Origin of the sequence: Bacillus sp. OV166 (assembly GCF_900177675.1) — a bacterium.
In the GTDB taxonomy this organism is placed as follows: Bacteria; Bacillota; Bacilli; order Bacillales; family Cytobacillaceae; genus Neobacillus.
Genome location: NZ_FXWM01000001.1, coordinates 4,364,653 through 4,479,995, shown reverse-complemented (window position 1 = coordinate 4,479,995; position 115,343 = coordinate 4,364,653). Strand labels below are relative to the sequence as shown.

The following is a 115,343-nucleotide window of genomic DNA, read 5'->3' as shown; positions in this document are numbered from 1 at the left end:
GAAAGCAAAGAAAAAGCCTCTTGAACGTTTCACATTAGAGGATCTGGAGTTATCTGAAGATGACTTAACTACTCGAACAACTGTTCAAGATCAATATTTGCCGCCAAAGAAACAAGCAGGAAAAGTTTTAGAAGGCGAAATTGGCCAACAGGTTCATGACCTTGTTAATCTGCTTCGGAGTGAAACTAAAGTAGTCTGATTATTTTATTAAGGAGGGAAAATCACATGAGTAAAAAAGTACTTGTTTTTGTAGAAAGCAAAGATGGAAAGCTTCGCACTGTCTCTTTTGAAGCCTTGACAGTAGCCAGGCAGCTGGCTGATGGAGGGGAAGTCATTGCCGCGTTATATGGTACCGGATCAACTGAATTTATACAGGAAGTAAGCCAATACGGATCCAATAAAGTATATGTTCTGGAAGACGAAGCCCTGGTAACCTATACGACCGATGCATACACCCAGGCACTATGTCAGGTCATTGAGGAAGTGCAGGCCGAAGTCATTCTAATGGGACATACAGCTATTGGAAAAGATGTGGCCCCAAGAGTGGCTGCAAGATTAGGTGCTGGACTCGCTTCGGACTGCACGGGGGCAGATTTGGAGAATGGCGACATCGTCTTTACTCGTCCAATTTATGCAGGGAAAGCTTTCCAAAAGAAGGTATTTACCCAGGGTAAGGTGTTTGCAACTCTAAGGCCGAATAACTTCGTGTTAAAAGAAAACCCTGTCCAAGCTGAGGTTGTTCCATTCCAACCTGTTATTAAGGATTTAAGAACAATGGTTAAAGAAATCGTTCGCAAAACGACAAGTGGAGTTGATCTGAGTGAAGCAAAAGTGATCATATCCGGCGGACGCGGCGTGAAAAGCAAAGATGGATTCAAACCTCTTCAGGAATTAGCTGAAGTTTTGGGCGGCGCGGTCGGAGCTTCACGAGGAGCATGTGATGCTGAGTTTTGTGATTATGCTTTACAAATTGGACAAACAGGAAAAGTTGTAACTCCCGATTTATATATAGCCTGCGGGATTTCCGGTGCCATTCAGCATTTGGCCGGAATGTCCAATTCTAAAGTTATTGTGGCAATCAACAAGGATCCGGAAGCTCCGATTTTCCAAGTAGCTGACTACGGAATTGTAGGCGATTTGTTCGAAGTTGTTCCTCTTTTAACGGAAGAATTTAAAAAAATATTGGTTCCCTGTTAAATATCAAGTTACAGGATATGTATGTTGAAATATGCTGGTTATCTAAGTCCCCTCTTAAAAAATAAGAGGGGACTATCCTCAAACCTATTATCTCCTTACAATATGATATGGGAAATGGAATAAATACCCACCGATTTTAAAGTTCTAATCTTTTTTTCTATTATTATTATTTAATCTGGAACGTAATCGAAACTGACTAAAAATTAACAATGGAGGGAACAGGATGTTATTACTACTGAATTTTCTTGCTTTCCTTGCCGTGACAGGATATGCGGTTTATTTGTTTGCCCAACTCGTTTACAGCCGGTATTTGTTTGTGAAGCTTGGTAAAAAAGTCGATTTTGAGCCTAACCTCAAAGAACGAATCAATGCGGTGTTAGTGAATGTGTTTGGCCAGCGAAAATTGTTTAAGGACAAGAAAAGCGGTCTTATGCACTTAGTATTGTTTTATGGTTTTTTTATCATCCAGGTAGGACTCGTTGAAATCATTATAAAGGGATTTATCAGAGGTTATGAATTTCCTTTCGGCGGCGCATATAAATATTTCAGTCTCTTGCAGGAGTGGACTGTATTCCTCATGTTGTGTGCTTTGGTTTATGCTTTTTATCGCCGTTATATTGAGAAGCTGAAGCGGTTGCAATTGAAGCGAGATGCCAAAGCCGCGTTTGTTATTATTGCCCTAATTACGCTGACTATAGCGATCCTGCTTTCGTTGGGATTTGAAAAGGTTATGCTGGGGAAAAACCCCGATTTCTCCCATGCTCCATTCTCAGGAGTGATTACTGCAGCGTTCTCCGGCATTGGAAAGACGGCAGGTACCATTTTGTTCTACTTATTTTGGTGGCTGCACCTGTTAACCGTGTTATCTTTCATGGTGTTTGTACCGCAGTCGAAGCAAGCGCATGAGTTGTTTGCGATGTTTAACATCTTTTTCAAGAAGGTCGGTCCTGTTGGAAAATTGAGCAAGATTGATTTTGAAGACGAAGGAATAGAGGAATACGGGGTCGGGAAAATTGAGAATTTTACCCAGCAGCAGCTGATCGATTTGTATGCATGCGCAGAATGCGGACGTTGCACAAATATGTGCCCGGCTTCAGTAACCGGGAAGACATTATCTCCTATGCATCTGATCGTTAAAATGAGGGATCATTTGACAGAAACAGGAGCCTCCATTACTTCCCGTAGTCCATGGATGCCTAGTTTTGTTTCCGGCACTTCTGCATTAGCCCCTTCATTAACAGCTGGTTTGGCTGCACAGGAAACTGCGTCAACGGTTGAAATGCCTAATTTGATCGGAGATGTGATTACCGAGGAAGAATTATGGGCTTGTACGACATGCCGGAATTGTGAAGACCAATGTCCGGTTGCCAACGAACATGTGGATAAAATCATTGATTTGAGGCGTTATTTGGTTATGACCGAAGGAAGAATGCCTCACGAGGCTACACGTTATTTTCAAAATATTGAGCGGCAAAGTAATCCATGGGGGATTAACAGGAAGGAGCGTATCAAGTGGCGCGAGGAACGTGATGATATCATTGTTCCAACGGTAAATGAGGTAAAAGAATTTGAATATCTGTTTTGGGTTGGATCGATGGGATCTTTTGATAAACGAAGTCAAAAGATTGTGCAGTCATTTGCAAAAATTATGAACACGGCCGGTATCAGCTTTGCCATTCTTGGTAACGAAGAGCGAAATTCGGGAGATACGGCCCGCAGAATGGGGAATGAATTCTTATTTCAGCAATTATGTCAGGAGAATATCGTTAACTTTCAGGCCAATGGTGTGAGGAAAATCGTAACTATCGATCCTCACGCTTATAACACATTTAAACATGAATATCCCGAGTTTGGTTTGGAAGCGGAGGTTTATCACCATACTGAGCTGATTTGGAAGTGGATCCAGGAAGGCCGGATTAAGCCGGTGAAGGAAGTTAAGGAAGCGATTGCTTATCATGATTCCTGTTATCTGGGCCGCTATAACAACATCTACGATATCCCACGCCAAATTCTTAAATCTGTTCCTGGCGTAAAAATCTTAGAGATGGAACGGAATAAAGAGAATGCCATGTGCTGTGGAGCCGGTGGCGGCAGGATGTGGATAGAGGAAACACAGGGAAAACGGATTAACGTAGAACGTGTCGAACAAGCGCTTCAACTTAGTCCAACAATGATCGGAAGTAATTGTCCGTACTGCTTAACCATGTTAACCGATGGGACCAAAGCAAAAGAAGCAGAAGATCAAGTTAGAACAATGGATATAGCAGAGATTGTTGAACTTTCATTGGCGGGATAGTAGTTTGCAAGGAGTGCTCATAGAAGGATGAGCAGCAATTTCTATCAATACAACAGGAAATGTGATCTTGTTTTATTGTACGAAAGACCCTTTTCAATCAAGGAGTGGATCAAATGGAATATCAAAATATTTTAGTAGAACTAGAAGAACAAATTGGGATTATTAAGCTCAACCGACCGGAAGTCAGAAATGCATTGGATGCTCAAACCTTGACGGAAATAAGCTATGCCTTGGAAACTCTGGAAAATGATGAAGGAGTAGGTGTAATCGTTATTACTGGAGCTGGGGAAAAATCATTTGCAGCTGGAGCTGATATCAGGCAATTAAGAGAAAAGCAGCCATTAGATGCTCTCATTCCTGGGATGTCCGGTATTTACCGCAGAATCGAAAATTGTAACAAAGTAACGATTGCAGCCATTAATGGATTTGCATTGGGTGGAGGCTGTGAACTGGCAATGGCCTGTGATATTCGTATCGCTGCTGATCATGCAAAATTCGGGCTCCCGGAACTCAATTTGTCCATCATTCCGGGTGCGGGAGGAACCCAGCGTTTAGCCCGGATCATAGGAAAGGGAAGAGCAGTAGATATGATTTTGACTGGCGATATGTTAACAGCAAAGCAAGCAGAGGATATTGGTTTAGTTTCCAGGGCCGTTCCGATGGAAGAATTGTGGCAGAATGTAAAAGCGAAAGCGGAAAAGATTCTAGCAAAGGGTCCGTTTGCTGTCAGAATGGCCAAACTCGTTATTAATCATGGATTTGATGCTGATATGGACACGGCGCTTATTATTGAAAAACTGGCACAGGCCGTATTGTTTGGGTCTCAAGATAAAAAAGAGGGGACACAAGCATTTCTTGATAAAAGGCCGGCTCTCTTCAAAGGAATGTAAGGGGACAATTGCAAACAATAACATTAAGGAAAGAAAGAAAACAAAAAGTAGCCCCGAAAACACAATTTTCATCTTGTATTTGGGGCTACTTGTCGTTTACTATTCTTTCAAGTCGATAAGGTGACTTAGTACTTGGTTACAGCAACCTTATTTAATCAAATAAGGAAAGCATTCTGTTCAATACAGAACACTTTCCTATTAGAGAGATTGTATAATCAACCAATTAAGTGGTAACTTTATTCAATTATTTGACTTCTGGTTTCTCTTTTCCCATAGCGTCAAATAATTGTGTGGATGATAAGGCATTGAATGGTAAGGATACAATATGTTTAAGCCCTTCGTTATAAGCCGCCTTTAAGTCTTTAAGTAAAACAGCCAAGGCAGTGTCTGCTGTCCATTCAGAAACATCACTCCAATTTCTAACTACCCAGCTATCACCTGTACTAACTTGTAACAAGTTTAATAACTCCTGTTGAGGTAAGTTATAGTGTTTTCCTAATTTAAGTCCTTCAGCTAGAGCATTCATGTTAATACCTAGAATCATATTATTAACTAATTTTGCTACTTGGCTGTTGCCTGGCTCCCCTCCATAGTAGAATATATTGGACCCAATCGCAGCAAAGTATGGTTGGAAAGATTTCACAATGTCTTCTGAACCGGATGTCATAATCGATAAGGTTCCAGCTTGAGCACCTGAAGCACCACCGCTTACCGCAGCGCTAATTAGTTTCAAATCACTTTCTTCTTCGACTTTTTTGCCTAATTGATTCATGGTATCAGGGTCAAGTGTACTCATGACAATGATTGTTTTATCTTTTGGTTGAGCAGATAATAGGCCGTCCTCACCAAAAATAATGTCAACATTTTGGGCATAGTCACGAACCATTGAGATAATCGCTTCGTCAGCTTGATCGGCCACTTCTTTTAAAGTTTCTACCATTGTTATTCCAGCAGCTTTTGCTTTCTCATAAACACCTTTAAAGGCATCATAACCAATTACCTCAAAACCAGCTTTCTTTAAATTTACTGCCATCGGGAAGCCCATTGTTCCTAGTCCTATAAATCCAATTTTTTTACTCATGATTAATTCCTCCTATAATACAGGTAGTTATGATTTATTCATTGAACTAGCACCTATAATTTATATTTTTGTTCACATTTTGTTCACACTTAGTATACATCGCTTATTTATATGAGTAAAATGCATTATAGGAATAAAATATATGCATATATTTCATAAATAGGAGATAATATTAATGGATATACGTCACCTCACTTACTTAATTGTAGCCAAATACAAAAGTTATACTAAAGTTTCGAAATCCCTCCATTGGTAACAGTCTACACAAAAGTAAAGTAGTCAAAGTTTAGAAGACCAATAAAATGTAGAACTGAATTACATCCTAAACCATGAAAAAAAGGAATGTATTATATGAGTTATATGTATTTTGCGAATAACAAAAACTGCGTTATATTTATTTCTGTCAAATACAAATGATGTCTTTGGAGGAATATAACATGGAAAAAACTCGTTACCAACAAGGTGTAGATATTATAAAGGAGTATACTTTAACAGATAACAAGGAAATTGGAACACACATGAATATTGTAGACGAATTTAAAGAACTTGCACCTGATTTAGAGAGTTATATTGTTGAATTTGCTTTTGGAGATATTTATTCACGAGAGGGCTTAACTAATAAGCAACGTACGATTGTCACAATCTCTTCTCTTGTAACTTTAGGTACAGAGCCGCAATTGGAATTGCATATCAACACAGGACTTACAATTGGATTAACTCCAAAGGAAATTGTTGGAACTATCGTGCACTTGATTCCCTATACAGGCTTCCCGCGTGTCTTGAATGCTCTAAAGTTGGTAAAAAAAGTTTTTGCTCAAAGAAATGTAAAAATTAACGATTAAGAATGCAGCAACATTAATAAAACCGTTCACATGCCTTAAACGCCACCTGCTAACGCAGGTGGATTAATTTTTTTGAGATTGTGAATAAATGCACATGTATTAAAAAAATACAGTAGAATTTAATTAAGAGAGCAGGAGGATATTAAGTGAGGAATGCAAGGGAAAAACTATGGACAAAAGATTTTATTAGTATGTCCATTATTAATTTCATAATTATGATTATTTTTTATTTATTAATGGTTACAATGGCTTCATACGCGGTAAAAGAGTTTCATGCTTCTGTTTCACAAGCTGGTCTTGTAGCCGGAATTTATATTGTCGGAACATTGTTAGGTAGAATCGTTACAGGTCGAATTATTAACAAAGTTGGCACGAAAAAAATATTAATGATTGGTCTAATTCTATTCCCTATAACAATGTCATTATATTTTATTCAAGCAGGGATTATCGTATTGATCATTAGCCGTCTAGTAAATGGTTTTGCAGTTGGAATTGCTTCTACAGCTACAAGTACAGTCGTAGCTCAAATTTTACCAATTTCTCGTAAGGGTGAAGGAATTGGTTACTTCAGTATGAGTTCAACACTTGGAACAGCTATCGGACCGTTCTTCGGTTTGTTGTTGAGCCAACACACTACTTATTTTGTTATTTTCATGTTGTGTATGGTTTTTGCAATTTTAGCGCTAATCAGTGCCTTATTTACAAAAATATCGAAAATCCAAGCACATACGGTACAAGAAGAAAAAGGCTTTCATATTTCTCTATTTATTGATGGAAAAGCACTTCCTATCTCAATTTTAACGTTATTATTTGCATTAGGCTATGCAAGCCTTATTGCTTTCCTTAACTTCTTTGCAGAAGAACGTGATTTACTTAGTGCATCAAGCTTTTTTTTCTTAGCATACGCTATAGCAGTTCTTCTCACACGTCCATTTACAGGTCGTATGATGGATACAAAAGGTGCTAACTATATTGTATATCCATGTGCCATTCTCTTTGGAGTAGGTTTACTTCTTTTAAGTATCTCGCATAGTGCCTTCCTTCTATTACTTTCAGGAGCTATCATTGGTATTGGTTTTGGTAATATTTCTTCTGCATTTCAAGCTCTTGCAATTAAAGTAACGACGCCAGAAAAAATGGGATTAGCTACTTCCACATACTTTATTGGTTTAGATATAGGTCTTGGCTTCGGCCCTTATTTCTTAGGATATTTAGTACCGGTCCTTGGCTACAGCAATTTGTATGTATGGTTAGGTATTTTAATGTTTGTCCTAATTATTTTTTATCTATTCTTACATGGTCGGAAAGACCATGTAGTATTAAATAATAATGAAATTCGTTTAAAAGAGATATCGCCTAATTGATCGCAAAAAGCAATTTAGAATAAAGTTTGTTTAAAAATATATCCCTAGTCGCGATTTACTTTCACGTTGAAAGCTCCCGTTTTGAATAATCTTTATTCAAACGAGAGCCTTTTTCGATATATTATTGAATAGATAAAAATTTTACTGACGGATAGAATGCACCACTGAAAAACTAGTAATAGATTTATCATTTTCATGATTCAGGAGGTAATTCAGCTGAAATATACTGGATAAATTCACGAACTGCGGGTGAAGCGTACTTCTTTTTTTTGGAAATAAATCCTAAATTCCAAGGGAAGCTTGGATTGACGATGGGAATCGCCTTAATTAAATCTTGATCGACTTTTTTGGCAACGGGTCTTGGGAAAATCGAAATCCCTAAGTTTTCGCCAATCATTCCACAAATAAAATCCCACTCAGAACTTTCATAAGCAATTTCCGGGCGAAAACCAGCTCGTTCACATTCTTGAATAATGAGTTCATGAATAGCAAACTCTTTCTTAAATAGAATGAAGGTTTCATTTTGTAACTCTTTCATTTCAACTTTTTCCCTCTGCCCTAATGGATGGGAATTATGGACAAAGAGAGACAGTTCATCATAAACAAAGGGAACAACATCAAACTCCTTTTCATCCACCGGCAGCATAACCACACCAAGGTCTAATATTCCATCTCTGACTTCCTGTTTAACCTTTCTTGAATCATCTTCAAAGAGTTTTATTTTGATATCGGGGTAAAGATTATTGAACCCTTTAATGATTTTTGGGAAAAATAAAAAACCAATTATTGGCGGTATGCCGATTTTTATTTTGCCTTTTTTTAAGTTCATTAAATCATATAGGTGAATAGATAAATCATTTAGCGATTCCATTATCATTTCCCCTTCCGCTAAAACGATTTCGCCAGCTTCCGTTAATTCAATTTTCTTTGCGGAACGGTCAATCAGTTCTACATTTAATTCTTCTTCCAAACTTTTGACTACTTTACTTAGTGTAGACTGTGACAAATGGAGGGATCTCGAAGCTTTAGTAAAACTTTTGTATTTGGCTACTTCAATAAAATAAGTGAGGTGACGTATGTCCATGAATGTAATCTCCGATCTATGAAATTTATACATATGTTTTATTCCTAAAATTCATTTTACTCATATAAATAGGCGATGTATACTAAGTGTGAACAAAATGTGAATAAAAATATAAATTATAGGAGCGAGTTCAACACAGAAACGAATTTTGCTTAAAATCTCCATAATTTCCCATGAAGTGTAGTAGTTGATTTTCCCTCTATTAATATATAAATTAATAATATTCAGAATTATTGAGAGGTGAGTACTATATGTCCCTTGTTCCTTTTTCAGACCCGGTATCAAAAAATGATATTATTCTACTCAGAAAAAAATATCATGAAAAATGGAAAAACTTCTTCTTCAATCCACTTCAAATCGGACAGCAGCCTACGGAATTAACTGAAGTAAGAGAGGTAATTTTACAATCTTGGAATCGGAGTAAGCAATATAAGGATCTGAATCCGATGATTCAAGGGTCAGTAAAAAATATCTCGGATGAAGAGCTCAAAGAAATAAGGGAAAAAAATGAAGTTTTTCATCTAGCGCAGCCAGTACTTAAACAGGCGGGACAAGAACTTTCTAATGATAAACATGTACTCATGTTTTGTGACAGTGATGGCATAATTTTAGATCATTATGGAGATATGCCTGTAGCTCGTCATATAGGAAACTCAGTGAATGCAAATAATGGGGCTCAGTGGTCAGAGCGTTGGGCCGGTACTAATGCAATTGGTGCCTCAATCATTTTAAAACAGCCTGTTCAAGTTTTTTCTTCCGAACATTTTTCTCATAGTTGCCATGATTGGGTGTGCTCATCAGCTCCTATTTTGGATCCGCTTACAAGTGAATTGTTAGGGATAATAAACCTTTCTACAACCAGTGATAGTTACCATACTCTTAGCATGATGAAAACCGTCGGAATCGTGAATCAAATAGAAAGGTCCCTATTTCACAATTACTACCAAGCACGTGAAATGATGCAAAACATTTACATTGAAGCGATTAGTAAATGGAAAAACCAAATCGTTATCTTATGTAACTCAAAAGGGAAAATATTAAGGATAAATAGTGATCTTCAGGTCGATGAGATAACATCGTTAATGTCACGGACAGTAGAAAACAATGAATTAACTACGAAAAAGGAATGGGAGGATGAAGTAACTCTTCATGGCAGTCAATATCGGGCAATATACAAAAAAATTCTTTGGTACGATAGATTCATAGGTTTAATTTCTATTTTAGAGAAAAAGAATAGAATAAGTCATTCAACTGCTAACCATAATCACTATGCAAAGTACTCTTTACAAAGCTTAGTTGGCAAATCAGAAGCAATTAAGAGCACCGTTCAATTAGCTCGAGTTGCGGCCTCAAGTGATTCTAATGTTTTGATTACCGGAGACAGCGGCACGGGGAAAGAGCTAGTTGCCAGCGCCATACATCAGGCAAGCAACAGATCTGATTTTCCTTTTATTGCTTTGAATTGTGCTGCTATACCAAAGGATTTGCTTCCTAGTGAGCTTTTTGGATATGTGGCTGGTGCCTTTACAGGTGCTAATCCGAAAGGAAGCATAGGGAAGTTTGAATTGGCGAATAAGGGAACACTTTTCCTGGATGAATTAGGTGATATGCCTCTGGATTCACAAGTACAGCTGCTTCGAGTGATTCAGGAGCAAGAAATTATCCGAATCGGGGATAAAAAACGTATCCCTATAGATGTTCGCGTCATTGCAGCGACCAATAAAAATCTTCCTGAAGAAATAGTAGCGGGGAAATTTCGTAAGGATCTTTATTACCGGCTTAATGTCTTTCACATTGAATTACCAGCATTGCGTCATCGTTCAGAAGATGTTCCATTACTAGCTGAAAATTTTGTGCAAAAGCTTACCATTAAGAAACACCACGGTCCTTACCATATAACTGACGAAGCTATGGGAATATTAAGAAATCATTCTTGGCCTGGAAATATTCGTGAGTTGGAGAATGCGATGGAATATGCAATCAATTTTTCAGCCAACGGCATCCTTACCCCTGAGAGTCTACCAAAACATATCCATAAACAACAGACCTTACCTATTAATACGGTGAAAATAAATCCCGTCAATCAGGCTGAATTAGACTGGATTATTTCAGCGTTAAAACGTTCACGGATGAACGTCACGGATGCAGCGAAAGAATTAAACATGAGCCGCAGCACCCTTTATCGAAAATTAAAAAAAATGGGTTATGATATCAAAAGTCTAAAGTAACAGAATAAGCAAATCTTTTTAGACTTTCAATAACAAAAAGGAGGCTTTCCAAAGCCTCCTTTTTGTTATTGTATACAATTGTCCCCATACGGCATTAACCTAAATTTTCAGCTAATTCTTTAATGGAGCAAAAGTGAGAAAAGTTGTCGCAAAATTAAGAATAGTTGAATATGTAGGGGGTCATTTCCCTTATTTCTAAAATTCGTTTCTTCAAATTTACTACACTTAAAAAAACACAAATAAAAAGAAATAGGAAAAACCTCAAAATTTAGTTTGGCACGGTAATTGCATATTAATTAAGTGATCCATCTAAGAAGGCTTAATAAATGAAACCGCATTCATTAAAAAAGGCGAAAATTAGCCAAAAAATGAAGGAGGAAAACAATTATAGCAATACCTAGTGAAAACAGTAAAAAACGAAAGGGTGTAAAGCATTATGTTGAAAAAAGATGTTCTAAAACAAATAACTACCCCACTAGGCGGGCCCGCCTTTCCGCGAGGACCCTTTAAATTTAATAACCGTGAGTACCTAAATATTACCTATCGTACCGATCTCGACGCCTTAAAAAGGATTGTTCCCGAACCATTAGAAGTAGAAGAACCCTTGGTAAAGTTTGAAATCATGTATATGCCAGATGCGACTGGACTCGGTCGTTATACAGAATCAGGCCAGGTGATACCAGTTACATATAACGGTATAAAGGGAGAGTATTCACATTGTATGTATGTAGATAATCATCCTGCCATTGCTGTCGGGCGTGAAGCAAGTGCTTATCCTAAAAAGCTTGGGTCTCCCCGCTTATTTATTGATTCAGACACACTTGTTGGCACGGTTGAATATGGAAGCTTGCGTATAGCCAATGCAACTATGGGTTACAAGCATCAACCTCTTGAATTTGATCAAGCTCGAGAAGAAATTATGAAACCGACGTTTATGCTTAAAATCGTGCCGGATTTTGATGGAAAGCTTAAAGTATGTGAACTCCTTCGTACACAAATTACTGATTTAACCATCAAAGAAGCATGGACGGGCCCGGCTCGTTTACAATTATTTGACCACGCCCTTGCTCCGATGGCTGATCTTCCTGTACTTGAGGTGATACATGCATCCCATATCTTAACCGACCTTACGGTTTCAACAGCGACTCGTATCTACAATTATCTTGATGGGGAATCAATATCACCTTCAAAAACCGAGGAAGTCGAAGCCCAATTGCAAAAATAATGATTACGAAGGAGACATAAGACATGGAAATGACAAAAATCTCAGATGAATTCGAAGGTAAAGTTGCGTTAATTACTGGTTCCGTAAGAGGAATCGGGCAAGCCACTGCATTGGCGTTTGCTCGCCGCGGGGCAAATATTGTCGTTTGCGACCTTGATGAACACGGAGATGAGACTCTTTCTGCTATTGAAAAGTTAGGGAGCAAGGGGATTTACGTCCGTACTAATGTTGCTGATTCCCAGTCCGTTGAAAACGCTATAAAGACTGCGATTTCAGCCTTTGGTCGTCTTGACTTTGCCCATAACAATGCAGGGATACGTGCCGTTGATAAGATAGCAGATCTTGATGAGTCGGATTGGCAAAGGGTCATAGATGTCAATCTGACCGGGGTTTTCTTTGGCATGAAATATCAAATTCCATGGATTTTAAAGACACAGGGCGCGATTGTGAACACCGCCTCGATTTTTGGAATGACGGGTGTGCCAGAACGTTCTGCTTATGCTGCAAGCAAAGCAGGTGTTATAAGTCTGACGATGACTGCAGCCAGTGAGTATGCGGAACAAGGGATTCGTATCAATGCGGTTGCTCCAGGTTTCATTGCGACAGAGGCAGCGGAAAAGACGTTAGGAATTGAATCACAATCATTGATTGCCAGAACTCCAAGGAAAAAACCTGGAAATCCAACCGATATTGCGGAAGCTGTTGTTTGGCTTTGTAGCTCTTATAGCCCAAACGTCAATGGAATCGTGTTACCTGTTGATGGTGGATATACGGCAAATTGATTTAACGCTTCGCAAGGTTAACAAGCCTATTCTGCCTGCTACTCCTTGTAAAGCCCAAATTACGTGCTAGTTGAAAGCGAACCTAAATAGACTGTTTGGGTTCGCAAGTGAAAAAAGTAATTATTAAGGAGGTTTTTATAATGAGTGATAAAATCGGTTTTATAGGTTTGGGTGAAATAGGGCTGCCTATAGCAATAAATTTACAGAAATCGGGTTTCAAAGTATTTGCCTATGATACAAATGAAAAGGCCCTCAAAACAGCACAGCAACAAGGAATTATCTGTTGCGATTCAATAAAAGAAGTGGCTGAAAACTCAGACGGCTCTATAATATCTTTAGTAAGAACTGCAGAACAGACAAAAGATGTTATTTTCGGGGAACAAGGGATCACTTCAGCGGATAAACGGGGACTGACCATCATCATTATGAGTACTCTAGATCCTACAACTGTGAAAGAGTTAGATGAAAAAGTTGAAAAAATGGGATTTCATTTGGTAGATGCTCCTGTAAGTGGGGGTAAGTCCGGAGCAGAAACTGCTACATTATCGATTATGACTTCCGGTGCAGAAGATGTAGTTAAAAAGTGTAATCGTTACTTCGAAGCAGTAGGCGAGAATATTTTTTATTTTGGAAAAGAAAGTGGAGCAGGACAATCAGCAAAACTTGTCAATAATTTAATTGTAGGTATTAATGTCACAGGTATGGCAGAAGGGCTTAGATTTGGACAAAAATATAGTCTGCCCCAAGACGAAATTTTGAAGCTATTAAGCGTAAGTACAGGCAGCAGTTGGGTTGTCAATCATTGGGGTGAAGTCAGTAAATGGAAACCAGAAGCCACACTGGGTGCTTTGTACAAGGATTTAATGGCTATCATTAAGGAATGTTCTAAAAACCAACTTTCTTTACCTCTTGGTGCATTAACTTCAAGTTTGTTAATCGATTCAATGGATGTATTGCATAGGGAAATAGATGAAGAATTAGACAAGATTTCTGTAAATAATGGGTATATCCAGAAATCATCTACCCTAATACGATAAAGTAGTAAAGCTATATTTTAATACAAATAATTCACTGTCAAATGGGAGGTATTATGGACATAATCGTTATTCTTTTGTCTTTAGGGTTATTAATATTTGTGGCCTATAAAGGATTTTCCGTGATTTTGTTTGCACCAATTTGTGCTTTACTCGCTGTATTCTTAACAGAACCTGGACATGTTTTACCGTTCTTTTCTAATATTTTTATGGTGAAAATGGTTGATTTCATTAAAAACTATTTTCCTGTATTCCTATTGGGGGCCATCTTTGGAAAAGTGATTGAAATATCAGGATTAGCTAATAAAATAGCTAAGCTCGTTATACGTATGGTTGGAGCAAAACGTGCTATTCTAGCAATTGTAATTATGTGCGCTATTCTTACCTATAGTGGAGTTAGTGTGTTTGTTGTTGTGTTTGCCGTTTTTCCATTTGCTAAACAGTTGTTCCAAAAAACAAATATTCCTAAGCGGCTTATTCCTGGTACAATTGCACTTGGAGCCTTTACCTTTACTATGGATGCTTTGCCAGGTACACCGCAAATTCAAAATGTTATTCCGACCACTTTCTTTAAAACAGATATCTATGCAGCACCTACTTTAGGTATTATCGGTTCTCTTTTCATCATTGTAGTAGGTATGTTATATCTTGAAAGATGTCGTCGTAAAGCTGCTACTGCTGGAGAAGGTTACTTCGGTAAAATACAAGCAGGAGAATCTGAAATGGCAGCAAGTCTCGCAGTTGAAAACGAAGAATTTGAAGTAAACAAGAAGATGTCGCTTGACGCCGTTAGTGCAAAAGATTGGCTTGCTTTTCTACCACTTGTATTGGTCGGGATCATGAATAAACTTTTTACTGTTTCCATTCCTAAATGGTATGAAAATGGCTTTGATTTTTCAGCGATTGGGTTGAAAGCTTATGGGTCAGTTAATCTGTCTTCAGTAGTTGGAATTTGGTCAGTTGAAATTGCACTATTAATCGGAATTATATCGACAATAGCACTTAACTTTAACGCAGTTAAAACTAATTTTCAAAAAAACTTGAACGTTGGAATAGGTGGATCTTTGCTTGCTACTATGAATACCGCGGCAGAATATGGTTTTGGTGCAGTAATTGCAGCTTTGCCAGGATTTGCGGCTGTTCAGCATGCAATCTCTGGTGCTTTCACCAACCCTCTAGTTAATGGAGCCGTGACGACAAACGTCTTAGCGGGTGTTACGGGTTCTGCATCTGGAGGGATGAGTATTGCTTTAAGTGTTATGTCTGAGAAGTATTTGGCTTCCGCTGCTCAATTTAATATCCCACCAGAAGTTATGCACCGTATTATTTCTATGGCATCTGGTGGTATGGATACTCTTCCACACAATGGAGGTATCATTACCCTGCTTGCCGTAACTGGACTTACACATAAGGAAGCATACAAGGATATTTTTGCAATCACTATTATTAAAACACTTGCGGTAGCATTCATCATCGTCTTCTATACTTTAACAGGCATTGTATAATTTGCATGTAGTGATGAAAAGCTTAGATTGATTTTTCCTAAATTAAACAATCAAAAATATAAACATACTAATATTGAAGAGGGTGTCTCAAAGCAAAGCTTTAAGAGATGCCCTCTTTGCTATAAATAAAATTTAATCTTGGAATTTCTTGTTTGCAATTGGTAAAGGAAAAAATTCCCCAAAAAACTAAAAAGGCCAATAAAAAAATAGAGCTTCCTGTGTATGGTAAGTTGGTTCCACATTCATAACAAAGGGCAGCAGTTCGCTTGTTTGCCTAATTAATATTGAAAGGATGATTATAAATGTATATTTCAGGGGTATACCATATTGGGATAGTAGTAAAGGAGAATAGAAATAGGCAACTTCATGTTCGAAATCGTACAAGAAGTTGCCTATTTTTTTTGATGTAAACACATAAATCACTAAAAAAGTAATGTTTTTCAGTGCCCTCATTCAGTATAGGAATCATCTTTTAGTTTCTTAACTCTTTTTTTCATATATCTTTGACATGGGTGCCAGATTAATCTAAAGCTTCCTATTGTTATTGTATGCAATTGTCCTCAGACAGCATTAACCTAAATTTTCAGCTAATTCTTTAATGAAGCAAAAGCGAGAAAAGTTGTCGCAAAATTAAGAATAGTTGAATATGTAGGGGTTCATTCCCTTATTTCTAAAATTCGTTGCTTCAAATTTAATACACTTAAAAAAACACAAATAAAGAGAAAGCGGAAAATACCTCATAATTTAGTTTGGCACGGTAATTGCATATTAATTAAGTGATTCATCATAAATGAAACCGCATTCAATAAGAGCGGTGAAAATTAGCCAAAAAACAAAGGAGGAAAACGATTATGAAATCAATGGAGCAGAAAACAAAAATTATATCAAATGAAGCAGATTACCTGCGGGCATTGTACCAGGATTGGAGCGACCGTATGGAGGCAAATCCGAACATGACGATAGCGGACTTCCGAAGCCTTTTTGACGAATGGGAAAAACCTACATTTGAGCCTGAGGATGTGACTTATAAGACGGATAAGGTAGGTGGTGTCGATGTCATCTGGGCATACCCTATTGGGTGCGACAAATCGAAAGTATTAATCTACACTCACGGCGGCGGGTTTGCCGTAGGATCTTCCACAAGCCATCGGAAGCTGGCTGGCCATATGGCCAAGGCACTGGGCGTGTCCTCTGTAGTATTGGATTACCGCCGTAGCCCGGAGAATCCTTTCCCAGCACAATTGGAGGATGCTGCTGCTGTATACAAAGCCTTGCTCGCGTCCGGCATTAAGGCAAAGGATATCGGCACAATCGGCGATTCTGCAGGAGGAAACCTTGCCGTAGCATCGGTGCTAAAATTCCGTGAATTGGGTCTTGAGCTTCCAGGTGCCGTCATTGCTTTCTCGCCATGGCTCGATATGGAACTAACCGGCAGCACGCTTGAGAGCAATTCCGCTACCGACGCGCTAATCACCGTCCCATTGCTCGAAGGAATGATTGGGATGTTTATGGGTGATGACAATTCGAAGACTCGTGATCCATTAGCCAACCCGCTGCACGCCGATTTCAATGGCTTTCCACCGCTTTACATCAACGCGGGTGGAGCCGAAATGCTGCTGGACGATGCGCGCCGACTACACACTCGCGCCACTGAGGCCGGTGTACAAGCCACACTGTCAGTTGTAGAAGGAATGCAGCATGTTTTCCCATGCCTGGCCGGGCGCGCTCCTGAAGCAGATGAGGAAGTCAGCAGGATTGCAGCTTGGTATCGGGCATTGTAAAAATAAGGAATAACCTTTCAATGTCATGCTGATTGTGAACAAATGAAAACCAAATTGAAAATAAGAAATAGGGGGAAAACCATTATGAATCAACGCAATAATCATAAGACAAAAGGGTTAGATTTCGATGCGGTTGTTGTTGGTGCCGGGTTCGGGGGCCTTTACGCTGTTCATAAACTCCGCAATGAACTTGGCCTAAACGTACGAGCCTATGATAATGGCTCTGATGTCGGCGGCACTTGGTACTGGAACCGCTATCCTGGAGCACTTTCGGATACCGAGAGCTTTCTCTACCGCCTCTCTTTTGACAAGGAACTGCTTGAGGAGGGGGATTGGAAGCACAATTACCTGACGCAGCCGGAAATCCTTGCCTATATGAACACCGTTGCTGACCGTTTCGATCTACGACGCAGCTATCAGTTCAACACCAAGGTTACAGCAACCCATTTCAATGAAGAGACTAACTATTGGGAAGTCACCACTGATAAGGGCGAAACCGTCACTGCGAAGTTTCTTGTTACCGGGCTTGGGCTTCTTTCAGCAACGAATGTGCCGAATTTTAAGGGCAGGGAGACCTTCAAGGGTGAACAATATCACACTGCTAGATGGCCAAGCTCAGGCGTTGACTTGAAGGGTAAACGAGTAGGCGTCATTGGAACTGGTTCAACCGGGGTTCAGGTAATTATAGCTATTGCCCCTGAGGTCGAGCATCTGACGGTTTTCCAGCGGACTCCACAATACAGTGTACCGATTGGATTAAGGGTACAATCCGATGCTGTGAAAGCGGAAATAAAGGAAAATTACGAAGAAATATGGAAACAGGCAAAATCCTCAGCCGTGGCCTTCGGTTTTGAGGAAAGCACGGTATCAGCGGTTGAGGTTTCGAAAGAGGAACAAGAGCGTGTATTTGAGGAGGCATGGAATACAGGAGGCGGATTCCGCTTCATGTTTAGCACCTTCAACGATATTGCCACCAATCCCGAGGCTAATGAAGCTGCGGCCAATTTCATCCGCAAGAAAATCCAAGAGATCGTTAAGGACCCTGAAACGGCACGCAAGTTGATGCCAACCGGTTTATATGCCAAACGTCCGCTTTGTGACAATGGCTACTACAATACATTTAACCGAGACAATGTCTCACTTGTCGATGTCAAGGAGAACCCAATCGTGGAAATTACACCAAAAGGAGTGCGCACCACGGATGGCGAGTATGAATTGGACGTACTTATCTACGCAACCGGATTCGACGCGGTGGATGGCAACTATACCAAGATCGACATTCGCGGACGCGGTGGTGTCACTATGAGCGATAAGTGGGCGGATGGACCGACTGGGTATCTCGGCATGACGAATAACAGTTTTCCAAATCTTTTCATGATACTTGGTCCAAACGGCCCTTTTACCAACTTACCGCCTAGCATTGAAACTCAGGTCGAATGGATAGCGGACACCGTGAAGTACATGGTCGAAAACACCATTGCCACCATTGAACCAACACAGGAGGCGGAGGACGAGTGGGTCACGACATGCCGGATGATCTCTGACCAGACGCTGTTTTCGAAGGGGGAATCGTGGATTTTCGGAGCGAACATCCCAGGCAAGAAGAACACGGTCATGTTCTATCTGGGAGGCTTAGGGAACTACAGAAAGGCCCTGGAAGAGGCGGGTTATAAGGGCTTTGTTTTCGACCGTGCCATGGCTAACGTGAAATAAATTAATACTACTAACGGAGCCGGGGACAGTCCAGTCCGGCCCGGCCCGGCTCTAAAACACTGCACCATATATTACATTGCTGATTGCTGTGAATGAACTGTTATATCACCCAATGAATTTCTTTTATTAACTATTATACCCAAACCTGCATGGTAGTTATGATTGGATTAAGCCAAAAGGGTGCCGCAATCATGAGAATAAAAATGAATCCCACTGATTCCCGATCCCTGCCTAACTATCAAACAATAAACGAGTGGAATAGGAGAAATAATTATGTATTTAAGTCAGCAAACCTTTAATTCTGCTTTACCTACAAATGTGATTTTTGGAGTAAACAGTGTCGAGGAAAGCTTAACAGTAAGAATTAAAGAATTCAATAAATCAAACGTTTTTATAGCCACTGATCCAGGCCTTGTTAAAGCTGGAATTCCAAATAAAATACAATCTCTTTTAAAAGAAAACGGGATTAATGCAATCGTATTTTCAGAAATCGAGCCAAATCCTCATGCCGTAACTGTAATGAAGGGGGCGGAGTTATATAAGGCCGAATCATGTGACATGATTCTTGCAGTTGGCGGAGGAAGTGCAATGGATTTCTCAAAAGCCGTTGGAGTAATTGTCAGTCATCCTGGCCATATCCTTGATTATCGCCGTGGTGAAAAACCGGTTGTTAACGAAATTCCAACATTGTTTGCTATTCCTACAACAGTCGGTACTGGCTCTGAAGTAACGACTGTTTCCGTAGTCACTGATCATGAGGCAGGTAGGAAATATGTTGTTGCTTCACCAGTATTGGCCCCTAAGATTGCATTTGTTGATCCATTGTTAACAACTTCACTTCCACGCCATGTAGTTGCATCTACAGGCATTGATGCATTGGTTCATTCGCTTGAAGCTTTTACTTCTGTACGTTCAACTCCAATAACTGATGGCTTAGCCCTACAAGCAATTAAAATGCTCAAAGATCATTTGCCGCCAAGTTATGCACATCCTAATAACCTTGAAGCAAGATCACAAGTACATCTAGCAAGTACCATCGCTGGCATGGCTTTTGGTCTTGGCGGTGTTGCGCTTGTTCACTCTTGTTCCCATCCGATGTCGGCTATTTACCATGTTCCGCATGGTCTGGCGAATGCGATTCTATTACCTTATGTTATTAAACACAATCTAATCTCAAACTATAAAAAATATGCAGATATTGCTAGAATCTTTGATCCTTCTTTAACGTTTGAAAATGATAAAGTAGCTGCGGAACGACTAGTAGACTTACTAAATGATTTTAATCAATCATTGAATATACCAAAAGATTTTAGTTATTTAGGAATTGAATTTACAAAGGAAATGGTCGATCGTTTAGCGCATGATGCAATGGAAGATAAAGGGACAATTCCAAATAATCCGCGTAAAGTTTTCAAAGAAGATGTTATTAAAATCTATAATAAGGTTTTACCATTATATCCAGAAGGGGAATCAGCAGAATAATGTATATTAATGGAAAATGGATAGAAACTGAGCAAGTATTAGAAGTCAAAAATCCTGCAAATGGTAAAGTGGTTGATAAAGTATTTTTAGTTGGAAAAGAAGAAACGAAAAGCGCTATAGAAGCGGCCAAGAATGCCTTATCATCTTGGTCTGGATTGACCGGAGAACAGCGGGGTAAATATTTACAAAAAGTAGTAAATCTATTAGAAGAAAAAAAAGAGCACCTTGCCCAAACCATTACGAAAGAAATGGGGAAGACGATTCATAATGCCCGCTATGAAGTAGGGAATACAATAGCTTTCTTTCAATGGTATGCGGAAGAAGCACGCCGTGTTTATGGTGATTTGGTTCCTGCATCTGCACCAAATAAAAGAATTTCTGTTATAAAGCAGCCAATTGGAGTTGTTGGGGCAATTACGCCATGGAATTTTCCGTTATCAATGGGTGCAAGAAAATTAGGGCCTGCATTAGCTGTTGGTTGTACGGTTGTATTACGGCCTTCCCGAGAGACGCCATTGTCATCACTGGAGCTTTTTAAAGTTTTTGATGAGGCAGAAATTCCTGCAGGTGTTGTGAATCTTGTCATTGGGAATTCTTCTGACATTGTTGGAGAACTGATGGCAAGTAATGATGTTCGTAAAATTTCATTTACAGGCTCCACTGAAGTTGGCCAGAAATTAATTCGTCAATCTGCTGATACAGTAAAACGTGTATCAATGGAGCTTGGTGGACATGCTCCATTTATTGTATTTGAAGATGCAGATATCGAACTTGCCATTGAAGGTGCTATTAGTAGTAAGTTTTCATCAACTGGTCAACAATGCGTTTGTGCGAATCGAATTTACGTACATGATTCCATTTATGACACATTTGCACGGCGTTTTGCAGATAAAGTTTCATCTATGAGAATTGGTGATGGATTAAACGAAAATACCCAATTAGGTCCAATGGTGAATCAGGAGGCTGTGGATAAAGCACATGACCATGTAATGGACGCTGTTGGTAAAGGTGCAGCCATTCTTTGCGGCGGTAAAGCATTAACTGAAAATGAATATAATGATGGCTATTTTTATTTCCCAACTGTACTAGCAGAGGTAAACGAAGAGATGAAAATTACCTATGAAGAAACATTTGGTCCGGTAGCACCATTAATCCGTTTTAGTAATGAAGATGAGGTTGTCGAAAAAGCAAATAATACAGAGTATGGGCTGGCCTCTTATTTTTATACGAATGACCTTTCAAGAGCACACCGAATTGCAGAAAAGCTTGAATATGGAATGGTAGGAGTAAACGATCCCGCCCCATTTGCTGTTCAAGCGCCATTTGGAGGAGTTAAACAAAGCGGATTAGGAAGAGAAGGTGGTCGGTATGGTTTGGAAGACTATCTTGAAACAAAATTAGTTTCTGTAGCAATACGTAGTGAAAATCGGTAAAAAACGAAAGGTAAAAAAGAGCTTTTCAAAGTTTCACAGAATCAGATACTCAAATTTCCTGATTTGAAAACGGTATCGACAAACAAATCCCCCTACAAAAGTAGGAGGATGGCAAAATTGACTACAATTCTATCAAGGGACGAATTTACACACAAAAAGGACTTGATTATTGAGTCGCCAATTGGGCGACCTTTCTACCCGGAGGATAAATGGAGGTTAGTCGCCTCCCCCTATCTGAAATTTACAAATTATACATGTATAGTTAAATTTCTGGCAATATAATATATTTGAAATATTTTTTAAAATGATAATTTGGCAAAGGGGAATGCTAGATGAATTTTTCAACAAAGCTTCATGAAACGGCAAAATACTCCGGCAGCAAGATTGCTTATTACTTTATGGACCAATCAAGTACATATGCTGAATTGAATCAAGCGATTACACAATTTGCCTCGGGCTTGGAAAAATTAGGGGTCAAGAAAGAAGACCATATTGCATTATTATTGGATAACTCTCCTCAATTTGTGATTAGTTTACATGGGGCGTTCCGATTGGGAGCGACTGTCATTCCGATTAATCCTATTTATACAGCCGATGAAATAGGGTATATCCTAGATAATGGTGATGTTAAGGCTGTTGTTGCCTTGAAATCGCTAATCCCATTACTGGAGCAAAAGCAAACATTGTTGCCAAAAGTAGAGCACTTTGTGTATGTTGAGACGGATCAAAAGACAGAGGATTCAGAAAGCCTTTCCAATTACTCTAATTTGAAATCTAAATTGAAATCGTTTACTAGTCTACTGGCTTCAGGGAATTTGGACTTTCAAGAACCGGAAATTCATGCGGATGATGTTGCCATTATTCTTTATACATCCGGAACAACTGGAAAACCCAAAGGTGCTATGTTGACCCATAAGAATTTATATAGTAATGCCATGGATGTAAGCCATGATTTAAAAATGACTAGCGATGACCGAATTATTACAGTACTGCCAATGTTTCATGTTTTTAGTTTAACTGATTGCTTGAATGCACCGATTATATGCGGGGCAACTATTCTGATTGTACCTAGGTTCAGCCCTAGGGAAATTTTCCGTTTAGGTAAAAAATATAAACCAACGATATTTTTTGGCGTACCAACGATGTTTAACTTTCTCAATCAATTTCCTGAAGGAAACCCGGAAGATCTTGAATCACTAAGGTTCTGCTTCTCAGGCGGAGCCTCCCTTCCTGTTTCCCTGTTAAGAAATTATGAGGAAAAATTTAATGTGGTGATTTTAGAAGGATATGGATTATCCGAGGCATCACCAACAACTACCTTTAACCCTCTTGACCGTGAACGTAAGCCAGGATCAATTGGGACATCCATCACCCATGTGGAAAACAAAGTTGTGAATGATTTTGGCGAAGAAGTTCCTGTTGGAGAAGTAGGAGAGCTGATTGTCCGCGGCCCGAATGTCATGAAAGGCTACTATAAAATGCCTGAAGAGACAAAAAGGGTGATTAAAGATGGCTGGCTTTACACAGGTGATCTGGCAAGAATGGATGAAGATGGCTATTTTTATATTGTCGATCGTAAAAAGGACATGATTATAGTAGGAGGATATAACGTTTACCCGAGGGAAGTCGAAGAAGTCTTCTATCACCATCCCGACATAGTGGAGGCAGCGGTCTTTGGGGTACCGGATCCAGATCGCGGTGAGGCAGTGGTAGCTTATGTTGCCGCCAATGACCCTTTAATAACAGTGGAACAACTGCATGCCTACTGTAAGGAACATCTGGCAAAATATAAACTTCCTTCGGTCATTGAAATCATCGAGGAACTTCCGAAAAGTGGAACTGGGAAAATTTTAAGAAGGGCTTTAAAAGAACAGCTGGTTGAAAAAGTTGCATTATAGAAAAATGGCGGTTTAAAATAAAAAACTCCGAATTCGTTGGAAAAGAAGAAACACAACGCGCTATTGAAGCGCCAAAAATGCCTTTCCGGCATGGTCTGGGCTAACTGGGGAACAGTGTGCTGCTTACCTACATAAAATAGTTGATATTTTAGTAGATAAAAAGAGCACCTTGCCCAAACTATTACGAAAGAAATGGGGAATACGGCAATAACTAAAGATATTCCGATTGGTCGTTATGGTGAAACAAGTGATATCGCTAAATTGGTATTATTCCTAGCATCTGATGAGAGCACTTTTATTTCTGGAAGTCAGTATTGAGTGGACGGTGGACTAGGAGCGAAATAATCCCAGAACAAAGAAAAATTTTCCCATAGGAACATATACAAAAAAATAGACTGGGTAAGGAGTAGACATCGATGCATGCATTAGAAGGAATTAAAATACTCGATTTATCAAGAACATTAGCAGGCCCGTTTTCTACCATGTTGCTTGGAGATATGGGAGCCGATGTGATAAAGGTTGAGCAGCCTGGTCAAGGAGATGAGTCAAGGCGCTTCACTCCTCCTACATGGAATGATGAAAGTTGCTATTATCTTAGTTCAAACCGAAATAAACGCAGTATTACGGTCGATCTAAAAAGTGAAGAGGGAAAAGAAATTATTTATAAATTAGCGAAAGATGCTGATGTTTTAGTAGAAAATTTTCGAACAGGAACATTAGATAAGCTGGGTTATGGTTATGAGACAATAAAAAAAATAAATCCCCGTTTGGTGTATTGTTCTATATCAGGATTTGGTAGAACAGGTCCTGAAAGGAATAGAGCCGGCTACGACCTTCTTTTACAAGGGTTTGGAGGATTAATGAGTATCACAGGTGATGCCAATTCAGGGCCGGCAAAAGCAGGTATGTCCATTGTAGATTTAACAACGGGGATGTTTGCAGCTTATGGAATTTTAAGTGCATTATTCTCTGCACAAAGAACAGGAAAAGGACAATTTGTTGATGTAAGTTTACTTGATGGACAAGTTGTATTGTTGAATCATTTGGCAACTGGATATCTTGCAACGGGTAAGCCTGCTGGAAGAATGGGATCAGCTCATCCTTCGATTGTTCCATACCAATCGTTTAGGGCAAAAGACATGGATATCATTTTGGCTGTAGCTAATGATCGATTATGGACAAAGTGTTGTCAGGCTTTAGATTGGATTGATTTAATTGAAGATCCTCGTTTTGAAACGAATGCAAAGCGAGTAGCCCATCGTCAAGAACTTATAAATATTATGTCTGAGAGACTGATTACGATGGAAAGCAAAGATATTTTTGAAAGGATGGATAATGCTGGGGTCCCATGTGGCCCAATACACACGATTGATCAAGTTCTCAATCACCCTCAGGTTCAAGCAAGGGAAATGATGATTGACATTGAACATCCTAATGTGAAGAATTTGAAAGTGCCGGGATTTCCAGTTAAATTATCAGAAACTCCGTCTAACCTTCGACGCTACCCACCTTTGCTTGGAGAACACACAGACGAAGTTTTAGAGGAACTTGGTTACTCCAGAACACAAATTGAAAACCTAAAAAGTGGGATGGTAATATAATTTAGAATTTAAGCTGTGAAAAATACTTTTCCATGGGCATCAGTCATAGACTTGATGCCTTTTGATATTTATCAAATAGTTGGGACGATTTTTTGGCAAATTATCTTGCCGGCACCCCAGAATTGGGCATATCTTAGTAAAAGTATCAACGTGGTGAAGATGAATGTGTAAAATTACACTTTATTCTTGACAGTGTTGCGGGTGAATTTTGTTTTTGTGCCATTTTGAAGGGGTTTTGTGACATTTTGGGATAGTTTTGTGTCATTTTCACTAGTTTTTGTGGCATTTTCAATGGGTTTTGTGCATTTAGACATAAATTGGAAATCCGGTGGTTGTCCAATAAAATAACCATCGATGATAATATTTGTTATTTTCGGACAAACTCTAGGAAAAAGGAAAGGCTGGAACCAAAGCTTGATTAACAGACTTAAATATTACAACCTCATCTTCATTACGGTGCTTGCCGCATCCGTTCCTTCTATAAAAGTAAACGCCATGTATGGCCACGAAAAAATGACCCAGCAGATTAATCAACTAATTAATAACGAACCGGCATTAAAAGGGGCCATTGCTGGGATAAGTATCCGGTCGGCTTCAGATGGAAAAATCATCTATGGCCACCAAGGCGACATCCGCTTAAGACCTGCTTCCAATATGAAACTATTAACAGCTGCAGCCGCCCTTACTATCCTCGGAGAAGACCACACCTTCACGACGGAGATCCATACGGATGGCTTAGTGAAAAAGAAGACACTTCATGGGAATCTGTATTTAAAGGGGAAGGGTGACCCAACCCTATTGCAATCTGATTTTGATAAAATGGCTGAGGACATTCAAAAGCGAGGCATCAAAAAGATAAAAGGGAATCTTGTAGGAGACGATTCCTGGTATGATAATGTCCGCTATTCGCTCGACCTGCCTTGGAGCGACGAAACAACCCATTACGGCGCACAGATATCCGCACTCACCGCCTCACCGACCAGAGACTTTGATTCAGGATCGGTCAAGGTACTCGTGCAGCCCGGAACAAAAAAAGGTGACAAGCCGATCGTGAAAATAACCCCGAAGACAAATTATCTAAAAATAAACAACCACGCGGTAACCGTTCCGGAGGATGGTAAAAAGGATATCACCATCGAACGGGAACACGCGAGGAACATCATAACAATCGAAGGAACCATCCCAACAAAGGCTAAAACAGAAAAGGAATGGATTGGTGTCTGGGAACCCACTCGATATGCCGTGTCCCTTTTGAACCAATCCTTAACAGAACACGGGATACAGGTGACAGGAAAGCTAAAAACAGGATTGGTGCCTGACACCGCAAGAATTTTAACGACACATCAATCGATGCCGTTATCTGAGCTGCTGGTTCCTTTTATGAAACTGAGCAATAATGTCCATGCTGAAATATTAATTAAGGAAATGGGTCGAGTCGTGAAAGGGGAAGGAAGCTGGGAAAAGGGACTAAGCGTTTTAAAAAATGAGATTACAAAATACGGGGTTAACCCTAACACATTGGTGCTAAGGGATGGTTCGGGCGTTTCCCATGTCGACTTGATTCCAGCCAACCAGCTGACGCAGCTGTTATTTGCCGTCCAAAAGGAAAAATGGTTTCCTAGTTATCTTCACTCATTACCTGTCGCCGGTGAAAGTGAAAAGATGGTCGGCGGAACTTTAAGAAATCGGATGAAGGATCCTTTGGTTCGAGGAAAAGTTTACGCAAAAACGGGGACCATTTCAACGGTGAGTTCAATATCAGGATACGTGAAAACAAAAAGTGGACAAACCTTAATTTTTTCAATCCTTTTAAATAACCTAATGGATGATTCAAAGGGAAAAAAGGTGGAGGATCTGCTGATTACTATTTTAGCCAATCAATAACCTATCGACTCAAATAGATAGATGGAACTTAACAATGCGTAAATAATTTCTTGAAAATTCGCAGTATTGATTTTACTATTATTATAATGAATAAATAATAAAAAAGAGCTATACCATGGGAGAGTCAAATGAATATGAATAAAAAACAAGGACAGTTACTTTCTGAACGGTTTGAGGTAGCATACAACCAAGTACACGAAGCATTGAGGGATATCGTCCAAATAAATGATGACAGATTTGTTGTCCTTGTGAAGGTTGGCGCGAAAAAATATCAAATCATTGAGACTTATAAAAAGGATTTAGAGCAATATGCCAGGCTGCGAAATGCAATTGTCCATGAAAAAATAGAGATTGGTTTTTATATTGCTGAGCCCAATGCTAAAGTTGTTTCTCATATTGAAAAAATCGCCAATGTTTTTAGCCGTCCTAATTATGCATTGTCGATTGCTACGAAAAATGTAGTGTACTTTGATTATCGTGACAGTATCTTAAAAGTAACAGCCGCCATTAAAGAACACGGGTATTCAAAGTTTCCAATCTATAAAAACAAAGAATGTGTCGGCTTACTTACAGCAAGTTCGATTGTGAAATGGATGTCACAAAATATGGAGAACAGCTCTGTTAACCTTTCCGATATCCATGTGTCAGATATAATGATATATGAAAAGGAACATCCGATAGAAATCGTCCCAAAAGATATTAATATTTTTGAGGTTGAAAATATTTTTGAAAAAGCACATAAGAAGAAGCGGAAAATAGAAGGTGTTATAATCACTGAACATGGGATAGCGGACGAGTCCCCCCTTGGCATAATCACTGCTTGGGATCTTATTCAAATTGATTACACGGTTGAGTAATCATAAAGTTCTCCTACATTGGAGAACTTTTATTTTTGGAAAAAAAACAAGCATACCGCTCAGGCATGCTCGTTGTATTCGGCTAATTTTGCTTAAAATTCAAACTCGCTTAATTGGTCCATATGGGAGGCAATCATCGCAATTATGGTGGTTGCTTCTTCTTTACTAAAAATGAAATGGGACTCATCCTTGATTAATTCATCGCCCGTCGTCCAAATCCGGTTAACGCGCTTGAGAACACCGTCTCCAGTAGCTTGCACCAATCCAAATTGATAGGTTACTTCGACTTCGTCTTCATGTTTGAAGGCCGTTACTTCAGGGGTGGACCAATCTACATCAATTTCCTCAAAGATGTCATCGCTGTTGACTTGTTCCGCTTCATAATACTCTTCTTCCTCATCATCTTCTACATAAACTGTTTCGACCTCATCATCATCATCAAAGACCTCGCTGGTCTGAAGATAGACCCCATCATCTGTATAGTAATCATCACCGTTCATGTAATCATGAAGACTGGCGTGAACTTCCTCGATAATGTCTTCAATGTCTGAAAGGATGACCTTCGCTGTATGTCCGCTGTCCACATCGAAGGTATCGATGTAAAATTCTTCGTTTTGCGGATCAAAGAACAGTGAGCAAAAATAATCACGCTCCAGTTCTTCGGTATCAACATCTGCGGTATCGACATAAAACTCAATCCTTGGATGTTTGGCAGCTCTTTCAACTGTCATTTGGCCAACCTGATCGTATTCTTCACAAATAGATTCCAGGTGTTCTTGCAGATCTCCACAAACTCTGTCAAACCATTCTAACGACATCAAACATCCCATCCTTTCAAAGTTAATCGAGGTTATTATTACCAACTTTGAAAAAAATATGTTTTTTCAATAATATTGAAGGAATAACAAATATGAAACTAGAACAGAGTGAATAGGTAGATAATTATTATTTTTCTTTTAGAAAGTTGGAGGTTCCCATGCAAGCCTTAATAAGCGAACTTAACCAAATCTGCAGTAAATTTCCTTATAAAGAAAAAGTCGTGATCGTTGATTCTCATTCAATTGGGGAACAAATCAATGAGGCATTTGTTAAGGAAGGACATCAAGCAATTAATCTTAAGTATAAAACAGTAATCGACCTTGCCCAAACTCTTGTTGACTTGAATTCAGAGCAACCGAAAAATAGCTTAGATCATACGGTTGGAGTTCATTTTACTTACAATCTCCTTAAAGAGTTGAAGAACCAGGATAAGCTCCGATACTTTGCAGGAATGGAAATTACGCCAGCCTTAAGTCATGCCATTTTTACATCTATTCAAACAATACGATTAGCTGGCTATACAAGGGACACTCTGAAAATGAATGCATTTATCAATCCAGACAAAGCGAAGGATTTTTATGAGATCCTATCTGAATATGAAAATACCTTAATTTCTGAGCAGTTTACCGACAAGGCCGGATTGTTAAATAAGGCAAATGAAACCGCTCAAATTGATGAAAAGGTAGTATTTATTTTACAATCAGGTCTAACCTTATCGCATTTAGAAGACCAATTCCTGAGAAAGATTATCCATGAGACAGTTTATAAGCTGCCGCTTGCACCCGTATTGGGCGTTAATACTCCTGAGAGAACAAGCCTTAGTTCTGTTCATTGGGGACCCCCGACTACGCTTAGCTATCTCTATCAACAGGAAGAAGCAAGCGTTGAGCCAAACTTAGATGTCTTTACTGCTAAAACAGAAGAAATGGAAGTTAAACAAATTCTAGAAAAGATCAAAAAGGTAAAAGCTCCGCTAGACGAGAGTGTTGTCTATTATTCAAATGCTGATGCATACATAACCCTGTTTTCCCACCTATCCCAAAAGATGGACCTTCCGATTACCTTTGGCGAAGGCCTGCCGGTTTCATTTAGCCGACCGGGCCGGTTTGTTTCGGGGTTAATTGGCTGGATTCAGTCTAATTATAGTGTCACAGCCTTTCTTGATTTGTTGAATGAGGGTTTGATAGTGATGGGTAAAGGTGTTCCTTTTATAGAGGGTGGATTTGTTGAACTTGATGAAGTAGTGATGTCGAATTCAAAACTGACCAGAGTGCTCAGGGATCTTCAAATTGGCTGGTCCCGAGAACGCTATATTAAACTGCTCGGTGATGAATTAGACCGCTTAAGTGATATGGTTCTCGAACATGAAGGAGACCCGTATTATGAGAATCAGGCAAGAGATATGGTTTGGATTTGGGCGTGTTTTCATGAAATCTTTAAGAAACTTCCACCCTTAGAGTCAACCATGAATTATAAAAAATGTTTAACTGGGATCGCTTATCTACTCAAATATAATTGTAAGACAAGGTCAGCACTCGATGAGATGGCAAAATCAACCTTACTTGAAGCCATCAAAACGATTATTCCGTATGCAGATGAATCATTATCAAGTTATGATTTGATTGAAAAGGTGAAGGACCTGCTGTTATCTATTCGTGTTAATCAATCCCGGCCAAAACCAGGTCACCTCCATGTTTCAACTTATAAGAGTGGAATATACAATAGTCGACCAAATGTATTTTTCGTTGGACTTGATAACAAGAAGTTTCCTGGTAACGTAAGTGAAGATCCGCTCTTGCTAGACGTAGAGAGGATTCAATTAGGGAACGGCCTGCGATTACTTCGTGAAAAGGGTCAAGAGAACTTGTATACGCTGTTACAAGTTTTGGCAAATTCAAATGGTCATGTCACGGTCAGTTACTGCCATTTCGATATGAACGAAAACCGAGTCGTTAACCCGGCATTTGTTGTCTTGCAATGTTACCGTTTAATCACAGGCAATATAGATGCCGAATTTAAATCGTTAAAGTCACTGCCGTCATCAATCATCGCTACTGATATTTTTGAAGTTAAAGACTACTGGAATGAAAAGTTAACAAATGATAGATCTCATCTGCTAAATGAAGGGATTCTAACCCATTTTAATAATGTTAAACAGGGAATCGCTGCCGAAACCGCACGAAATACTGGGAAATTCTCTGAGTATGATGGACTGATTCAGATTGATGCCGAATTGTATGACGCACGTCACAATCAGGATAAAAAGCTCAGTGCTGGCAAACTCGAAACACTCGCAAAGTGTCCGTATTCTTATTTTTTAAGAGAAGTTCTAAAAGTTAGGCCCGTAGAGGACTTTTCCTTTGATGCAAACAAATGGATGGATGCGGCTACCCGTGGAAGCCTGCTACATAGTATTTTTGAAAACTTTTATAAAAAATTACAGCAAGATCATGTCAAGCCTTCTTATGAGAAACATTTGGAGCTGATTAAATCGATTGCTCAAAACTTAATGGAACAGCAAAAGGAAGTTCTGCCGCCGCCAAATGAAAGAGTCTATCAACGTGAACGGAGTGACATCTTAGCATGCTGTGAGATTTTTCTAAAAGAAGAAGAGCTTCACAGCGAAAATTACGATCCGCTTCATTTTGAGTATTCCTTTGGGATTGGTGAAAAGGATCCGGCGATTATTACTCTTCCATCAGGTGAAGTAAAAATTTCAGGGATTATTGACCGTGTGGACCAATCCAAGGACGGTAAATATCACATTATCGATTATAAAACGGGGAGCACGTTCGGTTATGCGAAAAATGCAGCCTTCAAAGGCGGTCGACAGCTTCAGCATATGATTTATGCCTTGGCCATCGAACAGCATTTAAACCTTGGCGAGGGTGCAGTCGAGGAGAGCTCCTATTATTTTCCGACCCCAAAAGGATTGGCTCAAAGGTTTACGAGGAAGCAGGACCGTACACTCAGAACCAATGGTATAGATATTTTGGAAAAACTGATTGATACGGTAAAGCATGGTCATTTTGAAATGACTGATGATGTGAATGATTGCAAATTCTGTGATTATAAGCTTGTTTGCCGCCGCCATTTTTATGATAAAGAAAGCCTTGAAATGAAGCAGTCGAATCAAAAGTTAAAGGGGGTTAGAGCATATGACTAAGGAAATTCTCGATCAAGTGGCCCGGGATAAAATTAAATCACAACTTAAGAGGAATTTTTTAGTTGAAGCTGGTGCTGGTTCTGGTAAAACGACAAGCTTAGTCGATCGGATGGTCAACCTCATTTATACAGGGACAGCAGAGATTCAGGAAATTGTTGCAATCACTTTTACACGAAAGGCCGCTGATGAGTTAAAGGTCCGTTTTCAAGCAAAATTAGAGGAAGCGTGGAAAAAAGAACTGGACCTTGATATCGAGTTTCGTTTAGGTGAGGCATTGCAATATATTGAGCGCTGCTTTTTAGGAACGGTCCATGCCTATTGTGCCAAACTGCTCCGAGAGCGTCCGATTGAAGCAAATTTAGATTTAACCTTTAAAGAGCTTGAAGAGTCCGATGATTTAGATATTTTAGAAGAAGCGTGGCAACTTCATTTACAAAATTTAATCAATGAAGAACCGCATCACTTTGAACTCATTGGAGAATTAGGGATATCCGTTGACAACCTATTTCCCTGGTTAAAGAGGCTAAAGGAATATTCCGATGTGGATTGGGTGACGGAAAGTGTCCCGAAACCAGTATTGCAGCCAGAATACCAATCATTTATGCTCCTAATCAAAGAAGCAAAACGATGCGTTCCTGAGGAGGAACCACCGAAGGGGTATGATAGTTTACAAAAAGCGATTTTAACGGCTGTTCAAAAGGAAAAATTCATCAATCCTTCGAAGGAAAAGGACATCATTAGTATTTTTGAATTATTTGATAAGAACTTAAAGCCAACCTATAATCGCTGGCCAGCCAAAGAAGATGCAAAATTTTATGAAGAGAAAATTACAGCAGTTTTTGAAGTATCCATCAAACCGCTTATACAAGCTTGGAAAGAATATTGTCATCCCATTATTATCAATTTTTTACAAGATGCTGTCCAAACCTACAAGCAATTGAAGAAAGAGAGATCACTACTAAACTTTCAAGATTTAATGATCCATACATCAAAGTTGCTTAAAGGTAATCCAGAAGTTCGCACCTATTTCCAAGCGAAATATCGTTATTTACTCGTCGATGAGTTTCAGGATACCGACCCGATTCAGGCGGAGATCATGTTTTATTTAACGAGTGATGACATTAATGAAAAAATCTGGACAAAATGCAAACCGAAAGAAGGCTCACTCTTCGTTGTTGGTGATCCCAAACAAGCTATTTACCGTTTTCGACGCGCCGATATTGATACATACAATCGTGTCAAACAGTTAATCGAGGAGCATGGTGGAGAAGTGCTCCAGCTAACGACAAATTTTCGGACACTTGACTCTGTTACTAAGGAATTAAATAAAGTGTTTGAAAAGCATTTACCTGAAGTGGAATCCGATTACCAAGCCGCCTATCGCCCGTTAATAGCCTTCCATGAGGACCAAGGCGAGGGCTTTACAGGTGTGAAGCGGTTATCTGTTCCTGCCGATTATAAAAAGAAGGAAGAAGTCATATTAATCGATGCTGAAAACATCGCACTGACCATTCAAAATCTCATCGAGCAAGGCCATAATGCCAAGGATTTCATGGTACTGACCAGGTATACCGATGGCGTTGCTTCCTATGCGAAAACGATTGAGGATATGGGGATTCCTGTCAGTATTAGTGGTGAAGTTATTCTTGGTGAAACAAGAGAGTTCCAAGATTTATGGATCCTGTTAAAATCATTCTTGGACCCAACCGATGAAGTTGGTTTCGTTGCTGTGTTACGGGGGATTTTCTTCGGTATCAGTGATCAAGAACTATATCAATGGAAACAAGCTGGTGGAAGATTTTCCATTTACGCCAAGATACCGGCTGAAATTCCGATAGTGCTAAAAGATAAATTTGAAATAACATGGGATAAATTACAGCGATGTCAAAAGCTAATTCGGACGCTGTCGCCAACAGCTGCGATTGAAAAAATCATCGAAGAGGTCGGTTTCTATCCATTACTTTTGAAAAATGGCCGGAATAAACGAACGTATAAAAGTCTGCTTCAAATGCTAGAAGCCCTCCGAAAACAGGAGACGAATGGTAATACAACATATAAACAAGTAATAGAAGCACTGACCGAGCTGATTTTTGAAAAAACAGTGGTTGCAAACCTTGAAGAAGACGCAGATGCGGTTCGGATTATGAATATTCATAAAGCAAAAGGACTAGAGGCACCAATTGTCTTTTTGGCACATCCAGTCAAGTCAGTCAGTCCTGAATCCTTTTTATCACAGCATATTAACCGTGAGGACTATACTTCTAAAGGGTACTTTACGTTTACAGTGAAGAATGGCTATGCGGATAAAGAAATTGCGATTCCACTTGAATGGGATACACATAAGACAGAAGAGTTAATGTACCTTTCCGAAGAAGAGCAACGGATTATTTATGTCGCGGCAACTCGTGCCGAAAAAGCACTAATCATCAGTTCTCACACTGGTAATAAGAAAAACCCTTGGAATATCCTTTTTGAAATGGAAAACATCGAGGAAATAGAAGTACCTGAAATAGAAGTGTTTGAAATTAACTTAGAGCCAAAGGAGCTTACCTTATCCGAATATAAGGCGAAAACCGTGAGTAAAAACGCCTGGCTTGACCAAAGTAAAATGAAGACATTTGAATATTGGTCGCCAACAAAAGACAAAGACTATTCAGAGTTAATCACGATTGAAAGAGAATCGGGTGGTGGAAAGGATTGGGGAACGCTGATTCATGATGTCTTTGAAAAAGCTGTTCAGGGCCATGAACTTTCTAATTATATAAAGGTTGCCTTAAACAAATTTAAGCTTCCTATCGAAAGAGAGGAAGAAGTAAAGTCTTATCTGCAAAACTTGCGAAAATCACTCCTTTGGGATGAGTTAGTGACAGCGGAAGAAGTGCTGACAGAAGTTCCCTTTACGTTAAAAGTTGAAAAGGCCCATACTCTTTATACGTTAATCACTAAAAATCCTGAAGATACCCATCCTTTCTACGTCAAAGGAACGATTGATCTTATCTACAAAAAGAATGGCTCATGGAACATCGTTGATTATAAAACAGACCGAGCAAAACAGGTCGAAGACTACGAAAAGCTTCAAGCATTCTATAGCAGCCAATTAACTTTTTATAAACAGGCTTGGGAGGAATTAACCGAAGAATCCGTAAGCAAAGAAATACTTTACTTCATTGAACCAAATCAATTAAGGGCTCTTTAGGAAAAAAAGAAAATTCCACAGGCTTCAAGCTTGTGGAATTTTCTATAGATAGCTAGATATTAACTAGGCTATTTAACAAGCACTTTGGTATTTTTAAATTCTTCTTCAGCTACTTTTTTGACTCGCTCGCAAAATTGAACAACTATTTTATCACTGGCAAAAAGTAAAAATAACTTGAGAAATGCCTTTAAAGGTCGGTTTGTGCAAGTGTATTTAAAAAGAGTTTTCTGCTCATCGATTGCCGTTAATTCATACAAAGCGGTGATTTCAAACATCTTGGCCAGTGTAAAGCCCACTTTTAATCTCCGATTAACATTAGTATTCACATATTCTAAGGTCTCAACATCATACTCCTCGATTCGCTTACCTTCCCTATATTTTTGACGGTAGATGGTGCCGACACCTTCATTTGTCACTTTTACAGGTTGATGATCAACGACTTGCGGCATAATTTTTTGCATATCCGCTAGTGAGCCATTTAACAATCCCCAAACCTGATCGATGGGAGCATTAATTTCAATTTCCTTCATCCATTCTTTCAACAATCATCACCTCGTGCTATTATTTGATAGTTTTAATCATTATTCTCCATTTTACGAGAAAAATCCTTTACTTTACACTGGGTTAACTTTACTTTCTTTGCAGGTAAAATCAACCAATTTATCATGAGCAACTATGAATAGTTTTCTCTGACCTTGTGTTATTATAAAATTTAACCGAAGAAAATGAGGTGTCAATATGAAAATTGAAGTTTGGTCTGATTATGTATGTCCGTTTTGTTATATTGGGAAACGCCGATTAGAAATGGCGTTAGATCAATTTCCACATAGGGAAAAGGTAGAAGTTGAATTCAAAAGCTTTGAACTTGACCCAAATTCTCCAAAAAATATTGGTCAGAACATCCATGAAGTATTAGCAAAAAAATATGGAATGAGTGTTGAAAAAGCGAAGGAAGCAAATCAAGGGGTGGGGCAGCAGGCAGCCACTGTGGGGTTGAAATTTAATTTTGATGAGATGAAGCCAACAAATACGTTTGATGCTCATCGCTTGGCTAAATTTGCAAAAATACAAGGGAAGGAAGCCGCCGTCTCAGAAATGCTGCTGCATGCCTACTTTACAGAGTCGAAGCATATTGGAGATATTGAAACATTGGCAGACCTAGCTGAAGCGGCAGGATTAAATCGCCAGGAAGTAGTGCAAGTCCTTAATGATAAGGAAGCCTATGCAACTGATGTTCGTCAAGATGAATCTCTTGCACAGCAGTATGGTGTTCGCGGTGTTCCATACTTTGTCATTAATCAAAAATATGCCATTTCTGGTGCACAACCGACGGAAACTTTCATGGGGGCACTACAAAAAGTTTGGGAGGAAGAGTCTCCAACACCAGTGCTGCAGGATCTTTCCACCGAAGACGATGTTAGCTGTGCAGATGGCAGCTGTGCCATTCCTGAAAAAAAGTAGATTTTGACCATAACAAAAGATGGGGAAGGAAACTAAGTTTCCATCCCCTCTCGTTTTTAAACTTATTAGCGTCTGCGGACTCGTAAATTCCACATATTGCCGTCTTTCCAACATCTATTTATTTGAGTATTGCTACGTGAGTTGTACCGCCACCCTGACCATTTACAGCATCTTGAAGTTCTTCTCCTTGAAGTTCTTCTCCTTGAAGTATTTCTCCTTGAAGTATTTCTCCTTGAAGTTCTTCTCCTTGAAGTGTTTCTTCTTGAAGTGTTTCTCCTTGAAGTATTTCTTCTGGATGTATTGCGGTTTCCGGATGTATTACGTCTAGAGGTGTTCCGGCGTGATGTCATCCGCCGCCCGGATGTTCTTCTGCGTGTGGTGCCACGATTTTGACCTGGGTCACGAAACATAAAGTCTCCGAAACCACCCCTTCTTACTTCATCTGCAGCTCTTTGAATATCTTCAGCTGAAAAATCACTCATATTATTTTTGCACCTCCTTTAAGCTTGAAAAGAGAGTACGAAACTATTTGTCCAATTAACTCACTCTTCTCTTATCAAAATACGTATCGTCAGAAACAATGGAATGAGCCAAAAGCCTAAAATAAGAAAAAATGCTATTCAAACGTGACCAGAATCCAATTTCCTTCATACCAATAAAGGAAGGAGGAATTAAAAAATGGACGAGGCTGCAAGAATACCGGAATACAAGCTTTTTATTAGGCCGAATGACCTTCGGGAACTCAGAAGAGACATTTGGATTGATGAACCGATTCCTGCTCAGTTAACGATTGAAGGGAAAAGACTCGAGATTGATGTGGCCTATCGAGGATCACATATCCGCGATTTTCCGAAAAAATCATATCAGGTTTCCTTCTATAAACCCAAAAAATTCAGAGGTTCAAATCATATTCATTTAAACGCAGAATATAAAGATCCTTCAATGATCCGAAATAAACTGTCGTTTGATTTCTTTGCGGAGCTTGGGGTTTTATCACCACTATCGCGCCATATCTTTTTAATCCAAAATGGAAAATCAGAAGGGGTCTATTTGGAAATCGAATCAGTAGATGAGAATTTTTTGAAAAGAAGAAACCTTCCAAACGGAAGCATTTTTTATGCGGTCGATGGTGATGCAAACTTTTCGTTGATGAGCGATTTAGATAAGGAGACCAAAAAATCACTGGAGTTAGGGTATGAAAGAAAGGTGGGGAAACCTGAAGATGACTATTTCTTAAAGGAATTAATATTTAATATCAATACGATTGCGAATAATGAATTCGAGAAGGAAATTCAAAAATTTGTGGATATTGATAAATATCTCCGCTGGATGGCTGTAATTATTTTTACTTCAAATTATGATGGTTTCGTTCATAACTATGCGCTTTACAGGAATGGTGAAACGCGCCTTTTTGAAATCATTCCTTGGGATTATGATGCGACATGGGGCAGGGATGTTAATGGAAAGATTATGGAGCCCGATTATGTACCGATTGATGGGTTCAATACATTAACCGCCCGTATATTAAATGTAGATACCTTTCGACAACAATATCGAATGTTACTTGAAGAAATGATGAAACAGCAATTTACAGTAGAAAATATGATTTCGAAGGTGGAAAAAATGACACAATCGATTCGTCCGTTTGTCAAACAGGATCCATATAAAAAACACGATATAGATATATTTGACCAGGAATTATCGGTAATAACCAAGTATATCGAGGAAAGAAGAAAGTACTTATATAGGAAGTTAGCAATACTAGATTAAAAAAACCACCCGAATACGGATGGTCTAAAGGCTTAGATAATAGTTTCATGAATTAAATTTCTATGACTGATCTCAGTTAGTAATAAATGAATAAAGTCAGTGCAAAGTTCTAGACGGATGGCTTCGTGGTAGGCATCAATTAAAAAAGTATCTTGTAGTAGCTGCAGTGATTTCAAAACTATATCCCTCGTTTTTTAATTTTCTATGACTATTTTAAAATAAATTAAGGCTTTGTGGGGGTAAAGCGATGAAATTACACAAAATCTTCAAACTAAGATAAAAATTTTATTCAATGTGATTTTTTACCTTGCTTCATTGCAAAAATGGTCACCAAACGAAACATTTTCTAAAAAATAAGCGTCTAATCGCTATTGGAAGATAAGGAGTGTGGGAAGGAATGCTGCGGAAGGTAATTATGGTTACAGATAATGAAGAAAGTGTGAAAAATGCGGTAAGAGAAATCTTAAAAGCCAAAAATAAAGGTCATGAATATGCGCTTGATTTAACAAGAATTAAAGATAGGGAACGAAAAACAGCGATTATGAAAAGGTTGACGAGGTTTTAATCAACTAATTTAATAGAAACATAAAATTGTAAACCGGTCACTGTTGAAGAGTTTGTAAAAAAATTAATCCAGCAAATTTGAACATATGCGAAATGCATATGTCAGACTGTCGACAAATCCGAAAAACTTGGGTTTGTCGGCAGTCTTTTTTATGTCTTTGTTAAATTGTTTGTTGATTTGCGCTCCAGGCGCTTCGCTTTCCGCGGGCGTAGCGGGGAGCCTCCTCGGCGCTTAAGCGCCTGCGGGGTCTCCCCTGCTCCGTACTCCCGCAGGAGTCTTCGCGCCTTCCGCTCCAATCAACAAGTTTTAAAATCAATAATGACCTTTAAATCAGTCCTTTGTATAATTAAGATACAGACATATAGATGAGGTGGATGAAATGCTAACTAAAAATACACAGATGAATCGTGATCAAATAGAAATGATAGCTTTAGAACAAGTTGTACCCGCGAACCACTTGGTTCGTAAGATAGAAGCTGCTATTGATTTTTCATCTATCTATTCACTTGTTCAAGATATGTACTCATCTGAACGGGGACGTCCGAGTATTGACCCTGTGGTATTGATAAAGATGGCTTTCATTCAATATACCTTCGGTATTCGCTCTATGCGTCAAACCATTGCAGAAATCGAAACGAATATGGCATATCGTTGGTTTCTCGGCTTTGGTTTTTATGATAAGGTACCTCACTTTTCAACGTTTGGTAAAAACTACGAGCGACGCTTTAAGGATACTGATTTATTTGAACAGATATTCTATCGTATTTTAAAGGAAGCCTCAGAAAAGAAATTGATTAGTAGCGAGCACGTATTTATTGATTCTACACATGTTAAAGCTAGTGCAAATAAGCGTAAATTTGAAAAGAAAGTAGTTCGAAAGGAATCGAAGGTTTATGAAACACGTCTACAAGAAGAGATTAATAAAGACCGGGATGATCACGGAAAAAAGCCATTTCCTCCAGATAAATTTGAAAAAGAAGAATTAAAGGAAATTAAAGAAAGTACCACTGACCCAGAAAGTGGTTATTACGTAAAGGATGAGCGAACGAAACAGTTCGCATATTCATTTCATGCGGCTTCGGATCGAAATGGTTTTGTTTTGGGTGCAATTGTAACCCCGGGGAATATCCATGATAGCGTCATTTTCGAGCCACTACTTGAGAAGGTCATTGAAAAACACGGGAAACCTGAAGCTGTTGCTGCTGATGCTGGATACAAAACACCTGCTATTGCTCAATTCGTAATTGAAAATGATATGACTCCTGCATTACCATATACACGACCTCGTACGAAGGACGGTTATATGAAAAAACATGAGTATATTTATGATGAATACTACGATTGTTATATCTGTCCGCAAGGACAAATACTGAAATATGCAACGACGACGAAGAATGGAAAGCGTCAATACTTCTCTAATCCGTTTGAGTGCCAAAATTGTCCTTTACTTTCAGAATGCACGCAGAGTAAAGAACATAAAAAATTGATTGAGCGACATGTTTGGGAACATTACATAGAAGAAGCCGATCATCTTCGTCACACACAAGAAAATAAAAGCATTTACGCAAGACGTAAAGAAACGATTGAACGGGTCTTTGCGGATGCTAAGGAAAAGCATGGTATGCGTTGGACAACCTTAAGAGGCTTAAAAAAATTGTCCATGCAAGCGATGCTTACTTTTGCTGCCATGAACTTGAAAAAGATGGCCAGCTGGACGTGGAAAGGTCCAGAATTGGCGTAATAATAGTCAAAGGTAGGTCTAAATTTTGCTCTTATGAGCAAAAATCCAATAAAAAGGCATCCGAATGGGCTCATTCGAATGCCTTTTGTCTACAATCTGACATATGCGAAATGCATATGTTTTTTTCCTTTTTTGAAAGCGATAGAATCAGGTGTACAAGCCGAAACAAACGAATATCGCTTAAAATCAGCCCATTTTTTATTTATATTCAGAATGTCCATATCCACTTTGTCTTAATTCCATATAATTACAAGAAAACTATTTTTACAGGAATTGAGGTGCTTTCGTGAGTAAGAATGTGCTTGTGATTGCCGCTCACCCTGATGATGAAATTCTAGGGAGCGGCGGAACCATAAGAAAGTTAATTAATCTTGGCTATAAGGTAATTTCAGTTATTGCTGCTAAAGGACGGAAGGAAGAGGAAGATAACATTCAGCCATTAATGCTGGAGGCAAACAAACACTTAGGAGTAGAAGAGGTGTTATTTTTGGGATTCCCCAATTTATTATTGGAAACCATACCTCTTCACGAAATCAATAAATCTATCGAAGGACTTTTGGATAAGTATGCTCCTTCAAAGATTTTCACGCATCATTATGGTGACACCAACAGAGACCATCAAATTTTGTTTCAGGCAGTGTTAACAGCAGCTCGGCCGTTGCCTGGGAAAGATCCGATTGAAATTCTTTGTTTCGAAACTGTTTCTTCCAGTGAGTGGAGCCAGCACACGAATGATAAAGAATTTAAACCCAATTATTTTGTGGATATAACAGATACCATCGACGACAAGCTCAAATCTCTTCACCATTACGATGTAGAAATGAGACCATTCCCACATCCTCGTTCCTATGATGGAGTAAAATATTTAGCTAGGGTAAGGGGAATGACCGTTGGGGTAGAATATGCGGAAGCTTTTGAAATCATTAGGAGGGTATGGAAGTGAAAGATGAACTACAAAATGACCAATCTTTTCAGCCGACCCTTTTTCCTTACCTAATCTCTGCTATGGATCAATATTATGGGGTCAATAATCCTTATGAAGAAGAATATGAGCTAGAATGGTGGTGGCCAAACGAATCAGCAGAAATACAAAACAAAAAAATGAGGATATTAATCACAACGTTTTGGGAATATCCAGTTATCGGTGGTCTGCAAAACTACATCACTTCACTTAAAACCGGCTTGGAAAATTTAGGACATAGTGTCCATGTTATTGCACCTAACCATTTTCCGGCCGATGAAATGAAGGCATTACGCGATAGCTGTTCAGAGAAATTCACACAATTTTTTAACGATCGGTATGGAAGCTGTAATCGTAAAATACTACACAATATCAGCAAACTATACAGTTTTTATATGATGCTAAAGGATATTGATCTGGCGGAATACGATATTATTCACGCACAAGATCGATATACTGCTAATGTAATAGGAATACTAAACCAATCCTATCAAAAACCTCTTCTTTTCACACCGCATGGATTTATGACCCAAAGCAGATTAAAGTTTAACTTGATGGAAAGAGGATCGGTTGAGGAAATCTATTTTTCGGCCATTGATAAACAATCCATTAAAAATGCCAATCAAGTAATCGTCCTTTGTGATGTCTTTCGCCCAATTCTAATAAATTTAGGCGCAGAGGAAAATAAAATAACCACTGTTTATACTGGGATTGATTTTGGTGGAGGGAAGAATCAGAAGAAAAGTAAAAAAAGCCAACGCAACACGGTAATTACCTGTGTCTCACGCCTGCGCCCCCGCAAAGGACATGGATATTTATTTAAAGCTCTCGCTCTTATTAAAGACAAGCTGAAAAATGTAGAAGTACGGATTGTAGGCGATGGTGAGATGAGAAATACGCTCGAAATGCAGGTTAGTGAGTTGAATTTAAAAAACGTATCTTTTTTAGGTTCCAGAGAAGACATACCTAAATTGTTAAGCGAATCAGACATTTTTGTTCTTCCAACCACAAGTGATACGCTGCCAATCTCATTAATCGAGGCAATGTTTGCCAATCAGGCTATTCTTACGACTAATTGTGGCGGCATTCCGGAAATCATTAAAGATAACTATTCAGGATTGATAGTTGAACCAGCTAACCCAAAGCAACTTGCTGAAAAGTTATCGCTCCTTTTACGAAAAGAATCACTTAGGAGAGAATTAGCGGGCAATGCACAGTCATTTGCGCAACAACATTTAACCTTTAGTAATATGACCCAAAGGATTGAAAAAATCTACCAATCATTTTTATGAAAGGGGGAAAAAAGTATGCAACATGATGTTCCTGCCGTTGTACTCGATCTAAGTGCAACCGGAATAGGTATTGTGCGGAGTTTAGCGAAAAAAGGGATAAAGGTATATGCATTTGATACTAAAGGAAAATATGAAATTGGTAAAACGCGGTTTGCCACCTGTGGAATTTGCCCAAATCCAGTTAGTGAAGGAGCTGCGTTAATTCTATTTCTTACCAGAATGGCCCAAAAGTTTGGCCAAAAGGCAGTCCTGTATGCGGGGTCTGATGACTTTGTACAGTTTATTTCAAAAAACAGATTTGTTCTTTCACACTATTATCGCTTTCTATTACCTAAACACACACTAGTTGAAGCCGTATTAGATAAAAGATTAACGTATGAATTGGCCCTGAAATCAAATGTGCCATGCCCCAAAACCTACGCAATAAATAACGAAGAGCAGTTTGAGCAAATCATCCATCAAATTACCTTTCCTTGCATTTTAAAACCAGTTCATTCTTCTCATTTCCGCTCAAATATCGATCATCGTCTATATAAGAAAGCCATTGTAATAGAACAGCCTTCCCAATTGAGAGAAGAGTACCTTTTTTATCGGCCATTCGGTGAACTAATGGTCCAGGAAGTCATCCCTGGTGACGAGGATTGTATTTATTCCGTCAAGACATTTTTTGATGAACAGATGAATTTAATTGGCATATGGATGAACCAAAAATTACATCAATTCCCCCCTCATTTTGGTTCCACCGCTCTTGCCCTCAGTATTAGGGACGAAGAAGTTATTCAACTCGCTACTACCTTTCTAAAAGATATTCAATTCAAAGGCTTGGCGATTGCCGAATTTAAACGGGACCCAAGAGATGGGAAATTGAAATTTATCGAAATCAATTCAAGAATTGGTTTAACTCAAGCGTTATCGATGGCTTGTGGGGTAAATTTGGCCTACTTGTATTATTTATCCCTTACCGGGCAAAATCCAGCACCAGTGACAGTGCAGAAAGAAGGGGTCAAATGGGTTTACTTTGTCCGTGATTTTCTTTCCTTTCGCCAAAAACAAAAAAATGGGGAAATGAGGTTCTTAGAATGGGTAAAAAGTTTATCTGGAAAAAAGGTGGAGGCTCTTTTTGCTTGGAATGACCCTCTTCCGTTTGTTCGAAGTTTTGTTTCCCATTTGCGAAACTTATGGGGGAGAAAATAAGTGATGGCAGAGGAAGGTGGGAACTTTAGTTTTGAATAATATAGAAGAAATTATTAGCTGTTGGAAGCAATTTGATTGGGAAGAGAAGCTGAAAAATGTCCTTGGTAAAAAAGTAAAGTTAGTGGATGAAAGAATAGAATGCCTCAAAAATACACGGGAAAAGACAAGTATTTGGAAGTTGGTACTAACTGATGGTCGGGAATTCATTCCCATAGTCCTAAAAATATATAAACAACCACTGAAAGAAAATCATAGATTAGAAATCAGTATGTATCAAAAAGCCTATACCATTTATCATGAGTTTATGCCGCGATTATATTGGCTTGAACCGAATGTAAATGGTAATGAAACATGGATGTTCACCGAATGTTTGAAGCCGATACGAGGACAAATAAAATTAACTCCGAAACATTTGGAACGAATTATTCCAACCGTGGCAAAATTTCATGCCCTAACCTTTGATCATCGATTTTTGCAGCATGCGGATCTTTTTGACGTCTCTCTTCCACATTTTGATTCTGAGGAGAAGGTAAAGGAAAGGACTAAAGGAATCAATAAAGCAAAGGAGAACCTGGATCTGGCAATGAAAGATCCAAACTTAAGAGAATTGATGGCACCAAGGTATAAAATGATCAAAAAAATATTAAAAAAAGGGCCTGTGTTTTTTCCTGAAATTACGGAATCTGGACAATGTCTCATCCACGGTGACCTCCATGTCCACAATATTTGCTGTGAAAATGCCAATGATGAGGAGGAGAATTGGAAAGTCTCTTTGATTGATTGGGAGTCTGCGAAGCATTATCCATGCTGGTATGATTTGGTCGTTCTAGTCGAATTATTAATTGATTTTCGCTCAGATTGGCAACAAAGGGAAGAGGAGATTCGAAGTCAATGTGTGCAGGTTTATTGCCAAGAAATGTTGAAATATGGAATAACCTTCAATGAGGATCCACTGAGATTACTAAAAAAGGCGTATTTACAGAGAACTCTAGAAAAAAAGCTTTCTAGTCATTTGCAAAAAGTGCTGGATGGTGGAAAGAGCACACTTCTCAAGAGATACATTGAGAAAATTGAGGTTTGGGGAAAAGAACTCGGGTTATATTAGAGCAGTCTCCAAGATTTAAATAAAACAAAGGGGTTTAAAATTTCGAAATAGAAGGAGATTAAAATGAATGATTTTGAAAAAATAGTAGCCAAGAATAAAGGCGCTGTAACCCTTCAAGATCTGAGCGGTTACACAATGATTGGGAAGGGTGCTGATGGATCCATCTTTCAATTGACACCTAAGAAGTGCGTCAAAATTTTTGTTAATGAAGACACACAAAAAAAGGAATTAAATGCATTGCAATTAGGACAATCGTCACCTATTATTCCTAAATTATATGAATATGGTGAAAACTATATAGTGATGGAGTTTGTAAATGGTTATAATCTTAAGCATTATCTAAAAAGAGAAAAAAATCTTTCAGAGGCAATCGTAGGAAAAATTTTATCGATGCTGGATGAAATGAAAACTGTAGGTTTTACGAGATTAGATATTGAAGTTCGCCACATTTTTTTCAATGAGCTGGGGGAGATAAAAATAATCGACCTCAAGAGGGCATTTAATACAGACAGGGCTGTCCCTGCCAAATTGTTATCTGGATTAAAAAAACTTGGTTATTCAGATGAGTTTTTGCAACATGTGAACAAGCTTAGCCCATCCAAATATAAGGAATGGAAAAACCTAGGGAATGAATAAGGTGGCACTTGAAAAGGTTTGGTAGAGGTTCCAAGAAGGCGGTGGTTAAATGATCCACTGCCTTTTAAAATTGATTATCTATTGATGGATCAACTAATGAACTATAATCAATTCCTTCTATTATTTCAGCTAGAATTATAATTAATTATTTTTGGCAAAATGGAAAACATTACACATTGAACCCTATTGTCTACCATGATAAGATAGTACTCGTTGACAGCAAAAACGAGTGGTTAATAAATACTCCATGCGGTGCTGTTAATTGAAGTTGAATTGGAAAAAACTTTACATTGAACTTATAGTAACTTACATGTTATTATAGGAAAGTTCTCTTCGGACGAGTTAAACATTGAGTGTTAAAAATTAGTGTTGACTTAAATAGAGAAATAATAGTATAATAGTTTTTGTCGCTTCTTTGGAAAGTGAATTTGTTCTTTGAAAACTAAACAAACAAAATCGTGCAAACAAACAAAAACTTTTAGTTTCAATTAAGAAACTAAGCCAACGTAACAAAATGAGCTAATCAACTTTCTTGGAGAGTTTGATCCTGGCTCAGGACGAACGCTGGCGGCGTGCCTAATACATGCAAGTCGAGCGAATCAATAGGAGCTTGCTCCTGTTGATTAGCGGCGGACGGGTGAGTAACACGTGGGCAACCTGCCTGTAAGACTGGGATAACACCGGGAAACCGGTGCTAATACCGGATAATCCTTTTCCTCTCATGAGGAAAAGCTGAAAGTCGGTTTCGGCTGACACTTACAGATGGGCCCGCGGCGCATTAGCTAGTTGGTGAGGTAACGGCTCACCAAGGCGACGATGCGTAGCCGACCTGAGAGGGTGATCGGCCACACTGGGACTGAGACACGGCCCAGACTCCTACGGGAGGCAGCAGTAGGGAATCTTCCACAATGGACGAAAGTCTGATGGAGCAACGCCGCGTGAGCGATGAAGGCCTTCGGGTCGTAAAGCTCTGTTGTTAGGGAAGAACAAGTACCGGAGTAACTGCCGGTACCTTGACGGTACCTAACCAGAAAGCCACGGCTAACTACGTGCCAGCAGCCGCGGTAATACGTAGGTGGCAAGCGTTGTCCGGAATTATTGGGCGTAAAGCGCGCGCAGGCGGTCCTTTAAGTCTGATGTGAAAGCCCACGGCTCAACCGTGGAGGGTCATTGGAAACTGGGGGACTTGAGTGCAGAAGAGGAAAGCGGAATTCCACGTGTAGCGGTGAAATGCGTAGAGATGTGGAGGAACACCAGTGGCGAAGGCGGCTTTCTGGTCTGTAACTGACGCTGAGGCGCGAAAGCGTGGGGAGCAAACAGGATTAGATACCCTGGTAGTCCACGCCGTAAACGATGAGTGCTAAGTGTTAGGGGGTTTCCGCCCCTTAGTGCTGCAGCTAACGCATTAAGCACTCCGCCTGGGGAGTACGGCCGCAAGGCTGAAACTCAAAGGAATTGACGGGGGCCCGCACAAGCGGTGGAGCATGTGGTTTAATTCGAAGCAACGCGAAGAACCTTACCAGGTCTTGACATCCTCTGACACTCCTAGAGATAGGATTTTCCCCTTCGGGGGACAGAGTGACAGGTGGTGCATGGTTGTCGTCAGCTCGTGTCGTGAGATGTTGGGTTAAGTCCCGCAACGAGCGCAACCCTTGATCTTAGTTGCCAGCATTCAGTTGGGCACTCTAAGGTGACTGCCGGTGACAAACCGGAGGAAGGTGGGGATGACGTCAAATCATCATGCCCCTTATGACCTGGGCTACACACGTGCTACAATGGATGGTACAAAGGGCTGCAAGACCGCGAGGTTTAGCCAATCCCATAAAACCATTCTCAGTTCGGATTGCAGGCTGCAACTCGCCTGCATGAAGCCGGAATCGCTAGTAATCGCGGATCAGCATGCCGCGGTGAATACGTTCCCGGGCCTTGTACACACCGCCCGTCACACCACGAGAGTTTGTAACACCCGAAGTCGGTGGGGTAACCGTAAGGAGCCAGCCGCCTAAGGTGGGACAGATGATTGGGGTGAAGTCGTAACAAGGTAGCCGTATCGGAAGGTGCGGCTGGATCACCTCCTTTCTAAGGATAAAGCTGGACCTGTGAGCCAGACAAAACAGTTTGTTTGATACACGTATTTTGTTTGTTTAGTTTTGAGAGTGCAATTCTCTCAAAGCTTTTTTTAATCGTTCTTTGAAAACTAGATAATCGTAATGAAGAAGTCAATGTAAGAACCGAGTCAATAGGAAAAATGAAGTTCAATTTTTCCCTGCCATTTTAGTTTTCTCTCTTATATAAGTAAGAGAATAACCTTTTAGGTTAAGTTAGAAAGGGCGCACGGTGAATGCCTTGGCACTAGGAGCCGATGAAGGACGGGACTAACACCGATATGCTTCGGGGAGCTGTAAGTAAGCTTTGATCCGGAGATTTCCGAATGGGGGAACCCACTGTTCGTAATGGAACAGTATCTTTACCTGAATACATAGGGTATGGAAGGCATACCCGGGGAACTGAAACATCTAAGTACCCGGAGGAAGAGAAAGCAAACGCGATTCCCTGAGTAGCGGCGAGCGAAACGGGACATAGCCCAAACCAAGAGGCTTGCCTCTTGGGGTTGTAGGACACTCAACATGGAGTTACAAAGGAACGAGGTAGATGAAGCGACCTGGAAAGGTCCGTCATAGAAGGTAAAAACCCTGTAGTCGAAACTTCGTTCCCTCCTGAGTGGATCCTGAGTACGGCCGGACACGAGAAATCCGGTCGGAAGCAGGGAGGACCATCTCCCAAGGCTAAATACTCCCTAGTGACCGATAGTGAACCAGTACCGTGAGGGAAAGGTGAAAAGCACCCCGGAAGGGGAGTGAAATAGTTCCTGAAACCGTGTGCCTACAAGTAGTTAGAGCCCGTTAATGGGTGATAGCGTGCCTTTTGTAGAATGAACCGGCGAGTTACGATCCCATGCAAGGTTAAGTTGAAGAGACGGAGCCGCAGCGAAAGCGAGTCTGAATAGGGCGTATGAGTATGTGGTCGTAGACCCGAAACCAGGTGATCTACCCATGTCCAGGGTGAAGTCCAGGTAACACTGGATGGAGGCCCGAACCCACGCACGTTGAAAAGTGCGGGGATGAGGTGTGGGTAGCGGAGAAATTCCAATCGAACTTGGAGATAGCTGGTTCTCTCCGAAATAGCTTTAGGGCTAGCCTCACGTAGTAAGAGTCTTGGAGGTAGAGCACTGTTTGGACTAGGGGCCCTCATCGGGTTACCGAATTCAGACAAACTCCGAATGCCAAAGACTTATCCGTGGGAGTCAGACTGCGAGTGATAAGATCCGTAGTCAAAAGGGAAACAGCCCAGACCACCAGCTAAGGTCCCAAAGTATACGTTAAGTGGAAAAGGATGTGGAGTTGTTTAGACAACCAGGATGTTGGCTTAGAAGCAGCCACCATTTAAAGAGTGCGTAATAGCTCACTGGTCGAATGACTCTGCGCCGAAAATGTACCGGGGCTAAACGTATCACCGAAGCTGTGGACTGACATCTTAGATGTCAGTGGTAGGAGAGCGTTCTAAGGGCGTTGAAGCTAGACCGTAAGGACTGGTGGAGCGCTTAGAAGTGAGAATGCCGGTATGAGTAGCGAAAGATGAGTGAGAATCTCATCCACCGAATGCCTAAGGTTTCCTGAGGAAGGCTCGTCCGCTCAGGGTTAGTCGGGACCTAAGCCGAGGCCGAAAGGCGTAGGCGATGGACAACAGGTTGATATTCCTGTACCACCTCTTTATCGTTTGAGCAATGGGGGGACGCAGGAGGATAGGGTAAGCGCGCTGTTGGATATGCGCGTCTAAGCAGTTAGGCTGAGAAGTAGGCAAATCCGCTTCTCGCATAAGGCTGAGCTGTGATAGCGAGGGAAATTTAGTACCGAAGTTCCTGATTCCACACTGCCAAGAAAAGCCTCTAGCGAGATAAAAGGTGCCCGTACCGCAAACCGACACAGGTAGGCGAGGAGAGAATCCTAAGGTGAGCGAGAGAACTCTCGTTAAGGAACTCGGCAAAATGACCCCGTAACTTCGGGAGAAGGGGTGCTTTTTGAGGTGAATAGCCTCGAAGAGCCGCAGTGAATAGGCCCAGGCGACTGTTTAGCAAAAACACAGGTCTCTGCGAAGCCGCAAGGCGAAGTATAGGGGCTGACGCCTGCCCGGTGCTGGAAGGTTAAGAGGAGGGGTTAGCTCACGCGAAGCTCTGAATCGAAGCCCCAGTAAACGGCGGCCGTAACTATAACGGTCCTAAGGTAGCGAAATTCCTTGTCGGGTAAGTTCCGACCCGCACGAAAGGCGTAACGATCTGGGCACTGTCTCAACGAGAGACTCGGTGAAATTATAGTACCTGTGAAGATGCAGGTTACCCGCGACAGGACGGAAAGACCCCGTGGAGCTTTACTGTAGCCTGATATTGAATTTTGGTACAGCTTGTACAGGATAGGTAGGAGCCTGAGAAGCCGGAGCGCTAGCTTCGGTGGAGGCGTCGGTGGGATACTACCCTGGCTGTATTGAAATTCTAACCCGCACCCCTGATCGGGGTGGGAGACAGTGTCAGGTGGGCAGTTTGACTGGGGCGGTCGCCTCCTAAAGAGTAACGGAGGCGCCCAAAGGTTCCCTCAGAATGGTTGGAAATCATTCGCAGAGTGTAAAGGCACAAGGGAGCTTGACTGCGAGACCTACAAGTCGAGCAGGGACGAAAGTCGGGCTTAGTGATCCGGTGGTTCCGCATGGAAGGGCCATCGCTCAACGGATAAAAGCTACCCCGGGGATAACAGGCTTATCTCCCCCAAGAGTCCACATCGACGGGGAGGTTTGGCACCTCGATGTCGGCTCATCGCATCCTGGGGCTGTAGTCGGTCCCAAGGGTTGGGCTGTTCGCCCATTAAAGCGGTACGCGAGCTGGGTTCAGAACGTCGTGAGACAGTTCGGTCCCTATCCGTCGTGGGCGCAGGAAATTTGAGAGGAGCTGTCCTTAGTACGAGAGGACCGGGATGGACGCACCGCTGGTGTACCAGTTGTTCTGCCAAGGGCATCGCTGGGTAGCTATGTGCGGACGGGATAAGTGCTGAAAGCATCTAAGCATGAAGCCCCCCTCAAGATGAGATTTCCCATAGCGCAAGCTAGTAAGAACCCTGAAAGATGATCAGGTTGATAGGTCAGAGGTGGAAGCGTGGTAACATGTGGAGCTGACTGATACTAATCGTTCGAGGACTTAACCATATTTTTAAGGCAGCTCGTTTTTACAAACTTCTTCTGCATTATCTAGTTTTGAGGGAATGATACCTCAACAAAATAGTCTGGCAGCAATGGCGAGAAGGTCACACCCGTTCCCATACCGAACACGGAAGTTAAGCTTCTCAGCGCCGATGGTAGTTGGGACACGCGTCCCTGTGAGAGTAGGACGTTGCCAGGCAAACGAAGGATAACCATTTAAGGTTGTCCTTTTTAATTGGTTTTAAATATACAAAAAAGGGCAATGATCTCAAAAATCATTGCCCTTTTCCACACCAGAACTATCGAAGGCTACCGTTTCAATCTTCTTAATACCTTATCTTCAAAATCAGCCTTATTTATATCCAATCCCATAACTTCATTTCTAAAAGTCTTAAAACGTCCATTTTCTACTTCCAGTGTGAAATATCCTCTTTCACTTAAAAGGTTAATGTCCCCAATAATATTTTTCCTGAGTGCAGGATCAAATAAATTTACTAAGTTAGGGTTACTTGGATGAGGTTTGAACACGCATCCTTGTTCCACACATGTTCTTATTATATTTTGGACCTTAGGATGGGCAATACTTTCAATTTTTTTGTTTACTTCGGTACTATACATATTCAATCGTCTCCTTTCCCGTCTTAAAACGATATGCAAATGACTAAACTAATATGCTTACCTAAAATAGCAATATATTAGTCTATGCTTATATTAGAAGGATATATGCTTTTTCATGTTAAAATAGATAAACGCTTGTATTAGATTCTACTTTGGTATGAAGTCAAATTCATAAATTGTACAAAGTCTGTTGGTTAATCTTATTGAAATTTATGATTAATGCGAGGGATGACAAGAAATGAGGTATTGGTATGATTCACATTGTAAATGGGGATGTAGTGGGTAGTAAGCTAGGAAATCTTCCTGGAGATGTTCTAGTTTGGCGGGAAATGTATGATTATGGTCCATTATCCGAAGATATTTCGGCGGAAAATTGGATCCATCGCAGGGCTCGTTTTTTTGAAGAAAAATTGGCTATTCCTGCTGAGTTATTTAATCGGAATTGTAAGGATCAAAATCGATTCCTTGATGAAATCCCTAGAGAGAAAGACATTGTACTCTGGTTTGAGCACGATCGGTTTGATCAAACGATGTTAATGTATTTGCTAAACGAACTATCAAAAAAAGAGTGTATGAACCTATGGTTGGTGACTATTGATGAGTACGAAGGGGTAGAACCTTTTTATGGGCTTGGTCAATTATCATCTCAGCAATTGGAAGGACTTTATTATCAAAAGAAACAACTAGTAACAGATGAACAAATAATAGAAGCTATTACTGGCTGGAAAGCTTATACATCTAAGAATCCGATAGATATTGAAAAATGGATGGCTTCATCAAAAGAAAAATTACCTTTTTTAAAACAAGCATTTCAATCACACTTAAGCTACTTTCCCTCCGTGCATACAGGCCTAAATAAAGTAGAAACCTTAGTTTTAAACTATCTTGATAATAATCCATGCTCGTTTGGAGAATTATTTCAATCGATAAGTATGCAAAGAATTAATGATGGGATAAGTGATCTTTATTTTGCTGCCATGCTAAACGAGCTGATGCATGGACCCTATCCATTGTTGGAATGTGATTATCCATTACCCAACTATCCAAATCCGGAACCCAATGCAAAGCTAAGGTTAACTTCCCATGGTTTAGATGTTTTAACTGAACAAAAAGTTCATTGTGAATTTGTGGAACGTGATTGGTGGATTGGGGGGGTATTTCAAAAAGAGAATAAATGGCTTTGGGATGGGAACAAACTTATTAAAAAGGGTGATTAAAAGTAGTGGGGGGACTGACCCTTTCTAGTTATTAACAAAGAGCGAGGCCCACGGCCACGCTCTTTGTGTGTTTATTTTTAAAAGAATTATTCTTTAATGAATTCTTTTGTACTTCGTATGGTATCAATTGGACGAACCAATTTCTCGATTTGTTCCCGTTTTGGTTCTAGGAATGGCGGTAATGATAATTTTTCACCTAGTGTTTCGTAGGGCTCATCTCCCATAAATCCTGGGCCGTCAGTGGCAAACTCAAATAGAATCTGCGGTGCAACTCTTGTATAAAGTGATCCGAAAAAGTAGCGATCGACGAATCCAGATGTTTGGAATCCAAAGCTCTCCATATGTCCAATCCATTCTTCTAGAACGGAACGATCGTCGACACGGAATGCCGCATGATGTACCGTCCCAAATCCTTGGCGTGCTTGAGGAAGAACCGCATTATATTCGACTACTACCTGAGCGCCATTGCCGCCTTCACCTACTTCAAATAAATGAAACGCCCCTTCTTGTGCAATCTCTTTAAATAGAAGAACTTTTTCCATCATTTCTTTAAAGTAATCAAAATTAGCGACACGAGCAAAGATCGGGCCTAATCCAGTAATAGCATAATCTAAAGGAATCGGTCCTTTTTGCCATGGGGTACCGGCTGCAACACCATTATTATTTTCATCTGAAATCAATTGGTATTGCTGGTCATCAAAATCAACAAACGACAGTGTTTTTTTACCAAATTGCTCTTTAATTCCTGTATGTTTTACCTCTAAACGGTCAAAGCGTTTCACCCAATATTCGATTGCCGCATCAGTTGGGACACGGAAGGAAGTCTTTGAAATCTCATTGGTACCATGGACCCCTTTAGGAATGCCAGGAAAGTCGAAAAAGGTCATATCGGTTCCAGCACTGCCAATATCATCAGCAAAGAATAAGTGATAGGTTTGAATATCATCTTGGTTAACGGTTTTCTTAACTAAGCGCATCCCTAATACATACGTAAAAAACTCATAGTTTTTTTCTGCGCTGCTCGTAATGGCTGTTACGTGGTGCATACCTTTTAATCCATTCATAATGAATCCTCCAATTTATCCTCTATTTTGATTATTTATATTCAAATAGACTTATTTATTAAGTATCTTCTAAACTAATTTGAAATATTATCTTAAAACTAATTATCTTTAATTCGAGATAAATATAACATGAAATTAATAAACTGTCAAAAAGTTTTTCCTTAAAATTTTCTCAATTACCTTGTTACTAATGATGTAAATCACAAACAAACAGTTTTGGAAGTGTTAACTTATTAATGAGAATAAATATCAAAAGTAATTTGCAACAGTGAAGGAGAATCCTGATATGAGTGAAATCATTAATAACCGTGAACAATTAACTAGTGAATATACAGAACGTATAGCGATACTAAAACAACTTTTTATTGATCTTCATAATGGACGAAATCTTGATGAGGTCAAAGCACATTTTGATGCGTTTATCGGGAAAATAACCATCGATGAAATAACCCAGTTACAACATGATTTTGTCGAAGAGGGAAGTATATCTGCTGCTGAACTTAAGCATATCTACAACCAGCATTCAGCCATTTTTCAAGGAACGATTAAAGAAGAAGACCATCAAAACGGAAGACCTGAAGACCAGGCAGGTCATCCAGTTCATACCTTTAAACTCGAAAATCAAGAGGTTGATAAGCTGTTAACAACCAAGCTTCAAGTACATTTAGAGGAGTTGGACAAAGAAGATTCAGCTGAAAATATCTATAAGCTATTCGAAGATATTAATCTCTTGCTTGATATTGATAAGCATTATAGTCGTAAAGAGAATTTGATTTTTCCTTATTTAGAAAAGTACGGGATTTTCGGCCCAACGACAAATATGTGGAGAATCGATGATTTTATCCGGGATGCGATTAAGGATGGCAGGCAAAAGCTTGCCCATTATCACGGCGACAAGCAGGCTGTTATCGGAGTTTTAAATTATGTGATTGAACAAGTAGCAGGAATGATTTATAAAGAAGAAAACATTCTCTTCCCTATGGCTTTGAAGAATTTAACAGAAGATGAATGGGTCAAAATTGCTCATGAAAGTGATGAAATTGGCTTTTGTCTGATCGCTCCTGCAGCAGAATGGAAGCCTGAAAGAAAAGCACTAAATGAACAGGCAATCTCTGAAGGCTATATTAAGATGGAAACCGGTATTCTTTCCTTAAAACAGCTAGAGCTCTTATTAAACCATTTACCCGTTGACATCACCTTCATTGACCAAGATGATGTGGTTCGGTATTTTTCACACGGAAAAGAAAGAATTTTTGCGCGGACGAAAGCAATTATTGGTCGTACCGTTCAAAACTGCCACCCGCCTAGAAGTGTCCATGTGGTAGAGGAACTGTTGGCAGATTTTAAGTCCGGCAAAAAAGAGTCTGAGGAATTTTGGATTAAGTTCAAGGATAAGTATGTCTATATCCGTTATTTTGCTGTTCGGGATGAGGACGGGAAGTACATTGGCACCCTTGAATTCACGCAAAATATTGACCCAATCAAAGCAATTGAAGGGGAAAAACGAATTCTAGAATAATATATAAAAACTGTCATCCACCGATGAGATCAATCGTCGAGAAATGGCAGTTTTTTTATAGATTGGTCATATTTTCATTGTTTGAATTTACGACAATTCGAGACAAATACAGAGTTGCGTCACTCTTAGTGTCGATAAAAAAGCAGGGCAATTTCACAAAGCTGTAACAGGTTAACCGGAAAAATGGAAGAAAACGGAGATAATAAGAGTATAAGAAGTTCCAATGACAGTCTCATTCAAAAAAATTTTACGAGGAGGGAAACAATGAAACAAAAATGGATTGCTTTGCTATTGGCTGGAGGAAGGGGAAGAAGATTAAACCTGCTAACAAAATCACTAGTTAAACCAGCAGTACCATTTGGTGGGAAATACCGAATCATTGATTTTGCCTTAAGTAACTGCAAGAATTCCGGAATTGAGAACGTTGGAATTTTAACGCAATACAGACCTTATGTTTTGCATTCACATCTTGGCCATTGCAATTATTGGAACTTGTATAATCGATATGGGGGCCTAACGATTCTCCCGCCATTTCAGCGCAGTAACTCTGGGGTAGAATGGTATGAAGGGACATCACATGCTGTCTTTCAAAATATTGAATTTATTGAGCAGCATAAACCTGAGCATGTGCTCATTCTATCTGCTGACCAAATCTATAAAATGGATTATTCTTTGATGCTTGAGCAGCATATTGAAACAAAAGCGGACTGTACCATGGCTGTCGTAGAAGTTCCGTGGGAAGACGCGAGCCGCTTTGGTCTCGTAAAAATTGATGATGAAAGCTATAAAATTATCGATTTCGAAGAAAAACCGGAAAATCCGACCACGAATTTAGCATCGATGGGTATATATATTTTCAAATGGTCTGTTTTAAAAGAATACTTGCTACAAGAGGAGCAAAAAGAATTTACTCATAGCGATTTTGGCAAGGATATTATTCCTTCGATGCTAAGTGCAGGAATGGAGTTATTTGCCTATTATTTCAATAACTATTGGAAGGATGTAGGCACCGTTCGTAGTTACTGGGATGCCAATTTAGATCTTTTGCATAGGGAAAGTAACATCTTCCTCCAGAATCCTGAATGGAGAATCCATACCGTCGAAAGTAATGCGCCCCCGTTATTTGTGGATGAGTCGGCTAAGGTTCACCAATGTTTACTGAGTGAAGGCTGTGAAATTTACGGTACGATCGAAAAGTCCGTTGTGTATAGCGGTGTGAAGATCGGAAAGGGGGCGCGAATTAAAAACACAGTCATCTTGCCAAATACCATTATTGAAGAGAACGCATGGATTGAAAATGCGGTCATTGGCAGCCAAACGGTAGTCAAGAATGGTGTCATCATTGTCTCGAAGGATCCCGATGGGCATTTAATGGTTGTGGGAAATAATGTAACAGTCGACCCGTCGATTCATGATATTGGATCCAAAAACAATGTGTTAACCGTATCTTCCTAAGAAAATATCTTGATGCTTGTAACACTCGATTATCGGTTCCCTTCCCTAATAAATGAATAAAAAATTAACAATTATATATTTTCAATTATTAAAATGGTAAACTAGTAAAAATATCTTTTATACAAGGGGAAGGTTACGATGATTAAAGCGATTTTTTTTGATTTAGATGATACACTGCTCTGGGATCAAAAAAGTGTGAAGGAGGCTTTTGCTGCTACGTGTAGAGTAGCTGAGGAACGGTATGGGGTCGATGCGGACCAACTCGAAGAGGCCGTTCGAGAGGCAGCAAGGAACATTTATACTTCCTATGAATTTTACCCTTTTACGCAAATGATTGGGATTAATCCGTTTGAAGGGTTATGGGGTAATTTTTTAGATGATCAGGATGATTTTAAAAAGATGAAGGAAATGGTTCCTACCTATCGAAAGGACGCTTGGACAGCTGGTTTGAAATCATTGGGCGTGGATGACACCGATTTTGGATTCGAGTTAGCTGAACGGTTCCCGCAAGAGCGCAGAAACCTGCCGTTTGTCTATGAGGAATCATTTAAAATTCTTGATACGTTAAAAGAGAATTACCAGTTGCTGCTGTTAACAAATGGTTCACCCGATCTACAAAAAACAAAACTAACCATAACACCTGAACTGGTTCCATATTTTGATCAAATTGTTATTTCAGGGGATTTCGGCAGAGGGAAGCCTGATCCGACCATTTTTGAACACGCACTCTCGCTTATGTCGGTTCAAAAGGATGAGGTCCTTATGGTGGGGGATAATTTAATGACAGACATTCTAGGAGCGAATCGGGCAGGAATCAAAACGGTTTGGATTAACCGTCATGACAAAGCCAGAAATGAAGTTATCCCTACTTATGAGATTACCCATTTGGAAGAACTATTTCCATTATTAGAGGAATTAAAGAAAAAATAGAAAAAACAAACAAGTTGAAGATTGCCGTATATATAGGGAGTTTCCTATATATACGGCAATTTTTTGTATAGATGAAAATGGTGTGCAACAATTATGGTAATTATTTTTCTAGAAAAGTATTGATGAGAAAAATGAAAAATATATCATTATCACAACTATTTACCAAAAGCTTATTAAATAGGTTGAAAAATAAACATATCTTCTTTCGAAATTATCAAACTAATCTCAAAAATAGGTTGAATTTTTCTCAAGAGGATAGTAATATTATTCTCGGAATATATCATTATATAGATTTTTTTAGAATTAATTATTTAGGAAGAGAACATCTAGGCGGGAGTAGCTAATATGCAAAATAAATTACCATTTTCAAGGTATTTCGTTATAGGAGTAATGTTGTTTGCCTTGTTTTTCGGGGCAGGGAATTTAATTTTTCCAGCAGCACTTGGTCAAAATGCAGGGTCAAATGTGTGGATGGCGGTGACAGGCTTTTTAATTACCGGAATTGGGCTTCCGTTTCTTGGAATCCTGGCAATCGGGTTCTCGGGGAGCAAGAACTTAGAGGAGCTGGCAAGCAGGGTCCACCCGCTATATGGGGTTATTTTCACATCGATTCTTTATTTGACGATTGGGCCATTTTTTGCCGCACCTAGGACGGGCGCAGTAGCCTATGATATTGGGATCTCACCGTTTTTAAGTGAAAGTTTTGGTCAAATTGGATTATTTGTATTCACTGGTTTGTTTTTTATTGTGACCTTGTGGTTTTCATTAAACCCAGCAAAGCTTGTGGACCGTGTGGGGAAAATCTTATCTCCTGCTATTATCATTTTAATTTTTATCTTATTAGTAATGGTTATTTTCAAGCCACTCGGTTCAATTGAGGCACCACAAGCAACATATGCAAACGGGGCGTTCATGAAAGGATTTATGGAAGGTTATAACACAATGGATGCACTTGCATCGCTTGTATTTGGGATCATCGTTATCAATTCAATTCGTTCGATGGGTGTAACGTCTACACGAGGTATCCTTATAGCATCAGCTAAGTCTGGACTGATTGCGACCATTTTTCTTGGAATCATCTACGTTGGCGTTGCTTATTTAGGGGCGTCAAGCACAAGCGCGTTCGGACTTTTTGATACTGGAGGTCCTGTTCTGGGGAAGGCATCTTCCTATTATTTTGGAACATTTGGTACGGTTATGTTGTCGGTTATTATCATACTCGCTTGTCTAACAACGAGCATCGGCTTGATGACAGCTTGCGGCGAATACTTCCATACACTGGTACCGAAAATCAGTTACAAAATGTGGGTGCTTTTCTTTTCGCTCATTTCGTTTGTTATCGCAAACTTTGGTTTAGCGAATATCATTAATTTTTCCATACCTTTATTAATGTTTTTATATCCATTGTCGATTGCCTTAATGCTGCTGACTTTTTTGTCCAAGCTGTTTAACCATTCACGGATTGTTTATGTATCTGCTATTTCAGTTACCTTTATGATCAGTATTATCGATGGGCTTAAAACATTCTGCGATCTGGTTGGCATCAATTATTTTGGGTGGCTAGCGCAGATTGTTTCGTTTTATGATCGAGTATTGCCTTTTTATAACAATGGGCTCGGCTGGCTGCTGCCTGTTTTGGTTACCATCTTAATAACAGGGATTTTTGTCAGTGTGCAGAATTTCTCCGCATACCGCGTAAAGAATAAGACTGAAAGTGCCTTATAGCATTGTAAAAACATCAAAAAATAAAATTAATCCTAAATACCTATTTGCATTCCTTACTAATCTCTGTTATAGTAAGGAAGAATTATTTTTGTTAGTCGGTAGGATAATAAGTGCTAAACTTTCTGTCTTGAAGATCTGAGCAAGGATAGTAACACAATGTGTGCACAGCACACGAGGAGGAAACAACAAATGGAACAAGGTAAAGTGAAATGGTTTAACGCAGAAAAAGGATTCGGATTCATCGAACGCGAAGCAGGAGACGATGTATTCGTACACTTCTCAGCTATCCAAAGCGAAGGTTTCAAATCTTTAGACGAAGGTCAAGCTGTAACATTTGAAGTAGAACAAGGTCAACGTGGACCCCAAGCTACTAACGTTCGTAAAGCATAATAAGACCCAAAATATAAAAAGACTCTCTTTATGGGAGTCTTTTTTTGTTGGTAAAATTCGGGGCAAATAAAAAACCCTACTCTGCAGTTGAGTAGGGCGGTCTTATGAAAACGTAAAGTAAATGGTAAACAAAGTATAGCATACATTCCTTCCAATCCCTAATTTTTTTAAATTGATAGAAAATTACTAACTATAATTCCTTTATAAGTTCATATAGGATGAATATTTAAGGTGAAGGTTCAATAAGTTAAGAAGTAACTCGGGTTTGTTTTTGATAACGTGTTTTTAAGATTCCTGTTGGCTTTTCCCAAAAGTAAGGCAAGTGGACAGTATTTTGATTGAATATTTCTATTAATTCATAAAAATTCTTCATTTCATATAAATTAAAGGCGACACCATTTTCGGTTTTTACCTGAAAATAACGTGTTGTTGTGTTATTTTCACCTGCAGATTCTCTTTCGTAATAGTGGGTTTCGGTAACCTGCTCCCAGGCGTAGTCGTTTACAAAGATTCCTTTTCGCTTATTAATGATTGTGACAGTGAACCCTTTTTCACGACAGGAAACGGTGGTGTCGTTGCCAAAGTATCGCATCCACAAAAAAATGACAACTCCAATCACAAAGAAAATCGAACCGATCCAAATATTGAGAAACATGAATCCAATCCCTATAACACCAAAAATGATTCCAAAAACAACGGAAGATTTGGAAGACGTTTTATTCGAAAATTCTCTGTTAATGAAAATCCCCCCTTTAGTAAGAAGGGTATGCAGTCCTTGGTTTTAAATGACTGGACGTGCCTTACAGACTATATAAAAATTAAACGACAAAAAACTGCATCCCCCATTTTGAGGTGACGCAGTTGTTTAAGCAGAAAAATTTCAGTTTTTTAATATAGATCGTTGCTCTTCTGTGTTCAATAATTGTAAAAGCTCTCGAACAGCATAGGCAAAACCATCTTCGTCATTAGTCTTTGTGATGATATCGGCTTTTTGCTGAACATGGACAGGGGCATTTCCCATGGCAACTGAAGTGGTAGCTACTTCAAACTGGGCAAGGTCATTGCCGCCATCCCCAAAAGCGATTATTTCATCAAAAGAAAGATTCAACATTTTTTGGTAACGTAATAGAGCTTTTCCTTTATGTGCTTCGTTTGAAGTGATTTCCACATTATTTGGAAATGAGGAAGCGATCGAAATATCAAATTTCCCTGCTAATGCCGCTTTAACCTCTGCTATCATTTCTATTTGCTCCGGGTGTACCAAGGCAATAAGTTTATAGATTTTTAGATTGTCTTTTTTAAGAATTTCATCATAATTGAATTCTTGAAAAAGGGTATCGAGCTCTTGTTTACTTTTCCCATGCAATGGAGGCAATGTCGAGGGAAAACCGCCATAATTGGTGTAAACCAAAATACCAACGCCGAGTTCTTTTAATATCGTAAAAATACTTTTATAGGTTGAAACTGTTAATGTAGCCTCGTACAGCATTTCTCTCGTTTCTGAATATAAAACGGAACCATTGATACAAAAAATCGGAATCTCCATATTTTGAACGGCTTTTAATTTAATGACATCAGCGTAAGCACGACCTGTGTTCAAAATAAGGCAGTGGCCTGAGTCCTTCAATTCGTTTAAGGCCTTCACATTCTCCACGCTTATTTCATGCTGAGAGTTTAATAAGGTACCATCTAAATCGATTGAAATACATTTCATATTTGTCATATTTCCTTTCCATTCCATCATAAAACTACTATAGCAGATTTTAACCCGAAAATGTGTTTCCAAATTTATGTTGGTGCCTGACACCATTTTACACGAAAGGATGTTTGGATATTTGCCATGATCGTTGAATTAACTTTTTTATCTTCTATAATGAAAACAATAACTTAATGGAGGATGTATTTTTTTTAAAATCCTCACGTTCCTTTTTCACGAATCGTTTTTACCGATTAAAAGTTAAGGGGTGACTGGTGATGATTTTGAGAAGTAGCGAAATTACTGGATTTCTAAATCATTTTGATAAGTATGCTAATTGGGATGGGACGAAATATTTTCTTACCTTAAATACAGTCAGTCCGAATGGAACGCTTACGATTATGAAGTATCCTGATGGAAAGTTTACCTACCACCGAAAAAACGAACATTATTGGGACATTAGAGAAATAGATATTGAATTAGAAATGCTCTCGGACATTATTTGGGGATTTAGGAAAACCATTAATAAACTTATTTTAGAAAGTACGATCGTCCTTTAATTGTTCTGATAAAGCGAAGCCTTTGACCCTTCAAGGGCTTTTTTTCTGATCATTTTCCTTACAGATGGAAAGTATTTTTTCGGGAATTATTGGTTAATATAAAGTCGAGGTGATGGAATGGCTACGGCAAATATTGGCGATGTTATTTCCTTTAGTCGTGAAGGAAAAAATCATGAAGGTGTCGTTTCTGGTATTAGGGAAAATTCTGTTATGGTCCAATATGGTTATTCGAAAGATAAGGATGAACCACTTACTACCATTGTAAACCATAAAAATTACAAAATTAAGAAGTCGAAAAGTTGACCCACCAGGTTTACATAATAGTTTGATATAAACCCCTAAATGTAAAATAAGCCAGAAAAAACTTAAGTGAAAAGAAAAAATGATAAGTACAAAATTCGAGTGAGGGACTAAGTCTCTACTCGATTTTTTTTTGTGATAAAAGTAGTTAAATGATAAATTCAGAAAAATTAAATTATTAATTAACAAACGGAGGTGATAATAATTGGAATGATTAGCTTTATGGGACTCATTGGGGGCGGAGACCATCATTCCTCTATTTTTGCAGCGGATGCGGGAATTTACGGCCGTTGAGGCAGGTATAGCACTATTACCGGGTGCGCTTATTAGCGGATGGATGGCACCGATTATATTTATTAATAAAACAGCAGAGAACGCTTAAGAACAAATTTCTTTGTTTATTAGCGTTCTTTTTTATTAAGCTTTTTCCGTTATGTAAAAAATAACGAACGAATGAACCTACAAATAAGGTTCATAATAAGTAACAAAAAGGAGGGGAAGTATGGACCAGAAGTATAATACGGATGATGATGCCAATATTGAATTAAAGAAGACGTTAAGCAAAAGTCTGCCCAGAAGTAATCCAAACATGAGTGAGGCAGAGCAGAAACTAAAATTTCAAAACAAGAAGAGCTAACGGACGATCATAGTGCATCCCCTTTTACTTGGAGGTGAGATAATGCCAAAGAATAATCCAATTGAATATACTGGGAAAGTTCTAGACCAGAGAAATGACCTTACAGGTCCAGATGAAGGGAAGGCTTCCTATCCAAATCGACCAAAGCATGTTCCAATTCAGGACCCAGCCAGCAATAAAGGTAAATAATTTATGAGGGTACTGAACGGAATTTCTTAGTTAGACTAGAAAGGAGGAATAGATCTTGGAAGCGTCTTTGAATATTGGCGAGATGGCCCCAGACTTTTCATTATCGGCGACGACAACAGAAAAGATTGCCTTGTCTGATTATCGAGGGAAGCAAAACATAGTTGTTGCCTTTTATGGAATGGATTTTACACCCGGCTGAATTAAGGAAATATCCTCTTGGAAAGAGGATTACAAACGATTCGAGCAATTAGATGCTGAAGTACTAGCTATTAGTGTGGATCATATCCACTCCCATAGAGTTTTTGCAGCGAGTATGGGAACCCTGCCATATCCTTTATTGTCAGATTGGTTTAAACAAACGGTAAAAAGTTACTATGTACTTAACGAAAAAGGCGGAACGGCGATTCGTTCAGTCTTTGTGGTGGGTAAAACTGGCGTGATAACCTACATAAACACCTCATTTAAAGCTGATAAAAAAGAAGATTATGAAGCGGTTTTTAAAGAACTTGAAAAGTTAACAACCCAGTGAATTGAAATAAAGTGTCAGGCACCCAATAGGCCTGACACTTTATTATTTCTGCTTAATCAGTAACTATGAAACCTCTTTCAAGGAAACCTTCAATGACTTCACTTATTTGGTAGGAAACTTGAGGCGAATCATAATTTTCAAAGGCATGTTCACAACTGTTTTTATAGTTCATGGTTTCATCATAATGGGCCATATGGCGGGCAATGTCTTGATCATTATCTTTGCGTTCCTTTTGTCTCTTAATAACCGTATCGCGGTCGGCATAAATGAAAAAGCGCATGACACGATCACCATACATTTTCTTTAATTTTTCTGTTCCCTCAGGATTTAATGTTAGGTAGACAAGGGTATGGGATTCAAATGCCTTAACAATATCCTCTTCGCGAATGCCATAGTGTATTCCATCGATGTCAACGCTTTCAAGAAATTCCTGGTTCTCTTGCATTTTTTTGAACGTTTCATCGTTAATAAAATGGTAGTCTTCCCCATTTTTTTCGTAATGACGAGGAGAACGAGTCGTGTATGAGAGCACCGTTTCCATATCAAACGCGGTCGCAACCATTTTGGCAACCGTTTTTCTCCCTGAACCATCTGGTCCTGTGTAAATGAATAGCTTTTCTTTATTTTTGATTTTATACATAGATAACCTCCTGAAAATGGATTATATAAAAAAGAATCTACCTGACGGCAAATGCTTTTTAGTATTACACCATAAAATGGTTGGATTGGGATAATTTAATTATAACAGATAGATAGAGAATGGAAAGTTTGACCTTTTTGATTTTTTTTGTGAATTGCGTTGTTCCTTTAATATATTCAATACTAAGCAGTCCGATTGCATCTACGTCTTAAGTCTGAGGGGAAAATCAAGCTCAAGCGCAATTATGAAAAGGATTGAAAAAAGGTAAGATGAAATCAAGATAAAGAACGAAGGAGGAAAATAACATGAAAAAATTTGGTTTACTTTTAGCCGGCGGACTTGCAGCGGTCATCTTACTTAAAACAATTGGTCCGATTATTGGGTTACTCGTAAGTCTAGCGATTCTTTACTTCATCTATAAACAATTTTTGAAGGCGGAATCAACAGGTTGGAAAATTGGGTTAGTCATCATCGGCTTAATTGTACTTTCAGCAACCATCCACCATATTCCAGCACTCATCGGAGTCGGAGCAGCTTATGTACTGTTCCTTGTTTATAAACAGTGGAATAAAAACAAAAAGCCGCCTGTGAACAAGGAATCCGATCCATTTGAAAATTTTGATAAACAATGGAATGAATTAAAAAAAAATTAATTTAAAAGGGGAAAAGTGAACAATGGCAAACTTATTAACTAAAATTAAAGATCTCATTATTGCTGATTTGAATGAAACGCGTCAACACAAAGAAAAACAAAATCCGATTGATTTGCTCAATCAATACCTTCGCCAATGTGAGCAGGAGACGGAGAAGGTTGGCAAGCTTATCGAACGTCAATCTAGCTTAAAGGAAGAATTTACAAGAGAATATCATCAATCAACTGAGCGAGCAGAAAAAAGAAAGTACCAGGTAGAGATTGCTTCAAAAGCAGGAGAAACAGAGCTTTATCAATTTGCTTCAGCGGAGCATCAACAATATATAGAGCGTGCAGAGCGCCTGAATGCTTCTCTTGCACAAGTGACTGAGCAGTTAACTGAATTAGAAAGAAAGCATGAAGAAATGAAGCAAAAGTTAAAGGATATGCATCTTCGACGGATGGAATTAATGGGCCGGGAAAATGTAACACGGGCTAATATTAAAATAAATCAGGTATCAGAGTCAAATTCATATTCGGACCAATTTACATCAAAGTTTAAGGATATTGAAAACTATCTGGAACGATTAGAACACAAGGTGAACCATTCCTACTTCCAAAGTATTGATGCACGGGTGGAGCAGTTAGAAAAAGAAATGAATAAACAGGATGATCATCCTGTAAACCTAACAAAAGAATAATCATAAAAGGGCAGTGATTTAGGAATCACTGTCTTTTTGTTGGATCAAAAGATAAAAACATGAAACAGAAGGGCTTTATTACGTACAAAACTTACCGAAAGAGCAAGAGATTTGTCCATCATAAGCGGGATAAAGGACAAAACTCACCGAGAGAGCAAGAGATTTGTCCATCATAAGCGGGATGAAGGACAAATCTCACCGAGAGAGCAAGAGATTTGTCTAGCATAAGCGGGATGAAGGACAAAACTCACCGTGAGAGCAAGAGATTTGTCTATCATAAGCAGAATGAAGAACAAAGCTCGCCGCAAGAGCATGGGGATTACTTTCGAATCTCCGCCTGAACTGCTTGATGCCATGGTGGTGGCTGTAATACTTGCTGTCACAGCGGCTTGTTGAGCCTGGATCAAAATTTCCATAGTAATATTCAAAGTCGTTTTAGCAGCATCACCCAAAGTTGCTAATTGACCCCTTAAAAAAAAGGGCGTTCAATATAAAATTGATATCTTTATTCTATTTAAACATTTTATCTTGATCTGGAAAGTTATTAATTTAGAAAACCTACGTATATGTAGTATGAATAATTAAGAATCCAGTTATTAGGAAGAGGGGTATGTATCATGTGGCATTATCTCAATAATGTAAATGGTCCTTTTAATATTTATAGTTACTTTGTAGGTTCGAATCCGGTAACTTCCGTAAATCCCACACCAATTTTTCCAAAAATAAATAAAACGGCATTTTTAAGCCCTTTTACCTATATTGTCGGCGACGTTACGATTCGGAATAATACGTATGTCGGTCCCTTCGTCAGTATCCGCGCAGATGAAGGGACGCCTTTCTTTATCGGAAGCAACTGTAATTTGCAGGACGGAGTAATCCTTCATGGCTTAAAAAACAAACATGTAGAGGTTAATAATAGGAAATATTCAGTCTATATCGGCGATGAGGTATCATGTGCCCACGGAGCATTGATCCATGGTCCCTGTCAGATTGATAAAAAGGTATTTATCGGTTTTAAGGCAATTGTTTATCATGCCCAGGTCGGAGAAGGAAGTTTCATCGCCTCGGGGGCAGTTGTTACTGGTGGAGTAACGCTAAGGCCTGGCAGCTATGTTCCACCAGGCGCTCATATTGATAATCAGAAAAAAGCCGATTCCTTATCAAATGTTCCTAAAAATGAACAGGAATTTGCCCATGAGGTCCAGCGGGTAAATCAAGAATTTCCATCTGCTTATTCGTTTGTTTTTGGAAAAAATCGCTGTACTTGCGGTTTATCGTGCTAATCAATGAATTTAATAAGGGGAAAATTAACTTTTTGAAGGTTTTAGATCATATTTTGTTGAAATAAGTACCTAAAGAAAGAATTTTTGGGTGAGGTGGGAGAATGAACGATATCCAATTCGCGTTTATTGATGAATCTGGTGATTATAGTTTTGATTTTGAAAATAAAGATGTTTCGACCCACTTTATTATCGTTTCTATTCTAGCAAAAGAGTCAAATAAAGAGTTGTTAGAACAGGAAGTTGAAAAGGTGAGACAAAAATACTTTCAAACCGACGAAATGCATACTGATAAAATTGATAACCCTCATCTAAGAATTCAACTATTAAATGAACTAAAGGATTTACCGTTCAATATTTATGCTTATGTCGTCGATAAAAGAAAAATTAGAGAAGATAGCGGCATCACGTTTGAAAAGACGTTTATCAAATTTATGAATCGGTTAATCTATGATGACTTAAATCGAACGTTTGACCAACTGGATCTTGTGTTAGTGGAACAAGGAACGAAAGAATTCATGACTGAATTTAAAACGTATATAGCAGAAAAAAGTGTTCCAGATTTATTTAATTATTCCACCTTTGGGTTTAATCACAGTAAATCAGAAATAATTCTTCAACTGGCTAATTTAATCGCTGGGACGATTACAAAAGGTTACGATCAAACCCAGTACTCGGAACATTATCCGCTTTTTCATAAAATCATCAAAAAGAAAATCATCGCCATTAATTTATGGCCGCAAAACTATAAAAACTATTTACATGATTACATATCAAGGAATCAGGACTCTCAATTTGATGAGGTTATTTTTAAACAATCGGTTAATTTGGCCCTTCAATATCTTGAAAAGAATAAAAAGAGTGAGGATGCGGATGAAAAAATTAGGATAGATTTACTCAAGTTCCTGTTATTTAATCTGCGAGAAAATCCTAATGAATATGTCTATACCCAAGAAATTTTAGATAATTTAAATGCAATCAGAGTGAACAAAATTAATCATCATTACTTTAGATCGAACATCGTTTCCAAACTTCGTGATAGTGGGCTGTTAATTGCCAGCAGCAATAAGGGATATAAACTGCCGGTTTGTTTAACAGACTTATATGATTTTGTTCATTTATCGAGCCTAACCATACACCCGATGATTCAAAGAATATCCAAGTGTCGAAATCAAGTTCTACTTGCCACCAACAATGAAATTGATATTCTCGAAAACAACGAATATGAATATCTTAAAAAAATTATTGAATTGGAAAAATTAGCGGTTACTGAATAAAAGGTCGGTCCCTACTAAGGAAACTTCAGTGGGACTGACTTTTTTTGTTTTATTTATAAAACGATTTATAAAACGCATCTATTTACCTAATTTACTGGAAAGTTTGAATTTGTTAAAATATTACTGAGTGTTTAATACCTATTGTTAACATAAATATAAGATTATTGTGCTATAGTTGTTTCGATAGACCAATCCGCCATTCTTCAAAATTATCCAACTGTGGTATGAGGAATAATAACTAAAGGTTCGGGACATCATGAGGAGGGTTTCTATGAGTTTACAAATATTCGACATTTTACAATTAGAGATTATGAAGGACGCTAAAGTACTATCTGGTTCAAAATTAATCACCGAAACAGTGGTTAAATGGGTATCTGCAATCGAAATGCCTGTCGAGAACTTTGTTCGAAAGAATGAATTTGTCTTAACAACTGCCATCGGCTGTGGCCATAGTCTTGAGGAATTTGAAAAATTTGTTAAGGATGTCATTAATTCTGAGGCATCCGCATTAGCCGTTGCATTAGGAAGATATATTTATGAAATTCCCAAAGAAGTCATCGAAATGGCAGAAAAGAATAATTTTATTATTATTGAATTGCCATGGGAAGTCCGTTTTTCGAGCGTAATAGAAGCGGTTATGGTGAAATTAAATCATGTCTCCAATGAAGAAAGTCGGAGATCAGAAAAAGTTCAGCAGGAGCTATTAAATTTAATTTTAAAAGAGGCAGATCTTGCTTGTATATCAACTTATTTAAATGAGCATTTAGGTTTCCCTGTAATTATCACTGATCAAACCGGTACAATTCATGCACAAAGTAAAGAGATTCCCAATCTATTAGAAAACTGGAAGGGGTACGTTGTCAAAGGAATAATCCCTGCTATGAAATCTGTGTCATTATCCCCTCATGATCCTATGATTCAAAAAATCCAAAAGATAAAAATAGAAGAGCACTGCATTGTACAGCTTCCAGTAATACAAGTCTCAGGGAATACACAAAATTATCTGTTTGTCATACTGGCTTCTGATATCATTTTGGATAGCTTTTTAACTCAAAATACTGTCAATGTCCTGGAGCATGCTGTGACAACAATAGCTCTATGGTTTTCAAGGAAAAATGCAGTTGAAGAAACAAAAATAAAGTTGCATGCTTCTTTTATTAACGAACTGATTAATGGGGAATATAATTCATGGGAGCAGGCAAATTCAAGGGCTGAAATTATTGGCTATAATCTTAAACTTCCATACCTTTGTATAATTGGTGCTCCCGAAAATTTAAAAGAACTTTTCAAGAAAAGGAAATTAACGGTAGAAGCTTATCAGCAATGGGCTGATAGCATGATTCATTACATTAAAGAAGAAATCTTCTATGCTGCACAAGCATTAAATAAAGAAGTAATGATTACATACCATGAGGAGAAGCTGCTGGTTTTTCTTGAACATTCGCTAGATAGTAAGAATGAAAGTATCACGAACTTTTTAGATCTTGTGGATCGTCGAATGAGAAATTTATTGCCAAACGTGATAATTTCTTGGGGGATTGGTAATTACAATGAGGGAATTACAGGTTTTAAAGAAAGTTATCAAAATGCTAAAATTGCATTAAATATAGGCAGGAATAAAAAAGGGATTGGTCATCGGGTTATGTATGAAAATACCCGTATCGACCGTTTACTGCTAAATCTCTTTCAAAACCCAGATATGAAAGAAATCATTATGTCCACCATTGAACCTCTCGTAGAATACAATATACAGCGTAATCTTGACTTAATAGAAACGATTAGTACATATAATTATTATCAAGGGAATGTAAGCCAAACAGCAAGAGCACTATTTTTACATAGACAATCTTTACTCTACCGTTTAAGGAAAATTGAAGAATTAACGGGACTTTCCCTTGTGGATCCCGATGATTTGTTTTTATTAGATTTAAGCATAAAAACATGGAAAATGGGATGTTAATACCAAGAGATAATACTATCTAAATACAAAAAAAGCCAGCTACCCTAGCTGACTTTTTTTGTATTTAGATAGTTTATTGTTTAAATTGGCTAAAATTATTAAATAAATTCATACAAAATTATCATTGTTGAATAGAGAGTGTTTAACTAAAATATAAATAACGCTCTAATGTTTTAAAAATTCAAATTATTTAATAATTTTCGAAAGGAAGTGACTTCTATTAATACGTATGTTGAACTATTACCATCTTTATTAAATGGAGCAAAGGTTACATTGCAAGTCCTTGTGTTGTCTATCATTTTTACCTACTTAATTGCATTTATTGCAGGTCTTGGAAAGCTATCTAAAAATAAAATGATAAGGGGAATTAGTACGTTTTACATTGAAATATTCCGGGGAACCTCACTGCTTGTTCAATTGTTCTGGATATACTTTGTACTGCCATTTTTCGGCATCGAATTATCTGCGCTTGCGGCAGGTGTGATTGCTATGTCTTTATGCTACGGTGCTTATGCATCAGAGATTGTTCGCGGGGCAATTCTTTCTATTCCTAAAGGTCAAATGGAAGCAGCGATTGCCTTGAATTTGACTCCTTTTCAAAGAATGAGGAATATTATTCTCCCCCAAGCAATAAAAATCATGCTTCCCGGTTTTGGGAATATATCGATCGAATTAATGAAGGGAACTTCACTTGTCTCTTTAATAACGCTCGGTGATCTAACGTATCAGGCCCTAACCATGCGTAATACCTATGTGGGACAAACAACCGAAATCTTCACATCATTGCTCATAATTTATTTTTTCATTGCCCTGCCTCTTATTATAGTGGCTCGTTGGCTAGAGCATAAAACTTCTCTAGGAGGTGTTTAAAATGAATATCTTTGATTTGGATTATGCTTTGGAGGTATTTCCAGTTATCTTTGATGCAATGTGGACTACATTGGCAGCAACTATTGTTGCATTTGGATTAGCTATGATACTAGGCCTAGTATTAGCAGTACTTCGCCGATCACCATTCAAACCACTTACATGGCTCGTGATTGGGGTAAGTGAATTTATCAGGGCAACTCCGCCGCTCGTACAACTATTCTTTGTGTTCTATGTGTTACCATTTTACGGCATATCTTTATCCCCTTTTGTTGCTGGAACACTTGCATTAGGTGTTCATTACAGCACGTATTGTGCAGAGATTTATCGTTCAGGAATTAATGCTGTTCCACGTGGACAATGGGAGGCTGCAACAGCCCTTAATTTCACTCTCAGCCAGAAATGGACGAAGGTAATCCTTCCACAAGCCATCCCGCCTATTATACCAATGCTAGGTAACTATCTAATATCAATGTTTAAAGATACCCCAATACTTTCAGCTATCACTGTGGTTGAAATGTTGCAAACGGCAAAAATTGCAGGTTCTGGCTCATTTCGTTATTTGGAACCATTCACGATTGTCGGATTACTATTCTTACTACTAAGCTATCCATCCGCACTACTCATTAATAAATTAGAAGGGAAACTGAATCGAAGAATAATAGTGAAAAAAGGAAAAAAATCTAAACAAAAGGGAGTGGCGGCATAATGCTGGCAGTTAAAAAACTCGAATTTATTGAGAAATTAGCAGTGAACACAGTAACTCCATTAGTTTCATATAAACAGGTAAGTAAATCATTCGGTGATATTAAGGTAATTCGTGAGTTAGATTTCGCTGTATCTCCAGGTGAAAAAATGGCGATTATTGGACCAAGTGGATCAGGCAAAACAACCTTAATCAGGCTTTTAATGACATTGGAGCAACCTACCTCAGGAGTTATTGAAATTAACGGTGAGCCTCTCTGGCACAAAGAGGTGAAGGGGAAACTGGTTAAAGCAGATGAGAAGCACTTACATAAAATGCGAGGACAAATTGGTATGGTGTTTCAGCAATTTAATCTTTTTCCACATATGACGGTTTTGCGAAACTGTATCGAGGCTCCAGTAAATGTGCTTGGAATGAGCAGAAAAGATGCTGAGGATCGATCGAAAGCCATGTTAGAGAAGGTAGGGTTAGGGAGTAAATTAAATAACTATCCTGCTCAATTATCGGGTGGACAACAACAGCGTGTTGCTATTGCGCGTGCGCTAGTGATGCGTCCAAAAATCATGCTGTTTGATGAACCAACGTCAGCTCTTGATCCAGAGCTAGTTGGTGAGGTACTTGATGTGATTCGAGAAATTGCTGCTGAGGGTGATATGGCTATGATATTAGTAACCCATGAAATGGACTTTGCAAAAGATGTTGCCGATCGAGTCATCTTTACGGATGGCGGGAAAATCGTCGAACAAGGACCTCCACAAGAGGTCTTTGAAAATCCAAAAAGTGAGCGTCTTCAGGCCTTCTTAAAAAGAATGAGATAGCAGTCAAAAAGATCCCCTTAGTTCCGATAAATCATCGGCCTAAGGGGATCTTTTTGTTCTATATAATGTTTTAGCAGAAACATTGGCTGTTTCTATACATTACGATTTACAAAGTTGTTCCGTTGTCATATCACCAGGGAGTTCGTTTTCAGAGAATCCAAAGGGACTAATAATTTTTAGTAATTCTCCAGAATCCTTTAACTTTTCCAACTCTCCATTAAAGGCATCACGGAATTCAGTATCTTCTAAACGGAAGGCAGATCCTCCAAAACCTTGAGTTGGTTTCCCATCAATAATTGGCTGTTTAAAATCCTTTACTCTATCAATATCCTTACTTCCAGCACTTTCTAACATCGCTTCCAATGAAGGACCTGTCATCGTAATGGCATCTACTCGATTCGCAAGAAGGGCTTGTACAGCCGATGGAATATCTGGAATGATTGTGATTTGTTTGTCTGAAATCCCTGATTTCTTTAAATAATCATGTTCAATTGCACCCGCCATGACACCGACTTTAGCATCAGGATTTGACTTAATATCTTCGTAGCTTGTTAGTCTAAGTGGGTTATTTGCTTTTACTCCTAATGCTGCCCCAATGGTGTATTCTGGATTTGCGAAGCTTACTTGTTCACAACGATCTGGTTTAATAAACATTCCAGCTGTAATCATATCAAATCGCTTGGCTTTGAGGCCAGGAATTAATGATCCAAATTCTGTAAGGACACCTTTCACCTCTTTGACTCCTAAATTTTTTAATACTGCACGGGTCACCTCAACTGCCTCGCCAGTAATCTTTCCATTACTATCTTGATAAGCATAAGGTTTCTCATTTGCAAATCCGATCGTAACAACGCCATTACTTTTTACTTTTTCTAAGGTTGACTGTGATGAGCCATTTGTTTCATTTGATACTGAGTTGGTTCCTTGACAGGCAGTCAAAACTAGCAACATAAGCATGCCTAGAATAGAAAGTAGTTTTTTCATTTTTTTCCTCCTATTATTTTTCTGATTTTTCCGAAACTTAACCTAAGTGTAGCTTTTCAACTATTTATTGACTATTGCCAAAATGTCGAAATTGTTAGTTGTTTTTTCTACATTTTGAAGTTGGAAACTATTAATTGTATTGATGGTAAATTCTTAATAATGTAAAATTTGAAAATACCGATATTACCTTTGTTACACCTTCATATTTACATTTATCTATGTTGAAAAATAATTTTTTTGGGGTTTTAAGACAAGTGCTGACAATACAGGATGTTCTGGATCTAGATATATTACGTGGGGCCAAAGTAAGAACAGCAGTAAACAAGTTGTCTAAACAGCCAGTAGAATGGGTTTCTATTATGGATATTCCTGTAGAAAATTATATTCGTAAAAATGAATTTGTTCTTAATACCGGTGCAGGTTCAGGCAATGACATGGAAGTTTTTCATCAATTTGTTGAAAGTGTCTATGATTCAGGTGCCTCGGCCCTTGCAATTGCAAAAGGTAAGTATATTAGTGAAATTCCGAAAAGCGTGCTTATGTTTGCAGAAGACAAGGAGTTTCCAATTATAGAAATCCCGTGGGAAATACGCTTTGCTGAAATTTCCCATTCCATTATGAATAAGATAAATAGAGATCAAAACAAAGAAATGCAAATAGTTGAAAACATCCAACAAACGCTTTTGAATATGATACTGAGCAATCAAAATCTATCAAAGATCGCGGATTTTGTGGGAGAAAAATTAAGTCAGTCTCTCATTATTGTTGATAAAGCCAATGTAATTAAAGGAAAAAGTATGAATGCGAAGGATTTAATTGAAAAATGGAATCATCATACGTCTACCAAAGAAGTTGTCTCGCGAATATCGTTAATGAATAGCCAACATCCACTGCTTACTAGAATCGAAAGAATTAATCTCTTAAATAGTGTTATTTTACAAATCCCCATCCAGTCGACGAATCGACTTCAAGGGTATCTGAACATTGAAATTAAAGATGAAACAAAAGTAGAGTCCTTTCTATCTATACAAAATGTTACTGTTCTGGAGCATGCTTCTACTGTCCTTGCGATGTGGTTCCTTCGTGAAAATACGATTGAAGAAATAAAAATGAAACTAAGAGGGGATTTTGTTTGGAGTCTAGCAGAGGGGGATTTTTCCAGCTGGGACCAAAAAATTTCACAGGCAAAATCGCTTGGCTATGTATTGGAGCTTCCCTATATTTGTCTAATCGGGACTCCTGAAAACTTAAAGGAGCTCTATCAAAGAAATTATTCAGATACATCCTACGAACGATGGAAAGAAAGCATGCTTCTCTATATTCAGGATGAAATTTTTCTTGCTGCTAATATGGCAAAGCAAAAGGTAATGACGACAGATCATCGAAATGACATTATTTTATTTGTAGAGTCTTCATTTACAAGTAAATTTGATAAAGTACATAACTTTCTTGATTTATTAAATCGACGCTTAAATAAATTATTACCCGGGGTAATTTTGTCTTGGGGAATAGGCAGATGTCACGAGGGCGAGAAAAGGTTTTCAGAGAGCTTTATCGATGCTCAAAAAGCTTTGCATATAGGTAGAAAGAAAGACGGGGCAGGCAGTTGTACAAAATATGAGGATACAAGAATGGAACGTGCGCTATTAAGAATTGCGAATGATAAAGAGATGAGTGAGATTGTCAATCATACGATCCAATCCCTTATAAAGTACGATGAACAAAAAAACGCAAACTTAATTGAAACAGCAATGGTTTACAATGCAAATCAAGGGAAAACAAGTCAGACGGCAAGGGATCTACATCTACACCGGCATACCTTACTTTATCGATTGAAGAAAATCGAGTCATTAACTAATCTTTCGTTATTCGATCCAGAAGATAGATTCCTGTTAGAATTGAGTATTAAATTATGGAAGCTAGGCGAGGCTTCGGCAGAATAGAAAAGAAAAGGAAAACTTATTTAAGGACAGGCATTTTTGCCTGTCCTTTTTGCATGGTGAAAATAATACCAAACTTCAAAATGTCGAAAGTTCATAAAAATAGTTCCAACAAAATGTCTAATGACTTGTTCTAGAACGGAGAGTTAAGATAAATCCAGAAGATTTAGGATATTCCTGAAAAATCTTAACAATATGTAAGAGAGGTGTGGACAGTGATGAGTAATTTGCCAAAGACAGCTGATGTTGTCATAATCGGCGCGGGATTAATGGGGTGCAGCACGGCCTATGAGCTTGCCAAGAGAAATGTAAAAAACATTGTCGTTTTAGAGAAAAATGCAATCGGTTCAGGGGCAACCGGCCAATCAAGTGGTGTACTTCGTGGTCATTACAGCTATCCACTATTAACGCGGATGGCTGTACAAAGTTTGGAAACCTTTAAATACGCAGAAGAGATTTTAGGAAATGAAGTCGGCTACCAGCCTGTTGGATATATGTTTGGAGTCGATCATGAGAATATTGAAATATTGAAAAAGAATGTAGAAATGCAAAAGAAAAATGGCGTAAATACTGGAATAGTATCCAAGGAAGTAGTTAGGAAGGAAATTTGGCCCCAATTGGATACGGAACAATTTGGTGCATTTGCCTATGAACCTGAAGGTGGTTATGGTGATCCGGTCCTAACCAACCAAGCATTCGCGGATGCTGCGAGGGCATTGGGAGTTACGATTAAGCAGCATTGCGGTGTAAAGAGGGTGCTGACAAGTGATGATGGCAGCAAGGTTGTAGGGGTAGAGACAATTGATGGTCAGATAATCTTTACTCCATATGTCATTGTAGCGGCAGGAGTAGGAGCACACCACATTATGAAAAATGTGGGTGTGAATGTACCAGTTCAGGGGCAGCGCGCACAGCTCATTTATATTTCTCCCGGTGCTTCAATGGGAACGGTTCCTTCTTTTGGAGATTTCAAGCATGACCAGTATATTAAACCTGAAGTATGCAGCGGTCACCTGCTGCTAGGGAATGCCGATCATGCGGATCCACAATATATTGATCCGGCCGATTATGATGCAGACCAATACCCTAAGCATGCGACAGAAGCAGCCATTGAGAAGGCGATTATGAAATTCCTAAGCTGTTTTCCATCGCTCGAACAAGCTAAGTTGTTAGCTAGTTACTCTTCAGCCTATGAGGTGACACCAGATGGAATTCCGTTTATAAGTCGAACTCCGATTGTTGGTGCCTACCTTTGCACGGGGTTCAGCGGACACGGATTTAAAATAGCGCCAAGCGTGGGGAAATTGACTGCAGACCTAGTATTGGCAGGGAAAAGTAAGCAAGAAGGCATTGATCTTGCTCCTTTCCGATTAACACGCTTTGAAGAAAATGATTTACTTTTACCAGATCATCCATATTCAACAACCGTTAATAGCCACGTGTAATAAGTAAATTTCTTAGGAAAAAGGAGGTTAAAAAGGATGAATATAGTTGTCATTTTGAAACAAACATTTGATACGGAAGAAAAAATAATCATTGAAAATGGGGAAGTTGTTAACGACAATGCGCAGTTAATTATCAACCCATATGACGAATATGCGGTTGAGGAGGCTGTTAAGTTAAAAGAGGTGCACGGTGGAGAGGTAACAGTTATGTCAATTGGTCCATCAGAAGCTGAAAGTGCATTACGCACAGCACTTGCCATGGGAGCCGACAATGGTGTACTGATTGAAAATGAAGATGACCTGCCGTTGGACGAGCAGGGGATTGCCAAAATATTAGCGGCTGCCATCAAAAAACGAGATTTTGATATTATTTTAGGCGGGAATATGTCTGTTGATAATGGTGCGAGTCAGGTAGGACCTCGTATCGCTGAAGAACTAGGAATTCCCCATGTAGCCACAATTACGAAACTAGAGATTAATGACAGCTTCGTTAAAGTTGCAAGAGACGTTGAAGGTGATTTAGAAATCATTGATTCTTCCTTACCAATATTAGTTACTGCTCAACAAGGATTGAATGAACCTCGTTATCCATCATTGCCAGGAATTATGAAGGCGAAAAAGAAACCGTTGGAAAGACTGGACATTGAGGATTTAGATATTAGTGAGGATGATCTTCAGCCGAAGTCGAAAATCGTCGGCTACTATTTACCAAAGAAAAAAGAGGCCGGACAAATTCTAAAAGGCGACATCCAAGCTCAGGTAAAAAAGTTAGTGCAGTTACTTCATGCTGATGTTAAGGCAGTTTAAAGGGGGATATGTGATGACAAAAGTACTTGTTCTTGCCGAAGCCAAAAATGGAAAAATCAGAAATGTGTCTTTTGAAGTTTTAACTGTAGCTGCCCGAATCGCAAAGGGTGATGAAATTACTGCTTGCGTATTTGGAAGTGATGCAGAAAAGTATTGTGAAGATCTTGAAAAATACGGGGCAAAGAAAGTGTATATTGTCGATAATGATGAATTGAACAATTATTCCCCTGATGGCTACAAACAGGCTTTGTTAAACGTTATCGATGAAGTGGAGCCGGAGGTTGTCTTAACAGGACATACGTCGATTGGCAAAGACATTCTTCCTCGTGTAGCGGCGCGGTTAAATGCTGCAGTCGTTTCGGACTGTATCGAAGTAGAAGCAGGTGAGGATATCGTTTTCACTAGACCGATTTATTCTGGAAAAGCATTTCAAAAGAAAGTAGTTACAGACGGTCTCGTCATGGCTACGATTCGCCCAAACAATATTGAAGCAGAAGAAAATCAAGTGGTTAGTGAAACAATCAAATTATTAGTAGAAATCAAAGATTTACGCACTGTGGTTAAAGAAGTTGTGAAGAAAGCTACCGGTAAAGTCGATCTTTCAGAAGCGAAAGTTATCGTATCGGGGGGGCGGGGCGTGAAAAGTTCTGAAGGATTTAAACCATTACAAGAGTTAGCTGACGTTCTTGGTGGTGCCGTTGGGGCATCTCGTGCCGCTTGTGATGCAGAATATTGTGATTACTCTTTGCAAATTGGTCAAACAGGGAAAGTGGTGACACCCGATTTATATATTGCTTGCGGCATATCAGGTGCGATTCAGCATCTAGCAGGAATGTCCAGCTCTCAAGTGATTGTTGTGATTAACAAAGATCCTGAAGCGAATATTTTCCATATAGCCGATTATGGAATTGTCGGAGATTTGTTTGAAGTCGTGCCATTATTAACAGAAGAATTTAAGAAGGTTATTGCTGAAAAGCAAGCGATTACAAATTAAATTTTGTGAGTTTTAAATAGCTTTGGGGCTGCCAATTAACTAATGGTCAGCCCCCTCATTTTTATAGATGGGGTGAAACAATGCGAATAAAAGAATCACTTAAAAGTGTTGCAGAGGAAATAATCGAGTTTCGGCGAGATTTCCATAAGAATCCTGAACTTTCGTTTCAAGAAAAAAGAACTTCGAAAATAGTAGCTGAATATTTGAGAAGCCTTGGTTTACACGTCCAGGAACATGTGAATGGGTTTGGTGTTACAGCAGATTTAATTGGAGTTGAAAAAGGACCAACTATTGCCTTTCGGGCCGATATGGATGCCTTGCCAATTCAAGAGGAAACGGACTTGCCTTTTGCTTCAGTCGTTCCGGGAGTGATGCATGCTTGCGGTCATGATGGCCATACCGCAATATTAATGGGGGCAGCAAAATTATTAACTTTAGAAAAAGAGAAATTAAAGGGGAATGTGAGATTTATATTTCAACCTGCTGAAGAAGTTAATCCTGGTGGGGCGATTGGGATGATTAAAGAAGGCGTCTTAAATGGAGTAGAAGCCATCTTTGGCTTACATCTTTGGTCGGAATTGCCTTCAGGAACTTTTCGAACGTGCGCTGGCCCAATGATGGCGGCAACGGACCGGTTTACGATTGAAATTGAAGGCAAGGGAGGTCATGGCGGGATGCCTCATAAAACGATTGATTCGATAGTTTTAGCATCACACCTTGTCACGGCGTCCCAGCAAATTATTAGCCGGAGCATTGATCCTTTAGAGTCAGGAGTCATTACATTTGGGGAACTGAAATCTGGAACTGCTTTTAATATTATTGCAAACAAGGCAGTATTAGAAGGAACAACACGCAGTTTCACTCTTGAAGTGAGGAATACACTTCAATAGAAATTAGAAGAATTAACAAATGGTCTGGCAAAAATTTATGGAGCATCTATTAAACTAGATTATCAGTGTGGATATCCATCAGTTGTAAACCACGAAAAAGAAGTGAAGCTTAGCTTAGATGTCGCAAATAATCTGTTCGGATTTGAATTTACAGGAATCATGAAACCGAATATGGTTGGCGAAGATTTTGCTTACTACCTCAAAGAGGTTCCAGGCGCTTTTTGTTTTGTGGGTGCAGGAGATCCGAACAAACCAATGTATCCACATCATCATCCTCATTTTCAGATTGATGAAAGTGTGTTACCTAAAGCAGCGGAATGGTTTTGTCAAATGGCTATGAAGTATTTGGAATAGATGAAATTTTATGTAAAACTGTATGAAAAGTTTCTTTGTATTATAGTCAGTTTTGGCAATGGAAATCTCTAATAGATGGATTTAGTATCAATAATATAAATACATAGTTTTAGATTAAGGAGGGGGAACGGATGACTTTTACTAAACAAATAAAAGAAACCAAAGATATGGACATACGATATGTTTGGGAAGCAAGAAAACGAATAAGCACGATTATTAACAGAACACCAATCATTCATTCTTCCATTCTATCAGAAAAAATCGGTCGACATGTTTATTTAAAGCTGGAAAATGTTCATGAGGTTGGAGCATTTAAAGTGAGAGGGGCCGCTAATAAAATACTAAGTTTGAATGAAGAAGAAAAAAAACGCGGGGTTGCAACGTTTTCAACAGGAAATCATGGGATGGCAGTAGCGTATATTGCGAAGAAGCTTGGAATTGATGCGGTTGTCTGTATCTCTAATCGGGTGCCAAAGGCAAAAGTAGACTCTCTTAAAAGGCTGGGTGCTCAAATTGAAATCGTTGGCGACAGTCAAGATGATGCCGGAGTGCGGTGTTATGAATTAGAAAAGGAGAAGGGATTAACCGTTATAGAACCCTTTGATGACCCTCATGTTATCGCAGGACAAGGAACGATAGGGTTGGAATTGTTGGAGGAACTTCCTCAGTTAACAGATGTGATTGTTCCGCTTTCAGGTGGCGGACTGCTCTCTGGAATTGGCTTAGCCTTGAAATCTAATGATAAGAATATACGAGTAACAGGTGTCTCAATGGAAAAATCAGCTGTTATGTATGAAAGCTTACAGGCCGGCAGACCGGTAATTCTTGATGAAAGTGAGACGCTTGCTGATAGTTTACTTGGTGGAATCGGACTTGATAATCAATACACGTTTCAAATGGTTCAGAAATATATGGATGATGTTGTCCTGGTTCCTGAAGAGGAGATTGCCTATAGTATGGCTTTTATGATGGATAAGCACAGAATCATTATGGAAGGGGCAGCAGCGACTGGAATTGCGGCAGTATTAGGAAAAAAAATCCCTCACCAAGAGGGTGATTTGGCTGTTATTATTAGTGGTCATAACGTTGATCTTTCGGTATTACTTTCGGTCATTCAAAAGTATACATCTGAAAACTAAGCAGGATATAAAAAAACAGATACCCCTAACCACAGGATTAGGAAGTATCTGTTTTTTGTTGTATTAAAATGAATCTACTTAACAAACAACTCTCTTGGGAATCTCGTAATTGTCTCGCAACCACTTTCAGTAACTCTAATCGTTTCTGTGATAGCTACGCCATATCCATCCAGCCACATCCCAGGCATCATATGAAACGTCATATTTGGCTTTAGGACGGTCTTATCCCCTGGTTTAAAAAATGCTGAATTTTCCATCCACACAGGTGGATAGCCTAAGCCAACCGTATAGCCCATCCTAGATTCTTTTTCTAAACCGTATTTGTTGATAGTTGTTTGCCAAGCTTTTTCTACCTCTTCGCATGTGACTCCAGGCTTTACTGCCGATAGTGCAACGTTTAATCCCTCAATTACGATTTTGGCTGTTCCTCTTACTCTCTCAGGAGGTTCCCCAATAAAGATGGTCCTTGTTAACGGTGCATGATAGCGTTTGTAACTTCCTGATAGTTCCATATAGACTAACTGACTATCTTGATATTTTCCTTCTGTGGTCCAAGAGAAGTGGGCTCCTGCTGTTCTTTCTCCTGCAGGCATAACAGGTGCAAGTGACGGATATTCACCACCATACACTCCTGTTCCTTTCACTAAGTCACTATATACTTCAGCTGCAACATGGCATTCTCTTACACCCACTCCAATTCCCTCGATGGCATTATACATGGTCTTTTCTACAATTCTAGCTGCTATCTGCATGTATTCTAATTCTCTAACGGATTTTTGTCCTCTTATCCAGTTGACAAGTGCTGTAGCATCTACTAAGGTCGCATCTGGCAAACTTCTCTCTAATCGGTTATACCAATGTGCGTTAAAATAGTAAGCATCAAATTCGAGTCCTGTTTTTTTATTATGAAGTCCTTTTTCTTTTAAAAAGCCGCCAATAAAATCCATTACGTGCAAGACCTTTGGCTCCCACAAATATTTGTCAGGATAGGCAATGAAGTTTTCTTCAGACATCCATGTGGTTTCCGAAGCACAATACAAATCTTGCAATCTGACTATACATACTGGCTCCTCTAATGATGTTGCAATTATTACTCCCTGAGGTACGTAATAGGACATTGCATCATATCCCGATACATAGTTCATATTTGAGGGATCAGTAATTAATAATACTTCGATCCCTTGTTCTTCCATACTTGTCTTTACTTTTCTTACTCGTTCCTGATATTCCGTTTTTTCAAATGGTAACATTTCGACTACCTCCATTTCATATTCTTTTTTCATCATACTGAAAAGAGAGTGTAACAATCATCCTACAGATTGTTGGAATAAAATCCCGATAAAAGTGCATTTTGATAAATTTGACTAGAAAGAAGAAAAAACGTTCATACAATCTGTCAGATGAAAAACATAAATCGTATTTCGTATAATGAACCAGACAAATGAAAATATTCTAAAAATTGAGTCAAAGGCAGATAGGAGTGCATGGATATGTCTTTCGTAACAGCTGAGTATAAAGAAAGAATTCGTAAAACAAAGGAAAGGATGCTGCAAAAAGGAATCGATGTCCTCCTTATTACAGACCCAGCCAATCTGAATTACCTTTCTGGCTATGATGGGTGGTCATTTTATGTTCACCAGATGCTTGTCCTCATCATTGATGAAGATCAACCGAAATGGATTGGACGAGGACAGGATGCCAATGGTGCCAAAGTAACAACATGGCTCTCGCACGAAAATATCATTTCTTACCCAGATGAATATGTTCAGTCGGATATCTTGCATCCAATGGATTACGTGGCTGATCGATTAAAAGAGTTAGGGCAGGATAAGCGCTCGATTGGCGTAGAAATGGAAAACTATTATTTCACAGCCAAATGTTATCAACAGCTCACAAAGGAATTGCCGAATGCCACCTTTACTGATGCCACATTACTAGTCAATTGGGTTCGTCTAATAAAGTCGGATGCGGAAATTGAATACATGAAGCGGGCAGCCAAAATCGTAGAAAAAGCGATGCAGGCTGGCATAGATTTGATTGAAGAAGGTGTTAGGGAATGTGATGTAGCAGCCAAGATTTTCTATACACAAATCACCGGAACAGAAGAATTTGGCGGGGATTATCCTTCTATTGTACCGCTCTTGCCATCCGGAGAAAAAACCTCAACACCACATTTAACTTGGACGGATGAACGATATAAGAGTGGAGACGCAGTTATTTTGGAAATTGCGGGCTGCTATAAAAGGTATCATTCACCGCTAGCAAGGACAGTTCAGATTGGAACACCAAAGGAAGAAATGAAAACCCTTTCAAGTGTTGCCGTAGAAGGCATAAATTCTTGTTTGGAGATGATTCGCCCAGGCATTGCTTGTGAAGAAATTGAAGAAACATGGAGAAAAACCATCGAAAAAAGTGGATTTGTGAAAGATTCGCGTCTTGGATATTCAATGGGTCTGAATTATCCACCTGATTGGGGCGAACACACCATGAGCATTCGAAAAGGTGACAAAACGATCCTGCAGCCAAATATGACCTTCCACCTTATACCAGGATTATGGTTGGACAAATACGGTTTTGAAGTAAGTGAGTCGGTCCGGGTTACTGAAACTGGATGTGAAACATTTGCCAATGTCTCAAGAGACTTGACGTTAAAGGGGTTTCAAGTCACAAAGTAAAGTTTTATAGGAGGTGAAAAACTAATGTTTATTTTTACCGAACAGGAAATTAAGCAATACATACAAATCAATGATGAGGCAGTAAAAGTAGTAGAAGACGCTTTTACCAAACTATCAAAAAATGAGGTTATGATGCCACCAATCATGAGAGTGGACATTGAGGACCAAAATGGCGAAGTTGATGTGAAAACTGCCTACATCAAAGATAAAGAAATGTTTGCGATAAAAATTTCTTCCGGTTTTTTTAATAATTATCAGCTTGGTTTACCAAGCGGTAACGGAATGATGATATTAATCAGCACCCAAACTGGAGTTCCAGAAGCTATTCTTTTAGATAATGGGTACTTAACAGATGTTCGCACGGCAGCAGCAGGTGCGGTGGCGGCAAAATATCTTTCTAAAGAATCCATTGAAACAGTGGGTGTAATAGGTGCAGGCAGTCAAGCAAAATTTCAACTCAGGTCTTTAGGTCTTGTCAGAAAGTTTAATAAGGTTCTAGTTTACGCTCGCTCAGCGGAACGTGCTCAAGAATTTGCAGTCGAAATGACAGCAGAATTAGGAATGGAAGTTGTCGCAGTACCAAGTGCAGAAACTGTTGTTAGAAACAGTGATATCGTAATTACGACAACCCCATCAAAAGAACCAATTATAAAAGCAGAATGGCCCCATCCCGGACTCCACATTACAGCAATGGGTTCGGATGCGGAACATAAACAAGAATTAGAAGCAGAAATTTTAGTTAACGCTGATTTGCTGGTCTGTGATACAAAAGCACAATGCGCCCGTTTAGGGGAATTACATCATGCACTAACTCAAGGTGTACTTACAGAAAACGCGCCAATTATTGAATTGGGTGAACTTACATCCTTGAAAGTGGAAGGAAGAACAAACGATGAACAAATTACGGTTTGTGATTTAACAGGTACAGGTGTACAGGATACAGCTATTGCCCTGTTTGCTTATCAAGAAATGAAGAGAAGGAATTTAGGTGTAAAAATTAAAGGCAGCGATATGTTGCTAAAAAACTAATTGAGGAGTGGTATTTATGACAAACAATACACCAAAAATGGGAACGCAAGCAGTATGGGCAGGAGAAAAAGATTATTTAGTACATGGTGCAACACAAGTTCCTGTTGTTTTAAGCGTAGCTTATGGTTATGACGATATGGATGAATGGTATGATGTGGCAATTGGCAAGAAGAAAGGCCATATTTATGGACGCAATACAAATCCTACCGTGCAAGCATTTGAAGATAAAATCAAAATTCTTGAAGGTGCAGAAGCAGCGACAAGCTTTTCAACAGGGATGGCAGCAATCAGCAATACACTTTCCACCTTTTTAGTACCTGGTGACCGCATTGTTTCAATTAAAGACACATATGGCGGAACAAATAAAATCTTTACTGAATTCCTGCCGCGCCAAGAAATTGAAGTGGCCTTATGTGAAACAGGAAACCACGACCAAATCGAACAAGAAGTTGCCAAAGGCTGCAAAATTTTATATTTGGAAACACCAACAAACCCAACAGTGAAAATTACCGATATTGAACGGATGGCAAAAGCAGGGCGAGCTGCTGGGGCACTTGTTGTTGTTGATAACACTTTTGGTACACCAATTAATCAAAATCCAATAGCCTTAGGTGCAGATTTGGTCATTCATAGCGCGACAAAGTTTTTGGGAGGACATGCGGACGCGTTAGGCGGTGTAGTTTGTGGGTCTGAGGAACTTGTTGAAAAGATCTACCATTTCCGTGAAATTAATGGAGCAACAATGGATCCAATGGCAGCCTATCTTATTTTACGCGGAATGAAAACACTTCATCTACGTGTTCGCCAGCAATGTGAAAATGCGATGACCCTTGCAAAATACTTACAGACAAAGGATATGGTCGAGGCAGTGTATTATCCAGGTCTTGAAACTCATCCACACCATGATGTTGCAAAGAAACAAATGAGAAACTTTGGCGGAATGCTTAGCTTTGCCGTTAAGGGCGGGGTGGACACCGTTCGTGATCTTCTTCCTAAATTACAATATGCCAACCGCGCAGCAAATTTAGGTGCCGTAGAAACAACAGTTGGGCCAGCCCGTACAACAAGCCATGTTGAATGTACTCCAGAAGAACGTGCTGCAATGGGAATTCCGGAAGGACTGATTCGAATCTCTTGTGGTATTGAAGAAATCGAAGACATCCTTGCAGATTTCGAGCAAGCCTTCAATCATGTTGAAAGTATTTTAAAAGTTTAATAGCTTTCAGTCCATTTTTAGGAGGAAAACAGGAGATGCCGGAACGTAAAGATCACCCGATCGTTATACAAGCAAACGAGTTATCAGAAAGAATTATTTCATGGCGGCGCCTGTTTCATCAACATCCCGAACTCAGTTTTCACGAGTTCGGGACCTCAAAATTTGTTGCTGAAACGCTGAAGAAAATTGATGGATTACAGGTTGAAACTGGCATTGGCGTAGAAACGAGTGTCGTGGCTACATTAACGTCAGGAGAGGGACCGGTTATTGCCATCCGTGCGGATATGGATGCGCTGCCGATTAAGGAAGAGAACACGCATGATTTTAGATCAAAAAATGAAGGCGTAATGCACGCATGCGGTCATGATGCCCACACAGCGATTTTACTTGGAGCAGCCCATCTTCTTGCAGATAAATTTAAAAAGGAAGAGTTAAAGGGAACGGTTAAATTTATTTTTCAGCCAGCTGAGGAATGTACGGATGAAAAAGGGCAATCAGGTTCGCCATACATGGTTCAAGCGGGTGCCTATGACCAGGTAGATGCGGCCATCGCCCTTCATATGTGCCCCTGGCTTCCTGTTGGGGTAGCACAAGTAAACGATGGATACAGCATGGCAAATGTCGATGTGTTTACGGCGAAAATTTTTGGAACGGGCGGTCATGGCGCCTATCCTGAACTAGGAACAGATCCAATCTGGATGCTTGGGATTTTCATGCAAGCATTACATGGTATCGTGGCTCGAAAAATACCAGCATTGGAAGCTGGTGTCATAAGTATTGGTCAGATCCATGCGGGAACTGCAAGCAACATTATTCCAAATGAAGTGAATATCTCAGGAACGATTCGCAGCTATACGCCAGAGGTCAGGGATTTATTGAGTTCGGAATTAAATAAAGCTCTATCTGTGGTTGAATCTTTGGGTGGAAGTTATACGCTCGAAGTTGAAAGGGGGGAACCAGCTTTACATAATGATTCTCGTGTAAACGGTTTCTTTTTAAAATCCATAGAAGAGATGTATCCAGAGTGTCAAATTGTAAGACGTCCATTTGGCATGGGCGGTGAAGATTTCGGCTATGTGACACAAAAAATACCAGGAGCCTTATTTTTCCTTGGAAGCGGCACTGCCGATGGCATTCAAAGAGATTTACATACTCCGATCTTTGATATTGATGAAAACAGCTTAGAGATGGGAACATCTATTCTTGCACAAACGGCTGTTAACTTTTTGAAAGATGAATCTAATTTAACAATTAAGAAGGAGGGAAAGGCACATGTCTCATAAACTAGCTTTTATCGGATTTGGTGTAGTTGGGCAGGGTTTAGCAGAAATTTTGCTCGATAAAAAGGAAGAGTTGAAACAAAAAGAGGGATTTGAAGCAACGGTAGTCGCCATTTCCGATTTCATAAAAGGGTCGATCTATCACCCAAATGGCCTTGATTTAAATATGGTACTAAAAACGTTAAAAGAAACAGGGAATTTGGAAAATTACCCTGATACACCTGGATTAATCACTGGGTGGACCAGCCTGCAAACCATCGAAGGTACAAACGCAGATACAATTATTGAGGTATCCTATACAGATGTAAAAACAGGGCAGCCTGCGATTGATCATTGCAAAGCAGCGTTTGAATGCGGAAAAAATGTAGTCATGACAAATAAAGGACCGGTAGCTCTTGCTTATCAGGAACTATCTGAAATAGCCGAGAAGAATGGTGTTTATTGGGGATTTGAAGGCACCGTTATGAGTGGGACTCCTTCGTTAAGAATGCCTGTTATGACCTTGGCTGGAAATGAAATCAAAGAAATTCGCGGAATTCTAAATGGAACAACCAATTATATTTTAACAAAAATGGAGCAAGAAGGCGTGTCCTATGAAGATGCACTAAAAGAAGCACAGGTGCTTGGCTATGCAGAAGCAGATCCAACTAGTGATGTGGAAGGCTATGATGCAAGATATAAAATTGTCATTCTGGCAAACTATGTCATGGGTATCCCGTTAAGTGTAGAAGATGTTTCTTGCAAAGGAATTACTGATATTTCGTTAGAAGACATAGAGGAAGCAAAGGCCGAAGGGAAACGGTGGAAACTGCTTGCTAAAGTCAAAAAGGAAAATGGAAGGACAGTCGCTTCAATCGCACCTGAAAAAGTGGATATCACGGATTCCTTAGCATCGATTGGCGGCGCAGTCAATGCGATCACTTATGAGTGTGATCTACTCGGTCCTGTTACTTTAAGTGGAGCGGGAGCAGGAAAAACAGAAACAGGATTTTCACTTTTAATTGATTTGATTAATATCAACCGTGAACGTAAACCGGTAACAGTATAGCGCCCGTTTAGTGACGCTAGATCTGGACAATTCTCATAGTCAAAACTTTTATACTTAACGTTAATAAGAGAAGGGCGGGAATGATAATGCCAGTTCAAATTTCAGGAAAGAAGATGCTGCTTGGCGGCGAATGGGTGGGACGCGACCAGATGATTGAAGTGCGTGATCCGCAAGATAACAGCTTAATTGATAGTGTTCCAGCTGCTTCATCTGAAGATATGATTCGATGTATTGAGGAAGCCAAGGAAGGTGCTAAGATTGCTGCGGCAATGCCTGTTCACGAAAGAATGAGAGTCATAAACGCAGCCGCGGATTATATTGAAACGCATAAAGAAGAATATTCTGTCATCATCGCCAAAGAAGGTAGTAAAACGATAAGGGAAGCGTCAAAAGAAACGACCAGATGTATTCAAACTTTAAGAATCAGCGCAGAAGAGGCCAGACGAATAAATGGTGAAACCATTTCCTTTGACCAAATGCCAGGAAGCGAGAACCGGATCGGGTATTATTATCGTTTCCCAATTGGTATTATTGCTGCAATCACTCCATTTAATGATCCGTTAAACCTAGTTGCACACAAAGTAGGGCCAGCTATCGCTGCCGGCAATGCAATTATCGTAAAACCAGCTACGGTAACACCACTAAGCGCCCTTTTACTTGCGGAAGCATTTGCACATGCAGGACTTCCTCCGAAAGTATTATCTGTCGTAACAGGATACGGCCATGAGATTGGAGATGTTCTCGTAACCCATCCGGCAATACGGATGATTTCCTTCACTGGTGGACTTGAAGCTGGAGAAAACATTGTTCGTAAAGCTGGGTTAAAGAAAATTAGTATGGAACTCGGATCCAATTCTCCGGTGATAGTTTTGGAAGATGCCGATCTACAAGAAGCTGTTGAATCAACCGTTTCCGGTGCGTTTTGGGCAGCTGGCCAAAATTGTCTCGGTGTGCAGCGTATCTATATTCAAGAAAGCATAATGGCTGCCTTTCAAAAAGAATTCGTAACACTTACAGAGCAATATATTGTGGGTGATAAACAATTACAAGAAACCGACATGGGTCCGCTGATTAATGAAAGAGAAGCTAAGCGCGTACAAGCTTTGGTTAATGAAGCCGTCGAAAAAGGGGCTGATCTTTTAACAGGTGGTAATCGAACTGGTGCGTTCTATTCCCCAACAGTCCTAGCCAATATTCCGGAAAATTGTAGAATAGCGAAAGAAGAAATTTTTGGACCTGTTGCTCTTCTTTACCCAGTAAAGGATTTAGACCATGCTATTCAAGAATCTAACAGTGTTGATTTTGGTCTTCAAGCGGGAATATTCACAAAAAATATTGAAAAAGCGCACCAGGCCATTGCCCAAATGGATGTTGGCGGCATTATGATCAATGACAGCAGTGACTATCGGATTGATGCCATGCCGTTCGGAGGAGTTAAAAAATCTGGATTAGGCAGAGAAGGAATTAAATTTGCCATCCAGGAAATGACCGAACCAAAGGTTGTGTGCTTTAAGTTATCTGACCGGTCATGAGAAAACAATACAACTTGAGATTATGGGAGGGATTTTTTGATGTCATTTTCAACATCTGAGTATAAAGAGAGAATCAGGAAAACAAAAGAACGTATGTTGCAAAAAGGAATTGATGTGCTGCTTATCACGGATCCAGCCAATATTAGTTACCTATCAGGCTATGATGGCTGGTCATTTTATGTACATCAAATGCTTGTGCTAATCATTGATGAAGATCAACCATTGTGGATTGGGCGTGAGATGGATGCCAATGCTGCAAAGGTAACAACATGGCTTTATCGTGATAATATCATTCCTTACCCAGATGATTATGTGCAATCAGAAAGTAAACATCCAATGGATTTTGTGGCAAATATTTTAAAGGAAATTGGCCAGGACAATCGCTCCATTGGCATTGAAATGGAAAATTATTATTTTACAGCAAAGTGCTATCTACAGCTAAAACAAGGATTGCCGAATGCATCATTTACAGATGCTACATTACTGGTAAATTGGGTACGTCTAATAAAATCGGATGCTGAAATCGAATATATGCAAAAAGCGGCAGTCATCGTAGAAAAAGCGATGAAGGCTGGCATCGATTTGATCCAGGAGGGTGTCAGGGAGTGTGACGTTGCAGCAAAGATTTTTTATACCCAAATCACTGGAACTGAAGAATTTGGTGGAGACTATCCCTCCATTGTACCGCTCTTGCCTTCAGGTGAAAAAACTTCAACGCCGCATTTAACCTGGACAGATGAACGTTATAAAGATGGAGACGCCGTTATATTAGAATTGGCTGGCTGTTATAAAAGGTACCATTCGCCATTGGCTCGGACTGTTCAAATAGGAAAACCTAAGATTGAAATGGAAACCCTTTCAAATGTTGCGGTCGAAGGCATCAATGCCTGCTTGGAGATGATTCGTCCAGGTATTGCTTGTGAAGAAATTGAAGAAACATGGAGAAAAACAATCGAGAAAAGTGGATTTGTCAAAGAATCTCGCCTTGGATATTCAATGGGTCTGAATTATCCACCGGATTGGGGCGAACATACGGTGAGCATTCGAAAAGGAGACAAAACCATTCTGCAGCCAAATATGACTTTCCATCTAATCCCAGGATTGTGGCTCGACCATTATGGCTTTGAAGTAAGCGAGTCGATTCGAATCACAGAAAATGGCTGTGAAACCTTTGCCAATCTTCCAAGAAACCTGACTTTAAAGGAGTTTGTTTAACGAAAAGAATTTAAAAAAGGGGATGGTGCATGTATGAAGAAGGCTACGATGGCTACTGCAATAGGCAATCTCGTTGAATGGTATGAATACGGTATTTATAGTTATACTGCTGCAATTATTGGAGCCCAGTTTTTTCCAGGAGGAAGCGGTACAACTGCTTTACTATACGCTTTTGCGGTGTTTGCCATTTCGTTCTTCTTTCGGCCGTTGGGTGGCTTGATTTTTGGTTCCATCGGTGATCGCTTGGGTAGAAAGAAGATATTGGTGGTAACGATTCTGTTAATGTCGCTTTCTACAGCTGCACTTGGTTTTGTTCCAAATTATGGATCAATAGGTGTTACGGCCACCGTATTGTTAATCATTCTACGTATCGCCCAGGGGCTAGCTGCAGGCGGGGAATATACAGGTGCTTCTGTTTTTATGAATGAGTCTTCACCTAATAATCGCCGAGGACTATTCACAAGTTTACTTGAATCAGGGTCCTTGCTGGGCTATATCATAGGATCTGTATTTGTAGCAATCCTAACTGCCACCCTTAGCGCTAATGATATGGCAAGTTGGGGATGGCGTATCCCATTTATTTGTTCGTTGCCTTTAGCATTAGTAGGAATGTACGTCAGAACTAAAATTGATGATACACCGACATTTATAAAAATGAAAAAAGAAAACACACTGTCGAAGAATCCTCTCTTAGAGATGTTCTCATCAGCAAGAAAGCCTCTAGTCATCTCATTTTTAGTTGTAGCGTTCGCAAATGGTGCATATTACACTTTATTGACCTATCTTCCTTCCTATTTCGAGAACCAAGTTGGATTATCGAGTATGAAATCAATGATTGTAACTACTCTTGGAATGATATTAATGCTGATCCTTATTCCGATATTTGGTTTACTGAGCGATCGGTACGGTAAAAAGCCCTTCCTTCTATTGTCAGCTGGATTAACGATTCTCACAGCCATACCAATCATCGCTTACGTTTCTAGCGGGGCGCCATCAGGCCCTTTGGTAGGTTATTTTGCTTTAGATGTAATTGTAGCAATTTTTATAGGTGTTTTCCCATCAACACTTCCAATGTTGTTTCCAAATCGAGTAAGAAATACAGCATACGGTGTTTCCTACAATGTATCGACAGCTATTTTTGGAGGGGGAGCACCTTTCATCATTACATCCTTACAGACGTCGACAGGAAATAAATTAATGCCTGCTTTCTTCTTGATGGGGACCGCATTAATGGCAATAATAGCAATCATGTATTTGCCGAAAACTATGAAAATAGCTAGTGAAAATGAAAGTGATCCTTCAATTGGAAAAAAGTTAATCATTTAATAGGAATGAATTAGTAACGGAAGAAAAAAAGACTCTCTTGCAGGGTCTTTTTTTGTCCATAAAATTCGGTTAGGTTTGAACGAAGAATTGACCATTTACATAAAATTTGTTATTCTATAATTAACTTTTTTTCTTATAAGAAAACTTTTGAAGATAATTTTTTCATAAATAAATATTACCAGAAGGTGAATAAATTGAAGCTACAGGCAGATGTTTGTATTGTGGGTGGCGGACCAGCAGGGACATTACTAGGGTTTTTATTGGCTAAAAACGGTGTATCAACTATTTTAATAGAACGTTCTACTGGAGTTAATCGGAAATTTAGAGGTGAACATATAAATTCTGAAACAGAAGCCATTTTAAAAGCACATCAATTGTTTGAAAAGATAGAAGAGCTAGGCATACTTAAAATGAAAAAAGTTGAATTCTTTGCTGGCAAACATATCGTCCAAACAATTATCCCTTCAACCGATGAGGATCACGTAGGAATTCATGTTCCTCAAGCTAATTTACTGAGTGCAATCAACCAAGAATCAGAACAATATAAAAACTACCGTCTTCTTTTTAACACAACAGTAACCGAATTAATGCAGGATGAGCAGGGAGTCTATACTGGTGTGAAAGGAATAAAGGACGGTCATGAAATAATGATTTCAAGTTCCGTTGTCGTTGGTGCGGATGGCCGCTTTTCAACTGTCAGAAAGCTTGCAAAGATACCAACGGTCGAGTTGTTGCATGGATATGACGTATTGTGGGCCAAAATTCCCGCTCCTGCAGGATGGGAGCCAACAACAAGAATGGTGCATGTCAATGGACATCAGCTTGCCTTGTTCACGCAGACGGGAGGATTCATCCAAATTGGCTGGAATATTGAAGAAGGATCCTTTCCTTCGTTAAGAAAACAATTATTACAGCCATTTCTTGAACCATTGATCGAAAGCTTTCCGGAATTGAAAGAGTTGGTCTTACAGCATCTAAGTACCTGGAAGAACTTTGTTCCCTTAAAGGTGCAAAGCTCCCGTTCTGAAACGTGGGTAAAGGACGGATTAATCATCATCGGAGATGCAGCGCACACAATGACTCCTACAGGTGCAATCGGCATTAATTGTGGGATGAAGGACGCGCATGTGTTAGCGCCGATCTTAACCGAAGCCCTAATGGATAAAAACATCACAGCACAGAGATTAAAAACATTTGAAGTGAGTAGAAAAACTGAAATCAAAGTACAACAAGAAATGCAAATACAACAAGAAGCGTCATTTTCGGAAAAATTTGCTCAGTTTGCTCTAAATTAAATAATGGACCTTCACCTACATCTTTTAATGGAGTGGGAGAAGGTCCTTTTTTATTTGTGAGAGCCTGACCTCAAAGTTGAAAAGAAGGAATGGATTGTTTTACGATAATATCAAAGCCATGAGAGGAGTTATTAAATTATGATGATTTCTGATTCTAAAGAAGTACAAGCAGTTTATAAAAAGCTTTTGGAGGCGTGGAATGAACGCAGTGCAGAGGGGATGGCAAAGTTATTTACGGATGATGGCGAGAGTATCGGATTTGATGGAAGTCAATCTATTGGCATACAAGAAATATTTTCACACCTACAGCCAATTTTTGAACACCATCCAACGGCACGGTTTGTAAGTAAAGTGAAGGATGTACGTTTTCTAACTTCAGAGATCGCTATTTTGCGGGCAATTGCAGGAATGGTGCCACCAAAACAATCAGACATTAACCCTAACGTGAACACACATCATACGCTTGTTGTTGTAAAAGGAGACGGGAACTGGCGTATTCAATTGTTTCAAAATACTCCAGCCCAGTTTCATGGCAGACCTGAATTAGTGGAAAAAATGACTGATGAGCTGAGAGAGTTATTAAAATAAAGCTGCTTGTTCTTGTACTTAAATACATAAAAGTCACTTATTATTATTACTATAATAAAGTTTCGGAAAGAAAAGGGTGCCTGACACCCTTTCCCTGCTAAGCATTTATTTTTGATTTATGCCTTCCTATTGTTACTATAGTAGTAATCTCTCTAAGGAAAGGAATTATTAATATGGCAACAATTAATATACCTGTATCTGTTTTGAATTTAGCTCCGATCCGGAAGGGACAAAACCCAAGCCAAGCGATCGAGTCAATGGTCGAACTTGCGCAAGCGGTTGAATCTATGGGTTATCAACGCTATTGGATCGCAGAACATCATAATACAGCTACCCTTGTCAGTTCAGCGACATCGATTTTAATTAAACATGTTTTGGAACATACAACTAAGATTAAAGTAGGGTCCGGAGGGATCATGCTGCCCAATCACTCACCGCTAGTAGTGGCTGAACAATTCGGTACTATGGCCACGATTTACCCAAATCGTGTGGACCTCGGTCTGGGCCGTGCACCTGGAACAGATATGATGACGGCAAGTGCCCTAAGACGATCGAAAAATGATCCAGTTTATACTTTCCCAAATGATGTCCAAGCCTTACTTACGTATTTTGGCCCAGCAGATCAGCAAAGCTATGTGAAAGCCTATCCTGGCGTTGACACGAATATTCCGATATATATACTCGGTTCTTCCACTGATTCAGCGTATTTGGCGGCAAGCTTGGGTCTTCCATATGTATTTGCGTCCCACTTTGCACCAAGATATATGGAAGAAGCAATCTCAATCTATCGGAGTCGTTTCCAGCCTTCTGAATATTTGGATAAACCATATATGATGGTTTGTTTAAATGTTATTGCGGCCGAAACGGATGAGGAGGCACAATTTTTATCGACAACGATGCAGCAGTTTTTCCTAAATGTTGTTCGTGGTACACAGAATCCGCTACAACCACCCGTTGAAAACTTGGATGAGCTTTGGAGCCCAATGGAAAAAGAAATGGCGGCATCGAAGCAAAGTGTGACGTTGATAGGGAGCAAGGAAACAGTCCGCCAACAGTTGACTAAGTTCCAGGACTATTATCATGTCGATGAACTCATGGCCGTATCGTATATTTTTGACACTGAAAAACAAAAACGTTCGTATGAAATATTAAAAGAAGTAGTCGACGGCCACTAAACCATACGAAAGGACCAGAAGAGACAATTGATCTCTCTCTGGTCTTTTTCGTTACACGAATTCGTGGGAGGTTTTGTTACAGCTTTATTGAATTCGTTTGCTCCCCTTTCTATAATCAATAAAAATAACGCGATGGAGAATTCTAAAATGAATCAGAACAGGTTAGTGCCCTCGATTAATGGCTTTGTCCCTTTTGAGAAAATTCACCAATTAGTCAAAATTGAGATAAAGGTTTAAATCGATGAGTATAGAAATATATTTATGGAGAAACAGGTTGCTAATTAGGGGGATGGGAAAATGCGTAATCAAGAGATGCTGCTAATACCCGGGCCAACGCCGGTAGTTGATTCAATTTATGATGCTATTGCACAGGAAACAAGGGGACACACAGACTCGAGATTTGTCGCTATCTACAAAAATGCGATCGAGAAAACAAAAGAAATACTAAAAACAGATGGTGAAGTGTTTGTTATTTCCGGCTCTGGAACCGTAGCTATGGAAATGGCGCTTGTCAATACAGTTGCCGCTGGGGAAAAACTTTTAGTGATCAGTCAAGGTTATTTCGGTGATCGTTTCATTAAATTAGGAAAAGCATATGACATTGAAGTAGAAGTACTCCAGGCAGAATGGGGTACTCAGGTATCTCCAAGTGATGTCGAAGCGAAATTAGTGAATGGCAATTTTAAGGCGGTTACAATTACCCACGCAGATACGTCGACAGGAGTAGCTGCTAATTTAGATGTACTTGTGCCGATTATTAAAAAAAATGGAGCACTCGTCATTCTCGATGGTGTTTGTGCGACTGCCGCAATGGAAGAAGATATGAGTAGGCAATATCATGGGTCTGATGGGAAAATCGATGTCATATTAACAGGTTCACAAAAAGCAATTGGCGTACCGCCTGGTCTAGCCATCGTTGCCCTTAACCAAACAGCTTTAGCTGCACGTGCCAAAATGGAACGAGTTCCTGCTTATTATTGTGATATCTATAATTGGATTCCAATTATGAACGATCCAGGAAAGTACTTCGCCACACCTCCAGTCAATCTCATCTATGCCTATAACGAAGGGATGAGATTGGTATTGGAGGAGGGGATGAAACGAAGATACCAGCGCCACTCCGCATTCGGAAAAGCGGTTAGATCGGCCCTTGCCGTATACGGGATGAAGGCGTTAGCAAAGGAAGAAGTCGCTGCCGCAACACTTAGTTGTATTCTTTATCCTGATGGAATGGACGATGCTGCTTTCCGTTCTTCACTTGCAAAAAAAGGAGTGATTGTAGCTGGATCACTAGCCCATTTGGCAGGGAAGGCGTTCCGGATTGGACATATGGGGAATACGACGGAACAAATGCTCGAAGATGCGGTCGTTTTGATCGGAGAAACGATGAATGAGCTGGGATATCCGGTTGATTCAGAGAAAGCGGTCGATTGCTTTAAAAAGCAAGTGGCTATTCGCATTTAGTGTTCGTTTATAAAGCCTGTTTGACTGGAAAAATCACGACCAATGTAAGTAAGAGCGGTTTATAAAGCCCGATGAACTGAAAAAATCACCCTCTAAAAAATATAGAGGGTGATTTTTCATTAGCTATTTTCTGCTTGGAATTGAATCATAAACTCTTTGAATGCCTTACATGCCTCAACTGGAACAGCATTATAAGCTGATACACGACATCCGCCGATCGAGCGATGACCGTTTACGCCAACAAAGCCTTTTTGTTTCGCTTGCTCGAGGAATTTCTTTTCTAAGTCTTTCGATGCTAAGTTAAAAGTAAGGTTCATGAGAGAACGACTGTCCGGTTCAGCATGGCCAATGTAAAAACCATTACTTGTATCAATTGTTTCGTAAATCAGATTCGCTTTTTTATCATTAAGCTCAGCAATCGCAGATAAGCCACCTAACTCACGAGCCCAGTTTAAGACCTCACCCAGCATATAAATGCCGAAGGTTGGCGGTGTGTTATACAATGAATTATTTTTAGAATGTGTACTGTACTTTAACATTGTTGGGATATTTGTGTTTGCTTGTTCAAGCAAATCCTTGCGAATAATCACAACCGTTACGCCTGAAGGACCAAGGTTTTTCTGGGCACCAGCATAAATTAACGCAAACTTGCTAACATCAATCGGCTTAGACAGAATATCACTCGACATGTCTGCGATTAACGGAACATCGCCAGTGTCAGGGAAGTCCTTCCATTGGGTACCATAAATGGTATTGTTCGATGTTAGGTGTAAATAAGCATCCGATGGAACGTACTGTATTTGATCAAGCGTTGGGATGCTGCGGTAGTTGCCTTCTTTTGTGGAACCCGCATGATAAACATCCCCAAATAGTTTTGCCTCCGTGAATGCTTTCTCTGACCAAGAGCCTGTCATTACATATCCGGCTTTTTTTCCAGATTGTAAAAAATTCATCGGAATCATTGAAAACTGAAGACTCGCTCCGCCTTGCAAGAAGAGTACTTCATGTGTATCAGGAATAGAAAGTAGTTCCTTCAAATTGTCAATCGCTTGATTATGTACTTCTTCATATGCTTTGCTTCGATGGCTAAGCTCCATGACTGACATGCCTGTACCTCGAAAATCAATCAGTTCTTCTTGAGCTTTTTCTAAGACGGAAATAGGTAACGCGGAAGGGCCTGCATTAAAATTATAAGCGCGTTGGACTTGCAGTTTCATTTTTATCACTCCATTTTTCTTTTATATGACTATAACATACTTATAAAATTCCGAAAATAAATTTAATTGTGAAATCGTAAAAATTTTGCTTTTTTTATTAAAAGAAATCAAAAAGGGAAAAGGATGGCCACTGGCGAACCAGAGACAGGTTTCCTTTTTCCCTATACTTTTTGTCAAAAACTCTAGCTTTATTCAGTCATTCTCTGATTACTACTAGACCAGATCACGACTGGGATCAGCAGTAAGGAAAGGATCCCTCCAGCAAATGATAGTCCAGCATAACTCGTTTGTGCAACCACCATCCCGGAAAGCGCTCCCCCGGATGCCCCAGCTAAAGCAATTAAAACATCTACTGTTCCCTGTGTTTTGGCCCGGTTAGAGGGGGAAGTTGAATCGACAATCAGTGCCGTGCCGCTAATTAACCCAAAGTTCCAGCCAAGCCCGAGCAAAACGAGTGCAATGATAAGAACAAGCATGGAATCAGCAGGTGCACTGCCAGCAAGAATACCAGCTGCAAGGAGCGTGGCACCGGAAGCGATGGCCATTGTAGTTCGGCCTATCTTATCTACGAGAATACCTGTTACTAGTGAGGGAAGGTACATGGCACCTATATGGAAGCCGATTACCATTCCGACTTCTCTTAGACCATGCCCATGATGTTTCATGTATACGGGTGTCATTGTCATGATGGATGTCATGACAATTTGAGTTAAAACCATAATGGTCGCAGCAACCACGATTCCTCGTTTATTGATAGCTAGATTACTAGATTGCTTCTCTAAGGGATTACTTCTATGCATTTGCTGATCAACTGCAATCGCTTCTGCAACCATCAGAGGATCCGGGCGCAGGAAAGCTAATAGGACTAACCCCGCAAGGATAAAGGCAGTCGCGCCCAGTATGAACGGACCGGCAAGAGAAGGGACACCGATTGACGTGGCAAATCGGCCCATTACATCGACCAAATTCGGTCCCGCCACAGCGCCGAATGTGGTTGATACCATGGCAATACTGATGGATGTCGCTCGCTGTGTGGGTTTTGCTAAGTCGGTTCCGGCATAGCGGGCTTGTAAGTTTGAAGCTGAGCCTGCACCATAGACCAGAAGCGAGGCGAAAAGAAGAAAGATATTACTTGTGATGGCCGAAACGATCACTCCAATCGCACCGATCCCACCAGTCAAGAATCCTCCCGCAAGTCCTATTCGGCGGCCGAAACGTTGTGAGACTCGACCGATAAGCAACGCTGCTCCAGCAGAACCCAATGTTAACAATGCTGCTGGTATCCCTGCATAGCTATCCGTCCCTAACATATCTTGGGCAAGAAGTGCGCCAACCGTAATTCCAGCAGCAAGTCCAGCCCCACCGAAAATCTGAGACATGACAACGATCAGTAATGTCCGTCGATATAACTTTTCCTGCTTTTCTGGTGAATCTATGTAACTCTTCAACCAATCTGGTTTTGAATCGACCGGGTTATGTGCCACACGAAACCTCTTTCTGAAGGACAAACCCTTCTTCATTTGATTTTTATTTTAACAAGAAAAAATAGCAGTTTATATAGTAAAATGTCGAAAAGTTCAATATTTGTTCATATGAAGTAGACGGTGATGGAGTTAATTTATGATAGGATAATAGTGGTTGTATTACTATATGTTTACAACTACTAAATTAGAAAAAGGAGTTAGAAAATGGGACTTGATATGTATTTAGTTTCTTTACCTAAGATCACTGGAATGGACTATGATGAAATCGTTTTAGCAAGTGCACAAATGAGTAAGCATAAAGCAGATCAGGATGAAATCTATGAAAAGCTAAAGCCGCACATTAAGCATTTTAAGGAATATGATTCCTCATGGTCGAGTATTTATGAAGAAGTTGCGTACTGGCGAAAGGCCAACCAAATTCACAATTGGTTTGTCGAAACACTCCATAACGGGGAAGATGACCCTCTTTTCACACAAGAAGTCACAAAGGAAAATTTGCTGGACCTAAATAACTTATGTCTTCAAGTTCTAAAGGAAAAGGAACCTCCTTATCATATTTTACCAACAAGACCTGGTTGTTTTTTCGGTAACCTCTCTTATGATTCCTATTATTACAGAGAAATTGAAGAGACCCAAGCCTTATTATCAGCCCTCATTAATCACTTCAATTTTGAAACCCACTATTTGTTGTACCAATGTTCTTGGTAAACGCACAAACAACCACTATAACTTTACCTTTAACCCACAAAACTAATCTTCAATCACACACCACCCAATCAATAATGCCGATATTACTTTTCCCAATTTCAAATGGTATTAACAATATTTTTCCACTGAACTTTTTTGTGGGTAAGGGAACATTATTTCTGAGTACTTTTGTTGAGGTGAGGGACGATGAAGCATGATGAACCACGTGATTATATAACGATTGAAGATGACCACGGGAATCTTAAAGAATTTGCTGTTGAAGCCTTGTTTGATATGGAGGACGAGTCCTATGCGCTACTAAATGCAGAGGATGAAACCATCGTAATGAAGATTGAGGGTGAGGAAGGTAACCAAGACTTAGTAGGTATAAATGACCCTTCCGAAAGTGAAGCGATATTGGCTGCATATCAAATCGCCGTGGAACATGCTCCAGCAGAATAAAACATAACGCAACGAAAGGTACCCCCGGATAATAGGGGGGTCCTTTCGCTGCGTTTTTTTTCAATAGTAATTAAAGCCAAGATAGATGATATAAATAATGATAGCTGCAATGGCGATAATCCAAACAAGAAATACTGGATTCAGTAAATAAGGATGTCTTTGAGTTTTTTCATTGATTTGCGTATCAAATTCACTTGATCTAGTACTGACCATTCTTCCAGTTCCTAATGTAAAAATTAAACCGCCAATCAATACTAACAATGCAATACCAGACAAAATGAGATGCCAATTACTCACTTATATAACCACCTTTTTTTCATATAATTTGAAAAAAAGTAGAGAAATATGCATTTATCTTTTTGATAAGTAGATTTAAATTTCATCAGGATATCATGATTGATTATTCATTCATTTTTCGATACAATTAAATAGAGAATTTTGAAAATTCGAAAAAGGGAGGTGTGCATAATCGATAATGTTAAACGTATTAACGAATGAGGACGTTTTATGTGTAGAAGGAAATGTTCAACAGTCGGGAATCAAATTAGGGACAGTTTATTCTTTTTTGGTAGACGGAATGTTAATTGATACAGGGCCACAGTGTCTTGAAACAGAGCTTGTACCTATTTATGAGAATCTAAGCTTTGAGATGGTAACATTGACACATAGTCATGAAGACCATTCTGGTTTAGCCCCATGGATTCAGAAGCAAAAGAATGTTCCAATCTATGTACATCCAAAGGGAATGAGTATCTGTGCTGAGCCTTATCCCTATCCAAAGTATCGACAGTTAACCTGGGGAAAGCGGACGCCGTTTCAACCCTTGCCACTAGGGGACGTGATTAAATCTCGAAGTCACGAATGGAAAGTCATTTATACGCCAGGACATGCTGATGACCATGTCTCTCTGTTTCATGAAGAGTCTGGACAATTATTTTCCGGTGATTTATTCGTAAATCCGAAAACAAAAGTCATTATGGACAGCGAATCCATTCCGGTCATTATCGATTCGATTCGCAGGCTGCTCAGCTTTGACTTTCAGGCCCTGTTTTGCTGTCATGCTGGTTTTATTAAGGATGGAAAAAGCATGATGAAGCAAAAATTAGATTATCTTGAGAATCTTTCCGGTGAAGTGGGAAATCTCCACAAACAAGGTCGCTCGATTGATGAAATTACTCAAATGCTTTTCCCGAAAAAATATCCAATCATTTCTTTTTCCGATGGACAATGGGATTCTCGGCATATCGTCGCTTCCATTGTTTCATCTTTTTAAGGTGAGAAACTAATAAATATCAAAAGAAAACGGCGGTGATTAGCTAAATCACTGCCGTTTTGACCTTTAAATCATGCTGCTTGTAATTTTCTTCTAAAAAGTTTCGTGTTGGTTCCAATATAAACCCCAGTTAAAACAAAGGCGGCACCTATCCCTTGAGCCAATGTAAAGGTCTCACCTAAAAAGAAGGTAGCCATCAAGACAGCTGATAACGGCATCACATTAATAAAGATAGAAGCCTTCGCAGCACCAACCTCTTTTATGCCGTAATAGTACATAATAAATGAAACAACCGTTACAAAAATGCTCATATGTGAAATGGCGATCCAGGTTGAAACACTAGCGGTTTGTACATCGTGCCAGGATGTTTCCACGTATGCAAACGGAAATAAAAATATGGTACCAAATGCAACCGCATAAGTGGTGGATTCCACCGCACTGTATTTTTTTAAAACGACTTTACCAACCACACTGTACAATGCCCAGCTAATTACTGCACCTAGTAAAACAAAGTCGATCGTCTCAAAACCGTATTGGAACAGTGAGAGTAGGTGACCATCGGTAATAATGAAGGTAACCCCAGTTAGGGCAATCACCATTCCAATCATATGGTTTTTGGTGATTGTTTCTTTTAGAAATAATCCTGATAAAAGGACAATCAGTACTGGGTTTGAGGCAATAAATAAGGAACTCTTAATAACCGGTGCATGTTTGGTAGCCATAAAAAAACAAATATTATATATTGCAATGCCTGTTAATCCAAGAACGGCAAATAATCCATAATCTTTGAGAGTGGGCTTCTTTCGATTTTTTTCCATCAGCCACATAAGCGGAAACAATAGAATAGCAGCCCCCAAAAAACGTAAAAAAGCAACGGTTGCTGGTTCAAAGTCTTTTACAGCGACTTTACCAGCAAGAAACGCACTTCCCCATGTAGCCGTGGCAAAAAATAACATCCCATAAATAAGCCATAGCTTTTTATTCTTATTCATCGTCAATCCCCTACAATCTATTTCAATTTAATAAATAGATTTTAACATCTTTTTCGGATTTCGAAATAAATTTTAGTAAAATATTTAAATTATTTAATCAATTAGCTGTTTTAATGGTCATTGTTGATTTTATGGCCAAGTTTAACACAGTCAAGCATTAAAAAAGCTGGTAAAGGAGTTTTTCCTTTTCCAGCTCTATCTTTTAAGTTAGATTTTTTAATTCTGATAAATGAACCAATTGTACATTATGAACACTTTCTATTTCTTTAATTTCGCAGTATCCAGAATCGTACGTATAAAGGATAATATATTTCTTTCCATTGTAAAGAACATGCTCCATAGTATCTCCATCCTTTGATCATGTTAATATTATTGTATATTTGCAATACAGATTAATATATGAAGTTCATTTTAAGATTATGTAAATTTTTTCAGTGCTGTATTGAAAAATAATTGTGTTAAGATATCAATATTAGTGTCAAAGTTATAGGGGGAAGAAAGATGAACAGAAAACCAATTATCGGCATAACGGGTGCCTATGTTAAACATAACGACTATATGGAAGGTGTTTATGTGCACCATGATTACCATAAAAGTGTTGTCGCTAACGGAGGGATCCCTATTATCCTTCCATATATTAACCCCGAAATTTCTTTAGAAACGCTTGGTTTATGTGATGGAATTATCCTAAGCGGGGGAGAGGACGTCGATCCTAAACTTTTTAATCAGGATCCACATCACCACTTAGGTCCAACTACACCAGAGCGGGACTTGGCAGAGATTGCGATTGTTAAATATGCGCTTGAGAACGATATTCCCCTTCTTGCGATTTGCAGAGGAGTGCAAATTTTGAATGTCGCATTGGGAGGAACCTTAATTCAGGATATCCCGAGTCAAGTCATTGAACCAATCCAACACTCTCAGAAGATTGATAGGAGTCAAGATACCCATTGGGTGACCATCTCCAAAAATAGTAGATTGTTTGAAATAGTAGGATCTAATCGAGTCCGAGTCAATAGTCTTCACCATCAAGCAATCGGTGAGGTAGCCAAGGATCTTCGTATCGTTGCACAATCATCCGATGGAATCGTTGAAGCAGTAGAATATACCCATCCAACCACATTTACGGTGGGTGTTCAGTGGCATCCTGAATCCATGGCAAGTACAAACGCTGAGATGAACAATTTGTTCTTAGAATTTATTAAAAACAGTGCAAAGGTCATGGTTTAATCATCGGTTCAGAAGTGGAAGGGAAGGAATCAATCGATGGAAAAAATTTATCTTGATTACAATGCCAGCACACCTATGGCTCCTGAAGTAGTAGAGGCCATGAAACCGTTGCTAGATAATTTTTATGGGAATCCATCCGCCTTACATTGGGCGGGGAGACCTGTAAAAGAATTATTACATAATGCCCGAAAACAGGTTGCTGAGTTAATTGGATGTTCCCCTAGAGAAATTATTTTCACAAGTGGCGGCAGCGAAGCCAATAACCTTGCATTAAAAGGTTTTTATTTTAAAAATCGGCATAAAGGCAACCATATCATTACTTCTAAAATTGAACATCCTGCGATCATGAATCCATGTAAATTCCTCGAACAAATAGGGGCAAAGGTCACATATGTAGACGTGGATCGGACTGGGAAAGTTACACTAGAAGAAATAGAAAAGGCGATTACTAAGGAAACGATCTTGATTTCGATTATGCATTCCAATAATGAAACAGGTACCTTACAACCAATCCAAACGATCGGGGATATAGCTAAAGAGCATGGGATAGCTTTTCATACGGATGCTTCTCAATCGGTTGGAAAAGTCCCGGTAAATGTTAATGATTTGAAGGTAGATATGCTCACGATTGCCGGCCATAAACTCTATGCTCCGAAAGGAATTGGAGCACTCTTTATTCGAGAGGGAATCCAACTGGAACCACTTATACACGGGGCTGGGCATGAGTTTGGACTGCGTGCCGGCACGGAAAATACTTTATTAGCAGTGGGATTAGGAATGGCTTGTGAAATTGCTAAACAAGAGGTAGGAACTCGTGGCATAAAAGATTTGACCGACTATTTTTGGCAGCAATTACAGGATGCGTTTGGAGACAAGGTAGTATTGAATGGACACCCTGAGGAACGTCTGCCCAAGGAATGAACGTATAACAAACAATTGAAAGTTGTATAATTATGATCAAAAAAATTAAATTGTCTACTACTCTATCAACAATAATTAATTCTGTGTACTAAATTTTAACTACAAACAAAAAATACATAATAGATTTAAAAGAAGTAGTACCCACCATTATATTTTGTGTGTAAAAATTACTGTATTTCTATTTACATAAAAGACTATTTGAAACCCTTTAATGAACAAGTGGGAAGGAAAAATTTTTATATTATAAAAATAGTTTTATTAGAATAATAAGCGGACGATTTAGATAAATAGTCATGCGCGAGAAGGAATTTGTATTTAATATGATCAAAAATCATTAATCAATTTGTCATTAAAACTCATACAGCAAATCATAATTAAGTTGAGAAAGATATATTTACTATTATGTAAAATAGAAAAGGATACGCTTCACTAAAGTAATAATTGATAATTTAAAATTGTACTCCCTCGCCTTTTTCTCCTCGCTAATTTATTGGTCCAGAAAACATTTAACAGTTTACCTTCAGTGTTGAATAAATTCGTTTATAAATCCATATTGATTTTCGCTACATTCTCAACAAAATCGCAAATTCCCCTAAATTTTTGTTATGCGCCTTTTTAAACGGATCCCAAAAAAATTCCGACATTAAATTACAAATTGATACATAAAATTACATAATGGTGGAAGTCTGAACAAAAATAAAATTTACAAAATACATATGTTTTTCCTAATATCAGATATTAAAAAATAATTACATTAAAATAAATTTTAAAAAAACAAATGTATTTATTATAAATGATCAAAATTAAATAAATTTAAAACGCTGTTATCTAAAGGGTTTTGTCGTTTTATTTTACTCCAAAGAAACATTCGTTCTTATTATAATAGACATAAATCAAAGGGGAAGGATGATATTTTTATTAATGTTGGAAAATGTTATTAAATACAAAGGAGGACAATAGGAGTAGTTAATATGTCGAAAAAAGTAGTTACTTTTCCAAAAGAAAACAAAGAAATAACTTATAAAATGCTTAAGCAATTCCGGTTCGGATTACGTAGTCACAAGATGATGTATGAAAATGGAATTTTAAAGGAGCATATATTTATTTATCTAAAACATTGGTCTGGAGCCTTTGTTGAACTGACACCTTATAGTAGGTACCTTCGTTATCTTAAGGGTAAAAACGTGGATACAAGAAAACCATCTACCTTAAGAAAAAGAGGATCGCTTATCTGTATGTTTTTAAATTACACACTAATCGATATGTATAACGCCTTTGGTATCACTGACATGAAAGACATCAAATTGGAGCATGGGAATTGGTTTTTACAAGCTTACGCTGATGGGGATATTGGAAATGGTAAACCTAAATGTGAAGAGTTAGTTGAAAGAGCAGTTTTTGAAATAGCCAAATTCTATCAATGGATTCAAGACACTCATAAGAAGGAAGCACGTCATATATACAAAATAAAATTGCTTCAGCAAATAGAGAGAAAAACACACGATGGGACTGTCTATGTTACAACTGATACTGCCTTTGAACCTGTTAGAATAAGCCCAAATATTGAAAAAAAACCTCTTCTCAGAGATATTCCAACTAAAGTCTTTCAAATACTTTTAAGATTGTGTGCAGAACACCCCAAATATCAAGACATTGCTTTGGCTCTTTGCTTTGGCGCATTTTGTGGTTTAAGACCTTCGGAAATATGTAATGTTAGACAACATATAGATGGAGGTGTTTCCTATAGTAAAAATGGATATGGTGAATTCAGGTACTTTTCAATTGATCTTGAAAATCCTAAGAATATGAGATCAGACTGGGTTTTTGTAGGAGGTATTAAAAAGCTGCGAAAGCAAAAAGTATATCCAAAATTTATGCGAACATTTAAAAAATATTATAACAGACATCAAGAACGTTTAAAGAAAAAAAAGATTGAAAAAGGCTTTTATCCAATGTTCGTAAATGAACAAGGAAAAGCTATGACGAGTAAGGACTTTCGTGATAAGTTCAAAGATCTGGTACATGTACATTTAGTAGAAGAACTTAGGAATTCACCTGACAGTGAATTAAGAAGTTATGCTCAGCTTCTTGAGACATATGAATTATCTACCCACTCCCTCCGTCATTATTTTACGGTTCAATTAGTTCTAAATGGTGAAGGGTTATTCGAATTAATGGATTGGCGAGGAGATAGCTCTGAGGAGTCATCATTTACTTATATACGTGATAAATCTGAGTTAATGAAACTGTATGGAGAAGCGAATAAGTCTTTAGTTGAAGATATCTTAAATCGAATTAATAAAATAAATGAAGAGGAGATAGATGAGGAGTAACATAAAATGGTAGCAAATTCGCTGTATTCAGTTAAAGATATAAAAGGATTGTACAAAAAACATATAGTTCCTATAAAAAAAAATAAACTAAGTGGTAAAGCATTACATGAAAGATTTATTAATTATATTTTAGGTGTATGCGAGTCACTAGCTTTACCTTATCAAAAAAAAGAAGATGATGTCTTTATTGATGCTAGGTCATATGGAATAATCGAGTTATTTTATATTAATCAAGAAAAATATTTAAGGGGTGATTTAGAACTAATTTCTTACCATGAAGTCCTTAAAATTTTCGAAATCTCATTCGGTAACTTCAATGTGGCAAATATAAAAAAGAACAAAAAACCGAGAAAAAATTGGTTGGATTTTATAAAATTGGTACCCCCAAGTGCTTATATGAATTCTGTTTTTTGGTTCTCAAAAGAAAAAGTACAAGAGTTCAAGAATAGTCTTGGAAGTGTTTACCTTACCAAAGAAGATATTCAAGTCGAACTTTTAGAAAAACACAATATTAATTGGAGAATTGGTAAAATAATGAAACGTTTACTAAGAATAGAGGACAAAAAGGTTATTGACTTTATGGGAAGAATTTTCTATTACCATAAAGATGTAATAAACGAGCTTGTAAAATTTCCAATACCGGAATCAGACCTCTATATGAACTGCCTTAAGGCTGGTGAGTTACTAGGTTTAACAGATAATACTATTAGAAAACATGCATTCGACCAAAAAATGTTTCCTGGGACACAGGTGGTATATGGTGAAAACAACAATTTTAGAATTTACGTATTAAAAGAAGAAGTTAATAAATGGCAAGAATTTAAAACAAGGACAGTACCATTGATTGAGATTGTTGCTGATGTCTTGAAGGAACTAGGTTATCAAATTCCAGAAGCTTGCTCAATCAATCTTTCGAAAATAGAAGCCGTAGAAAGTCAATACGAGAATATACTCAGATATGTTGAAACAGAAGAAACAGATTTCGAGGTCATAGATTCTAACACTACTCCTTTTAGGACATTCAGTAAGATTGTTAATAGGGAGGATATAGAAAAAGCAAAAGAGTATGTAAAACGGAAAATAATTTATTTAGAAGAATATCGTAAAGGCAAAAAAGGGACAGGTCCCAAATACAAATTTATTTCTTATATGGAAAACAATAGGAATAAAAATAATAAATTGCAAAAAACAATCAATTATTTTTATGAATTTGCTTTTAAACGTTTCGAAGATAAAAGTCATCCCTCATTCCAAACTCTTAAAACTATTCATGAATTAATTTCATCACTCCAAAAAGAATTAATGAAACACGACGATGACGAAATAAATGTACTTTTTAAAAATCTTGACACTGTTAAGACTAGCAATAAAACAATTGAAGAGTTTTGCCGTTTTCTCCATGAAATAAAAAACAAATTTAAAACACAATTTAAAAAGAAATATTTATACGATTATGGGAGTAAAGGCAAGAAAGGGAGAGAAGAGAAATTCTATACAGAAGAGCAATTTTTCAATTTTGCGGTATTATTGTTAAATAATACCCATAAGTGGTATGAGGAATACATAGAAAAGGCTTGTTCGAGTAGAGCTTCTGCTTCAGCATGGTTATACTGCTTAATTCACTATATTTGCGCTTGGAGAAAATCAGATATTTTAAACAAAATCCCGTTTCCGATGTTGCCATTTGATCAATCTACGAATAAAGAAATGACTCCGGATCAATATTTTACATTGGCACGTCAGGGCAAAATCACTGAGGAAATGGCTTTACAGATTGTACAGGATGTGACAATGAAAATTAACATACTTAAGCCAAAACCCACTAAAACGGAAAAGCATAATCCCCCTGGATTGGTTTGGGATGTCCCTACTAGCGTTGTCCATAGAATTGGATTCCTACTTGGGTTATGTGAAGCGCATAGAAGAAGCAATACAATAGCTCCTAACCGATTAATAACAACCACAGGAACTATAAAAGTGCATCAGGAAAAATTTTTTGGACAACCGTTATGTGAAATTTTTAAAAGTGGAGTTTTTTCTTCAAACGCAGCTAATAAAACATATTTAAGCTTAATTGCTAAAAAAGGCGATGAACGAAAATTAGGTAGTGGACATATTTTGGCAAGTATTGCAAGGAGCCATAAATTTGATAAAGGTAAAAAATCAAATATTACTTCTGTATATCTTAAATACTTTGGGAAATTAACAGATTCAGACATTTTGTTAAGAGAACTGTTTGAGCGTGGGGTTTTAAGTTTTGTACCGTATCTTCTATTAAAAACATTAAAAGGTGATGACCATGTAAAACAATTACCTCCATCTAAACAAACTACCCTTATGAAAGAACTTATTCCTTATTCTGACTCTCCATATGATGCAGATATGTGGGTTAAAACCTTTGATGATACATTTACAAAAGCAAGAAAGGATGTTGAGGGAATCAAGAAATATTATTCAATCAACGGAGAACCCGATGTTAGAGCTATTCATTTATTCATTGATAGAATTGCTTGTGGTACTGCTCCAGCAAAGGAAAAGAACATGAATTGTATAGCCGTGGCAAAAGGCATCGGATGTATCAATCCTGAACGAGAGACGTGTATCGGATGTGGACAAGAGCTTTATTTAAAACATACTATGTACTTATTAGGTCAGAAATTGAGAGAACGAATTAAGAAATTAGAAGAAAGCAAAACCCCAGCGGAGCAAATGAAACATGAAATGATTTATGAGCAAGTCTATGAACCAATCTTGAATGATATTAAGCAAACTCTTGTAGAGGTGTACGGTTTAAAACCGTTCGATATTAATAGATATCTAGACTTAACGGATGAACCAGTTAATCCCAATTTATGAATGATGACAAAAAAAGAGGTGGACCATGCTTCTTGTACAAAGAAAAACTAATATAGAAGGTTTTTATACAACTGAGATTATAGATTTTGATTCCAACTGGATAGAAAAAGCCAAAAAAGAGTTTATATACTTCAAGGAAAAAGGGGTTATTTTAAATAACTCCTTTGATGACTTGACGTGGAAACTAACAAATGAAGTAGAAAACCTATCATTAAAATTTGATTTTTCTGAAGTCTTATTCCAAAAGCAGATAAGCAAAAACAAAAGAGAAATGATGGATTTTGAGGAATTTGTTTATTGCATAAAAGCTTATTTTGTTTTTAAACTAAATAGTCAAAATATAGGTACCATACAACATACACTTAATATTTTAAGAGATGTAATGGAAAAAACCGAATATTTTAATCCGAAAAAAGTGAATAAAATTTCCGAGTCTCTTAATTCAAAAACCCATAGTTCTACATCATTTGTATCTATTTTAGAATTAATAGATTTTCTTCCTATTAATGATATTGATGATTTTAAAGATGAATGGGATTATCAATATGAACATAATTTGGAAGTAAACCTTTCAAAGAGAAAACAAAATAAGTTACAGCGAAGATCATTGGCAGAATTTCAATCATATTTCTATTTCGATAGATTAATCAAGGATTTTTGGAAACATCATGTATCAGATGAAGAAAAGTTATATTATTACCCTTTATATTTGTGGTGGATAATAACAAACATCTTACCACTAAGACCAAGGGAGTTTTGTTTAATACCTTACGACTGTCTAAAACCAGGTAAAAATGGCGAGTTCATTCTAACTATTAGAAGAAGTAATTTAAAGGGTCAGAAACGTGAGAAAAAAATAACGACCCATACAATCGATGGAGATTATAGTTTATATCATTATCATGTTTCGTTCGAAGTTGCATCCATAATAAAGGATTATCAAAATTTAGTGAAAAGGTATGGGGAATCTAAATTTTTGATTTCTTATGAGGCGTATCTTTCTATTTTACCTGCATGGAATCAGGGAGCAGCTAAAGCAAAACGTGGAAAGACACCAATATTTACTAGAGGTTCGTTAACACATATTTTAAACAATTTTTATGTTAATGTGTTACAGAAAAAATATGGGTTACAGATTGTATATAAAAACCTTAGTTTTTTATCAAAAGATAAGATTAAGATAGAGGATTTAGAAACCTATTTAAAAAAGTCTGAAATAATGAAAATTAACCTTGGTGACACACGTCATATGGCGATTATTAACATGACAATGAGCGATGTTAATCCAATACTTATTCGGGATTTTGCAGGACACGAGGATATAAATACAACATTCCATTACTTCGGTCATATGGACCAGCTTGTTAAGTGCATTTCTTACTATAAATATCAAGAACTTAGAAGTATTAACGTGGATGAGGCGCAGCTCTGGTTTGAAAAACCCAACGAAGATGAAAAAATTAGAATAAAATTCAAAATGAAAACGAAAGGCAAATTTATAGAAGTTGACCGGGGCAAATGCTACTCTGATAAGTTTTTTGTAGGAGATATAACTCATTGCAAAGAAGCTAACAATGGCGATTGTGAAAGCTGTGACTTTTTTGAGGGTGATCCTACTAAATACCGAGAAAAACTTGAAGAAATGAAAGCAGAATTAGAAAATGGTCTTCAAGAGGATGGATTCTACTTTGGGAATATATTAAAAGGCTACAAAAAAACTTTAAATGAGGATGGCGAATTAATACGAACACATCTAAACATTCAACAAAAGGCACAAGCTTATTTAAAAATAGAAAAAAAGCTAATATTGGAGCAAGTAAATGGCTAGACATAGAAAATATTCTACAGAAACATTAATGCAATGCATTGAAACATACAAAATAAAATATAAAAATCAATTTACAACCCTTAGTGCAAGTAAAATAGCAAAATATATGACTGATGATTTAAAAATGCCTGCCTATTATCAGGATTTTACGAGAAATAAGGATATAAAGGCACATATCGATGAATACAATAAGGGTGCGTTAGAGAGAGCAAAGATACTAGTTCATAGGCATGCAGTTGACAGTGATATGCCATTTTATACGCCAATAGATGTTAAACAGTTTATGAAGAAAAATAACACCCCAAAGAAGCTAGAAGAAGCTCTTATTACTTTAGATTCGATACGTGAAAAGGATCATTCCTCATATCAAAAACTTGTTAGCAAGCTTGTTGAAGTGGCTGAGAAATACGCTATTTTAAATCAGGAAAATATTGATATGAAAAGAAAAATAGAGCAAATGAAGAATGACTTTGAAGAAAAATTGAAAACAGTTAAAAAGGAATTTATTAAAATAGCGAAAAAAAGTAAAGAACACCATACAAGGGCTAAGATTTATGAGCACTTTTTACGTGAACACCACTTTCAAACAATAGAAGAAATGGGGCTGTATTTAGAAAACATAATCGCTTCCGGGGTTGATCTAGATAACGCTGCAGCTTTAATGAATGTCGAGTCATATAAGAATAATAAGTACGATATGATGAATGTGTTAAAAGCATATAATTCTATTATATCCTCTGTTACACATGATGACGAAAATGAAATGGAGTCAAATTTTGAAGGTGAAAATGATACTCCCCTTTATAAAGATGATAGCGAGGAAGGAATATGGGCTGACATCCTTCAAGCTATAAATAGTAGTAAACATGAATCTGAAACTAGTAAGGACAACGAACTTCTAGAAGTTCAGGACGGTAAGACTAAGGGGAAAAAGTTGAGAGAGAGAATGCGTAGTATGTCTTCCAAAATACCGGAAGACTGAAAAATTATCGAGTATTGCTTATAAAAAACATACGATTTCTGAGTTAACAAGGAGTTAAATTTTGATTAACAACAAATCCAAGAACAAGTATTCCAGGCTATCAAAAAAGATAGCTTTTTTTATTGGCTAAATTGCACTAGATGAAATTTTGGTTTAATTAGCACAAATGGAAATGTTTTTAAGAGAAAAATCTTTAGAACATCAAATCAGGTGTGTAACAAAGAAAATTGTAATAATAAATCACTTGATAGTGTAATTTTTTATTAGGAACAACCATATTAAACTCTCTTCAAAATATAGGGAATTGCCAAAGGATCCACAAGGGAAATTTTTTCCTCCTTAGACGGGATATTTGATAAATACAAATCAACTTTTCATGATATTGCTAAAGATTATTGCTAAATAGATATTTTACAAAGGGCTGCATTCCTGCGGTAGCACCGGTAATTGGATTGGGTCACAAGTTGGTCTGAACACATCTCTTTATCATTTTACATCAATCGATTTTCCGTTTTAGGAATAAATTATTGTTGTTTTCAAGTATAAAGAAACGGTGCCAACCGAATTTATCATGTGTTAAATCAATCGCTTTTTGGTGTCTTTTGGGTACATAATAATATATCACCGTTATGGATCAAAAATTTCTGTTTGCTCCATGCCTAATATTATTAATTCTGAAAATATCCTTGAATGGCTGTGGTACAAATTCCATTTATTTTGATTAGTTCCTGGACTAAAGGGCTTTCCTTTTCATTATTGTAGGGTTTACAGTGCTCATTAGATTTTTAATTGAGAAAAGATAGTGGATTACGTTATTTTGTTGAATTAAATATCCGGCTCTTGGATCTTTCCGTTACTTCCTATGTACCTTATTTTCATTACACTTAAACTAACGGTGCAAGAGTTAAAGATAGGGATGGCTGGTAAAATGAACGAAGAAAAAAGCACCCCTTTTACAAAGGATGCATTCATTAATTTTCGTTCGTTTTCAACCTTCTGCTTTTAAAATCAATAGCCCGCCAGTCTTCGGAAACTTTATTACTAAAAGTAATGGTCACTAAATCATATGGAGGATTATGAGCTCCCTCAAATGTTGTTACCTGCACAGTGACATTAAATAGGTAGCTGCCTTCTCTTAACTTTTTGATTTTGAGAATCTTTTGGTTATAAAACTGTTTAGGTTCGCCGTAATGTTTCTCGATTTCTTTATAAATAAAGGGAAATAGCAAATTGATGATCACGTCATCACGCAACTGTACATCGTTTTTTGTTATGGTTTCAGCTTTGACGGGTAAATAAGAGAAAAAAGTGAAGCAGGCAATCAATATTAAAAGGCTTTTTTTCATAAAAATCCTCCATTCCAAGTTTCTCTTAGAATGAACAATTAAAGAAATTCTTATTAAGCTACCATGAAAATTAACTTCTGTGATTCGGAAAATGGCAATACTTAAATAGACGCAGCTCATTCATTTTTTAAAAAAAGAGGAGCGCCTGATCGAGGTGTTTATGGACTGGTGTGACCGTCTAGTTAAATGACACAGTTTTTGCTCATTTATGTGATACACTTAAATGGAAATTAGATTAAAACCAATATCCTTTGACATGGAGCCACTACAAACTTGATTCTCTTATAAAACGAAGTCAAA

Annotated in this window: 98 protein-coding genes and 3 rRNA genes (1 of these 101 running past the window's edge); 81 read left to right on the top strand and 20 right to left on the bottom strand. The window is 38.6% G+C overall.

The window, feature by feature from the left end:
- The 4 genes from CCK98_RS21865 to CCK98_RS21850 form a co-directional block, all read left to right on the top strand.
- Positions 1–199 carry the 3' end of an electron transfer flavoprotein subunit beta/FixA family protein gene (locus CCK98_RS21865; protein ID WP_088088513.1) on the top strand. 566 nt of this gene lie to the left of the window's left edge, so 199 of the gene's 765 nt are visible here — the last part of the coding sequence; its start codon lies off the left edge, out of view; its stop codon occupies positions 197–199.
- Between the two features lie 26 nt (positions 200–225).
- Positions 226–1,197, top strand: coding sequence for an electron transfer flavoprotein subunit alpha/FixB family protein (locus CCK98_RS21860; protein WP_088088512.1), 972 nt, complete (start codon positions 226–228; stop codon positions 1,195–1,197).
- A gap of 223 nt (positions 1,198–1,420) precedes the next feature.
- Positions 1,421–3,493 (top strand): (Fe-S)-binding protein, encoded by a 2,073-nt coding sequence (locus tag CCK98_RS21855; protein WP_088088511.1) that lies wholly within the window; start codon positions 1,421–1,423, stop codon positions 3,491–3,493.
- 113 nt (positions 3,494–3,606) lie between these two features.
- On the top strand, positions 3,607–4,383 hold the full coding sequence (locus CCK98_RS21850; protein ID WP_088088510.1) for an enoyl-CoA hydratase/isomerase family protein: 777 nt from the start codon (positions 3,607–3,609) through the stop codon (positions 4,381–4,383).
- Between the two features lie 244 nt (positions 4,384–4,627).
- On the opposite strand, the gene CCK98_RS21845 is transcribed toward CCK98_RS21850, so the two are convergent.
- Positions 4,628–5,464 (bottom strand): NAD(P)-dependent oxidoreductase, encoded by an 837-nt coding sequence (locus CCK98_RS21845; protein ID WP_088088509.1) that lies wholly within the window; start codon positions 5,462–5,464, stop codon positions 4,628–4,630.
- Positions 5,465–5,901: 437 nt separating this feature from the next.
- On the opposite strand from CCK98_RS21845, the gene CCK98_RS21840 reads away from it, so the two are divergent.
- Together CCK98_RS21840 and CCK98_RS21835 are read left to right on the top strand one after the other, a co-directional pair.
- A complete protein-coding gene (locus CCK98_RS21840; protein WP_088088508.1) occupies positions 5,902–6,306 on the top strand; it encodes a carboxymuconolactone decarboxylase family protein in 405 nt (134 codons plus the stop codon).
- Between the two features lie 146 nt (positions 6,307–6,452).
- Entirely contained in the window at positions 6,453–7,670 is a 1,218-nt protein-coding gene (locus CCK98_RS21835) for an MFS transporter (protein WP_088088507.1), read from the top strand.
- A 193-nt stretch (positions 7,671–7,863) separates the two neighbouring features.
- Here CCK98_RS21835 and CCK98_RS21830 read toward each other — a convergent pair whose 3' ends face one another.
- The gene (locus CCK98_RS21830; RefSeq protein ID WP_088088506.1) at positions 7,864–8,754 is read right to left on the bottom strand and encodes a LysR family transcriptional regulator; all 891 of its coding nucleotides are present in this window, start codon (positions 8,752–8,754) and stop codon (positions 7,864–7,866) included.
- Positions 8,755–9,005: 251 nt separating this feature from the next.
- Here CCK98_RS21830 and CCK98_RS21825 point away from each other — a divergent pair, with 251 nt between their 5' ends.
- The 14 genes from CCK98_RS21825 (at position 9,006) to CCK98_RS21760 (ending at position 28,177) form a co-directional block, all read left to right on the top strand.
- Positions 9,006–10,982, top strand: coding sequence for a sigma-54-dependent Fis family transcriptional regulator (locus tag CCK98_RS21825; protein ID WP_088088505.1), 1,977 nt, complete (start codon positions 9,006–9,008; stop codon positions 10,980–10,982).
- 436 nt (positions 10,983–11,418) lie between these two features.
- Positions 11,419–12,207 carry an acetoacetate decarboxylase gene (locus CCK98_RS21820; RefSeq protein WP_088088504.1) on the top strand — a complete coding sequence of 263 codons (789 nt, stop codon included), beginning with the start codon at positions 11,419–11,421 and terminating at the stop codon, positions 12,205–12,207.
- 23 nt (positions 12,208–12,230) lie between these two features.
- Positions 12,231–12,989, top strand: coding sequence for an SDR family NAD(P)-dependent oxidoreductase (locus CCK98_RS21815; RefSeq protein ID WP_218780168.1), 759 nt, complete (start codon positions 12,231–12,233; stop codon positions 12,987–12,989).
- Between the two features lie 140 nt (positions 12,990–13,129).
- Positions 13,130–14,026 (top strand): NAD(P)-dependent oxidoreductase, encoded by an 897-nt coding sequence (locus tag CCK98_RS21810; RefSeq protein WP_088088503.1) that lies wholly within the window; start codon positions 13,130–13,132, stop codon positions 14,024–14,026.
- Positions 14,027–14,079: 53 nt separating this feature from the next.
- A complete protein-coding gene (locus CCK98_RS21805) occupies positions 14,080–15,528 on the top strand; it encodes a GntP family permease (protein WP_088088502.1) in 1,449 nt (482 codons plus the stop codon).
- A gap of 851 nt (positions 15,529–16,379) precedes the next feature.
- On the top strand, positions 16,380–17,309 hold the full coding sequence (locus CCK98_RS21800) for an alpha/beta hydrolase (protein ID WP_218780167.1): 930 nt from the start codon (positions 16,380–16,382) through the stop codon (positions 17,307–17,309).
- An 84-nt stretch (positions 17,310–17,393) separates the two neighbouring features.
- Positions 17,394–19,022, top strand: a complete 1,629-nt coding sequence (locus tag CCK98_RS21795; protein WP_088088501.1) for an NAD(P)/FAD-dependent oxidoreductase — start codon at positions 17,394–17,396, stop codon at positions 19,020–19,022.
- A 273-nt stretch (positions 19,023–19,295) separates the two neighbouring features.
- On the top strand, positions 19,296–20,504 hold the full coding sequence (locus tag CCK98_RS21790) for an iron-containing alcohol dehydrogenase family protein (RefSeq protein ID WP_088088500.1): 1,209 nt from the start codon (positions 19,296–19,298) through the stop codon (positions 20,502–20,504).
- On the top strand, positions 20,504–21,937 hold the full coding sequence (locus CCK98_RS21785; protein WP_088088499.1) for an NAD-dependent succinate-semialdehyde dehydrogenase: 1,434 nt from the start codon (positions 20,504–20,506) through the stop codon (positions 21,935–21,937). Before CCK98_RS21790 ends, CCK98_RS21785 begins: the two co-directional genes overlap by 1 nt.
- Positions 21,938–22,269: 332 nt before the next feature.
- Positions 22,270–23,835 carry a fatty acid--CoA ligase family protein gene (locus CCK98_RS21780; protein WP_088088498.1) on the top strand — a complete coding sequence of 522 codons (1,566 nt, stop codon included), beginning with the start codon at positions 22,270–22,272 and terminating at the stop codon, positions 23,833–23,835.
- Between the two features lie 192 nt (positions 23,836–24,027).
- Positions 24,028–24,153 carry an SDR family oxidoreductase gene (locus CCK98_RS21775; protein ID WP_373408509.1) on the top strand — a complete coding sequence of 42 codons (126 nt, stop codon included), beginning with the start codon at positions 24,028–24,030 and terminating at the stop codon, positions 24,151–24,153.
- A 98-nt stretch (positions 24,154–24,251) separates the two neighbouring features.
- Positions 24,252–25,436: a CaiB/BaiF CoA-transferase family protein gene (locus CCK98_RS21770; protein WP_088088497.1), complete on the top strand. Its 1,185-nt coding sequence runs from the start codon at positions 24,252–24,254 to the stop codon at positions 25,434–25,436.
- Positions 25,437–25,850: 414 nt separating this feature from the next.
- Entirely contained in the window at positions 25,851–27,320 is a 1,470-nt protein-coding gene (gene dacB, locus CCK98_RS21765; RefSeq protein WP_373408508.1) for a D-alanyl-D-alanine carboxypeptidase/D-alanyl-D-alanine-endopeptidase, read from the top strand.
- A 128-nt stretch (positions 27,321–27,448) separates the two neighbouring features.
- Complete coding sequence (locus tag CCK98_RS21760) at positions 27,449–28,177, top strand: CBS domain-containing protein (RefSeq protein WP_256942439.1); 729 nt, start codon at positions 27,449–27,451, stop codon at positions 28,175–28,177.
- A gap of 92 nt (positions 28,178–28,269) precedes the next feature.
- Here the strand turns inward: CCK98_RS21760 and CCK98_RS21755 are convergent, their stop codons facing one another.
- Complete coding sequence (locus tag CCK98_RS21755; protein ID WP_088088495.1) at positions 28,270–28,995, bottom strand: hypothetical protein; 726 nt, start codon at positions 28,993–28,995, stop codon at positions 28,270–28,272.
- 158 nt (positions 28,996–29,153) lie between these two features.
- On the opposite strand from CCK98_RS21755, the gene CCK98_RS21750 reads away from it, so the two are divergent.
- Complete coding sequence (locus tag CCK98_RS21750; protein ID WP_088088494.1) at positions 29,154–32,162, top strand: PD-(D/E)XK nuclease family protein; 3,009 nt, start codon at positions 29,154–29,156, stop codon at positions 32,160–32,162.
- Positions 32,155–35,358 carry an exodeoxyribonuclease V subunit beta gene (locus tag CCK98_RS21745; protein WP_088088493.1) on the top strand — a complete coding sequence of 1,068 codons (3,204 nt, stop codon included), beginning with the start codon at positions 32,155–32,157 and terminating at the stop codon, positions 35,356–35,358. Before CCK98_RS21750 ends, CCK98_RS21745 begins: the two co-directional genes overlap by 8 nt.
- Positions 35,359–35,426: 68 nt before the next feature.
- On the opposite strand, the gene CCK98_RS21740 is transcribed toward CCK98_RS21745, so the two are convergent.
- Entirely contained in the window at positions 35,427–35,900 is a 474-nt protein-coding gene (locus CCK98_RS21740; protein WP_088088492.1) for an SRPBCC family protein, read from the bottom strand.
- A 196-nt stretch (positions 35,901–36,096) separates the two neighbouring features.
- Here CCK98_RS21740 and CCK98_RS21735 point away from each other — a divergent pair, with 196 nt between their 5' ends.
- A complete protein-coding gene (locus CCK98_RS21735) occupies positions 36,097–36,819 on the top strand; it encodes a DsbA family oxidoreductase (RefSeq protein WP_088088491.1) in 723 nt (240 codons plus the stop codon).
- 65 nt (positions 36,820–36,884) lie between these two features.
- On the opposite strand, the gene CCK98_RS37105 is transcribed toward CCK98_RS21735, so the two are convergent.
- Positions 36,885–37,301, bottom strand: a complete 417-nt coding sequence (locus CCK98_RS37105; RefSeq protein WP_088088490.1) for a CotG/ExsB N-terminal domain-containing protein — start codon at positions 37,299–37,301, stop codon at positions 36,885–36,887.
- A 196-nt stretch (positions 37,302–37,497) separates the two neighbouring features.
- On the opposite strand from CCK98_RS37105, the gene CCK98_RS21725 reads away from it, so the two are divergent.
- On the top strand, positions 37,498–38,589 hold the full coding sequence (locus CCK98_RS21725; protein WP_088088489.1) for a CotH kinase family protein: 1,092 nt from the start codon (positions 37,498–37,500) through the stop codon (positions 38,587–38,589).
- 32 nt (positions 38,590–38,621) lie between these two features.
- Here CCK98_RS21725 and sda read toward each other — a convergent pair whose 3' ends face one another.
- Complete coding sequence (gene sda / locus CCK98_RS21720; RefSeq protein ID WP_251027004.1) at positions 38,622–38,765, bottom strand: sporulation histidine kinase inhibitor Sda; 144 nt, start codon at positions 38,763–38,765, stop codon at positions 38,622–38,624.
- A 221-nt stretch (positions 38,766–38,986) separates the two neighbouring features.
- Between sda and CCK98_RS35575 the strand changes: the two genes are divergently transcribed.
- The 10 genes from CCK98_RS35575 (at position 38,987) to rrf (ending at position 51,526) form a co-directional block, all read left to right on the top strand.
- Positions 38,987–39,154, top strand: a complete 168-nt coding sequence (locus CCK98_RS35575) for a hypothetical protein (protein ID WP_168244660.1) — start codon at positions 38,987–38,989, stop codon at positions 39,152–39,154.
- A gap of 379 nt (positions 39,155–39,533) precedes the next feature.
- Complete coding sequence (locus CCK98_RS21715; RefSeq protein WP_088088487.1) at positions 39,534–40,895, top strand: IS1182 family transposase; 1,362 nt, start codon at positions 39,534–39,536, stop codon at positions 40,893–40,895.
- A gap of 286 nt (positions 40,896–41,181) precedes the next feature.
- Entirely contained in the window at positions 41,182–41,838 is a 657-nt protein-coding gene (locus CCK98_RS21710) for a PIG-L deacetylase family protein (protein WP_088088486.1), read from the top strand.
- Complete coding sequence (locus CCK98_RS21705; protein WP_179195895.1) at positions 41,835–43,148, top strand: glycosyltransferase family 4 protein; 1,314 nt, start codon at positions 41,835–41,837, stop codon at positions 43,146–43,148. Before CCK98_RS21710 ends, CCK98_RS21705 begins: the two co-directional genes overlap by 4 nt.
- 15 nt (positions 43,149–43,163) lie before the next feature.
- Positions 43,164–44,342: an ATP-grasp domain-containing protein gene (locus CCK98_RS21700; protein ID WP_088088484.1), complete on the top strand. Its 1,179-nt coding sequence runs from the start codon at positions 43,164–43,166 to the stop codon at positions 44,340–44,342.
- A 31-nt stretch (positions 44,343–44,373) separates the two neighbouring features.
- Positions 44,374–45,447 (top strand): phosphotransferase, encoded by a 1,074-nt coding sequence (locus tag CCK98_RS21695; protein ID WP_179195894.1) that lies wholly within the window; start codon positions 44,374–44,376, stop codon positions 45,445–45,447.
- Positions 45,448–45,510: 63 nt separating this feature from the next.
- Positions 45,511–46,083 (top strand): RIO1 family regulatory kinase/ATPase, encoded by a 573-nt coding sequence (locus CCK98_RS21690; protein WP_088088482.1) that lies wholly within the window; start codon positions 45,511–45,513, stop codon positions 46,081–46,083.
- A gap of 529 nt (positions 46,084–46,612) precedes the next feature.
- Positions 46,613–48,162, top strand: a 16S ribosomal RNA gene (locus CCK98_RS21685).
- Between the two features lie 235 nt (positions 48,163–48,397).
- Positions 48,398–51,333, top strand: a 23S ribosomal RNA gene (locus CCK98_RS21680).
- Positions 51,334–51,409: 76 nt separating this feature from the next.
- A 5S ribosomal RNA gene (gene rrf, locus CCK98_RS21675) occupies positions 51,410–51,526 on the top strand.
- Together the 16S, 23S and 5S rRNA genes form the textbook arrangement of a ribosomal RNA operon.
- Positions 51,527–51,636: 110 nt before the next feature.
- Here rrf and CCK98_RS21670 read toward each other — a convergent pair.
- The gene (locus tag CCK98_RS21670) at positions 51,637–51,945 is read right to left on the bottom strand and encodes a hypothetical protein (protein WP_088088481.1); all 309 of its coding nucleotides are present in this window, start codon (positions 51,943–51,945) and stop codon (positions 51,637–51,639) included.
- Between the two features lie 251 nt (positions 51,946–52,196).
- Between CCK98_RS21670 and CCK98_RS21665 the strand changes: the two genes are divergently transcribed.
- A complete protein-coding gene (locus CCK98_RS21665) occupies positions 52,197–53,162 on the top strand; it encodes a DUF1835 domain-containing protein (protein ID WP_088088480.1) in 966 nt (321 codons plus the stop codon).
- An 86-nt stretch (positions 53,163–53,248) separates the two neighbouring features.
- Here the strand turns inward: CCK98_RS21665 and CCK98_RS21660 are convergent, their stop codons facing one another.
- On the bottom strand, positions 53,249–54,226 hold the full coding sequence (locus tag CCK98_RS21660) for a ring-cleaving dioxygenase (RefSeq protein WP_088088479.1): 978 nt from the start codon (positions 54,224–54,226) through the stop codon (positions 53,249–53,251).
- A gap of 286 nt (positions 54,227–54,512) precedes the next feature.
- Between CCK98_RS21660 and CCK98_RS21655 the strand changes: the two genes are divergently transcribed.
- The 5 genes from CCK98_RS21655 (at position 54,513) to CCK98_RS21635 (ending at position 60,245) form a co-directional block, all read left to right on the top strand.
- The gene (locus CCK98_RS21655; RefSeq protein WP_088088478.1) at positions 54,513–55,745 is read left to right on the top strand and encodes a DUF438 domain-containing protein; all 1,233 of its coding nucleotides are present in this window, start codon (positions 54,513–54,515) and stop codon (positions 55,743–55,745) included.
- 264 nt (positions 55,746–56,009) lie between these two features.
- Complete coding sequence (locus CCK98_RS21650; RefSeq protein WP_088088477.1) at positions 56,010–57,200, top strand: glucose-1-phosphate adenylyltransferase; 1,191 nt, start codon at positions 56,010–56,012, stop codon at positions 57,198–57,200.
- A gap of 138 nt (positions 57,201–57,338) precedes the next feature.
- Complete coding sequence (locus CCK98_RS21645; RefSeq protein ID WP_088088476.1) at positions 57,339–58,130, top strand: HAD family hydrolase; 792 nt, start codon at positions 57,339–57,341, stop codon at positions 58,128–58,130.
- A gap of 345 nt (positions 58,131–58,475) precedes the next feature.
- Complete coding sequence (gene brnQ / locus CCK98_RS21640; protein WP_088088475.1) at positions 58,476–59,855, top strand: branched-chain amino acid transport system II carrier protein; 1,380 nt, start codon at positions 58,476–58,478, stop codon at positions 59,853–59,855.
- Positions 59,856–60,044: 189 nt separating this feature from the next.
- Positions 60,045–60,245, top strand: coding sequence for a cold-shock protein (locus CCK98_RS21635; RefSeq protein ID WP_007083691.1), 201 nt, complete (start codon positions 60,045–60,047; stop codon positions 60,243–60,245).
- Positions 60,246–60,492: 247 nt separating this feature from the next.
- On the opposite strand, the gene CCK98_RS21630 is transcribed toward CCK98_RS21635, so the two are convergent.
- Positions 60,493–60,900, bottom strand: coding sequence for a hypothetical protein (locus tag CCK98_RS21630; RefSeq protein WP_088088474.1), 408 nt, complete (start codon positions 60,898–60,900; stop codon positions 60,493–60,495).
- A 225-nt stretch (positions 60,901–61,125) separates the two neighbouring features.
- A complete protein-coding gene (locus CCK98_RS21625; RefSeq protein WP_256942438.1) occupies positions 61,126–61,968 on the bottom strand; it encodes an HAD family hydrolase in 843 nt (280 codons plus the stop codon).
- Between the two features lie 251 nt (positions 61,969–62,219).
- On the opposite strand from CCK98_RS21625, the gene CCK98_RS21620 reads away from it, so the two are divergent.
- The 5 genes from CCK98_RS21620 to CCK98_RS21605 all read left to right on the top strand — a co-directional run bounded on the left by CCK98_RS21620 (position 62,220) and on the right by CCK98_RS21605 (position 64,156).
- Positions 62,220–62,501, top strand: a complete 282-nt coding sequence (locus tag CCK98_RS21620; protein ID WP_088088473.1) for a hypothetical protein — start codon at positions 62,220–62,222, stop codon at positions 62,499–62,501.
- A 117-nt stretch (positions 62,502–62,618) separates the two neighbouring features.
- Positions 62,619–62,804: a DUF2187 family protein gene (locus tag CCK98_RS21615; protein ID WP_088088472.1), complete on the top strand. Its 186-nt coding sequence runs from the start codon at positions 62,619–62,621 to the stop codon at positions 62,802–62,804.
- A 499-nt stretch (positions 62,805–63,303) separates the two neighbouring features.
- Positions 63,304–63,438, top strand: a complete 135-nt coding sequence (locus CCK98_RS36510; RefSeq protein ID WP_256942437.1) for a hypothetical protein — start codon at positions 63,304–63,306, stop codon at positions 63,436–63,438.
- 42 nt (positions 63,439–63,480) lie between these two features.
- Entirely contained in the window at positions 63,481–63,627 is a 147-nt protein-coding gene (locus CCK98_RS35570) for a hypothetical protein (protein ID WP_179195893.1), read from the top strand.
- Positions 63,628–63,709: 82 nt separating this feature from the next.
- A complete protein-coding gene (locus CCK98_RS21605; RefSeq protein WP_256942583.1) occupies positions 63,710–64,156 on the top strand; it encodes a redoxin domain-containing protein in 447 nt (148 codons plus the stop codon).
- A gap of 52 nt (positions 64,157–64,208) precedes the next feature.
- On the opposite strand, the gene CCK98_RS21600 is transcribed toward CCK98_RS21605, so the two are convergent.
- Positions 64,209–64,796, bottom strand: a complete 588-nt coding sequence (locus CCK98_RS21600; protein WP_088088469.1) for a guanylate kinase — start codon at positions 64,794–64,796, stop codon at positions 64,209–64,211.
- 305 nt (positions 64,797–65,101) lie between these two features.
- On the opposite strand from CCK98_RS21600, the gene CCK98_RS21595 reads away from it, so the two are divergent.
- Entirely contained in the window at positions 65,102–65,449 is a 348-nt protein-coding gene (locus CCK98_RS21595) for a flagellar basal body rod protein (RefSeq protein ID WP_088088468.1), read from the top strand.
- A gap of 22 nt (positions 65,450–65,471) precedes the next feature.
- Positions 65,472–66,128 carry a PspA/IM30 family protein gene (locus CCK98_RS21590; RefSeq protein WP_088088467.1) on the top strand — a complete coding sequence of 219 codons (657 nt, stop codon included), beginning with the start codon at positions 65,472–65,474 and terminating at the stop codon, positions 66,126–66,128.
- Positions 66,129–66,298: 170 nt separating this feature from the next.
- Here CCK98_RS21590 and CCK98_RS21585 read toward each other — a convergent pair whose 3' ends face one another.
- Positions 66,299–66,580, bottom strand: coding sequence for a hypothetical protein (locus CCK98_RS21585; RefSeq protein ID WP_088088466.1), 282 nt, complete (start codon positions 66,578–66,580; stop codon positions 66,299–66,301).
- A gap of 165 nt (positions 66,581–66,745) precedes the next feature.
- Between CCK98_RS21585 and CCK98_RS21580 the strand changes: the two genes are divergently transcribed.
- From CCK98_RS21580 to ehuA, 6 genes are all read left to right on the top strand, one after another.
- The gene (locus tag CCK98_RS21580) at positions 66,746–67,411 is read left to right on the top strand and encodes a carbonate dehydratase (RefSeq protein ID WP_088088465.1); all 666 of its coding nucleotides are present in this window, start codon (positions 66,746–66,748) and stop codon (positions 67,409–67,411) included.
- 101 nt (positions 67,412–67,512) lie between these two features.
- Positions 67,513–68,685 (top strand): DUF3800 domain-containing protein, encoded by a 1,173-nt coding sequence (locus CCK98_RS21575; protein ID WP_088088464.1) that lies wholly within the window; start codon positions 67,513–67,515, stop codon positions 68,683–68,685.
- Between the two features lie 271 nt (positions 68,686–68,956).
- A complete protein-coding gene (locus CCK98_RS21570; RefSeq protein ID WP_088088463.1) occupies positions 68,957–70,645 on the top strand; it encodes a PucR family transcriptional regulator in 1,689 nt (562 codons plus the stop codon).
- 210 nt (positions 70,646–70,855) lie between these two features.
- A complete protein-coding gene (gene ehuC, locus CCK98_RS21565; protein WP_373408507.1) occupies positions 70,856–71,515 on the top strand; it encodes an ectoine/hydroxyectoine ABC transporter permease subunit EhuC in 660 nt (219 codons plus the stop codon).
- Between the two features lies 1 nt (position 71,516).
- A complete protein-coding gene (gene ehuD, locus CCK98_RS21560; protein WP_218780166.1) occupies positions 71,517–72,221 on the top strand; it encodes an ectoine/hydroxyectoine ABC transporter permease subunit EhuD in 705 nt (234 codons plus the stop codon).
- A complete protein-coding gene (gene ehuA, locus CCK98_RS21555; protein WP_088088462.1) occupies positions 72,221–73,036 on the top strand; it encodes an ectoine/hydroxyectoine ABC transporter ATP-binding protein EhuA in 816 nt (271 codons plus the stop codon). Before ehuD ends, ehuA begins: the two co-directional genes overlap by 1 nt.
- 99 nt (positions 73,037–73,135) lie before the next feature.
- Here the strand turns inward: ehuA and ehuB are convergent, their stop codons facing one another.
- Complete coding sequence (gene ehuB, locus CCK98_RS21550; protein ID WP_088088461.1) at positions 73,136–74,020, bottom strand: ectoine/hydroxyectoine ABC transporter substrate-binding protein EhuB; 885 nt, start codon at positions 74,018–74,020, stop codon at positions 73,136–73,138.
- Between the two features lie 254 nt (positions 74,021–74,274).
- Between ehuB and CCK98_RS21545 the strand changes: the two genes are divergently transcribed.
- From CCK98_RS21545 to eutB, 7 genes are all read left to right on the top strand, one after another.
- The gene (locus CCK98_RS21545) at positions 74,275–75,963 is read left to right on the top strand and encodes a PucR family transcriptional regulator (RefSeq protein WP_179195892.1); all 1,689 of its coding nucleotides are present in this window, start codon (positions 74,275–74,277) and stop codon (positions 75,961–75,963) included.
- Between the two features lie 215 nt (positions 75,964–76,178).
- Positions 76,179–77,405 (top strand): FAD-binding oxidoreductase, encoded by a 1,227-nt coding sequence (locus CCK98_RS21540; protein WP_088088459.1) that lies wholly within the window; start codon positions 76,179–76,181, stop codon positions 77,403–77,405.
- A gap of 36 nt (positions 77,406–77,441) precedes the next feature.
- The gene (locus CCK98_RS21535; RefSeq protein WP_088088458.1) at positions 77,442–78,212 is read left to right on the top strand and encodes an electron transfer flavoprotein subunit beta/FixA family protein; all 771 of its coding nucleotides are present in this window, start codon (positions 77,442–77,444) and stop codon (positions 78,210–78,212) included.
- A gap of 13 nt (positions 78,213–78,225) precedes the next feature.
- Positions 78,226–79,206 carry an electron transfer flavoprotein subunit alpha/FixB family protein gene (locus CCK98_RS21530; RefSeq protein WP_088088457.1) on the top strand — a complete coding sequence of 327 codons (981 nt, stop codon included), beginning with the start codon at positions 78,226–78,228 and terminating at the stop codon, positions 79,204–79,206.
- 80 nt (positions 79,207–79,286) lie between these two features.
- A complete protein-coding gene (locus CCK98_RS21525; RefSeq protein WP_256942436.1) occupies positions 79,287–80,096 on the top strand; it encodes a M20 family metallopeptidase in 810 nt (269 codons plus the stop codon).
- 102 nt (positions 80,097–80,198) lie between these two features.
- A complete protein-coding gene (locus CCK98_RS36505) occupies positions 80,199–80,450 on the top strand; it encodes a M20/M25/M40 family metallo-hydrolase (protein WP_373408506.1) in 252 nt (83 codons plus the stop codon).
- 131 nt (positions 80,451–80,581) lie between these two features.
- Positions 80,582–81,589 (top strand): hydroxyectoine utilization dehydratase EutB, encoded by a 1,008-nt coding sequence (eutB, locus tag CCK98_RS21520; RefSeq protein ID WP_088088456.1) that lies wholly within the window; start codon positions 80,582–80,584, stop codon positions 81,587–81,589.
- A 74-nt stretch (positions 81,590–81,663) separates the two neighbouring features.
- Here the strand turns inward: eutB and CCK98_RS21515 are convergent, their stop codons facing one another.
- Positions 81,664–82,839: a Xaa-Pro peptidase family protein gene (locus CCK98_RS21515; protein ID WP_088090496.1), complete on the bottom strand. Its 1,176-nt coding sequence runs from the start codon at positions 82,837–82,839 to the stop codon at positions 81,664–81,666.
- 240 nt (positions 82,840–83,079) lie between these two features.
- On the opposite strand from CCK98_RS21515, the gene CCK98_RS21510 reads away from it, so the two are divergent.
- The 12 genes from CCK98_RS21510 to CCK98_RS21455 all read left to right on the top strand — a co-directional run bounded on the left by CCK98_RS21510 (position 83,080) and on the right by CCK98_RS21455 (position 97,432).
- Positions 83,080–84,264 carry a M24 family metallopeptidase gene (locus CCK98_RS21510; RefSeq protein ID WP_088088455.1) on the top strand — a complete coding sequence of 395 codons (1,185 nt, stop codon included), beginning with the start codon at positions 83,080–83,082 and terminating at the stop codon, positions 84,262–84,264.
- A 24-nt stretch (positions 84,265–84,288) separates the two neighbouring features.
- Positions 84,289–85,293, top strand: a complete 1,005-nt coding sequence (locus CCK98_RS21505) for a cyclodeaminase (RefSeq protein WP_088088454.1) — start codon at positions 84,289–84,291, stop codon at positions 85,291–85,293.
- Between the two features lie 16 nt (positions 85,294–85,309).
- Complete coding sequence (locus tag CCK98_RS21500) at positions 85,310–86,509, top strand: cystathionine gamma-synthase family protein (RefSeq protein ID WP_088088453.1); 1,200 nt, start codon at positions 85,310–85,312, stop codon at positions 86,507–86,509.
- Between the two features lie 35 nt (positions 86,510–86,544).
- Positions 86,545–87,792 (top strand): M20 family metallopeptidase, encoded by a 1,248-nt coding sequence (locus tag CCK98_RS21495; protein WP_088088452.1) that lies wholly within the window; start codon positions 86,545–86,547, stop codon positions 87,790–87,792.
- A complete protein-coding gene (locus tag CCK98_RS21490) occupies positions 87,782–88,837 on the top strand; it encodes a homoserine dehydrogenase (RefSeq protein ID WP_088088451.1) in 1,056 nt (351 codons plus the stop codon). Before CCK98_RS21495 ends, CCK98_RS21490 begins: the two co-directional genes overlap by 11 nt.
- A gap of 80 nt (positions 88,838–88,917) precedes the next feature.
- Positions 88,918–90,369 (top strand): aldehyde dehydrogenase family protein, encoded by a 1,452-nt coding sequence (locus CCK98_RS21485; RefSeq protein ID WP_373408505.1) that lies wholly within the window; start codon positions 88,918–88,920, stop codon positions 90,367–90,369.
- A 39-nt stretch (positions 90,370–90,408) separates the two neighbouring features.
- On the top strand, positions 90,409–91,584 hold the full coding sequence (locus CCK98_RS21480; RefSeq protein WP_088088449.1) for a M24 family metallopeptidase: 1,176 nt from the start codon (positions 90,409–90,411) through the stop codon (positions 91,582–91,584).
- A 33-nt stretch (positions 91,585–91,617) separates the two neighbouring features.
- Entirely contained in the window at positions 91,618–92,910 is a 1,293-nt protein-coding gene (locus CCK98_RS21475; RefSeq protein ID WP_088088448.1) for an MFS transporter, read from the top strand.
- 185 nt (positions 92,911–93,095) lie between these two features.
- Positions 93,096–94,205, top strand: coding sequence for an FAD-dependent monooxygenase (locus CCK98_RS21470; RefSeq protein ID WP_373408504.1), 1,110 nt, complete (start codon positions 93,096–93,098; stop codon positions 94,203–94,205).
- Between the two features lie 138 nt (positions 94,206–94,343).
- On the top strand, positions 94,344–94,793 hold the full coding sequence (locus CCK98_RS21465; protein ID WP_088088446.1) for an SgcJ/EcaC family oxidoreductase: 450 nt from the start codon (positions 94,344–94,346) through the stop codon (positions 94,791–94,793).
- Positions 94,794–94,966: 173 nt separating this feature from the next.
- Positions 94,967–95,968, top strand: coding sequence for an LLM class flavin-dependent oxidoreductase (locus tag CCK98_RS21460; RefSeq protein WP_088088445.1), 1,002 nt, complete (start codon positions 94,967–94,969; stop codon positions 95,966–95,968).
- Between the two features lie 297 nt (positions 95,969–96,265).
- Positions 96,266–97,432 (top strand): alanine--glyoxylate aminotransferase family protein, encoded by a 1,167-nt coding sequence (locus CCK98_RS21455; RefSeq protein ID WP_088088444.1) that lies wholly within the window; start codon positions 96,266–96,268, stop codon positions 97,430–97,432.
- 119 nt (positions 97,433–97,551) lie between these two features.
- Here CCK98_RS21455 and serC read toward each other — a convergent pair whose 3' ends face one another.
- Positions 97,552–98,649 (bottom strand): 3-phosphoserine/phosphohydroxythreonine transaminase, encoded by a 1,098-nt coding sequence (serC, locus tag CCK98_RS21450; protein ID WP_088088443.1) that lies wholly within the window; start codon positions 98,647–98,649, stop codon positions 97,552–97,554.
- Positions 98,650–98,837: 188 nt separating this feature from the next.
- On the bottom strand, positions 98,838–100,133 hold the full coding sequence (locus tag CCK98_RS21445; RefSeq protein WP_256942435.1) for an MFS transporter: 1,296 nt from the start codon (positions 100,131–100,133) through the stop codon (positions 98,838–98,840).
- 204 nt (positions 100,134–100,337) lie between these two features.
- On the opposite strand from CCK98_RS21445, the gene CCK98_RS21440 reads away from it, so the two are divergent.
- Positions 100,338–100,841 carry a hypothetical protein gene (locus CCK98_RS21440; RefSeq protein ID WP_088088441.1) on the top strand — a complete coding sequence of 168 codons (504 nt, stop codon included), beginning with the start codon at positions 100,338–100,340 and terminating at the stop codon, positions 100,839–100,841.
- 186 nt (positions 100,842–101,027) lie between these two features.
- The gene (locus tag CCK98_RS21435) at positions 101,028–101,282 is read left to right on the top strand and encodes a DUF1292 domain-containing protein (RefSeq protein ID WP_088088440.1); all 255 of its coding nucleotides are present in this window, start codon (positions 101,028–101,030) and stop codon (positions 101,280–101,282) included.
- Positions 101,283–101,342: 60 nt separating this feature from the next.
- Here CCK98_RS21435 and CCK98_RS21430 read toward each other — a convergent pair whose 3' ends face one another.
- On the bottom strand, positions 101,343–101,579 hold the full coding sequence (locus tag CCK98_RS21430; RefSeq protein ID WP_088088439.1) for a hypothetical protein: 237 nt from the start codon (positions 101,577–101,579) through the stop codon (positions 101,343–101,345).
- A gap of 178 nt (positions 101,580–101,757) precedes the next feature.
- Between CCK98_RS21430 and CCK98_RS21425 the strand changes: the two genes are divergently transcribed.
- Positions 101,758–102,555: an MBL fold metallo-hydrolase gene (locus CCK98_RS21425; protein WP_088088438.1), complete on the top strand. Its 798-nt coding sequence runs from the start codon at positions 101,758–101,760 to the stop codon at positions 102,553–102,555.
- Between the two features lie 71 nt (positions 102,556–102,626).
- Here CCK98_RS21425 and CCK98_RS21420 read toward each other — a convergent pair whose 3' ends face one another.
- On the bottom strand, positions 102,627–103,547 hold the full coding sequence (locus CCK98_RS21420; RefSeq protein ID WP_256942434.1) for a DMT family transporter: 921 nt from the start codon (positions 103,545–103,547) through the stop codon (positions 102,627–102,629).
- A 202-nt stretch (positions 103,548–103,749) separates the two neighbouring features.
- The gene (locus CCK98_RS35565; RefSeq protein WP_168244534.1) at positions 103,750–103,887 is read right to left on the bottom strand and encodes a hypothetical protein; all 138 of its coding nucleotides are present in this window, start codon (positions 103,885–103,887) and stop codon (positions 103,750–103,752) included.
- A gap of 161 nt (positions 103,888–104,048) precedes the next feature.
- Here CCK98_RS35565 and CCK98_RS21415 point away from each other — a divergent pair, with 161 nt between their 5' ends.
- From CCK98_RS21415 to CCK98_RS21390, 6 genes are all read left to right on the top strand, one after another.
- Positions 104,049–104,777, top strand: coding sequence for a gamma-glutamyl-gamma-aminobutyrate hydrolase family protein (locus tag CCK98_RS21415; protein WP_088088437.1), 729 nt, complete (start codon positions 104,049–104,051; stop codon positions 104,775–104,777).
- 36 nt (positions 104,778–104,813) lie between these two features.
- Positions 104,814–105,698: a cysteine desulfurase family protein gene (locus CCK98_RS21410; protein WP_088088436.1), complete on the top strand. Its 885-nt coding sequence runs from the start codon at positions 104,814–104,816 to the stop codon at positions 105,696–105,698.
- A gap of 971 nt (positions 105,699–106,669) precedes the next feature.
- A complete protein-coding gene (locus CCK98_RS21405) occupies positions 106,670–108,031 on the top strand; it encodes a site-specific integrase (RefSeq protein ID WP_088088435.1) in 1,362 nt (453 codons plus the stop codon).
- A 6-nt stretch (positions 108,032–108,037) separates the two neighbouring features.
- Entirely contained in the window at positions 108,038–110,887 is a 2,850-nt protein-coding gene (locus CCK98_RS21400) for a hypothetical protein (RefSeq protein ID WP_088088434.1), read from the top strand.
- A gap of 25 nt (positions 110,888–110,912) precedes the next feature.
- A complete protein-coding gene (locus tag CCK98_RS21395) occupies positions 110,913–112,715 on the top strand; it encodes a hypothetical protein (protein WP_088088433.1) in 1,803 nt (600 codons plus the stop codon).
- Positions 112,708–113,697, top strand: coding sequence for a hypothetical protein (locus CCK98_RS21390; RefSeq protein WP_088088432.1), 990 nt, complete (start codon positions 112,708–112,710; stop codon positions 113,695–113,697). Before CCK98_RS21395 ends, CCK98_RS21390 begins: the two co-directional genes overlap by 8 nt.
- A gap of 971 nt (positions 113,698–114,668) precedes the next feature.
- Here CCK98_RS21390 and CCK98_RS21385 read toward each other — a convergent pair.
- On the bottom strand, positions 114,669–115,043 hold the full coding sequence (locus CCK98_RS21385; RefSeq protein ID WP_179195890.1) for a DUF3888 domain-containing protein: 375 nt from the start codon (positions 115,041–115,043) through the stop codon (positions 114,669–114,671).
- Between the last annotated feature and the right edge of the window lie 300 nt (positions 115,044–115,343).

Bases quoted from the DNA above. Each gene is read 5' to 3' on its own strand.
- CCK98_RS21860 (WP_088088512.1), top strand. From the start codon at position 226: ATGAGTAAAAAAGTACTTGTTTTTGTAGAAAGCAAAGATGGAAAGCTT.
- CCK98_RS21855 (WP_088088511.1), top strand. From the start codon at position 1,421: ATGTTATTACTACTGAATTTTCTTGCTTTCCTTGCCGTGACAGGATAT.
- CCK98_RS21850 (WP_088088510.1), top strand. From the start codon at position 3,607: ATGGAATATCAAAATATTTTAGTAGAACTAGAAGAACAAATTGGGATT.
- CCK98_RS21845 (WP_088088509.1), bottom strand. From the start codon at position 5,464: ATGAGTAAAAAAATTGGATTTATAGGACTAGGAACAATGGGCTTCCCG.
- CCK98_RS21840 (WP_088088508.1), top strand. From the start codon at position 5,902: ATGGAAAAAACTCGTTACCAACAAGGTGTAGATATTATAAAGGAGTAT.
- CCK98_RS21830 (WP_088088506.1), bottom strand. From the start codon at position 8,754: ATGGACATACGTCACCTCACTTATTTTATTGAAGTAGCCAAATACAAA.
- CCK98_RS21825 (WP_088088505.1), top strand. From the start codon at position 9,006: ATGTCCCTTGTTCCTTTTTCAGACCCGGTATCAAAAAATGATATTATT.
- CCK98_RS21820 (WP_088088504.1), top strand. From the start codon at position 11,419: ATGTTGAAAAAAGATGTTCTAAAACAAATAACTACCCCACTAGGCGGG.
- CCK98_RS21815 (WP_218780168.1), top strand. From the start codon at position 12,231: ATGGAAATGACAAAAATCTCAGATGAATTCGAAGGTAAAGTTGCGTTA.
- CCK98_RS21810 (WP_088088503.1), top strand. From the start codon at position 13,130: ATGAGTGATAAAATCGGTTTTATAGGTTTGGGTGAAATAGGGCTGCCT.
- CCK98_RS21805 (WP_088088502.1), top strand. From the start codon at position 14,080: ATGGACATAATCGTTATTCTTTTGTCTTTAGGGTTATTAATATTTGTG.
- CCK98_RS21800 (WP_218780167.1), top strand. From the start codon at position 16,380: ATGAAATCAATGGAGCAGAAAACAAAAATTATATCAAATGAAGCAGAT.
- CCK98_RS21795 (WP_088088501.1), top strand. From the start codon at position 17,394: ATGAATCAACGCAATAATCATAAGACAAAAGGGTTAGATTTCGATGCG.
- CCK98_RS21790 (WP_088088500.1), top strand. From the start codon at position 19,296: ATGTATTTAAGTCAGCAAACCTTTAATTCTGCTTTACCTACAAATGTG.
- CCK98_RS21785 (WP_088088499.1), top strand. From the start codon at position 20,504: ATGTATATTAATGGAAAATGGATAGAAACTGAGCAAGTATTAGAAGTC.
- CCK98_RS21780 (WP_088088498.1), top strand. From the start codon at position 22,270: ATGAATTTTTCAACAAAGCTTCATGAAACGGCAAAATACTCCGGCAGC.
- CCK98_RS21775 (WP_373408509.1), top strand. From the start codon at position 24,028: ATGGGGAATACGGCAATAACTAAAGATATTCCGATTGGTCGTTATGGT.
- CCK98_RS21770 (WP_088088497.1), top strand. From the start codon at position 24,252: ATGCATGCATTAGAAGGAATTAAAATACTCGATTTATCAAGAACATTA.
- CCK98_RS21760 (WP_256942439.1), top strand. From the start codon at position 27,449: ATGAATATGAATAAAAAACAAGGACAGTTACTTTCTGAACGGTTTGAG.
- CCK98_RS21755 (WP_088088495.1), bottom strand. From the start codon at position 28,995: ATGTCGTTAGAATGGTTTGACAGAGTTTGTGGAGATCTGCAAGAACAC.
- CCK98_RS21750 (WP_088088494.1), top strand. From the start codon at position 29,154: ATGCAAGCCTTAATAAGCGAACTTAACCAAATCTGCAGTAAATTTCCT.
- CCK98_RS21745 (WP_088088493.1), top strand. From the start codon at position 32,155: ATGACTAAGGAAATTCTCGATCAAGTGGCCCGGGATAAAATTAAATCA.
- CCK98_RS21735 (WP_088088491.1), top strand. From the start codon at position 36,097: ATGAAAATTGAAGTTTGGTCTGATTATGTATGTCCGTTTTGTTATATT.
- CCK98_RS37105 (WP_088088490.1), bottom strand. From the start codon at position 37,301: ATGAGTGATTTTTCAGCTGAAGATATTCAAAGAGCTGCAGATGAAGTA.
- CCK98_RS21725 (WP_088088489.1), top strand. From the start codon at position 37,498: ATGGACGAGGCTGCAAGAATACCGGAATACAAGCTTTTTATTAGGCCG.
- CCK98_RS35575 (WP_168244660.1), top strand. From the start codon at position 38,987: ATGCTGCGGAAGGTAATTATGGTTACAGATAATGAAGAAAGTGTGAAA.
- CCK98_RS21715 (WP_088088487.1), top strand. From the start codon at position 39,534: ATGCTAACTAAAAATACACAGATGAATCGTGATCAAATAGAAATGATA.
- CCK98_RS21700 (WP_088088484.1), top strand. From the start codon at position 43,164: ATGCAACATGATGTTCCTGCCGTTGTACTCGATCTAAGTGCAACCGGA.
- CCK98_RS21690 (WP_088088482.1), top strand. From the start codon at position 45,511: ATGAATGATTTTGAAAAAATAGTAGCCAAGAATAAAGGCGCTGTAACC.
- CCK98_RS21670 (WP_088088481.1), bottom strand. From the start codon at position 51,945: ATGTATAGTACCGAAGTAAACAAAAAAATTGAAAGTATTGCCCATCCT.
- CCK98_RS21665 (WP_088088480.1), top strand. From the start codon at position 52,197: ATGATTCACATTGTAAATGGGGATGTAGTGGGTAGTAAGCTAGGAAAT.
- CCK98_RS21660 (WP_088088479.1), bottom strand. From the start codon at position 54,226: ATGAATGGATTAAAAGGTATGCACCACGTAACAGCCATTACGAGCAGC.
- CCK98_RS21655 (WP_088088478.1), top strand. From the start codon at position 54,513: ATGAGTGAAATCATTAATAACCGTGAACAATTAACTAGTGAATATACA.
- CCK98_RS21650 (WP_088088477.1), top strand. From the start codon at position 56,010: ATGAAACAAAAATGGATTGCTTTGCTATTGGCTGGAGGAAGGGGAAGA.
- CCK98_RS21645 (WP_088088476.1), top strand. From the start codon at position 57,339: ATGATTAAAGCGATTTTTTTTGATTTAGATGATACACTGCTCTGGGAT.
- brnQ (WP_088088475.1), top strand. From the start codon at position 58,476: ATGCAAAATAAATTACCATTTTCAAGGTATTTCGTTATAGGAGTAATG.
- CCK98_RS21635 (WP_007083691.1), top strand. From the start codon at position 60,045: ATGGAACAAGGTAAAGTGAAATGGTTTAACGCAGAAAAAGGATTCGGA.
- CCK98_RS21630 (WP_088088474.1), bottom strand. From the start codon at position 60,900: ATGTTTCTCAATATTTGGATCGGTTCGATTTTCTTTGTGATTGGAGTT.
- CCK98_RS21625 (WP_256942438.1), bottom strand. From the start codon at position 61,968: ATGACAAATATGAAATGTATTTCAATCGATTTAGATGGTACCTTATTA.
- CCK98_RS21620 (WP_088088473.1), top strand. From the start codon at position 62,220: ATGATTTTGAGAAGTAGCGAAATTACTGGATTTCTAAATCATTTTGAT.
- CCK98_RS21615 (WP_088088472.1), top strand. From the start codon at position 62,619: ATGGCTACGGCAAATATTGGCGATGTTATTTCCTTTAGTCGTGAAGGA.
- CCK98_RS36510 (WP_256942437.1), top strand. From the start codon at position 63,304: ATGGACCAGAAGTATAATACGGATGATGATGCCAATATTGAATTAAAG.
- CCK98_RS35570 (WP_179195893.1), top strand. From the start codon at position 63,481: ATGCCAAAGAATAATCCAATTGAATATACTGGGAAAGTTCTAGACCAG.
- CCK98_RS21600 (WP_088088469.1), bottom strand. From the start codon at position 64,796: ATGTATAAAATCAAAAATAAAGAAAAGCTATTCATTTACACAGGACCA.
- CCK98_RS21595 (WP_088088468.1), top strand. From the start codon at position 65,102: ATGAAAAAATTTGGTTTACTTTTAGCCGGCGGACTTGCAGCGGTCATC.
- CCK98_RS21590 (WP_088088467.1), top strand. From the start codon at position 65,472: ATGGCAAACTTATTAACTAAAATTAAAGATCTCATTATTGCTGATTTG.
- CCK98_RS21580 (WP_088088465.1), top strand. From the start codon at position 66,746: ATGTGGCATTATCTCAATAATGTAAATGGTCCTTTTAATATTTATAGT.
- CCK98_RS21575 (WP_088088464.1), top strand. From the start codon at position 67,513: ATGAACGATATCCAATTCGCGTTTATTGATGAATCTGGTGATTATAGT.
- CCK98_RS21570 (WP_088088463.1), top strand. From the start codon at position 68,957: ATGAGTTTACAAATATTCGACATTTTACAATTAGAGATTATGAAGGAC.
- ehuD (WP_218780166.1), top strand. From the start codon at position 71,517: ATGAATATCTTTGATTTGGATTATGCTTTGGAGGTATTTCCAGTTATC.
- ehuA (WP_088088462.1), top strand. From the start codon at position 72,221: ATGCTGGCAGTTAAAAAACTCGAATTTATTGAGAAATTAGCAGTGAAC.
- ehuB (WP_088088461.1), bottom strand. From the start codon at position 74,020: ATGAAAAAACTACTTTCTATTCTAGGCATGCTTATGTTGCTAGTTTTG.
- CCK98_RS21540 (WP_088088459.1), top strand. From the start codon at position 76,179: ATGAGTAATTTGCCAAAGACAGCTGATGTTGTCATAATCGGCGCGGGA.
- CCK98_RS21535 (WP_088088458.1), top strand. From the start codon at position 77,442: ATGAATATAGTTGTCATTTTGAAACAAACATTTGATACGGAAGAAAAA.
- CCK98_RS21530 (WP_088088457.1), top strand. From the start codon at position 78,226: ATGACAAAAGTACTTGTTCTTGCCGAAGCCAAAAATGGAAAAATCAGA.
- CCK98_RS21525 (WP_256942436.1), top strand. From the start codon at position 79,287: ATGCGAATAAAAGAATCACTTAAAAGTGTTGCAGAGGAAATAATCGAG.
- eutB (WP_088088456.1), top strand. From the start codon at position 80,582: ATGACTTTTACTAAACAAATAAAAGAAACCAAAGATATGGACATACGA.
- CCK98_RS21515 (WP_088090496.1), bottom strand. From the start codon at position 82,839: ATGTTACCATTTGAAAAAACGGAATATCAGGAACGAGTAAGAAAAGTA.
- CCK98_RS21510 (WP_088088455.1), top strand. From the start codon at position 83,080: ATGTCTTTCGTAACAGCTGAGTATAAAGAAAGAATTCGTAAAACAAAG.
- CCK98_RS21505 (WP_088088454.1), top strand. From the start codon at position 84,289: ATGTTTATTTTTACCGAACAGGAAATTAAGCAATACATACAAATCAAT.
- CCK98_RS21500 (WP_088088453.1), top strand. From the start codon at position 85,310: ATGACAAACAATACACCAAAAATGGGAACGCAAGCAGTATGGGCAGGA.
- CCK98_RS21495 (WP_088088452.1), top strand. From the start codon at position 86,545: ATGCCGGAACGTAAAGATCACCCGATCGTTATACAAGCAAACGAGTTA.
- CCK98_RS21490 (WP_088088451.1), top strand. From the start codon at position 87,782: ATGTCTCATAAACTAGCTTTTATCGGATTTGGTGTAGTTGGGCAGGGT.
- CCK98_RS21485 (WP_373408505.1), top strand. From the start codon at position 88,918: ATGATAATGCCAGTTCAAATTTCAGGAAAGAAGATGCTGCTTGGCGGC.
- CCK98_RS21480 (WP_088088449.1), top strand. From the start codon at position 90,409: ATGTCATTTTCAACATCTGAGTATAAAGAGAGAATCAGGAAAACAAAA.
- CCK98_RS21475 (WP_088088448.1), top strand. From the start codon at position 91,618: ATGAAGAAGGCTACGATGGCTACTGCAATAGGCAATCTCGTTGAATGG.
- CCK98_RS21465 (WP_088088446.1), top strand. From the start codon at position 94,344: ATGATGATTTCTGATTCTAAAGAAGTACAAGCAGTTTATAAAAAGCTT.
- CCK98_RS21460 (WP_088088445.1), top strand. From the start codon at position 94,967: ATGGCAACAATTAATATACCTGTATCTGTTTTGAATTTAGCTCCGATC.
- CCK98_RS21455 (WP_088088444.1), top strand. From the start codon at position 96,266: ATGCGTAATCAAGAGATGCTGCTAATACCCGGGCCAACGCCGGTAGTT.
- serC (WP_088088443.1), bottom strand. From the start codon at position 98,649: ATGAAACTGCAAGTCCAACGCGCTTATAATTTTAATGCAGGCCCTTCC.
- CCK98_RS21440 (WP_088088441.1), top strand. From the start codon at position 100,338: ATGGGACTTGATATGTATTTAGTTTCTTTACCTAAGATCACTGGAATG.
- CCK98_RS21435 (WP_088088440.1), top strand. From the start codon at position 101,028: ATGAAGCATGATGAACCACGTGATTATATAACGATTGAAGATGACCAC.
- CCK98_RS21425 (WP_088088438.1), top strand. From the start codon at position 101,758: ATGTTAAACGTATTAACGAATGAGGACGTTTTATGTGTAGAAGGAAAT.
- CCK98_RS21420 (WP_256942434.1), bottom strand. From the start codon at position 103,547: ATGAATAAGAATAAAAAGCTATGGCTTATTTATGGGATGTTATTTTTT.
- CCK98_RS35565 (WP_168244534.1), bottom strand. From the start codon at position 103,887: ATGGAGCATGTTCTTTACAATGGAAAGAAATATATTATCCTTTATACG.
- CCK98_RS21415 (WP_088088437.1), top strand. From the start codon at position 104,049: ATGAACAGAAAACCAATTATCGGCATAACGGGTGCCTATGTTAAACAT.
- CCK98_RS21410 (WP_088088436.1), top strand. From the start codon at position 104,814: ATGGAAAAAATTTATCTTGATTACAATGCCAGCACACCTATGGCTCCT.
- CCK98_RS21405 (WP_088088435.1), top strand. From the start codon at position 106,670: ATGTCGAAAAAAGTAGTTACTTTTCCAAAAGAAAACAAAGAAATAACT.
- CCK98_RS21400 (WP_088088434.1), top strand. From the start codon at position 108,038: ATGGTAGCAAATTCGCTGTATTCAGTTAAAGATATAAAAGGATTGTAC.
- CCK98_RS21395 (WP_088088433.1), top strand. From the start codon at position 110,913: ATGCTTCTTGTACAAAGAAAAACTAATATAGAAGGTTTTTATACAACT.
- CCK98_RS21390 (WP_088088432.1), top strand. From the start codon at position 112,708: ATGGCTAGACATAGAAAATATTCTACAGAAACATTAATGCAATGCATT.
- CCK98_RS21385 (WP_179195890.1), bottom strand. From the start codon at position 115,043: ATGAAAAAAAGCCTTTTAATATTGATTGCCTGCTTCACTTTTTTCTCT.